Source organism: Streptomyces sp. NPDC053079 (assembly GCF_044546695.1).
Classification (GTDB): Bacteria; Actinomycetota; Actinomycetes; order Streptomycetales; family Streptomycetaceae; genus Streptomyces.
This window is the reverse complement of the sequence record NZ_JBITZJ010000003.1, coordinates 745,159-828,194: the sequence shown is the minus strand read 5'-3', so window position 1 is coordinate 828,194 and position 83,036 is coordinate 745,159. Positions and strand designations below refer to the sequence as shown.

Below are 83,036 nucleotides of genomic sequence, written 5' to 3'. Positions count from 1 at the left end.
GGGTCCCTACCACCTGGTGGGGGGCCCCCCGGCCCCCCCCCCCACCCCCCCCCCCCCCCGCGGGGGGGGCCCCCCCCCCCCCCCGCCCCCGGGGGCGGGGGCCCCGGCGGGGGGGGGCCCCACGACGCGGGGGAGGCGGCCTCCGGCTCAGCGGTCGGCGTCCGCCCGGCCGATGTCGGCGAGGGCCGAGCGCGGGTCCCGCTCCCGGGCCAGATCGCCCAGGCTCACCACGCCGACCGCACGGTCGTCCTCCACCACGGGCAGCCGCCGCACGGCGAACTGCCGCATCAGCGCGACGGCCTGACCGGCGCTCTGGTACGGGCCGATCACGACCGGGTCCGGGGTGCACACCGAAGCGGCGCTCAGTGCGAGCGGGTCCGCGCCGTCGGCCACCGCGCGGACGGTGATGTCCCGGTCGGTGATCAGCCCCACCACGACGTCGTCGCGCGCGACCACCACGTCCCCGATGTCCTGGTCGCGCATCAGCTGCGCGACCTCGGCCAGCGAGGCCTCGGGAAGCACCGTCACGACCCCGTCGCTCATCACGTCCTTGACCAGTTGCGTCATCGTCTCCTCCACAGGGACCTCCTCGTGCGTGCGCCGCCCGGCCACCGGATCAGCCGGCGCGGAACACACGGCGCACGGCGTCGCGCGTGCGGTCCGCCACGGCGGTCGCCGGGCCGAGCAGGACGTTCTTCGTCGCGGACTGCGCACCGGGGTGCGGGCGGGTGGGGGCGACGGCCTCCGCGGCCCGCACCGCCTTGGCCAGCAGCTGCAGCCTGGCCGGGTCCCCCTCCCGGCTCAGCCGGGCGAACTCGTGCTTCTCCTCCGCGCCCGCGTGGGCGAGCACGGCCTCCCGCAGCGCCGTGAACTCCTCCACGAACTCCGGGGCGTCGGGATCCAGGTCCTCGAGGCGCTTGAGCGACCGCTTGGCCGCCTCCTCCTCCTTGAGCCGGTCGGCCACCACCGGCCCGCCGCCGTCGACGGCCTGCCGGGCATAGGGGTGGACGATCTCCTCCTCCGCCGTCTCGTGGACCGCCAGCAGATGGACGAGGAGCCTGAAGGAGTGCGCGCGCTCCCGGCCGGTGCGCGCCAGGACCTCGTCGAGCAGGCCGCGGATCTCTTCGTGCTGCTTCTTCAGCAGCACCACGACGTCATTGCTCTCCGGCAGCTGACCCGTGGTGTCGGGGGGTGCCATGTCGTACCTCCTCGAAAACGTTCGTCGATCGGGACCGTGGCCGGGTACCCGGGCCCGCCCCGGCGACACCCGCACCCACCGGGTCACGGCCCCCGGCTTTCCGTCCGTTCCGCTCACGCACGGCGACGGTCCGCGCCGGTGCGTGCCGATTCCCGTCCCGGCATGCGCCGCCGGGCCCCGGCGCGACACTGGAGGGGGCGGTACGTCCCCCGTCCGCAGGAGGTGGCTCCCATGGCCCGCTCGTCCCTCGACCGCCTGGACGGCGGCGTTGCGCTCGTGACCGGCTCCTCGCGCGGTCTGGGCCTGCTGATCGCCCGAGAGCTCGGCCGGCAGGGCTGCCCGGTGATGCTCTGCGCCCGCGACGGGGACGAACTCGGCCGGGCCGAGAGCATGCTGCGCGAGGAGGGGCTCGACGTCCGCTCGCTGGTGTGCGACGTCAACGACGCCCGGGCGGCACAGCGGCTCGTCAAGGCCACCGAGGCCGCGTTCGGGCGCCTGGACATCCTGGTCAACAACGCGGGCGTCATCCAGGTGGGCCCCCTCGACGCCATGAGCGAGGCCGACTTCCGCGACGCCATGGAGACGATGTACTTCGCCCCGCTGCGGGCCGTCCTGGCCGTCGTACCGGGCATGCGCGAGCGCGGCGGCGGCCGGATCGTCACCGTCAGCTCCCTCGGCGGCCGCATCGCCGCCCCGCACCTGCTGCCCTACGTCGGGGCGAAGTTCGCCACGGCGGGGCTCTCCGAGGGGCTGCGCGCGGAGCTGGCGGCCGACGACATCAGCGTCACCACCGTCATCCCCGGCCTCATGCGCACCGGCTCGCACGTGGCGGCGGAGTTCAGCGGCCAGGCGGACCGGGAGTACGCCTGGTTCGCCGCCGCGGCGGGCTTCCCGGTGCTGTCCATGGACGGCGAGCGCGCCGCGCGCGCCATCGTGCGGGCCGCCGCCCGCCGCCGCCCCGAACTGATCCTCACCCCGGTCGGCAAGGCGGTCGTCCGGCTCCACGGGCTCGCCCCCGCCACCACCACCCGCGCCCTGACGGTGGCCGCCCGCTGGCTCCCGGAGAGCGGAGAGGCACCGCAGCACAACGTGCCCGGCCGACGGGCCGCCCGCACCCTGGGCTCCGCCGCCGTGAACCGGATCACCACGCTCAACGACCGCGCCGCCCGCCGCTTCAACCAGCCCGTCTGATATCGGCCCCTATGACCCAGCTCACCCGCGTTACGACCCAGCTCATCGCGGGTGAACTGGGCTTTTCGGCGGGGTGAGGCACCCCACAGCGGCCGCGCTTCCCCCGACGGGGAAGCGCTTGTGACGATGGCGGGGACGTCGGCGTGACGCACCCCCGAAGGAGTGGCGCGCGGCGGCGTCCCCACCGGCCCCGTCCGAGGGTTCCCCACCCTCGGACGTCGCACGTCGGCACCCGTACGCCGCCCGCGCAGGGCGGCGTTCCCATGGGCGCCCGGCCGGCCCGCCGATTCCCCGACTCCCGGACGGACCCTTGCGCCCCTCCTCTGCGACTCCCGCCGTGCCCGCCGCCTCCCCGGCGTCCGACACCGCGCGCCCGCCGCGCACGGTCCGCGGCCTGCTCGGCCGCCGCCCGGCGGCCGACCGCACGGCCGGCGACCGGTCCCCGTGGCGCTGCCTGCGCAGCCGCAGCATGCGCTGGTGGTCCGCCGCCAACCTCGTGTCCAACCTCGGCACGTGGATGCAGCTCACCGTGCAGAACCTGCTCGTGCTGCAGCTCACCGGCTCCGCCGCGACGACGGGTCTGTCCCTGTCCGTGCAGGCCGCGCCCGGCCTGCTGTTCGGGCTGCTCGGCGGGGCCGTGGTGGACCGCTGGCCGCGCAAGGTCACCGCCGCCGTGAGCCAGGCCCTGCTGGCCCTGGTGGCCTTCGCCACCGCCGCGCTGGTGGCCTTCGACATGCTCAGCGTGCCCGCGCTGATGGCGCTCGCCGCCGTCACCGGCCTGATCGCCACGGTCGACGGCCCGGCCACCGCCCTGCTCGGCAACGACCTCGTCCCGGAGAAGGACGTACCGTCCGCGATCGCGCTCGGCTCCGTCGTGCACAGCGTCGGCCGGCTGGCCGGCACCGCCCTCGCGGCCGTCGGCATCGCCACCATCGGCACCGCCGGCGCCTACGCGATCAACGGCGTGTCGTTCCTGTTCGTGACCGCCGTCATCCCCTTCCTGCGCTTGCAGCCGCACGCCCGCGAGGAGGCCGCGTCCGCCGCGGCGCGTCCGCGCGGCGCGGCGGACGGGGGCACCCGGGGCGGCATGGCGTTCTTCTTCAGCCGTCGCAGCCTCGTCGCCCTCGCCGTGATCGCCGCGGTGAGCGCCGTCCTGGGCCGCAACTACCAGCTCACCCTCGCCACCCTGGTCACCGGCCCGCTGCACGGCGGCGCCGGCGCGTACGGCATCGTCTCGGCCCTGCTCGCGGCCGGCGGCATCGCGGGCGCCGTGGTCGCCGGACGGCTGCGCAGGCCCACCGTCCAGCTGGTCGCCCTGCTGGCCGCCGCCGGAGCCCTGCTGCAGATCGTGGCCGGGCTCAGCCCGGTGCTGCTGATGCTGCTGGTCATGGTCGTCCCCATGGCCATCGTGGAGTCGGTGTCCGACACGGCGACCAACACGGTGCTGCAGACCGACCCGCCCGCCCACATGCGCGGCCGCGTCCTCGGCGTCTGGCGCAGCGTCAGCACCGGCTGGGGCCTGGCCGGCCCGCCCCTGCTGGGCCTGCTGGTCCAGGGCGTGGGCGAGCGCGGCGCCCTGGTCCTCGGCGGCGCCGTCATCGCCGGCGTGATCGGCGTCGGCGCCCTGGCCCACCGGCGCCGGCGCACCGCACGCCGTCCCGCCGCGGTCCTCGTGCCCGAACCGGCCTACGGGACCGCGGCCTGACCGGCGGCGGTCACACGATCGCCGCCCAGATGATGAACAGCACGAACATCAGCACGACGCAGACGCCGATCACGATGACCGGCCCCTTCCCCCAGCCGCGGGTGGGGTTGTACGTCTCCTGAGGTCCCGCACCGGCGGTGCTGTCCTCGCCGGGCGGCGTCTCGCCCGGCGGAACGCCTCCGCCGCCCTTCTGGCCCGGAGTGCGCGGTGCGTCGGGACCGGGGCTCGCACTGGTCATGGGGAACACCTTCCTTCTCTGGCCGCTCGTGACGGATCACTCGTGCGCGGGTTCATGGGTCAGGGCCTCCTGCCGGGCCAGGGCCGCCAGGACCTCCTCCGGCCGGATGCGCAGCAGCAGCGGGTCGGGGTGCCGGCCGTGCGGGTCCCCGGGCGGCCCCGGGTGCCACAGCGCGGTGTGGCGCGCGGACGGCGGCGGGCCCCACAGCGCCGGCGCCACGGGGCCGAAGAGGGTCACGCTCGGCGTGCCGTACGCCACCGCCAGATGCGCCAGGCCCGTGTCCCCGCTGACCACGGCCCGGGCCCCGGCCACCAGGGCGGCCAGCGCCCCGAACGGCAGCCCGCCGGGGAAGGCCCGGCACCCCGGCACGGCCACGCGCGCCACCAGGCCGTCCTCGCCCGGCCCCCCGGTGACCACCACCCGGTGCCCCCGCTCCAGCAGCGCCCGCGCCACGGCCGCGTACCGCTCCGCCGGCCAGCAGCGCGCGGGCGAGGCCGCACCGGGGTGCAGCAGCACCGCACCGGTGACCGGCGGGACGACGGCCGGCGGGGCCAGCGCCAGGTCACCGGCGTCGGCCGGAATGCCGTAGGAGCGCAGCAGCCGGCACCAGCGCTCGCGCTCGTGCTCGTCCGGCCGCCACGCCGGCCCCCGCACCTCCGGCGTGCCCGGGTGCGCGAACGCCAGCAGCCTGCCGGGCCGCAGCGCCGTCAGCACACGGTGGCTGGGCGGCCCGTTGCCGTGCAGGTCGACCGCGATCTCCGGGGGCGGCCCCCGCCACGGCAGGGCCCGCGGCACGGCACGCCCAGGCGCCTCCGCCGGCAGCAGGGTGTCGACGGCACCCGAGGCGGCGGCCGCCGCCGCGAGGCCGGGCGGCGCGGCCAGCACCAGCTCGTGCTCCGGATGGGACCGGCGCAGCGCGCGCAGCGCCGGCACACCCGTGAGCAGGTCCCCCAGGCCCAGGGCCCGCAGGACCAGCAGCCGGGGCCGCTCCGGCCCGGCCGGCGTCATCGCTGCCCCGCCCGGGAGGAGCCGGCGCCGAGGCTGTCGGCGGCCCGGGTGGCCAGCAGGGTGCTGGAGCGGCCGTCGAGATAGGGCAGCACGATCGCCTGACCGCCCCACGCCGCCAGCCGCGCCGCCTCCGGCAGCTGCTCCACCGCGTAGTCGCCGCCCTTGACCCAGACGTGCGGCCGCAGCCGGGACAGCAGCTCGACGGGGGTGTCCTCGTCGAACACGGCGACGGCGTCCACGCACTGCAGGGCCCGCAGCACCCGGACCCGGTCGGCCAGCGGGTTGAGCGGCCGGCCCCGGCCCTTGCGCCGGCGCACCGAGGCGTCGGAATTCAGGCACACGATCAGGCAGTCGCCGATGCCCCGGGCCTGCTGGAGCAGGCCGACGTGCCCGGCGTGCAGCAGATCGAAGCAGCCGCCCGCGGCCACCACCGTGCCGCCCGCCTCCCGCACACGCCGCGCCAGCCCCACGGCGTCCGTCCCGTCACTCCCGTCCGCGCCGGCCGGGTCCGGGCCCGGCACGGCGGCGCGGGCGCCGCCCTCGGCGACGTAGCGCGTCGCCGCGGCCACGGCCCCCTGCACGGCCTCCGCGGGCAGCGCCCCGTCGCCCAGCAGTCCGGCGGCCGTCGCGGCGAAGCAGTCCCCGGCCCCGCACGCGTCGCCGCTGTGCCGGGCCGGGGCCGGTACGAGCATGGGGCCGTCCCCTTGTGAGAGCAGGGCGCCCCGCCCGCCCAGCGTCACCGCCACGCACACCGCCCGCCAGCGCCGTACGAGCTCGGCCGCCGTGCGGGCCACCGCGCTCAGGTCCTCGTCGGCCGACTGCTCCCCGGTGAAGCGCCGGGCTTCCTCGCCCGTCGGCGTCACCAGGCGCGCACCCGGCACCGGCGGGCCGCCGCGCGGGTGCGGATCCCACACCAGCGCCGCCCGCCGGGCCCGGGCGGCCAGCTCCTCGCGCAGCACCTCGGCGGCGCCGCGCGCGTAGTCGGCCACCAGCACGGCGGGCGCCTCGGCCAGGACCCGGCGCGCCCACGAGGTGGCACCCGCCGCCCGGCCGTCGCCGCGGTCCAGCCGCACCACCGGCCGCCCGCCCGCCATGACACGGGTCTTCTCCGCCAGCGGACCGTCCAGCGGCAGCGGCACCAGCGTCACCAGCGGCTCGAGCATGGCCCGCACCTGCCGGCTCGCCGCGTCCGCGCCCAGCGGGGCGATGAGCGTCACCGCCCGGCCCGCACGCGCCGCCAGATACGCCGCCAGCGCCGCGCCGCCCGGGCGCAGCCGCTCCCGGCAGCCGTCCAGCACGGGGACCGGCGCGTCCGGCGCGAGCCGCTCGGCCCTGCCCACCAGGTCCCGGTCGAGGAGCGCGTCGCCGACGACCAGCAGGGGCGTCCCGGTACTCATGGCCTCCCCTTCCACGTCCCGGCCTGCGGGAAGCGCCCGGTACCGAGCGCCGTGTCGAAGGCGTCGCACATCATGTGCACCGCCACCAGGTGCAGCTCCTGGACGGTGGCCGTGGTGGCGGCCTCCACGCACAGCGTCTCGTCGCCCATCTCGGCGAGCGGGTTGGGCGCGGGGCCGGTGAGGGACCACACGTGCATGGCCGCCTCCCGCCCCGCCGCGGCCGCTCCCAGCAGGTTGGGGCTCGCCCCGCTCGTCGACAACAGGATCAGCACGTCCCCGGGCCGGGCGTGCGCCCGCACCTGACGGGCGAACAGCTCGTCGGCGCCGTAGTCGTTGACGATGGCCGTGCAGCTGGAGGTGTCGGTGTGCAGGGCGATGGCCGAGAACGGGGCCCGGTCCTCGCGGTAGCGGCCGACCAGCTCGGCGGTCAGATGCTGGGCCTGGGCGGCGCTGCCGCCGTTGCCCGCCGCCAGCAGCCGGCTCCCCGAGGAGAGGGCGGCCGCGAGCCGTGCCCCCCACCGCTGCGCGGTGGGCGCCCTCTCCTCGCGGAAGCGCTCCAGCGCGGTCAGCAGCCGGCCGCAGTGGTCGTCGCCGCCCGCCGCGGGCCATGTCTGAGGGGTACCGGTGACGGTCATCGCGGAACTCCTGACGGTACGGGGCGGGGAGCGGCGACCCGGTCGTAGACGTCCTCGACGCCGTCCGCCACCCGGTCCCACGTGTAGCGGGCGAGGGCGCGGGCGCGCCCGGCCCTGCCGTAGGACCTCAACCGCCCGGGTGACTCCAGCAGTGCGCGCACCGCCTCGGCCAACGGCCCGGGCAGGCCCGGCGGGACCAGCAGCCCGCTCTCCCCGTCGGCGACGGTGTCGCGGTGCCCGCCCACGTCCGTGGCCACCACGGGTATCCCGCACGCCATGGCCTCCAGCGGCACGATGCCGAACGGCTCGTACACCGGCGTGCACAACACCATGTCGGCGCTGCGCAGCAGGGCGGGCATGTCCTCGTGCGGCACGCACCCGAGCAGGACCAGCCGGTCGGCCACCCGCAGCCGGCGGGCGAGGGAGAGCAGCCGCATCGCCTCGGGGTCCTTGGCGAGCCCGTCGGCGGGCGGGCCGCCGGCCACCACCAGTTCGGCGTCCGGTATGCGCCGCAGGGCCTGCAGGGCGAGGTCCACGCCCTTGCGGGGGACGAGGCGGCCCACCGCCAGCAGGCGGTGCCGGGCCCGGCGCCCGGGGTTCAGCGCGATCCGGCCGCGGGCCGTGAAGCGCTCGGTGTCCACCCCGCAGGGCACCACGGTGCAGCGCCCGGGCGGGACGCCCATCGCGGCGAGCTCGCGCACCTCGTCCGAGCACGTGGCCAGCACCCGGGCGCACGAGGCGCCGATCTCCCGCTCGACGCCCAGGCGTTCGGGCGGGCTGGTGTCGGCCGCCCCCTGATGGCGCCGCTTGACGGTGCCCAGCGCGTGGTACGTCTGCACGACCGGCAGGCCGAGGCCGTCGGCGCCCCGCAGCGCGGCCATGCCCGACATCCAGAAGTGGGCGTGCGCGACGTCGGGGCGCTCGCGCCGCCAGGCCCGCCCGAGGTGGTCGGCGAAGCGCGGCATGTGGGCGAGGAGCGCGTCCTTGGGCAGCACCTTGGCCGGCCCGGCCCGCACGTGCTCGACCACCGCCCCGGCCGGCAGCGGCACCCGGTCCGGCAGTGAGTCGTCGTCCCGGCGGGTGTAGACGGTCACGTCGTGGCCGCGGCCGGCGAGGAGTTCCGCCAGGCGGGCGACGTAGACGTTCTGGCCTCCCGCGTCGGGACCTCCGAGCGCCGCCAGCGGGCTCGCGTGCTCGGACACCATCGCGATCCTCATCGCGTCACCTCCTTGATCAGGTACTCCCAGTCGTCCAGGAACCGCTGCAGCCCGTACCGCGCGAGGGCCGCCGCCCGGGCCGCCCTGCCCGTCTCGCGGGCCCGGGCGGGGTCGGCGATGAAGTCCCGGATCGCGTCGCGCAACAGCTCCGGCCGGTTGGAGACGACCCCCGCGCGCGCCGGTACGGCCTCGGCCACCTCGGTGGTGGCCAGCGCCACGACCGGCATGCCCAGGTGCATGGCCTCCAGCAGGGAGAGCCCCAGGGACGTCCAGCGCACCGGGTGCAGGTAGAGGCGGCGCTCGGCCATCTCCCGGTGCAGCGCGCTCTGGACGAGCTCCTTGCCCCGGCAGCGCTCCGCCGGCACGCCCAGGCGGCCGGCCAGGCCGTCGGTGCCCATGCCGAAGACGTCGAGCGGCGCCGCCTCGCTGAAGTAGGGGAGCAGGTCCGTCCCCGTCGTACGGCCGCGCCGCAGCGGCTCGTTGACGACCACGGCGGCCCGCTCCAGCCGGCCGGTCCACAGCGCTCCCAGGTCGACGATGCCGTGCTCGATGACGGTGGTGGGGGTGGTGCCGCAGTCCCACATGAGCCGGTTGAAGTGCGTGACGTGCACGACGGTCAGCTCCGGCCGGCCGGCGACGGGGTGCCGGGTGTCGGGGACGGGCCCGCCGGGCGCGTTGTGCTCGAGGTAGACCGCGGGCACGTCGGTGCCCGGGCGCAGGCCGAGCCACTGCCGCACCAGCGCGAACTCGTGCGGCCGCTGCAGGACGACCAGGTCGACGCCGGCCTCGCGCAGCCGGTCCGGGGGCAGTTCGACCACGGAGGCGGGCCAGTCGAAGGTGGCGGCGCGGCCGAGCCCGTCCGGCCCCCGGCCGGGGGTCACCGGTACGACGTAGGTGTGCGGGCCCTGGACGAACGCCGTCGTCCACGAACCGTGCACGTGCCACAGCAGGATCCTCATGACGTGCCCTCCACGAGGGGATCGAGGCCCGGGGACCGCCCGGTGAGCTTCTCGACGGCGGCCAGCACGTCCTCGGGCGGCACCCCGTTCAGGCACGGGTGTCCGGCGACGGGGCAGATCCGGGCCCGGCTGCCCGCGCACGGGGCGCCTTCGTCGCCGAGGAGGACGTGCGGGACGCCGTAGGGTGCCCACCGCTCCGCCGGCACCACGGGGGCGAACAGGGACACGACGGGCGTGCCCACCGCGGCGGCCAGATGGGCGGGCCCGGTGTTGCCGACCACCACGGCCGCCGCCCGGGAGAGCACCCCGGCCAGCTCGGCCGGCCCGGTGCGCCCGCCCAGGTCGAGGGCGTCCCGGCCCGCGACGGCCGCCGTCAGCTCCCGCTCGCTCCTGCCCCCGGTGACCACGACCCGGTATCCGGCCCGCGCCAGGGCCCGGACGGCCGCCGCGCACCGCTCGCGGCCCCACTGCCGGGCCGGCACCGCGGCGCCGGGGTGCACGACCACGTACCCGGGCTCCCCCACGAGCGGGCCGGGGTCGGGAGGTTCCCGCACGGCGAGGCGCCCGTCGTCGCCCTCCGGCAGGGGAAAGCCCGCCGCCCCGGCCAGATCGAGGGCGGCGAGCACCTCGTGCCGGCGCGGCGCCCGGCGGTGCCGTACGTCCAACAGCGAACCCGGATAGTCCGCGGAGTCCGCCGCCAGGCGCGGCACCCCCGCCATCCGCAGGAGCAGCGCTGTGGGCAGCGGGCTCTGGTGGAAGGAGGTGAGGACCAGCGCGACGTCCGGCGGTGCCTGCGCGACGCTCTCCACGAAGCGCTCGATGCCGGCCCGTTCGGCGGGCGGCGGCTCGAACCCCACCCACGGCGCGTCCCACACCACTACCTCGTCGACCCCGGGCAGCATCCGCGCCGCCGGGGCGCCGCGGGGCCCGCACAGCAGTGTGGTGCGGTCGGCGCGGGCCGCGACGGCACGCACCGCCGGCCCGGCGAGCAGGACGTCGCCGAAGCTGTCCAGACGTGCCACGAGCGCCTTCACCGCGGGCCTCCTTCCAGAACGGGCTCGGCGGTGCCCAGCAGGCCGCGCACCGCCCCCAGCAGGTGCGGTGCGCGGTGCGCGGCCCGGCGCACCTCCTCGGGCAGGGTCACCGGGGTCGGCACCAGCACGCCCAGGGCACCGGCCGCGGCGGCCGCCTCCATGTCGGAGCCGATGTCCCCGATCACCGCGCAGTCGCCGGGGGACAGGCCCAGCTCCCGGGCGGCGGCCAGGACCAGGCCCGGCGCCGGCTTGCGGCAGCCGCAGCCGTCCTCGGGGCCGTGCGGGCACACCGCCCACACGTCGAACGGTCCCAGCAGCCGCTCCACCCGCTCGTTCACCCGGCGCATCTGAGCCGCCGTGATCAGGCCGCGGGCCACGCCCGACTGGTTGGTGATCACGCCGGTGCGCACCCCGCGCCGCCGCAGCAGCGCCAGGGCGGACCGGGCGCCCGCCATCGGTACGACGCGGCGGGGGTCGCCGTTGTAGGGGACGTTCTCCACCAGCGTGCCGTCCCGGTCGAACAGCACGGCGGCGGGCGGCCGGCCCCGGCTCACGGGACCGGTCCTTCCCGCAGGGCCGACCGCACGGGGACCGCCACGACGCGGGACGGCGCGAAGGCGTCGGGAAGGGGCCGGGCGGCGCGGTGGCGCCAGGTGCCGCGCACCCGGTGCCAGACGGCCAGCGGCGGGATGGCCACGGAGGTGGCCAGCATGGCCGCCACCTCCGCCGCGGTGCGCGGGCCCGGCGCGATGCGCGCGCGGGCGAAGCCGGCCGTGCCCAGCGCCCAGCCGAGGGCGGCCCCCGCGCCCGCCCGCCGGTGGCCGGTCACGGCGAGCACGGCCGCCGCGGCCCCGGCGGCGGTGACCACCGCGTGCGCGCGCAGCCGGCCGCGCGGCGCTCCGGCCCGCTCCCACCAGCCGCGGCCGTGCAACCGCACCATCAGCGCGTCGTCCGCGTTGCCCGCCTGGGTGCGCAGCGACACCCAGCGGCCCGCCGTCCGCACCGGATGCCGGGTCGTGCGGGTGCCCGTCTGCAGGTGCCAGCCCGCGCCCATGACCCGCAGCGCCAGGTCGGCGTCCTCGCGGAAGGCACGGGGAAAACGCTCGTCGAAGCCGCCGACGGCCACCAGGACCGAGCGCCGGTAGGCCATGTCGGCCGTCGCCCAGCGGGCGTCGGCCAGACCGGCGGTGTTGCGCTCCCAGTCCGTGGGCCGCCGCCCGGCCGGCAGGGGTACCTCGATGACGCCCTGCACACCGCCCACGTCCGGTGCCGCGCAGGCCAGGTCGCAGACCAGCTCCTCGCGCCAGGCGGGCGAGACCTGGACGTCGTCGTCGAGGAAGACCACCCAGGGGGCGTCCACCGCCCGCCAGCCCGCGTTGCGCGCGGCCGCCGGACCCCGCCCGCCGCTGGTCACCGAGCGGGCGTGCGTGCGCAGTTCGCCGAGCGCCTCCAGCGGCAGCGGCGGGCGCGGCCGACGGGCCCCGGGCCGGTCGTCGACCACGACGACCTCCCGCGGCGGCGGGCCCACGGAACGGGCCAGCGCCGCCAGGCAGTCGGCCAGGCACGCCCGGCCGACGGTGGGGATGACGACCGCGTACTCCGCCGTGCTCATGCCGCACCCCTCCCCCCGTAGGCGGCCGCGCGCCGCACCGCGTACGGTCCGATGGCCAGCAGGTCCACCGGTGCCGAGCCGAAGCACTCCAGGGCGTCGCGGGGATCGTCGACCATCGGCCGGCCCGCGGTGTTGAGGCTGGTGTTGACGACGACCGGCAGCCCCGTACGCCGCTCGAAGTCGGCCAGCATCCGGGCGACCAGCGGCTCCCGCCGCGGGTCCACGGTCTGGATCCGGGCGGTGCCGTCCACGTGGACGACGGCCGGGATCCGCTCCCGCCACGGCTTGGCCACGCCATGCACGAAGAGCATGTACGGGCTCGGCAGCGGCCCCTCGAAGATCTCCGCGGCGCGGTCGGCGAGGACCATCGGCGCGACCGGCCGGAACTCCTCCCGCCCCTTGACGTGGTTGAGCCGCTCGAGGTTCTCCGCCCGGCCGGGATGGGCCAGCAGCGAGCGGTGGCCCAGCGCCCTCGGCCCGTACTCGCTGCGGCCCTGGAACCAGGCGACGATGCCGTCGCGGGCCAGCTCCTCGGCCACCGCCCCGGCGATGTCCGGCGGCCGCTCATAGGGGATGCGCGCCCGCTCCAGCCAGGCCCGCAACTCCTCGTCCGACCAGCCCCGGCCCAGGTCCGCGCCCTCCATCGGGGCGGCCACCCCGCCATGGGCCGCCGCCAGGTGCAGCGCCGCGCCCAGGGCGGTGCCCGCGTCACCGGCGGCCGGCTGCACCCACACATGGCGGAACGGTCCCTCGACGGCGATCCGCGAGTTGGCCACGCAGTTGAGCGCCACCCCGCCGGCCATCGCCAGCGACCCCGCGCCCGTGCGGCCGTGCAACCACCGCACCAGGTCGAGCAGCAGCTCCTCCAGGCACGCCTGGGTGCTCGCGGCCAGGTCGGCGTGGTCCTGGGTCCACTCCTGCCCCGCCGCGCGGGGCTCGGTCAGCGCTCCCCACGGCACCGCGTGGGCGACGAATCCGCCGTCGCCCGTGGCGTGCAGGTGCTCCCGCAGCTCGGTCAGGAACCGCGGCTTGCCGTACGCCGCCAGCGCCATCACCTTGTACTCGTCGCTGCTGCGCAGGAAGCCCAGGTGTTCCGTCAGCTCCTCGTACACCAGGCCCAGCGACTGGGGCAGCTCCTGGGTGGCGAGGACCTCCAGCGCCCCGCCGGTGTACCGGCCGGCCAGGTGGGAGGCGCACTCGCCGCGCCCGTCGAGGACCAGCACCGCGCTGTCGGGGTGCGGCGTGGCGAGGCCCGCGGAGGCCGCGTGCGCGACGTGGTGGGGGACGAACCGCACCCGGTCGGCGTCCAGGCCCGGGAGCGCCTCGGCGAGGAAGCCGGGCGCCTCGCGGGCGTAGGTCTGCCGCAGATGGTCCCACGGGTCGTCCAGGCCCATGGCCCCGGCCGGGCGGGCCAGTGCCGGGTCGAAGGAGTACCCGACGGCGTCCAGGTCGCCGGGCGCCAGCCCCGCGTGCGCCAGGCACCAGGCGGCGGCCTGGTACGGCAGTTCCCAGGCCGCGAACGGTACGGGGCGCTTGCCGTGCTTCCGCCGGGAGAACCGCTCCTCCTCCGCGGCCGCGACGATCCGCCCGTCGACCACCAGCGCGGCGGCCGGGTCGTGGAAGAGGGCGTTGATACCGAGGATGCGCATGGCGTGCTCCGTGTCTGGTGACGGGTCGGTCGGACTCACAGGAGGGCGGACCGGGCGAACCACTCCACGGTCCGCTTGAGGCCCTCCTCGCGGCCGACCCGGGGCTGCCAGCCCAGTTCGCGGCGGGCCCTGGCGGTGTCGGGGCGGCGCCTGGCCGGGTCGTCGGCGGGCCGGTCCACGAAGCGGATGACGGACGCCGAGCCCGTCAGGTCGACGATGTGCCGGGCGAGGTCGAGCATCGTCGTCTCCTCGCCGCCGCCGATGTTCACCGGGCCGGGCCGCCCGCTGGCGGCGAGCGCCACGATCCCGTCGACCGTGTCGTCGACGTAGGTCAGCGACCGCGTCTGGCTGCCGTCGCCCGCCACCGTCAGCGGCTCGCCGTCGAGGGCCTGCCGGATGAAGGTGGGCACGGCACGGCCGTCGCCGGCGCGCATACGGGGGCCATAGGTGTTGAAGATGCGGACGATCGAGGTGTCGCAGCCGCGGGCGCGCCGGTAGGCGGTGACCAGGGCCTCGGCGAACCGCTTGGACTCGTCGTAGACGCTGCGGGGCCCGATCGGATTGACGTTGCCCCAGTACTCCTCGCGCTGGGGGTGTTCCAGGGGGTCCCCGTACACCTCCGAGGTCGAGGCCAGCAGGAAGCGCGCGCCGTCGCGGAGGGCCAGCTCCAGGGCGGCACGGGTGCCGCCGCTGCCCACCTCCAGCGTTTCGATCGGCAGCCGCAGATAGTCGGCGGGCGAGGCCGGGCACGCCAGATGGAGCACCAGGTCCACCGGCCCCGGCACCGCCTCCAGGCTGCCGGGGGCGCTGACGTCGGCCTCGACGAACGAGAAGCCCGGATGGCCCTCCAGGTGGGCGACGTTGGCCCGGGAGCCCGTGACGAGATTGTCGGCACAGCACACCTGCGTGCCCTCGGCCAGCAGCCGTTCGCACAGGTGGGACCCGACGAACCCGGCCCCACCGGTGACCAGCGCACGGTTCCAGCGTCGTTCGTCCATGATCACACTCCTTCGCGGAGCCAAGAGCGGGCCGAGGGCGATCGGGCACGTGTTCGTCGCACCGGGCGGTGCGGGCGCGGGGCCTGTCGGCTGACTGGAATGGGGGTGCCGCCGCTCGGGGCGGTGCCGCCGCCTCGGGGCGCCGCCAGGACGGCCGCGGCGTGCGCGGCCGGTGCGGCGGACCGTCCGCCGCCCGGGGTGGCCGGGGCGTCGTCTGCGCTTGCCGGCGGGCGCCCGGAGGGGCACCGCACCATGACCACCCGTAGTCGTAACGACTCAAGCAGCAGCGTCGCACACGGCGGCCGGGTCCTCCACTCGAACCGGCCCGCCGGTGGCACCCCGCCCGGCGCCCGCCGGGTTTCGGCTTGCCCACCCCGGGAACGCGGGTGAGCCTGAGGGAGCGAGCGGCGCCTGCCGACGGACGCCGTCCCTCCCGAGCGCTGCCCATGCGGAAGGAAGTGCACGCGTGTCCGCCCACCACCAGTCAGCAGGCCGGGGCGACCCGGCGGCGCAGGACGCCAAGGACGAGCAGCTGGCGCGGTTCCGTGCCGCGCCCGAACACGACGCGCTCACCACCGACCAGGGCGTACGGGTCGACGACACCGACAACGCGCTGCGCGCCGGCACCCGCGGGCCGACCCTGCTCGAGGACTTCCACAACCGCGAGAAGCTCACGCACTTCGACCACGAGCGCATCCCCGAGCGGGTCGTCCACGCCCGCGGCGCCGGAGCCTACGGCTACTTCGAGCCGTACGGATCGCTGAGCGAGTACACCTGCGCCGACTTCCTCGCCGAAGCCGGCCGCCGCACGCCCGTCTTCGTCCGCTTCTCCACCGTGCAGGGCCCGCGCGGCTCCGCCGACACCGTGCGCGACGTCCGCGGCTTCGCCACCAAGTTCTACACGCGTGAGGGCAATTACGACCTCGTCGGCAACAACATGCCGGTGTTCTTCATCCAGGACGCCATCAAGTTCCCCGACTTCGTCCACGCGGTGAAGATGGAGCCGGACAACGAGATGCCCACCGGCGGCTCCGCCCACGACAGCTTCTGGGACTTCGCCTCCCTCCAGCCGGAGACCACCCACATGCTCATGTGGCTGATGTCCGACCGCGCCATCCCCCGCAGTTTCCGCATGATGCAGGGCTTCGGCGTGCACACCTTCCGCTTCGTGACCGCCGACGGCCGTGGCACCTTCGTGAAGTTCCACTGGAAGCCGAAGCTGGGCGTGCACTCCCTGATCTGGGACGAGGCGCAGATCGCCGCCGGCCGCGACCCCGACTTCAACCGCCGGGACCTGTGGGAGGCCATCGAAGCCGGTGAGTACCCCGAATGGGAGCTCGGCGTGCAGCTCGTGCCCGAGGAGGACGAGTTCTCCTTCGACTTCGACCTGCTCGACGCCACGAAGATCATCCCCGAGGAGCAGGTGCCGGTGCGGCCGGTCGGCCGGCTCGTACTCGACCGCAACCCGAAGAACTTCTTCGCCGAGACCGAGCAGGTCGCCTTCCACACCGCGAACGTCGTGCCCGGCATCGACTTCACCAACGACCCGCTGCTGCAGGGCCGCAACTTCTCCTACCTCGACACCCAGCTCATCCGCCTGGGCGGCCCCAACTTCAGCCAGCTCCCGGTCAACCGGCCCCTCGCCGACGTCCACCACAACCACCGCGACGGCTTCGGCCAGCAGGTCATCCACCCCGGGACCAACTACTTCCCCAACTCCCTCGGCGGCGGCTGCCCCGCCCACGCGGGATCCGGCGGCGGACCCGGGGTGTTCCGGCACTACGCCGAGCGCGTCGACGGGGAGAAGATCCGGGTGCGCAGCGAGAGCTTCCAGGACCACTACAGCCAGGCCGCCCTGTTCTGGAACAGCATGGCCGACTGGGAACGGCGCCACATCGCCGAGGCCTTCGGCTTCGAGCTCGGCAAGGTCGGCTCCACGGCGGTGCGCGAGCGCATGGTCGGCAACCTCGCCCACGTCAACGCCGACCTCGCGAACGCGGTCGCCGACAGTATCGGCGTCCCCGCCCCGCAGGCCGTCCCCGGCGTCAACGAGGCGGCTTCCCCCGCCCTCAGCCTGGAGAACCTGCGCGGGTCCGGCATCCGTACCCGCAAGGTCGCCGTCCTGGCCGCCCACGGCACGGACGCCGGCCAGGTCGCGGCGGTCCGCGAGCGGCTCACCGCGCAGGGCGCCGTGGTCGAGGTGCTCGCGGCCAAGGACGGCAGCGTCCGGGGGACGGGCAGCGACACCCTCGACGTCGACCGCGCCCTGCCCACCATGGCCTCCGTCCTCTACGACGCCGTCCTCGTCCCCGACGGGAAGGAGGCCGTGGCCGCGCTGGCGGCGGACCCGGCGGCCGTGCGGTTCGTCGAGGAGGCCTACCGGCACGGCAAGCCGCTGGCGGTGCTGGGCGAGGGCACCCGGCTGCTGACCGCGGCCAAGTTGCCCGAGGACGTCGTCCTCGGGGAAGCGGCGGTGGACTTCGGCGTCCTGACCAGCAACGGCACCGCCTCCCCGGAGGACGTGGCCGACGGTCTGGCCGCTGCCCTGGAGGAACACCGCTACCCCCGCCGGCCGGGCCTGCTCAACTGACGCGGGCGGCCCGTTCGGCCGTACGGACATGCGTCCCGCGCCGGGGAGGTCCACACTCGACGGCGGGGGGGCGACCCATCCCTCATCGAAACGGAGTGCCGTGGCATGAGTGCCAAGAACAAGGCGAAGGCGAAGGCCGAGCAGGCCAAGGGTCAGATCAAGGAGACCACCGGGAAGGCCACCGGCGACAGGAGCCTGGAGGTCGAAGGACGCGCCGACAAGGCCAAGGGCGACGTCCGCGAGGCGGCCGAGAAGGGCAAGGACGCCCTCAAGCGCAAGCGCGGCGGACAACACTAGCCGCCCTGAGCCGTCGGCGGATCCGGCGTCCGGCACGCGCGGCGGCCCCCTGATCACCCCTTCGCCGGGCACGGGCACCGTGTCCCGGCGAAGGGGTGCAACGTCCACGGGCCGAAGCGGCCCCTGCGCTGCCTCCAGGAAGGCGGTGTGATGAACGGACCGGTGACGCTCTTCCGGGAAAGCCCCGAGGACCCCTTCTCGGTGACCGGCGCGGCCTCGGCGGTGCTGGACCACCGCGGGACGGTCGTCGGCTGGGGGGAGCGGGCCGAGACGTTGCTGGGCCACCGGGCCGAGGAGATCATCGGGCGCTCCGCGGCCGAGGTCCTGCTGGCCCCCGGCGACCGCGATCACGTCCTCGACGCGGTGGCGGCGTGCCTGGAATGCCGCGGCTGGTTCGGGATCGTGCCCGTGGTGCGGGCGGACGGCGACCGCGTGCTGCTGGGAGTGCGGGCCCGCTGCGTCACCCGGGGCAGCCCCGACTGCGAGTGGTTCCTGGTGGCCGCCCCCGCGGAGGCCGTGATCCAGTGGGAGACCGACCGCTCGGTGCTGGACGGGCTGTTCCGGCGCTCGCCGATCGGCCTGGCCGAGCACGCGCCGGACCTGACCGTCCTGCGCGTCAACCGCCCGATCGCCCGCATCGGCGGCGTCTCCGCCGAGCAGGCGCGAGGACACCGCATCGGCGACTTCCTGGTGGAGGAGGACGCACGGACCATCGACGACCGGCTGCGGCAGGTGCTGGAGACGGGCCGCCCGATGATCTTCACCGAGCAGTCCTGCCGGCTGCGCGCCGACCCGGCCCGCGAGCGGTTCGTGTCCGTCTCCGCCTTCCGCATGGAGGACTCCGAGGGACAGGTGCTTGGCGTCACCCAGCTGGTCGAGGACGTCACCGAACGGCACCGGGCCCGCCGCAGACTGGCGCTGCTCGACGACGCCGGCGCCCGCATCGGGACCACCCTGGACGTGACGGCGACCGCCCGGGAACTGACCGAGGTCGTCGTCCCCGCGCTGGCCGACTGCGTCTCCGTCGACCTCCTGGAGCCCGTCAGCCGCGGCGAGGAACCCTCGCAGGACGGCCTCGGCCCGGTCCGCAGGACGGCCGCCAAGTCCGTCGTCGCGCGGTCGGAACAGGTGCAGTACCCGGTGGGCGAGCTCATCCACTTCGCCCCGCACACACCGCAGGGCACCTGCCTGGCCGAGGTCCGGCCCGTCCTGGTCTCCCACATCGAGGGCATCGACGGCCTGTCGGCCGTGGCCCACGAACGGGCCCGGCAGGCCCAGGAGATCGGCGTCCACTCCGTGATGCTGCTCCCCCTCGCCGCCCGGGGCCTGGTCCTGGGCCTGGTCACCCTCTGGCGGGCCCGGCACCCGGAACCGTTCGAGGACGACGACCTCACCCTCGCCGGCGAGTTCGCCGCCCGCGCCGCCGTGTGCATCGACAACGCCCGCCGCTACACCCGCGAGCACCACGCCGCGCTGAACCTGCAGTGCCGGCTCCTCCCGGCCGAACTGCCCGACCTGCCGGCCGTCGACGTCGCCCACCAGTACATTCCCGCGGGCGCCGTGGCGGGCGTCGGCGGGGACTGGTTCGACGTCATCCCGCTCTCCGGCGCCCGCGTCGCCCTCGTCGTGGGCGACGTGATCGGCCACGGCGTCGACGCGGCCGCCACCATGGGCCGGCTGCGCACCGCCGTGCACACCCTGGCCGACCTCGACATGGAGCCCGAGGAGGTCCTCTCCCACCTGGACGACCTGGTGCACCGCCTGGCCGCCGAACAGGAGGCCAACGCCCGCGACTTCCCCAACGACCAGGTCACCGGCGCCAGCTGCCTGTACGCCGTCTACGACCCGGTGTCCCGGTGCTGTTCGGTGGCGCGCGCCGGCCACCCGCCGATGGCCGTGGTCACCCCGGACGGCAAGGCCGGCTTCCCCGACCTGCCCGCCGGGCCGCCGCTCGGGCTGGGCGGCCTGCCGTTCGAGGCCATGGAGTTCGACCTGCCCGAGGGCAGCCTCCTGGCCCTGTTCACCAACGGCCTCATCCAGACCCCGTGCCACGACGTCGACGAGGCCCTCGAGCTCCTGACCGCGGAGCTGTCCGCCACGACCCGCCCCCTGGCCGAGACGGCCAGGAACGTGGTGGACGCCCTGCTGCCCGCCCGCCCCACCGACGACGTCGCCCTGCTCATCGCCCGCACCCGCGTGCTCGCGTCCGAGCGGGTGGCCACCTGGACGCTGCCCGCCGAGGCGAGCGCCGCCTCGCAGGCCCGGGCGCTGATGAACGACCAGCTCAGCGCCTGGCAGCTGGAGGAGATGGCCTTCACGACCGAACTGATCGTCAGTGAGCTCGTCACCAACGCCTACCGCTACGCCGGCGGACCGGTGACCCTACGGCTCATCCGCGGCCCCTGCCTCATCTGCGAGGTCTCCGACTCCAGCAGCACCTCGCCGCACCTGCGGCGCGCCCGCAGTACCGACGAGGGCGGCCGCGGCCTGTTCCTGGTGGCCCAGCTCACCGAGCGGTGGGGCACCCGCTACGGGCGGGAGGGGAAGACCGTCTGGACCGAGCAGGCGCTGCCCACCACGGCGCCGGCCGGCGCCGGCGTGCCCGGGGTGAGCGGCTAGAGACCTCACCGGCCCTCACTGCAGGGCGTGCACCGCCGCCGCGAACAGCCGCGGCAGCCTGCGGGCGGCGGGCACGATCAGGCCGGCCGCCCGCGGGTGCCCGCGGGCGAGCAGCAGCCCCTCCGTCAGCAGCCGGTGGCGGCGCGTCAGCCTGCTCCACTGCGCCTCGTAGTCCTGCGGCCGGCCCGAGGCCAGGCACCGCACGGCCGCCCCGGCCGTGGCCAGCGCGAGGGCGATGCCCTCGCCCGTCAGGGCGTCGACATAGCCCGCCGCGTCGCCCACGAGCAGCACCCGGCCGGCGACCTTGCGCCCGGCCCGCCGGCGCAGCGGCCCGGCGCCGCGCACGGCGCTCGCCGACGGCCCCCGCAACAGGGGCGCGAGGCCCGGGAACCACGCCAGCCGCTCCTCGTAGCCGCCCGCACCGCCCCCCGGGCCCAGCACGGCGACGCCCACCAGATCCTCGCCCACCGGTGTCACATAGGCCTCGCCGTGCCGCGACCAGTGGACCTCCACGCAGTCCGTCCACGGCCGCACCCGGTAGTGCCGGCGCAGCCCGTAGCGGGCGGGCCGGGGGCCGGGCGGCAGCTCCAGGCCCAGGGCCCGGCGGACGGGGGAGTGCAGACCGTCGGCGGCGATCAGCCAACGGGCGGTCAGGCCGCCGGCCGTGACGTGGCCGGCATCCTGGCGGACGCCGGCGACGCGTCCCGGCACGACCCGCACGCCCGCCTCGGCCGCGCACCGCCGCAGCGCCGCGTGGAGCGCGGTGCGCCGCACGCCCAGCCCGGTGGCGTCGCGGAACGCAGCCTCGGCGCAGCGGTCGCCCTGCACGTAGCGGATGCCGCGCAGGGAAGCTCCGGGCACGTCGACGCCGAGGGCGCGCAGCGCCCGTACGCCGCCGGGCATGATGCCCTCGCCGCAGGCCTTGTCCACCGGGCCCTCGCGCGGCTCGACGACGACGGCCTCCATGCCCGCCCGCGCCGCGTGGATCGCGGCCGCCAGCCCCGCCGGTCCGCCGCCCGCCACCAGAAGGTCGATCACGGCCGCACGCCCACCGCGGCCGCCCCCGCCTCCAGCGCCGCCTCCTCGCAGCGCACGCGCACGGTCAGCAGCGCCGCGTTCAGGGCCGTGAAGACCAAGGCGGTCACCCAGGCGGTGTGCACGAGCGGCAGCGCCAGCCCTTCGGCGACGACGGCCGCGTAGTTCGGGTGGCGCAGCAGGCGGTACGGTCCGCCGGTCGCCAGGGGCAGGCCGGGGACGACGATGACGCGGGTGTTCCACCGCCGGCCCAGGGCGCGTACGCACCACCAGCGCAGCCCCTGGGCGCCCAGGGCCACGCCCAGCATGGGCCACCCGAGGGCGGGCACGAACGGCCTGCCGCCCAGGGTGACTTCCAGCAGGCAGCCGGCCAGCAGGCCGGTGTGCAGGGCGACCATCGCCGGGTAGTGGCCCCGGCCCGTCTCCACCCCGCCGCGGGCCAGGCTCCAGCGGGCGTTGCGGAGCGCGACGACGAGCTCCGCGCCCCGCTCGGCCGCCACGGCGGCCACCAGAGCCGCGTACCAGAGGATGCTTCCCGCCACATCGCCTCCCGTCATGGGCCCGCCGTCCTCACCAGCGCAGCAGGACGAGTTCGCAGCAGAAGCCGGGCCCCATGGCCAGCAGCAGGCCCGGCGAGCCGGGCGGGGGCGGCCGGCCCGCCAGGGTGTCGCGCAGGACGTGCAGGACCGAGGCGGAGGAGAGGTTGCCCACCTCGGCCAGCGACCGCCAGGTGACGTCGAGCGCCCCCGGGGGCAGGCCGAGGACCTCGGTGACGGTCTGAAGGATCCTGGGCCCGCCGGGATGGCACACCCACCGCGCCACGTCCTTGGGCTTGAGGCCGTGCTCGCCGAGGAAGCCGCGTACGTCGTCGGCGAGGTGGCGGCGGACCACGTCGGGTACGGTCCGGTCGAGGACGACACGGAAGCCGGAGCCGCCGATGTCCCAGCCCATGGCGCGTTCGGTGTCCGGGTACAGGTGGCTGCGGGTGGCCAGCACCGCCGGCCCGTCCACCGGGCCGGGCCGGCCGGCGCCGCAGGCGACGACGGCCGCGGCCCCGTCGCCGAACAGGCCGGTGGCGATCAGGTGGGCCGTGGAGTCGTCGTCGCGCTGGAAGGTGAGCGAGCACAGCTCGACCGACAGCAGGACGGCCACCTGCTCGGGCCAGCCGCGCAGGTAGTCGTGCAGCCGGGCGATCCCGGCGGCGCCCGCGACGCAGCCCAGGCCGAAGACGGGCAGCCGTTTGACGTCCGGGCGCAGGCCGAGCCGTCCCACGAGCCGGGCGTCGACGGAGGGGGTGGCCAGGCCGGTGACGGAGGTGAACATCAGCAGGTCGACGTCGCCCGGCCCGATGCCCGCGGCCCGCAGCGCGCCCTGCACCGCCCGCGCGCCCAGGTCGGTGGCGGCACGGATGAAGACGTCGTTGGCCGCGCCGAAGCCGTCCAGGTGCGCGTACCGGTCCAGGGGCAGCACCATGTGGCGCGAACGGACCCTGACGGTGCGGTGCAGGCGGTCCAGGAGGCCGCGGTCGGCCCCGGCCGGCAGACAGGTGGCGGCGACCATGTCGGTGATCTCGCGCTGGGCGTGGCGGTGCGGGGCCAGGATGCCGTGGACGGCTGCGATCCGGGTCGTCATGCCACCTACCGCCTCAGGAGTCTGTTTCCTTCCCATCTGCCCCGCAGGGGCGCCGCAGTACCGCCAATCGCCCGTCCGGCGGCCCGCGCCGCAGGCGCCGTCCGCCTACGATCGCCTGCGTGGAGACCTGCGAGCGGCCCCGGCCGCACCGCGTGGTCCGGCGCCGGCCGGACCGGGCCGTGTCCGCACTGGCCGCCGCCTGCCATCCGGGGCCGGCGGTCGCGGTCACCGTCCTGACCCTCGCCCTGGCCGCCGTCGCCGGGCAGAGCGGGCCCCGCTGCGTCCTTGTGGGGGCGGCCGTCCTGGCGGGCCAGCTGTCGGTGGGGTGGTGCAACGACGCCTTCGACGCCCACCGGGACGCCGCCGTCGGCCGGCACGACAAACCCGTCGCCTCCGGGGCGGTGGCGCGGACGGTGGTGTGGGGCGGCGCGTTCACCGCGCTCGCGCTCTGCGTGCCGCTGTCCCTGGCCTACGGCGCGCTCGCCGGCACGGTCCATCTGACGGGGGTGGCCGCCGCGTGGGCGTACAACCTGCGGCTGAAGGCGACGGCCCTGTCCTGGCTCCCGTACGCCGTGGGCTTCGCGAGCCTGCCCGCCTTCGTCGTCCTCGGCCTGCCCGGTGCCCCGTGGCCGGCCTGGTGGCTCGTCACCGCCGGTGCGCTGCTGGGTGTCGGCGCCCACCTGGCCGACGCGCTGCCGGACATCACCGCGGATCTGGCCACGGGGGTACGGGGCCTGCCGCACCGCCTGGGAACACGGGGCACCCGGCTCGCCCTGCCGGTCCCGCTCGTCGCCGCCACGGCCGTGCTGGCCCTCGCGCCCGGGGGAACGCCGGACGCCGCAGGGCCGGCCGTCCTGGCGGCGGCCGCGGCGGTGGCGGTCGCCGGCGTCCGGCCGGTCCGCCGCTGGGAGCGGGCGCCCTTCGCGGCGGCGGTGCTCGTCGCGGGCGCGGACGTGGCGCTGCTGCTGATCCGCGGAGCCGGCCTCAGCTGACCTGCTCCGCGGGCGGGCCCAGGGTGCGCACCGTCGCCCGCAGCGGGACGGCCGGCTGGAGGAGGAGACCCGCCTCGGGCTTGACGTCGCCCCCGTCGACGTCCACGTGGAAGCGCTGCGCCAGCGTGGCGAGCACCAGGGCCGCCTCGACGAGCGCGAACCGGGCGCCCAGGCAGGTGCGCTGGCCCCCGCCGAAGGGGAACCAGGCATGGTCGGGAATGGGGTCCGGGGCGTCGGCGTCCCAGCGCTGCGGGCGGAAGGCGACCGGGTCGGGGAACCAGCGCGGGTCCCGGTGGGTCGACCACTGGCTGCACCAGACGATGGTCCCCGCCTCGAGGGGGTGCCCGCCCAGCGTGGCGCCTTCCGTGGCCACCGCGGGGATCAGCCATGCGGGCGGGTAGAGCCGCATGGCCTCCTTGACGACCTGCTGGGTCCACGTCAGGTGTTCGTAGTCCTCGTACGCCGGCGGCCGCCCGCCCAGCACCGTCTCGAGCTCCTCGGCGAGCCGCGCCCGGGCGGACGGGGACGTCGAGAGCAGGAACCAGGTCCACGTCAGGGCCGTGGAGGTGGTCTCGTGCCCCGCGGCCCACAGCGTCACCGCCTCGTCCCGCACCTCGCGCGTGGACAGGGAACGGCCCTGCTCGTCCCGGGCGGCGAGCAGCCGGCTCAGCAGGTCGTCGCGCAGCTCGGCCCGGCTCTCGCCCGTCCCCCTGCGCCGGGCGTCGATGAGCCGGCCGACCTCGGCGTCGATGACGCCGACGGCGGCCAGCAGCCGCAGCCGCGAGGGGGTGCGCACCCAGGAGGGCAGGAAGAGGTTGATGCCCCGCAGCTCGGCGCCGGTCTCGCGCTGGACCACGTCCATCGCGTTCGCGAGGAGGTTGCCGCGGCCCGCCAGGTCGTTGCCGAAGAGCGTGCGGACCACGATCCGCTGGGTGAGCCGGGACATCTCCCTGCGGACGTCGATGCGCTGGCCGTCGCGCCACCGCCCGGCGAGCGCCAGGGAGCAGTCGACCATCGTCTGGGCGTACGTGCGCACCTGGCGGGGGCGGACGGTCGGCTGGACCAGGGCCCGCTTGCGCCGCCAGGCGGCGCCCCGGCTGAGCAGGACGCTGTCGCCGACGACCTGCTTGAGCGCCCAGCCGATCTCGAGGGTCTCGTAGCTGCGCTCGACGGCCCCCAGGAGTTCGGCGATGTGGTCGGGGCGCGAGATGAACACGCTCGGGCGGCGGCCGAGCGACCAGGTCACGAAGTCCCCGAACTCGTCGCGCAGCCGCACGAGGAACGCCAGCGGGTCCTTGCCGAAGGCGAGGAGGTTGCCGAGCAGCGGAAGACCGGGCGGGCCGGCCACGGGTTGCACGGAGACCTCGGTCGCGGCCATGGCGGACACACCTCCCGGCATCGGGGACGACTGGCGTGAGAGGGCGGTGGATCTCATTCTTACGTACCCCTGAAGCGCACGAAATAAGGCTTTCACGTGATATTGGGGTTCACGCGCGCCGCAGACCGCGCAGGACCTTGCCCTCGGTGCTGAGGTAGCCGTGGGCGTAGTCGAAGCGGGAGGTGCCGGAGAAGGTGAGGTAGAGCCACTTGAAGTTCTCGGCGAAGACGTAGGCGGGACAGTGGTCGCCCTGGGGCATCGGCCGTCCGGTGACGTCGGTGACGACGGTGTAGCCGCCCGGCACGCGGTGGTACTTCCTCAGGTTCTGGAAGTAGCGCCACGCCGTGGTCCGGTAGTACGCGTCCCCGGTCTGCCAGTACAGCTGGAAGGCGCAGTTGGCGTACTCGGGGCGCAGTTCGTTCCTGGCGCTCACCACCGTCAGGCGCCGGTAGTCGATGGCCTCGGGGATGACGGCGTACTTGTCGAGCACGGCGGTCCAGGACCGGTAGTAGTCCGCGGCCAGGGCGTTGTCGCCGCCGACCGGCAGGATGGCGACGGCCAGCGAGGACTGGCGCCGGTCGAGCAGGGCCCCGGTGCGGAAGTCGACGTGCTTGAACCACAGGCGGTCGCCCACGCGCTCGGCCTGGTGCTTCCTCAGCGCCGCGGCGAACGACCGGAACCAGTCCCGGCACTCCTCGTCGCGGAACATCTCCCACGCGCCCCACAGGTATTCGTAGAACGAGTCCACCGGCGGGTCGACCGCGCTGCCCTGCCGGTCGGCCCACCGCCCGCTCTCCACGTTGAGGCTGGTGGCGAGCAGGCCGATGGAGGAGCGCCGCTGCACCACCGCCCGGACCGCGCGCTTGGCGGCCCGCCAGTACCGGTTGTCGCCCGTGAGGTCGGACAGCACGCCGAACTCGAGCATGTTGGTGCCGATCTCCGCGAGCGGCAGTGTGGCGCCCGAGACCCGGCCCGTCCGCAGATTGACGTACCGGTAGGGCATGCCGGTGGGTGACTTGGTGAAGGCGGGCAGCACCCGGTCCGCCAGGTCCACGCAGCGGCGGAGCAGCCCGCGGCGGCCGGTGGCGAGGTAGCCCGCGAGCAGGCCGCCCACCAGGCGGATGGTCGTCTCGAAGACCTGGAAGTCGGCGTCGATGTCGAAGTCCAGGTGGTCCACGATCCAGTCGGCGCACAGGTCGACCTCGTCGTCGAGCCCCATGAGGTAGTGGGTGTCGAGCGCCTCGACGATCGACAGGCCCACCGGGTGGCCCTTGGCGAAGAACTCGCGGTGGCGTCCCGAGACCGGCAGCACCTCGTCGTGCCCCCACGCGTACCGCTTGTACCCCCGCCAGGCGTGCAGGAACTCGGCGCGGATCTCCCGTGCCCTCGACGGGTCCGGCCGGGCGGAGCCCACGGGTGCGGACGGTACGTCCGGCTCGGCCCGCCTGGAACCGTCGACGACGAGGCCGCCCGTGGTGAGGGTGCCCGCGGCCGCGAGCGCGTACAGCATGCCGCGCCGGGTCGTCCATGCGGCGCGCGATGTGTTGATCATGACGGGCAGATCCTCCTGACCACCGGCTCCGGACCCGGACAGTGCGCAGTGATCGCAGTATGGAGCTGATCCGTCCCGCCACGCGGCAGGCGCGGCGTCGGACGACGCCGCATGGGGGCTCCGGCCCGTGCGTCCGGACGCGTACACCCGTTCGGCGACGGGGTCCGCCGGCGCGCCGGCGAAAAGGAAGGCCGGCCGCACCGGTGACGGTGCGGCCGGCGCGCCCGACGGGGTCAGCCCGTCCAGCGCTGGTAGTCGAGCCCGTTGCAGCCGAAGGCCCGCAGCCCGTAGGCGTAGCTGTCGTCGATGCAACGGCCGGTGTTGGCGTGCTGAGGTGCCGACGAACCCCGCCCTGCGCCCACGAAGCCTGCACCTCCCCGCGTCGGCAGGGAAGGTTCGTGCACCGGCACGGGCGGGAACCGGCCACCGGAGGCCGCCTACGCCGAGACCACGCCGCCGGGCGCCGCCGGCGGCCGTCCCGGGAGGCGCCCGGCGCGCCCGTGGCGGCGGGGCGCCGCCGGTCCGGGCCGCTCGCCCCGCTCCTCGCCGAGCAGCCGGTCGGCCGTATCGGTGCGCTGGTAGTACACCTCCTTGCCCGTGCGCACCCGGCTGACCAGCCCGCCGCGATGGAGGTGGGAGAGGTGGTACGAGATCGTCGACTTGCCGAACCGGTGCAGGGCGGCCAGCTCCGTGGTCGTCCGGGGCGAGCCCAGCGTGGCCAGCAGATCGAAGCGCGAGCGCCCCACGACGTCGGCCAGCGGATGGCCCGCCGGTTCCTCCCGCGCCCGCGGAGGCCGGCCGTCCGGCCGGTGCGTGGGATAGATGAGATAGATGCCGCGTTCGTGCCAGGGGTCGATGCTCACCATCCAGTTGACGGCCAGCGGCGAGGGAAAGAAGGAGATCCGGCACGTGGACGTCGCCCCCATCTCCTGCGGGGTCCTCATGCGCAGGGCGCCCTCCCGGTAGGCGATCGCCGGATGCAGCGCGTCGAGGGCGGCCCCCAGCCCTTTCCGGGCGATGGTCTGCCCGCGGCATTCGAGGTCGGCCACGGCCTCGGCCATCAGCGAACGCGCCGAAGGGGCGAGGCCGATACTCCAGAAATCCTCCAGTTCGCTCGCGACCCGCTCGGCGAAGGCCGACTCGCCCAGTTCCAGGAATTGCCGGAAGGAGGGGAGTTCGGAGCCCCTGCCGCCGTGCGTCGTGTCGTGCGTCACGGACGCCAGCCGTTCCATCTGCCGGGCCACGACATGCGCCGGTGTCGTCGCCACGTGATGCAACTCCGCCTCGAGGTCCGGGCATTCCGCCTCCAGAGCCGGAGTCATGAAGTCCGGCGTATAGCCGCGGATGTCACGGCGCAGCGCGGTCAGCAGCGGCAGCCGCGCCCCGGCCAGTGCTCCGTCGATGTCGTCCAGCGCTCCCCGGTTGCGGGTGAGCGCTCTCGGACGATGCGGATGCAGAGCCGCTGCCACCTGCATCAAAGGAGATATCCCGAAGCGGGATTCCGCCAGCGCGTCCGCACTGAGAGAAATTTCAATCATCTTTCGACCGGCCCCCCGTTCACCGTTCGAACGTCATCGAATCTCCTTCTTCTACCAGGAGTTGTGATGTTTGGCTCGGTCAATGAGAACCAGAACATCGCCCGTATGGAGAACGGCGGCGATCGGCGCGTCCGTCGCCGGACTGCTGCTCGGGGCCACCACTACCGCGCACAGCAGCGGCACAGGCGCTGAGGCGACGTCGTACGAATCGAAGAACTGTGGGTCGCGCTATGAGTGCGTGTTCCTGTTCCACAACAGCATCACGCCGGGCATCCCGCTGGGTGCCTGTTTCGTCGCCGGCCGCAATACCCCCGACCACTGGGGGCGGACCGAGAGCGGGGGAACGCACCCGGTCCGTTACGTCTTCCGCAAGCACCAGGGCAGCTACTGCGACTCGAGCGGTGACGGGCAGGAACTGCGGAAGAACGCGGCGGCCGTCAGCAACCGCACCTCCAGTAACCACCGGATCTACACGGGCTACTCCTACACGGGTACGTCGCAGCGCATCAAACCGAAGCGCGAGGAATTCCCCGTCAACTTGAACCGGGCCCTGAAGAACAAGAACCAGTCCTCGCGGAAGGCCAATTAGCCGTCATGTCCGACACGACAGGAAGAATGCGGCGGACCACGGCCGTCGCGTTGACGTGTGCCGGTGTCCTGGCTGTGGCCGGATACGGGTTCCAGGCCCAGCAGGGCGGTGACGACGCCCGCCACGTACGCAACGCGGCGGCGGCCGCGGCGGCGGAACCGCGGGAGCTGTGGCCTCAGGAGACCCCGCAGAGCGGCCTCGCCCAGGGCATGACCCTGCCGCTGGAGCGCTACCTCGTGGCGTATCCGGACGATGTGGCCTACGCCAAGGCCAAGTACACGCTGGACCGCGCGTGCATGGCCGGCTTCGGGCTCGCGCTGAACGACCCCAAGCCGGGGTTCGCGCCGCCGCCCGCGTACACCTCGGCGAACATGCCCCGCCGCTACGGCGTCACCGATCCCGCCCAGGCCCGCGCCCACGGCTACCACCTCGCCGACGACGCCCGGGCGGCCCGGACGGCGGCGGGCGCCGCGGCGGAGGAGGAACAGACGAGCGAGGACGGCCACCGCGTGCTCTTCGGCGGCCCGTCGCCGACGGGTCCGGGCGCCCTGGTGACCTACAACGGCAAGCCCGTTCCGCCCGGGGGCTGCGCGGGCCAGTCCGTGCGCGCTCTCGGCGGCGACCTCGACGAGGACCTCGCCGACGAACTGACCGGTCTCTCCTTCGAGGACTCCCAGAAGGACCCGAGGGTCAAGGCCGCGCTCGCGGCGTGGGCCTCGTGCATGAACGGCAAGGGGCACTCCGTCACCCACCCCACCGAGGCTGCCCGCACGGACTCCGAGCAGCCGACCGCGCAGGAGATCGCCCGGGCCACCGACGACGTGGCGTGCAAGCAGTCCACCGCTCTGGTGCGGACCTGGTTCACGGTCGAGAGCGAGATCCAGAAGAAGCAGGTCCTCGACCACCACGCCGACCTGGAGACGGCCCGGTTGAAGAACGCGGCGGTGCTGCGCGCGGCCGGTGAAGCGGTGAAGCGGTGATGCGCCCCGGAACGGCGGGGAACCGCACGAGACGCCGAAGAGGTGCCCTGGCGCCGCTCGCCGCGACGGCGGCCGCGGCCGTGTTCATGAGTCTGGCCGCACAGAACGCCGTCTGGGCACGGGACGGCGCCCACGGGCGCCCCACGCCGTCCCCCGCGGCCACGGGCAGCCCCGCGCCGACCACGGTGCCCCCGGACCGCCGCGCCGACATCCTCGGCAAGGACTGGCAGCGCTCGCAGGACCGGGCCTGGACCACCACCGGCGACGGGGACGGCTTCCACATCCTGGTCGCCGACCAGAAGGACGCCTTCACCTGGCGCACGGCCGCCTCGCTCTCCGAGCCGGGCTTCGAGACGGACACCTGGATCGGCAACGCCTGCGTGACCGGCTCCGGCCGCAAGGCCGTGGTCGCCTACGCACCCCGCGCCTTCACCAACAAGGCCGACCTGATGCACCGCGGCGCCTTCACCGCCGTGGTCGACCTCGCCTCCGGAGAAGTGACCAAGCTCGGGACGCAGGCGTCGCTCGCCCACTTCAGCCCCGGGTGCGGCACCGGCGAGAGCGCGGTGCTCTCCCAGTACGCGGGCGAGGACAAGAACGCGACCCGCCTCGTCGAGGTCGACACGGCGACCGGCAGGACCGCCGAGCCGCTCGAGCTCGACGGCCAGATCACCTCGGCCGTCCCCGGCGGCAAGGGGCGCATCCTCGCCGCCGACTCCGCCCGGGTCGTCAGCATCGACACCGCGACGCGCAAGCGCACCCCGCTCGTCGCGACCGAGCGCATCCCCTTCCTCCTGAAGCCCGACGCCGACGGCGGCCTCGTCTACATGGACCGCCCCGCCGCCCGCGGCGTGAGGAACGACCAGGTGGAGCAGGGCGCGGTGAAGCGGCTGACCGCCGCCGACATCGCCGGGCCCGACGCCCGCAAGAACCGCGCCACCACGCTGGCCACCGGCCGGCTCACGGCCATGGACCTGTCCGCGAGCGCGCAGGGCACCGTCTTCATCACCGGCGAGGCCACCGTGGCCGGCTCCCTGCCGCCCACGGTCAAGCACCCGGGAGTGCCCAAGGAGTCCACGGCCTCCACACGGGGCGGGGCCCTGGTCACCGGCACTGCGTGGGCCGATGGCAAGGACTCCCGGATCCGCCCGGAGGAGGCCCTCGGCTCACGCAGCGCCAGGATCGGGCTGAAGGTCCTCGGCACGGGCAAGAAGGCCGAGTTCGAGGTCAAGCCGTCGGTCGCCGGTGCACGCTCGTCCGAGGGCCGGTCGCTCTCGCCGGCGCTCACCGCGAGCCCGGCGGAACCCTCCGGGAAGGCGTCGGTGAACGCCGCGGGCGGCTCGCGGGACTCGGCCGTCGAGGCCGAGCGCTTCTGCTCCGTGCCCCGCAACGACCCGCGCAAGCAGGCCATGCAGCCCAAGCCGCGCCAGATCGAGTGGGCCGTCGACCAGGCGATCACCGGCAACCTCAACAAGCACATATCCCGCCCCGCGAACTGGAAGAACCTCGGGATGGGCGCCTACAAGCCCCAGGACCTCTTCCCCCTCCAGAAGCTGTCGGGCGGCGGCCGGGTGCCGGCGCAGGTGATGCTGGGCATCACGGCGCAGGAGTCGAACATGTGGCAGGCGTCCCGGTACGCGGTGCCCGGTGTCACGGGCAACCCGCTGATCGGCAACTACTACGGCATCCTGTACGCGGCCGGCGGTGAGCAGATGGACCCGTGGAAGGTGGACTGGAAGAGGGCCGACTGCGGGTACGGCATCACGCAGGTCACCGACGGCATGCGCATGCACGGCAAGGAGAAGGAGGGCGAGAAGCCCCTCACCACCCTGCAGCAGGAGGCCGTGGCGCTCGACTACACCGCGAACGTCGCCGCCGGCGTCAACATCCTGATCGACAAGTGGAACAAGACCCGCGACGGCGGGCTCACCATCAACAGCGGAAACCCGAAGTACGTGGAGAACTGGTTCTTCGCGCTGTGGGCGTACAACGCCGGCTATTACCCGAAGTCGGAGGCGGCGAAGAACAAGGGCAAGTGGGGCGTCGGCTTCACCAACAACCCCGCCAACCCGCTGTGGAAGGCCAACCGCACCCCGTTCCTGGAGGACTACAGCGGCAAGGACGACTACTCCCAGGCCAAGCACCCGCAGGACTGGCCCTACCAGGAGAAGGTCCTGGGCTGGGCCGGACATCCTCTGGAGGCCCTGGAGTCGCCCGGCAAGATGGTCAGCGGCTTCCGCCCCGCCTGGTGGACGGACAAGGACTCCCGCACCAAGGTGAAGCCGGCCCAGGACCTCTTCTGCTCGGACGTGAACGAGTGCGACCCCTCCAAGATCAGCGACCATGACGCGAACCTTCCCGGTGAAGGTGCCTGCAAGCGCGAGGACCTGTACTGCTTCTGGAACCGGCCGGCCAAGTGGAAGACGTGCGGCGCCGACTCGACCCTCCAGACGTGCGGCAACGAGATCCTGCGGTTCGACGAGACGTACAAGGAGGAGGCCGACGGGGACGCCTACTTCCCCATCTGCCGCGACGACTCCGCCGCCAACGTCCTGGTCATCGACAACGTGCCCGACAGCACGCCCAACCCGCGCTGCGGCAAGACGCATTCACCCAACGGCACCTTCTCGTTCGACTTCGGTGCCGGGGAGACCAACGACTCCGGTGAACGGATCTGGCCCGCGAAGGTCGACACCCACCAGCTCGGAGGGGGCTACGACGGCCACTTCTACTTCGCCCACACGCGGGCGAAGGACCCGGACAAGAGCCGGCTGAAGGTCACGGGCACCTGGACCCTGAAGCAGAAGCTCACCGGCTGGGCCAGGGTCAAGGTCTTCATCCCCGACCACGGAGCGCACACCCGCGAGGCGAAGTACGACATCGACACCGGCAAGACGAAGACACACCGCATCACACAACAGCGCATCGCGGGCAGCACGTGGGTCAGCCTCGGGGTCTTTCCGTTCGACGGCATTCCGAAGGTGTCGCTGTCCACCGAGGCCCAGAACGCGAACGGAACCGAGGACATCGCCTGGGACGCCATCGCCTTCGAGACGCTGCCCGGCAAGCCGAAGGACGTCATCGTGGCGATGGGCGACTCCTTCTCCTCCGGCGAAGGAGCCTCCAGCTCGGGCGGCGGCGACTACTTCCCGGAGACCGACAACAACGGCGACGACAGCTTCCTGCGCTCGGCCTGCCACCGCTCCAGGCACGCCTGGTCCCGCGAGGCGAGGCTGCCGGGGAAGCCGTACAACATCGGCGACACGGGCGACACGGTGGATCAGGACTTCCACTTCATCGCCTGCTCCGGAGCCCGGACGAAACACATCCTCTCGGAGATGAACTCCGGGGAACGGGCCCAGATCGAGCAGGGGTACCTGGACGACAGTACGACGCTGGTGATGCTGTCCGTCGGCGGCAACGACGCCGATTTCAGCAGCATCGTCAAGAAGTGCTTCGCGTCCACGGACTGCACGGACCAGGACGCCGAGGAGCGCGCCCTCATCAAGGGCGAGGTGCGCTCGAACATCATCAAGACCCTCGACGCGATCCATGCGAAGGCGAAGAACGCCAAGATCGTCCTCATGGGTTATCCGCGGCTTCTGGAGGACAAGGCCGAGTGCCTGAGCGTCACCATCCCGCCGGGCCGCCAGTTCGGCATCAGCGCCCGCGAATCCCGGTGGCTGAACGAGATGGGCGATCTCCTCGCCGAGCAGATGCAGTCCGCCGCGACGGCCTCCACGCCGGGCGCCGCAGGGAAGGTGTGGTTCACCGACCCCAAGGAGCAGTTCAAGGGCAAGGGGATCTGCGGCGACCCGGAGAGCATCCACGGCATCGTCACCGACCTCACCCCCGGTGACGAGCCCGCGAAGAGCTGGGGACCGCTGGACTTCGGCATCTCCGCCCAGTCGTTCCACCCCAAGCTCGCGGGGGCCAGGCTCTACGCCGACGCGCTGGAGGCCACCTTCCGCCGGATGGGAATGTGACGGCGGGGCACGACAGCCCGAGTCCATAGGAACGCGCGGCCGCCTTCCCCGCAGGGGGGAGGCGGCCGCGCCGTTCACCCGCTGCGGTCACCCCTCGTAGGCGTCCACCAGACCCTGGATGTCGATCTTCTTCATTCCCAGCATGGCCTGCATGACCCGGTTCGACTTGACCGGGTCGGGATCGTTCAGCAGCTCGGTCAGCTTCCTCGGTACGACCTGCCACGACAGCCCGTACCTGTCCTTCAGCCAGCCGCACGCGACCCCCTCCCCGCCCGCCGTGAGCTTCGCCCACAACTCGTCGACCTCCTCCTGCGTCTCGCAGTCCACGCTGAGCGAAATGGCCTCGTTGAAGGTGAACCGGGGTCCGCCGTTCAGCGCGATGAACTGCTGCCCCGCGAGCTCGAACGTGACCACCATGACCGATCCCGGCTCACCCGGGCCGGCCTCGCCGTACCGCTGTACGTCGACGATGCGCGAGTCGTCGAACAGGGACGTGTAGAACGCGGCCGCTTCCTCGGCCTGGTCGTCGAACCACAGGAACGTCGTGATCTTCTGCATGCCGTGCCTCCCGGTGCTCCTCTTGCTCCTGTTGCTCCTCGTGCCTCTCCTTCTCCCCGCCGGAGCGGTCACCGAGGGCGGTCATCGCACGTTCGGGTGGATTCCGGGCCATTCGCCGCCCGCCGCGGCGCCCCGTACGGCAAGGTGCAAGCGCTCACCCCGCACCGGAGCAGCGCACCGACCACGGGAGGCGAGTTGACCGAGGCCATCGACAAGCCCCGCGAGGAATTGCGGTTCCGCTCTCCCAAGGTGGCCCTCTTCGAGAAGACCCCATTGACCGCCCGCTCGATGAGCAGGCGGCTGCCCCAGCTCGTGCGCAAGGCGCTGTCCCTGGGCTGGCGGGTGGACCGGCGTGCCGTGGTCCTGCTGCTGACGTGCCAGGTGCTGTCCGCGGCGTTCGAGGCGTTCGGGCTGCTGGCCACCACGCGCACCATCACGGCACTGATCACCTCCGGAGACATCCAGGACCGTCTCGGGGAGGCGCTGCCCTCCCTGGTCCTGCTCGCCGGCGCCGCCGGGGCCCGCGCCCTGCTCGGCATCGTCGTCCACACCATCTCCAGCCGTATGGCCCCGCGCATCTCCCGCGAAGCGGAGACGCAGATGCTCGAGGCCGCGCTCCACGCCGAACTCGTGGCGTACGACAGCCCCGGGTTCAACGACATGCGGGAGGCCGCCGACCGGGGCGCGGAAGTGGCCCAGGACCTCCTCATCGAGTCCCAGGACGTCATGGCCTGCGCCGCCTCCCTGGTCGCCGCGGCCGGGGTGGTGACGCTGCTGCACCCCGCGCTGCTGCCCCTGCTGGTGCTGGCGACCTTGCCCCAGGGCATCGCCAGCGTGAAGGGCGCCCGCGTCCACTACCAGACCTCCCGCACCCTGAGCGGCGAGCGCCGGGTCCTGAACCACCTGCGGTGGCACATGACCGACAAGGACCCCGCCGACCAGCTGCGCTCCTCCACCATGGCCGACTTCCTGCTCGCCCGGTACCGGGCGATCGGGGCCCGGGTCGACGCCGCGACGGACCAGGCCGTGCACCGGGGCGCGCGGTACGCGCTGCTCGGCGCGGTCGCCGGCGGGCTGGCCTCCACGCTGGTGTGGGCGGCCCTGGTGGCGCTGCTGGCCACCGGCCATATGTCGGTCGCCTCGGCGGGCACGGCGGTCTTCGCGCTGCGCACGGTCGGCTCGTCCCTGCGCGGCGTGGTGGGCTACGGCTCGCGGCTGTTCCGGACGGGGCTCTACCTCGACGACTGGGCCGAGTTCATCGAGAAGGCCGGCGGCCACCGCACGGTGCGCGGCACCAGGATCCCCGATGCCCCGCTGTCGGTGAAGGCGGAAGCGCTCACCTACCGCTATCCCGGCTCGGACCGCCCGGCGCTGGAGAAGGTCAGCCTCGAGGTGCGCCGCGGCGAGGTCCTGGCCCTGGTGGGCGAGAACGGCTCGGGCAAGACCACGCTCAGCAAGCTGCTGGCCGGCCTGTACCTGCCCACCGACGGCAGCGTCACCTGGGACGACGTGGCCGTCGCCGAGCTCGACCCGCACGGGCTGTGGACGCAGACCGCCGTCGTCCCGCAGCACTACGCGCACTGGCCCATGACGGTCCGGGAGAACATCACCCTCGGACAGCCGCACGGCGGCGACGCCGCCGTCCTGCGGGCCGCCGCGCACGCCGGCGCCGACGAGGTGATCGACGGCCTGCGCAGCGGGCTGGACACCCTGCTGGCCCGCGAGTGGTTCGGCGGAGTGGACCTGTCCGGCGGGCAGTGGCAACGCGTCGCCATCGCCCGCGCCTTCTACCGGCGGGCCGGGCTGCTGGTCATGGACGAGCCCACCAGCGCCCTCGACGCACGGGCGGAGCACCGCATCTTCACCGGCCTGCGCAAGGTCGCCCGCGACCGGGCCGTCGTCCTCGTCACCCACCGCCTGGCCAACGTCGCCGTCGCCGACCGCATCGTCGTCCTCGACCACGGCCGCGTCATCCAGCAGGGCGGCTTCGCCGAGCTCGTCGCGGCCCCCGGACTCTTCCGGGAGCTGTGGGAGCTGCAGAACGACCGGGGTTCCGCCGCGCCGGGTGCGGCGGTACTGCCGTAAAATCAGAAGACTCCCACGCCTGGGGAGTGGCCGACGGCCCGGTGTCTTTGAGTCAACCGCGAGCGCACTGCGGCCGCCCAGGTGACGGTCCGTCATGGCCCGTGCACAGCAGGGCCCATGGGGGACGAGCACTCCCCGGAACGCAGCGCTCCATGGCGCTCCCGCGTCACCGCGCGTGATCGTCCTGAACAAGATCCGCCCGCTCGCGGCCGCCGGAACACCTCTGTCAGGGTCGGGGCGTCCATCCGTCCCCCCAGCAAGGAGGATCGCCGTGAAGAGTGCCGTCCGGACCCGGAAGCGGGCCGCAGTGTCGGCCGGTGCGGCCGGGTTCATCGCCGCAGGGCTCATATGGGGAGCCTCCCCGGTGCAGGCGGCGCCACCGGCCGGCGCCGGCGCCCCCCGGCCGGCCGCGGCGGCCGGGGACGAGGCACCGCTGGTCGACGCCGGCTCCGCCGACGGCAAACGGCTGCGCGCCACCGGACGGCTCGTCGGCGGCGGCGGTACGACCTGCACCGCCACCCTCGTGCACGCCCCGGGCACCGTGAACCCCGGCGCCAAGGCGCTCGTCCTGAGCAACGGGCACTGCGCCGACGACACCATGGGCACGAACGACGTCGTCGTCGACAAGCCCGCGCCCGACGGCTGGAGCTACACCCCCGCCTACTTCCACGACAACGTCGCCGAGCACAAGAAGTTCACCGTCGAGCGCATCGTGTACGCCACGATGAAGGACATCGACGTCTCGGTGCTGCGGCTGACGGCCACCTACGCGGACCTCGCGAAGCTCGGCGTGACGCCGCGCACCCTCTCGTCCGAGCGGCCCGCGCCCGGCACGCCCCTGCGGGCCGCCCACGCCCCGACCGACGGCGTCGAACCGGGCCGGCAGTACCTGCGCCTGTCCACCTGCGCCGCCACGGCCTCACGCATCGCCCTGCACGAGCACACCTGGCTGTGGCGGGACTTCACCCGCACCGACTGCCTCGGCATCAGCGGCGGCTCCTCCGGCGGCCCCGTGACGACCGCGCACGACAGCGGCCGGCTCGTCGGGATGTTCAACACCATCGTCACCCCCGGCTACCTCGGGTGCGGGCTGGGCCGGCCCTGCGAGGGAAGCGGCAAGGGGCTCGTGGTGCCCCCGGACAAGGCCGCCTACGTCACGCCCGTCGACGCGGTCGGCTCCTGCCTGGACGCCACGGGCCTGCGGCTGCACAAGAGGGGCTGCCGCCTGGACCGGGGCGAGCAGGTGAACGTCGCCTTCCAAGGACAGGAGACCCGCACCGACACCCCGGACGGACCGGCCCGCTGGGATGCCCGCGTCACCCCGGGGGGTACGGCCCGGCACTCCTACGTCGCCTTCAAGAGCGGCCCGTTCGGGGTCGTCGACTGCACCAGCCCCGAGGGGTACGACAAGCCCCGCCGGCTGACCTCCGCGGGCGTGGAGCACAAGGAACCCCTGCCCGCGCACGACAACCTGTACGTGCTGTGCGCGGCCGGCGGGCCGGACGCCACCCTGAAGGGACCCGACTGGGCCGCGTCCCTCGCGCACCCGTCGTACGCCTACGCGCGCGTCGACAACACCGCGCCGACCGTGGCTCCCAAGGCCGACATCCAGCTGTTCGACGGCGAGGACGCCTCCTACTGGGTCCGGCCCGTCTACGCGCCCTGGGAGATCACCATGTACAAGGTCAAGTACGGCCCGAAGGCGGCCACCGACTGCACGGACCCCGCGGGATACCGCGACTACCTGAACATCCCGGCGACCCTCAAGGCCGCCGACGGCCCCTGGACGTACTGCGCCATCGGCTACGACAACGCCGGCAACGCCACGCCGCCGGCCACCTTCGCCGTAGTACCGCCCTCGGGCCGCTGACCGCGGCCGGCGCGGAACCGGTCAGCGCGCCGACCGGGACAGCGCCTCCCGCACCGCCTCGTCCGTGCGGGCCACCACCGCCGAGCCGTCGTCCGCGGTGATGATCGGCCGCTGGATCAGCTTCGGGTGCTCCGAGAGCGCCGTGATCCAGCGGTCGCGCGCGGCCGCCTCGCGCGGCCAGTCCTTCAGACCGAGCTCCTTGGCCGCCGCTTCCTGCGTCCGCGTGATGTCCCACGGCTCGAGCCCGAGCCGGTCGAGCACCGCGCGGATCTCGTCGGCGTCCGGCACGTCCTCGAGGTAGCGGCGCACGGTGTAGTCGGCGCCCTCCGCGTCGAGCAGGCCGAGGGCGCCGCGGCACTTCGAGCAGGCCGGGTTGATCCAGATCTCCATGGCCACCACCGTACCGTGAGCCCCATCCGACAGTGGCTGACCTGGGCCGTTGTCAGTGCCCGGCAGTAAAATGGGGGGAGTTGAAACAAGCGCAGGACCGCGTCAGGAGGATGCCGATGGCCGTAGCCGCAACACCCTGTCCCCTTCCCGACCTGCCCACTCTCGCGACCTTGCCGAAGAAGCGCCTGCCCGCCGGGCGGGAGCGCGACTGGTACGAGTCGCACAACCGCCGGCTGAAGGCGATGCGCCTGGTCATCGCCCTGCTCCACTCCGGGGTCTACCGCCCGCGCACGGCGACGAACCGCAGGATACGCACCGTCGCCACCCAGATCGGCGTGCACCGGCCCTCCGACACCACCTGCCGGATGGTGCGCACCCTCATGCGCCACGACAGCGGCCGCTGACCGCCGTCTCCCGCTCGCAGCACCGGTCCCCTTCCCGCCGAGGAGGCGGCGAGGGGACCGGCCGGCAGCGATTCCTGGCGGAGCCGTCGAGCAGACCGAGCACTGCGGCGGCTTTGAGGGTCATCACGGCGGGAGGACGCATGAAGTACCTCTTATCCGTTCATCGGCTTTGACTTAGCAACGCCTGCCCCCGCACGGACCCCCACAAGCGCCCTGTCGCCCGTACGGGGGAGCGCTCGCCTCGCGGCCCCGGGCGCCCCTGGCTAGCGTGGAAAGGCCGGGACCATTCACCGAGCGGAAGGGGCCGCGGCCATGGCCGTACCACCGGATGGCGCGCCGTGCTGGGCCGACGCCACGTTCGCCGACCTCGAGGGGGCCAAGAGCTTCTACGGTGACGTATTGGGCTGGACCTTCGGCGAGAGCAAGCCGGAGTTCGGCGGCTACACCGAGGCCTACTCCGACGGCAAGGCCGTCGCCGCCCTCGCCCCTCCGATGCCCGGCCAGGAGGACGACACGACGTCGGCCTGGTGCCTCTACCTCGCGTCCTCCGACGTCAACGCCACGGCGGGCAGGATCCGCGACAACGGCGGCACCCTCCTCATGGACCCGATGCAGGTCGGGGACTTCGGCACGATGCTGCTCGCCGGCGACCCCGGCGGGGTGACCTTCGGCGTCTGGCAGGCGGGCAGCCACGAGGGCTTCGAGAAGCGCGGTGAGCCGGGCTCCTTCTGCTGGGCCGAGGTCTTCACCCGCGAACCGCAGAAGGCCGACGCGTTCTTCCCCGCCGTCTTCTCCTACGAGGCGAAGCGCATGGAGGACGACCAGATCGACTTCAAGCTCTTCAACCTCGGCGACGACACCGTCCTGGGCCGGATGGCGATGCGGGACGCCGACTTCCCGCCGCAGATCCCGCCCTACATCAACATCTACTTCGGCGTCGACGACTGCGACGCCGCCGTCGCGAAGGCGACCGCGCGCGGCGGGACGCTGCGCTTCGGCCCGATGGACAGCCCGTTCGGCCGCTTCGCCGCCCTGACCGACCCCCAGGAAGCGGCGTTCACCGTGATCGACATGAGCACCACCAAGGGCGAGATGCCCAAGGTGACCTGACGCCCCGCCACCCCCCTCCCCGGACCCCGGGGTGGGGCACCCCTGGGGCCCGCACATCCCAGGGTTCCTCCCGTAGTCCCGGCCGGCCGGCGAACGGCAGCCTGAGGACATGATTTCGCAGGCTTACGGGAAGACCATGGCGTCCGTGCTGGATCTGGTGCGCGACGTGCGGGAACGCGAGCTGTACCCGTTCGAGCCGGCCTTCGCCGCGGGCCAGGACGTACGGACCAGGCTGCACGAGCGCGACGTGCTCGTGATGAGCACCAGCAACTACCTCGGCCTCGCCGGACATCCGGAGATCACCGAGGCCATGAAGAGCGCGCTGGACCGCTTCGGCTCCGGCAACTGCGGCGCCCGGCTGGTCAACGGGACCACGACGCTCCACCTGGAGCTGGAGACCCGGCTGGCCGAGTGGCTGGGCACCGAGGCGGCCCTGACGTTCAGCTCCGGCTACATGGCCAACCTCGGCGCCATCTCGGCCATGTGCGACTCCGAGACGGTCATCGTCACCGACCAGTTCAACCACATGAGCATCATGGACGGCTGCCGGCTGGCCGAGAGCCGCATCAAGATCTTCTCCCACAACAGCATGGCCAAGCTCGCCTACATCCTGGAACGCAACGCCGACGCCTCCAAGCGGTTCATCGTCGTCGACGGCGTCTACTCGATGGACGGCGACCTGGCCCCGCTGGCGGAGATCGCCGAACTCGCCCGCCGCCACGACGCGATGACCATGGTCGACGAGGCCCACGGACTCGGCGTCATGGGGCCCGGCGGCCGCGGCGCCTGCGAGCACTTCGGCGTCAGTGCCGACCTGCTCATGGGGACCTTCAGCAAGTCGCTCGCCGGAGTGGGAGGTTTCGTCGCCGGCCGCCGCGACGTCATCGAGTACCTCCGGCACACCTCCCACACCTACGCCTTCAACGCGAGCCTGCCCGCGGTTACCGTCGCCGGGGTGCTCACGGCCCTGGACCTCCTGCAGCGCGAGCCATGGCGGATGCGAAGGCTGTGGGAGAACACCGAGCGGTTCCGCCGCGGACTGCTCGCCCTCGGCTTCGACGTCGCGGGCACCCGCACACCGATCGTCCCCGTCCACATCGGCGACGAGATGACCGCGCTGCGCATGGCCAAGGACCTCCTCGACCGGGGCGTGTACGTCTTCACCGCCATGTACCCGGCCGTACCCGTGCGCAGCGCCCGCTTCCGGCTGACGGTGACCGCCACGATGCGGCCCGAGGACATCGACCACGCACTGGACGCCCTGGGGGAGGTCGGCCAGGCCCACGGCCTGCTCGACTGACGGCCCACCGGGCGCCGCACCACGCTCCACCCATCGGCACGACACGCACGGCAAGGGGGAACGGATGCCCGTCACCACGGCATCGAACGACAGCACGGCCATCGCGATCACCGGACTGGGAGGCCTGTATCCGGGGGCCGCGAACATCGCACGGTTCTGGGACAACATCGTCCACGGCGTCGACAGCCTGCGCGAGGTCCCGGACACCCACTGGCCCGTCGCCGACCACTACGACCCGGACCCGGCGGCCCCGGACAAGACCTACTGCAAGCGCGGCGGCTTCCTGCCCGAAGTCCCCTTCGACCCGATGGAGTTCGGGCTGCCGCCCAAGTCCCTGGAGTACACCGACGTCCTGCAGCTGCTCAGCCTGCTCGTGGCCCGGGACACCCTCGCCGACGCCGGCTGCACCGACGCCGCGTGGCACGACCGCTCCCGTACCGGCGTCGTCCTGGGCGTCACCGGCTCCAACTCGATCATCCAGCCGCTGTCCACCAGGCTGCAGACACCCGTGCTCAAGAGGGTGGTGCGCAGCTGCGGGCTCGGCGAGCGGGACGCCGAGGAGATCGCGGACAAGTTCGCCAAGGCGTTCGTGCCGTGGGAGGAGAACGCCTTCCCCGGCCTGCTGGGCAACGTCGTCGCCGGCCGCATCGCCAACCGCTTCGACCTCGGCGGCATCAACTGCACGGTCGACGCCGCCTGCGCCAGCTCCCTGGCCGCCGTGCGGATGGCCGCCGACGAGCTGCGCTCCGGCCGCGCCGACCTGATGCTCACCGGCGGCTGCGACGCCGACAACAGCATCCTGATGTACCTGTGCTTCTCCAAGACGCCCGCCCTCTCCCGCAGCGGCGCCATCAGGCCCTTCGACGAGGACGGCGACGGCACCCTCATCGGCGAGGGCATCGGCATGCTGGCCCTGCGGCGGCTGGCCGACGCCGAACGGGACGGCAACCGGATCTACGCGGTGCTCCGCGGGCTCGGCGCCTCCAGCGACGGTCGGCACAAGAGCATCTACGCCCCGCGCCGGGAGGGCCAGATGGCCGCCCTCGAACGGGCCTACGACGCCGCGGGCTTCGGGCCCGGGCAGGTCGGCCTGCTGGAGGCGCACGGCACCGGCACCCCGGTCGGCGACCTGACCGAGCTGACCGCGCTGCGCGGCGTCTACGAACGGGCCGCCGCCGGCCGGCACAGTGTGGCGATCGGCAGCGTGAAGTCGCAGATCGGTCACACCAAGGGCGCGGCGGGCGCCGCCGGGCTCATCAAGCTCGCGCTCAGCCTGCACCACAAGGTGCTGCCGCCGACGATCAACGTCAGCCGCCCCCGGGCCGCCCTGGGGTTCGACGACGGACCCTTCTACGTCAACTCCGAGTGCCGGCCCTGGATCGCCGAGCCGCGTCGGCCGCTGCGCCGGGCGGCGGTGTCCTCCTTCGGGTTCGGCGGCACCAACTTCCACTGCGTCCTGGAGGAGCACGCCCCCACCGCCGGCGGCGAGCCGGCCGCCGGGCACGCCACGGCCCAGGTGTACCTCTGGCACGCGAGTACCCCCGAGGAGCTCCTCACGGCAGTGGCGGGGCCGCCGTGCGAGGACGCCTTCGCCCAGGACCGGGCCAGGCTGGCCGTCGTCGCCCGAGGGGACGAGGAGCTCGCCCGGCTGCGGACGGAGGCGCTCGACCGGCTCCGCTCCGACCTCTCGGCACCCTCCTTCGAGCTGGCCGGCCGCGTCTTCTACCGCCGGTCCGGCGGGCCCGCCGGCAAGGTCGCCGCGCTCTTCGCCGGGCAGGGCAGCCAGTACGCCGGCATGGGCGCCCGTACGGCCCTGGCCGTACCCCAGGTGCGGGCCGCCTTCGACGAGGCGGCGGCCGGGACGGACGGCGACGAGCCGCTGGGCGCGGTGGTCTTCCCGCCGCCCGCCTTCGACGCGGCGGCCCGCGCCGCCCAGGAGGCCGCGCTGCGCAGGACGCAGTACGCGCAGCCCGCCATCGGGGCCCTGTCGGCCGGCCAGTACCGCTATCTGGCCGGGCTCGGCTTCGGCGCGGACGCCGCGCTGGGCCACAGCTTCGGGGAGCTGACCGCACTGTGGGCGGCGGGAAGCCTCGGCGAGGGCGACTTCCACCGGCTGGCCGCCGCACGCGGCCGGGCCATGGCCCGCCGGCCCGCCGACCTGCCCGACCCCGGCACGATGGCCGTGGTGCACGTCGGTGCCGAGCGCGTCGCCAAGCTGCTCGCCGGCCGTCCCGACGTCGTCGTGTGCGGCCGCAACGCGCCCGGTCAGACGGCTGTCGGCGGCGCCACCGAGGCGGTGACGGAGTTCCTCGCGCACTGCGCTGCCGAGGGGGTTCCGGCGGGGCGGCTTCCGGTCGCCGCCGCCTTCCACACCCGCCATGTGGCGCACGCCGCCGGGGAGTTCGCCGAGGAGCTGGCACGGACGGACTTCCGTCCACCGGCCTTCCCCGTCCTCGCCAACACCGAAGGGGCGCACTACGGCACGGACGCGGAGGCCAACCGCCGGGTGCTGGCCGGCCAGCTGACCCGCCCGGTGCACTTCGCGCCGCGCCTCGAGCAGCTGTACGCCGAAGGATTCCGCGTCTTCGTGGAGTTCGGGCCGAAGTCGGTGCTCGCCGGCCTGGCGAAGCAGACCCTCGCGGGCCTGGCCGATGTCACCGTCCTGCACGCCGACCCCGGCCCCGGCGGGGACGGGGACGCGGGGCTCAAGGAACTCGTGGCCCGCCTCGCCGTCCTCGGACTGCCCCTCAAGGGGTTCGCCCCGCCCACCGCCGGCACGGACGCCCAGGCGTCGAGGAAAGGAATGACGATCCCCTTGAGCGGCACCAATCACGTCCCGGCCGAGCGCCGGCGCGCGTACCAGGACGCACTGGACAACGGCTACACGGTCCGCGCCGAGCCCGGCCCGGCGGCGGACGGACAGCACGACACCGGCCACCTCGCCGTGCACCGGACCTTCCTCGACGGGCAGTTCCGCATCGCCGAGCGCATCGGGGAGGCGCTGCAGCAGGAGATGCGGGGCGAGGTACGGGACTCCGTGCTGGGCGCCCTCGCCACCCTCGCCGAGCACAGCGTCGCCATCTGCCGCAGCCACGAGGAGGCGCTGCGCGGACTGGCCCGCCGCGAGGAGGGCACGCCCGACGCCGCGCCGCCCGCCGCCGGGGCCGGGGAGCGGACCGTCGCCGAGCCCGTACCCGTCGTACGGCCGCGCCCGCACCTCACCTCCGTCATCGGACCGCCGCCGGCACTGCCGGCACCTGTGACACCGCCCGTACCCGTGGCACCGCCACCCACGCCCGTCGCCGCACCGGAAGCCGTGGCGCCGGCGACCGGCGGGCCGGGCACCGATGAGGTGCGCGGGCAGCTGCTGGACATCGTGTCGGGCAAGACCGGCTACCCCGTGGAGATGCTCGAGGGCGGCATGGAGATCGAGGCCGACCTGGGCATCGACTCCATCAAGCGCGTCGAGATCATGGGGACCCTGCGCGAGCGGTTCCCCGCCACCGCGGTCGTCGGCGCCGAGACGCTGGCCGAACTGCGCTCGCTCGACGACATCGTGGACTTCGTCACCGGCGCCCAGGAGGCGGGCCCCCACCCAAAAGCTGAGGGCGGGCTCGGCATCGCGCGCCACCACGCGCGGCCGATCCCGCTGCCGGCCCCGGACCGCCTCGAGAGGGCGTACGCCGACAGCCCGGTCGCGCTGCTGGCGGGCGACGCCGGGCGGACGACGAGCCTGCTCGGCGAGCGGCTGACCGCCGCCGGCTGGACCGTGCACCACGGCCACGACGTGCCCGGGGGCGTGGACCGGCTGGACCTCGTCCTGTATGCGCCGGGCCGCCCCGACGGATTCGAGGAGGCGGCCACGCGGCTGCGCGAGGCCCTGCTGCTCGCAGGCCGGACGCAGCCGCTGCTGGAGGCGGCCGCCCGGCACGGCAGGGCCGCCTTCCTCACCGTCGTCCGGTCCTCGCACGAGCCGGCGGCCGCCGCCCTCGGCGGGCTGGCCGGCCTCGTACGGACCCTCGCGATCGAGGCGCCCGCCCTGTTCTGCCGCGCGGTCGAACTGGACACCGCCCTCGACGAGGGCACCGCCGCCGCACTGCTCCTGGCCGAACTCCACGACCCGCGCGAGGCCCTGGACCGGGTCCGCTACGACGCCGCGGCCACCCGCCACCGCACCGAGCTCACCGACCTCGCACCGGACCCGGGCGAGGAGGTGCCCGAGCCCGGCCCCGAGGACCTGCTGGTGGTGACCGGCGGCGGCAGGGGAGTGACCGCCGCGTGCGCCGTCGCCCTGGCCCGGCGCCACCGCACGGGGCTGCTCCTGCTGGGCCGTACACGGCTCACGGCCGATCACGAGTGGGCCGCGGACGTACCGGACGGGCGGCTGCGGGCGGAGATCGCCCACCGGGCCCGCGCGGCCGGCGCCACCGCGACGCCGCGCGAGGTCGAACGCCTCCACCGCGACATCACCGCCCAGCGGGAGATCGCCGCCACCGTGGCGGCGGTCCGGCGGGCGGGCGCCGAGGTGAGCTATCTGCCGGTCGACGTCACCGACGCCGAAGCGGTCGCCGCGGCGCTGCGGCCCCACCGCGACCGGATCACCGGCGTGGTCCACGGCGCGGGCGTCCTCGCCGACCAGCTGATCACGGGCAAGCGCGCCGAGGACGCCGACCGCGTCCTCGGCACCAAACTCCTGGGCCTGCGGGCCGCCCTGGACGCCGTCGCGGCGGACCGGCTCCGGCACGTCGTGCTCTTCTCCTCCGCGGCCGGCTTCTTCGGCAACCGCGGCCAGGCCGACTACGCCATGGCGAACGAGGCGCTCAACCACCTCGCCGTCGCCCTGAAGGACGCCCACCCCGCCGCGCGGGTCACCGCCCTGAACTGGGGCGCGTGGGAAGGCGGCATGGTCACCCCCGAGCTGGCCCGCATGTTCACCGAACGCGGCGTCCCGCTCATCCCCCTGAAGGAAGGAGCCGAGCTGTTCGCCGCCCAGTTCGACCGGCACGGCCCGGGCGACACCGTATGCGTGATCGGCCCGGTCGCCCCCTGGTCGCCGCCCGCCCGGCGCGAACTCCCCGACGGCGGGCTGACGGTCCGGCGCGAGGCGGCCCCGCTGCTCACCGACCCCGTCCTCGCCGACCACCGCGTCGACGGCGTCCCGGTCGTGCCCATGACCGCCGCGCTCGGCGCGATGCTGGACGTGGCCGCACAGGTCCTGCCGGCCACGCCGGTGACGGGCGTGCGGGACGCCACCGTGTTCAAGGGCGTCGTGTGCGACGCGAACGCGCCCACGGCACTGACCTTCGAGATCGCCGCGCACTCCGGGGGCGGCCTGCGGGTCCTGGTCCACGACGACCGGGGACGACCCCGCTACGGAGCCGTCCTGGACACCGGGGAGCCGGCCGCGCCCCCGCCGCACCGCACTCCGCCGCCCGCATTCGACGGCGCGGAGCCGGCCGACCCCTACGCCGACGGCGCCCTCTTCCACGGACCCGCCCTGCGCGGCATCCACGGCCTGCTCGCCGACGACGGCCGGGACACGACCTTCCTGTGCACGCTTCAGGACACCCCCCTGGCCGGCGGCGCGTGCGCCACGCCCCGCTACAGCCCCGTCCTCGCCGACCTGCTGCTCCAGGCGCCCCTGGTGTGGCTGCACCGCCGCAAGGGGGTCAGGGTGCTGCCGAGCCGGATCGGCCGGTTCCGTATGTACCGCCCCCTGCCGTCCGGGACGCCGTTCGCCGTGTCCGTGGAGGACGTACGGACCACCCCGAGCGGCGCCCGCTGCTCGGTGACCGCCACCGACGCCGTCGGCGAGGTCCTGGCCGAGCTGCGCGACGTCGAGCTCGTCGCCCGTCCCACGCCCGTGGTGTGGGGCCGCGCGGAGCTGGAGGAGCTGGCCGGCGGAAGCGTCGCCGCCGTCTTCGGGCCCGCCTTCGCGGAAGCCGACGCGCTCCCGCACCGGCTGCGCCTGCCGGCACCGCCCTACCTGGTGCTGTCGCGGGTCACCGCGATCCGGGCCACCCCCGGCGTCCTTCAGCCGTCGGGCATCACCGTGGAGTACGACGTTCCCGACGACATGTTCACCGTGGACGGGCGGGCGCCCTTCTGCACCACCCTGGAGGCCGCCCAGGCCAGCGTGGTGCTGATCGGCTACATGGGCGTCGACCTGCTCGACCGGGGGCGGCGCAAGTACCGGCTGCTGGGCGGCAGCACCGTCTTCCACGGGGACCTGCCCCGGGCGGGGGAGACCGTCCGCTACGAGCTGGAGATCAGCCGGTTCGTCCGCGAGGACGACAAGCTGCTGTTCTTCTTCGACTGCCGGGGCTACCGCGGGACGGAGTCGTTCCTGGAGATGTCGGACAACTGCGCCGGCTTCTTCACCGACGCCGAACTCGCCGACCCGCTCGGCATCGTGCCCACCAGGCTCGACGCGCGGCGCCGCGAGGAGATGACCCGCGCCTCGTTCACCCCGCTGGCCCGCACCGGCCGCACCGAGCTGACGCGCGCCGACCTCGAACGGCTCGCGGCGGGGGAGGCGGCGGCGGTCTTCGGCCCCGCCTGGGACCAGACCGCCGACGCCCTCAACCCGTCCGTGCGGCTGCCCGCGGGGCAGGCGCTGATGCTGGACGCGGTGACCGCGATCGAACGCACCGGCGGCCCGCGGGCGCTCGGCAGGCTGACCGCCGTGCGCCACCTCGCTCCGGACGACTGGTTCTTCGCCTGCCACTTCCCCGGCGACCCGGTGATGCCCGGCACCCTGATGCTGGAGGGCGCCGCGCAGCTGCTCCAGGTGTACGCCCTCCACCTGGGACTGCACCTGGTCTTCCCCGACGCCGAGTTCCAGCCCGCGCCCGGGCGGCGCACCCACTGCACCCTGCGCGGCCAGGTGGGCCCCGGGACACGGGAGCTGCGCTACGTCGCGGACGTCACCGACGTCACGATGCTGCCCAGGCCCACGATCGTCGCCGACGTGATGGTCTACGACGGCGACAAGCCGATCCTGAGCCTGCGCGACCTCGCCCTGCAGGTACGGGAGAAGCCCGGCACGCCCTGCCGGATCGAGGAGGGCGGCCGCCCGGCCCGCTTCCTGGGCCGCCGCAACGCCGCCGGCGAGGCGGCGCTGGCGAACGAGCTGCACATGGCCCACCTGGCCCAGGGCGACCTGAGCCTGGCCATGGGCCCGGAGTTCGCCGTCTACCGCGACCGCACCGCCCCGCGCATTCCGGGCGGCGACTTCCGGTTCGTGGACCGCATCATGGAGTTCACCGGCGAACGGGGGCAGCTCAGCGGCGCCCGCATGGTCACCGAGTACGACGTGCCGCCGGACGCCTGGTACCACGCGGACCCCGAGCACCCGGGCATGCCGTACTGCGTGCTGCAGGAGAGCTCCCTGCAGTCGGCCGTCCTGACCGGCTACTACCTCGGCGCGAGCCTGCTGACGCCCCAGGAGGACCTCGTCATCCGCAACCTCGACGGGACGGCGGTGCTGCTGCGGGATACGGACCTGCGCGGGCGCACCATCCGCCAGGAGTCCGAGCTGGTCTCCACCCGGCAGACCCTCGGCGCGACGTTGCAGACCTTCCGCTACCGGCTCAGCGCCGACGGCGAGGAGTTCTACCGTGGCGAGTCGCTGTTCGGGTACTTCAACGCCAAGGCGCTGGCCAAACAGGCCGGCCTGGACGGCGGGAGGACGGTACCGCCCTGGCAGCCGCCGGACCCGGGCACGGCCGCCGAACGGCTGCCCGTCGCCGGGGACGACGGCGACCGCCTGCGGCTGGTCGGCCACGTGGACCTCGTGCGCCACGGCGGCCGCCACGGCCTCGGTCACGTGCTGGCCCGCCGCCCGGTCGACGCCGGCGACTGGTACTTTCCGTGCCACTTCCACGGCGACCCGGTGATGCCGGGCTCGCTCGGCGTGCAGGCCGCGCTGCGCTCCCTGCGGGAGTTCGCGCGGCACATCCTGGCCGCGGGCGGGCCCGTGACGTTCGCGGTGCCCGTGGGAGTTCCGCTGACCTGGCGCTACCGCGGACAGATCCTGCCCCACGACCGCGAACTGGTGCTGGAGCTGCACATCAAGGAGGTGCGCGGAACCTCCCTCGTCATCGCGGACGGCAGCGTGTGGAACGGCGCGCTGCGCATCTACGAGTTCACCGACCTCGCCGTCGCCACGCACCTGGGGGAACGATGAAGACCCGCGAACGCACACCGATACGCACCGATCCGCAGGCGACCGACCCGGATGCCCTGCGGGCCCTGATCGGCCGCCTGGAGCGGAGCGTGTACGTCGTCGCCACGGATGCCGGCCCCGCCGTCGTCCCGGCCCCGGTGCCGGGCCGCCGGGTCCTCGCCTCCCTCGGTCCGCTGCCGCCGCAGAGCCTGGGCTCGCCGGACTTCCGGGCCGCGCACGGGGTACGGACCGCCTACATGGCCGGCGCGATGGCGGGCGCCATCTCCTCGGTCGAGCTGGTCGCCGCCGCGGCCCGGGCCGGCTTCCTCGCCGTCTTCGGCGCGGGCGGGCTCCCCCCGGCCGCGGTGCGCGAGGCCCTGGTCCGGCTCGGGGTGCGCCTGCCCACGCTGCCCTACGCGGTCAACCTGCTGCACACGCCGGCCGAACCGGAGCTGGAGCGCGCGGTCGTGGAGCTGTGCCTGCACCACGGGGTGCGCCGCGTGGAGGCCTCGGCCTACCTCGACCTGACTCCGCACCTGGTGCGCTACCGGGTCGCCGGGCTGCGCCGGGGCGCCGACGGCCGCCCGTACGCCGCGAACCGGGTGATCGCCAAGGCGTCCCGGCCGGAGGTGTGCGCACGCTTCCTCCTGCCGCCGCCCCAGGAGACGGTCGCCGGCCTCCTGGCCCAGGGGCTCGTCACCGCGGAACAGGCCGAACTGGCCCGGATGGTGCCCATGGCCGACGACCTCACCGTGGAGGCGGACTCGGCCGGCCACACCGACCGCCGGCCCCTGGCGGCGCTGCTGCCCGTGGTGGCCCGGCAGCGGGACGAGCTGCACCGCCGCCACCCGGGCCTGCCGCCCGTCCGGCTGGGCGCCGCCGGAGGCATCGGCACGCCCCACGCCGTGGCCGCGGCGTTCGCCCTGGGCGCCGACTACGTGGTGACCGGCTCGGTCAACCAGGCCTGCGTGGAGGCCGGTACCGCCGAGCGCACCAGGCGCCTGCTGGCGACCGCCCAGATCAGCGACTTCGACATGGCCCCCTCCGGCTACATGTTCGAGCTCGGGGCGCAGGTGCAGGTCCTGCGCAGGGGCACGATGTTCCCGCAGCGCGCCCGCCGGCTGCGCCAGCTGTACGACAGCTGCGGGGGAGTGGAGGAACTGTCGCGCCAGGACCGTGCGTGGCTGGAGGGCCAGGTGTTCCGCAGGCCGCTCGAGGACGTCTGGGCGGAGGTCGTCCGCTTCTTCGCGGACCGGGACCCCGGTGTCGTCGAACGGGCCGCCGCCGATCCCCGGCGGCGCATGGCGCTCATCTTCCGCTGGTACCTCGGACTGTCCTCGAAATGGGCGGCGAGCGGGGACCCCGAGCGCGCCGCCGACTACCAGATCTGGTCCGGCCCGGCCCTGGGCGGCTTCAACGACTGGGCCCGCGACACCTTCCTCGCGGACCCCGACCGGCGGCACGTCGCGGACGTGGCCCACCACCTGCTGGCCGGCGCGGCCTTCCACACCCGTCTCGCCGCGCTCCGCCAGGCCGGCGTCCGCCTCCCCGCGGGGCTGGACTACGTGCCCGAGCCGCGGCACTGAACCGGGCCGGCCCGTCGGAGGCGGCTCGCCTCCGGCCGGCCGGCCTTCCATACACCCATCCCTCTGCTGCCATTTGGCACCAGTTGTCACATTCCTTCCGCCGGGGCCGTCCGCTCGGTTAGCCTCGGTGGGGTGCTATGGGGGAGGAAGGCCGAGTGCGAACGGCTGGGCCAACTGCTCGACGACGCCCGCCGGCTGCGCAGCGGCGTGCTGGTGCTGTGCGGCGAGCCGGGGGTCGGCAAGACCGCGCTCGTGGACCACGCCGTCGCCGCCGCGACCGGCCTGCAGGTACGACAGATCAGGGCGCCGGAGACCGAGCGGGAGCTGCCCTTCGCGGGGCTCTCCGCGCTGCTGCGCCCGTGGGAGAGCGGCATCGACAGACTGCCGCCCGTGCAGGCGGCGGCGCTCAGGGGCGCCCTGGCGCTGGGGCCCGCCGTGGGCGGCGACCGGTTCGCCGTCGCCGCCGCCACCCTCGGCCTGCTGACCGCCGCGGCCGAGCGACAGCCGATGCTGCTGGCGCTCGACGACTTCCACTGGATGGACGACGCCTCGGCGGAAGCGGTGCTGTTCGCCGCCCGCAGGCTCGACCGCGAGGGCATCGCCGTCATCATCGGCACCCGCGTGCCACCGCCGCAGTGGGAAACCCTCGAGCTCACCGGACTGGACGCGGCCGCCGCCACGGAGCTGGTGGCGGCCCACCGGGGCCCGGTCGACGCCGAGGTCGCCGACCGCCTCGTCCGCGACACCGGCGGCAATCCCCTGGCGCTCATCGAACTCGCCCGCCTGCTCGACGCCGAGCATCTGACCGGCAAGGCCGCGCTCCCGCTGCCCCTGCCGGTCGGCAGGGCCACGACGGCGCTGTTCGCCCCCCGGCTGTCCGCCGTCGGCGCCGAGCGCCGCACGGCCCTGCTCCTGGCGGCCCTGACCGACACCGACGTCGGCACCGTCACCGACGCGGCCCGCGACCTGGGGCTGCCGCCCGAGGCGATGACCGAACTCGACGACGACGGCCTGGTGACGATCGCGGCGCGGCGGATCGTGTTCGCCCACCCGCTGATCCGCTCCGCCGTCGTCGAGGTCTGCACGCCCGCGCAGCTGCGCACCGCCCACCGCGCCCTCGCCCGCGCCCTGACCGGGCCCGAGCACACCGACCGCAGGGCCTGGCACCTGTCCGCCTCGGTGGTCGGCCGCGACGAGGAGGTCGCGGCCGAGCTGGAACGGATGGCCGACCGCATGCGGGACAAGCGCGCCTACCAGGTCGCCTCCCAGAGCTACGAGCGCGCCGCCGAACTCGCCGCCGACCGGGGCCGCTACGGCCGCTGCCGCTTCCAGGCGGCCGCCGCCGCCTGGTTCGCCGGACAGTTCCACCGGGCCCACGACCTCGTGGCCGAGGCGACGGTCGACGAGCCGGCCGGTGACTGGGCGGCCGAGGCGCAGTACGTACTCGGCGGCATCGAGCTCTTCCTCGGCCACCCCGGGCGCGCCCTGCGCCGCCTCGCGGACTCCGCGGCCCGCTACCGCACCACCGCCGTGGAGGTGGCGGTCCAGCGCCAGCTCGACGCCGTGCTCGCCGCCTACGTCGGCAACGACTTCGACGCGGCCGGCGAGCTCGCGATGGCCGCCGCGAGCTGGGGCTCCGCCAACCGGGCGCTGACCGGACTCGCCCGGCTGCTGGCCGGAGTCAGCGTCCTGGCCTGCGGCGACCCCGCACTGGGCGCACGGCTCATCGGCGAGGCGGTCGGCACCGAGGAACTCCTGCGGGGGCAGGGCCTGGGCGGCCAGCACGCCGTGCACGCCGCCCACGAACTCGTCCGCGCCGGCTACCCGATGGCCGCCAAGCGGATCCTCGACCCGCTGGTGGAAGGGCTGCGCGCGGACGCCGAACTCGGCATGCTGCCCTACGCCCTGCACATCGCCGCCGTCGCCGAGGTCCGCTCGGGACAGCTGAGCGCCGCCTACGCCGCGGCCTCCGAGTCGACCCGGCTGGGCCGCGAGACCGGCAATCCGCTGTGGCACTACCGCGGCATGGCCGTCCTGGCGTACGTACAGGCCAACCGGGGCGAGGAGGCCGACTGCCGGCAGAGCGCCGCCGAGGCCCGGCGGCTGGGCGAGCAGCTGGGCACCACCTCGGCGCGCTACATCGACGAGGCGCTCGCCGCCCTGGAGTTCGCCCTCGGCCACACGGCCACCGCCCTGGGCCACGTCGCGGACGTCGGCTACTTCGGCACGTGCTCCTCCGCGCTCCTGCTGACCTGGCCGGGAGCGATGGACGTGGCCGAGACCCACGCCCGCGGCGGGCACCGGCTGCCGCACGCGCTGACCGCCGCGCTGGAGCGGACCCTCGCCGAGGACATCGCGTCCGACCTGCCGGGCCAGGCCGCGGGGCTGGCCCGGCTGCGGGCCCTGACGACGCCCGACGGGGACGAGGCCGAGGAGCTCTTCGGCCGTGCCGTGACCGGCTACACGGAGGTCGGCCTGCGCCTGGAGGCGGCCCGCACCCAGCTGTCGTGGGGACAGCGGCTGCGCCGCCAGGGCAGGCTCTCCGCGGCCCGCGCCCGGCTGCGCGCCGCCCACACGGGCCTCGACGCCATGGGCGCCCGGCTGTGGGCCGGCCGCGCGCTGGCCGAGCTGCGCGCCACCGGGGTCAAGCACCTGCCCCCGGCGGCACAGCAGTCGCAGGCCCTGACCCCGCAGGAGATGCAGGTGGCGCTGGCGGTCTCGAGCGGCGCCACCAACCGGGAGGCGGCCGCCGCCCTGTTCCTGAGCACCAAGACGGTGGAGATGCACCTGACCCAGGTCTACCGCAAGCTCGGGCTGCGCTCGCGCACCGAACTCGCCCGCCGTTTCGCCGACGAGCACGACTGACCCGCCGACTCCGTCGAGTTATGCGAACACCCTTCAGTGGTGCTCGTGCCCGTGGTGCTCGTCGCTCTCGTTCCCGGATCCGTTGCCGGAAATGATCGGGATTTCGTCGAGGAGGTGGCTGAGCGGGTCGTCGCCGTCATTGATCGTGGAATTGTCGGTGCACTGTTGCTGCTGCTGCGAGGTGAGCACCGGGACGTCCTGAACACCGATGTCGAGGAGCAGGCCGATCAGGGACTGGGCGTTGACCTTTCCGACACCGATGCACAGCTTGTCGAGAGAGCCCTGGATGGCGCTCATCTGCGGGCTTTCCACGCCGTCCGTCTCGGTCCTGCCGTACGAGGTCGTGGAGTCGTTGCCGTTGGCGGTGTTCCGCTCGTCATTGACGCTCGCGACCGCGGGGCCGGCGACGAGGCCCACTGCCGAAGCCGTGAGGGCAGCTGTCGCGAGAACCTTCTTGAGCACGTTCCGGCCTTTCGATCGGTGAATGTATCCCGCCTGTCCGCGGAGAAGTCACCTGGGTAACTGAAGGCCGCAGGGGAAGTTCCGAACATTCACTCCTTTGCCCCGACAGGGCGTCACCGCCGGGGTTTCGCGGCCGCCGCGCCGACGAGGGTGAGAAATGCTGGAAATCCGATCCGTATTCCTATTCTATGAATGCGAGCGGCCCGGCCCCTCCCTGCGAAGGACGCCCATGTGATGCTCCTCCATCAGCCACGCCGAAGGTTCTGGGCGAGTACGGCCTACGGAACGTCCCGCCGGGCTCTCGTTTCGCTCCTCCTGCTGTCCCTGGTGGCCCTGGCGGCCGCCGTGGGCGGATACGGCGTCGGTGAGCGGCTGGCTCCCGGCGGCTGGACCCCCGCCGACGCGCAGTCCACCCGGGCCGATGCCTTCCTCGCGGCCCGCTTCGGCGCCGGGCAGCCGCACCTGATGCTGCTCGCCACGGCGAAGGGGGAGGTCGACGCGCCCGCCGCGGTCCGCGCGGGGCAGGAGCTGACGCGCCGCCTCGCCGCCGACCCCCGCGCCGCCTGGGTCCACGGCTACTGGCCGGGACGGACCCCGCAGCTGCGCAGCCGCGACCGGCACAGCGCCCTGATCGCCGTGCGCTTCGGCGGCGACGAGCGGGCCGTCCTCGCGGCCGGCAAGGACGTCGCCGCACGCGAGACCGGCCGCGGCGGCCCGCTGAAGGTCTCGGTCGCCGGCGAGGCGGCGCTGTTCTCCGAGATGGAACGGCTGAGCACCGACGGCGCCATGGTCGCCGAGATCATTGTCGCGCCCCTGGTCCTGCTGATCCTGCTGTGGGTCTTCGGCAGTCTCGTCGCCGCCCTCCTGCCCGTGGCGGTGGGCGCCTTCGCCGTCGTGACCACCACCGCCCTGCTGCGGCTGCTGAGCGAGACGATGACGGTCTCGGTGTTCGTCCTGAACATCGCCACCGCCCTCGGCTTCGGACTCGCCGTCGACTACTGCCTGCTGCTGGTCAGCCGCTACCGCGAGGAACTCGCCGACGGGGCGTCACCCGTCAAGGCCGTCGAACGCGCGGTGCGCACCGCAGGGCGGGCCGTGGCCTTCTCCGCGACCACCATCGCCGCGGTCCTGGGCACCCTGATGGTCTTCCCGCTGACACTGACCCGCTCCCTCGCCCTGGGCGGCGCCGCCGTCGCCGTGTGCTCGGCCGCCGGAGCGCTGCTGGTCCTGCCCGCGCTGCTGGTGCTGCTGGGGGAGCGCGTCAACTCCTGCGACCTCTTCGCCCGCTGGCGGGGCGGCGCGGACCGGCCGGTGGCCGAGGGGCGCTGGTACCGCCTGGCGGTGTGGGTGACGCGCCGGCCCGTGCTCGTCACCCTCGGCACGCTGCTGCTGCTCGGCCTGCTGGCCGCGCCCGGGGCCGGTGCCCGGTTCGGCATGTACGACGACCGCATCCTGCCGGACTCCTCGCCGGTGGCCCAGGCCTCGCAGCGACTGCGCACCGATTTCGCGTCGGAGAGCGGCAGCGCGGCGACCGTCGTCCTGCCGGACGTCCACGTCGCGCCCTCGGCCCCCGCCCTGACCCCTGCCGCCCTCCCCGGCCCGAACCCGCTGCCCGCCTCCGCGTCCGGCGTGGACACCTACGCCACGCGGCTGTCCCGGCTGCCGGGCGTGCGCCAGGTGCAGACCGCCACGGGCATCTACCGCGACGGCCGGCGCACGGCCGCCGCAGGACCCTGGGCGGCCGGCTTCACCGGACCGGCCGGGACCTGGCTGAGCGTCACCCCGACCACGGACTCCCCCCTGTCCCCGGACGGCCGCCTGCTGACGGAGCGCCTGCGCGAGGAGCCCGCCCCCGCCGAGGCCCTGGTCGGCGGCCCGGGCGCCCGGCTGACCGACACCGAGCACGCCCTCAGCGACCGGCTGCCGCTGGCGATGCTGCTCACCGTGGCCGCCACGCTCGTGCTGATGTTCGTCTACACCCGCAGCCTGCTCGTCCCCGTCAAGGCCGTCCTGCTCAACGCGCTGAGCCTGGCTGCCACGTTCGGCATCATCGTCGCCGTCTTCCAGCAGGGCTGTCTGGAGGCGGTGCTCGGGCCCATGAACGGCCCCGCCACCACCGACGTCATCATCCCCGCCGTGATGTTCTGCACGGCCTTCGGCCTCTCCATGGACTACGAGGTCTTCCTCCTCTCCCGCATCCTCGAGGAACACCGCCGGGGCACGCCCACCCCGCTCGCCGTCGCCGTCGGCCTGCAGCGCACCGGACGGTTGTTCACCTCCGCCGCGCTCATCTTCGCCGTCGTCATGGCGTCCCTGGCCGCCTGCGACCTCGTCCTGCTCCAGCTCATCGGCTTCGGCCTCGCGGTGGCCGTCGCGCTGGACTGCACGCTGGTCCGTGCGCTGCTCGTACCCGCCATCATGTCGCTGGCCGGGCGCGCCAACTGGTGGCCCGCGGGCCGCCGGAAGTCCGCGTGAGAAACCCTGAACCACCCCAAGGGTCGTTCGGCCGTACAAATGTTTTTTTCGGCGTGCAACCGTACAAGCGTGCAGACCATCTGTAGGGGTGTGGTGGGGGGCGCCGGAACGTACCGGCGGCGGCCAGGCCGTGACCCGCCGCGTCACTCGGCAACTGCAAGAAAGGTCGACTCACGTGCACGTCGCGGGCCGTCGCTCCGTCCTGTTGGCATCCGCCCTCATGGGCTCCTTCGTCCTCACCGCATGTTCCGGGGCCTCCGGTGATGCCGACGGGCCCGAGGCCCATGTCACCGTCACCCCGGCCGCCGGCAAGGAGGTTCCGCTCGGCGCGCCGATATCGGTGAAGGCCGAAGGCGGCAGGCTCACCGCCGTCGAGGTCAAGGACGACAAGGGCCAGAAGGTCGGCGGACAGCTGACCGGTGACGGTACGTCGTGGACCTCGGAGACCAAGGTCGGCCCCAAGACCACCTACACCGTGCACACGAAGGCCAGGCGCGGCAAGGACGGCAAGGGCAAGGAGTCCTCGTCGACGGCCACCTTCACCACCCAGCAAGCCCCGAAGGTCAACAAGCTCACCAACACGCCCGGCAACGGCGAGACGGTCGGCACGGGCATGCCGGTCTCGATCCTCTTCGACCACAAGATCGACAAGGACAAGCGCGCCGAGATAGAGAAGTCGATGCGGGTCACCTCCGAGCCGAAGGTGGAGGGCGCCTGGGGCTGGGTGACCGACTACTCGGGCCAGGACCGGCTCGACTGGCGGCCCAAGACCTTCTGGCCCGCCGGCACCAAGGTCTCCGTCAAGGGCAACCTGACGGGCCTCGACTCCGGCGAGGGCGGCTGGTTCGCGAAGAACTACGACTGGAACTTCACCATAGGCGCCGACCGCAAGGCCGTCATCGACGTACCCGGCCACACCCTCACGATGTACGAGAACGGCAAGCCCGTCGGCGACATCAAGGGCTCCGCCGGCTCCCCGCAGGACCCCACCCGCGGCGGCATCCACACCGTGCGGGGCAAGAACGCGGCCGAGACGATGGACTCCGCGACCATCGGCTACGGCAACCAGTGGAAGCTGGACTCGAAGTGGGTGACCTACCTGACGGCCTCGGGCACCTTCCTCCACTCCGCCCCCTGGAACAACTCCATCGGCGTGGAGAACAACAGCCACGGCTGCTTCGGCATGACCACCTCCGACGCCAAGAAGATCTACGACTTCCTGCCCATCGGCGCCACCGTCGAGGTCAAGGGCACCTCCAGCACCAAGAAGACCGACGTCGGCAACGGCCTCGAGGTCTGGCAGGAGACCTGGGAGCAGTGGCAGAAGCGCACCGCCGTGAAGTAACCCCCTTAAAGGCCCGAGAGCTCTGCGCCGCGCCCTGCTCGCCGTCCACGGACGGCGAGCAGGGCGCGGCGCTCTTCTGTAGGGCGCTCTTCTGTATGCGGTGCGTGACCGCCCGCGTCCCGCTGCCGCGCCCCCGCCGTCGCCCCGCGCGGGCCGGAGTGCCTTAGGGATCTTCCGGGCACCCGCCGGAGCGGCTGTGGTGTATGTCACCCGCGGTAACAGGGGGTTTTTCGACCGCCTCGCCGGCCCCGACGCGGCGGATGCCCACCACCACTGGGCAGGGGCCCCACATGCACGATGAACGAGGTAAGACCCCACCCCCTGCCTGGCCCCTGACCAGCGCGGATCTAGCGTGACCCCACCGGAAAATCAAATATCCGTAAACTCTTGACGACGCCCTTACGCGCCTCACACCATTCACGGCATGGACTTGACCGACAGGCGACCGCGCTTAGCCCACGGCTGACCGCACCCGCGCTTCCGTATCCCGGCCGGCCAGGCTTTCGGGACCTGGCCTCCCCCAAGGCCGTCGAAGGGATACGGAACCCCGCCGGTCCACACCGGTCCATCCTCCCGAAATCCACCCGGGCACAGGCGTCGCCAGCCCGTCCCGGGTACCGGGTCCTCGTCGACGATCCCCCCACGCCCCAGGGCAGCCGCTCACGCGTGCCGTGAGCCGCCTGCCCGCGCGCAGGGAGGGGTCTTCCGCAACACCGTCGTGCGGCCCGGTCCTGCACCCCCTCCAAAGAAGGCGAAGACACACATGAGTGACCGCACCCTTACTGCGGCCGACACCGAGCCCGGCGTTTCCGCCCCGGCATCGACGTCACAGCACGTCGACGCGGGTGACGCGGGCTACAGCAAGGACCTCAAGTCCCGCCACGTCAACATGATCGCGATCGGCGGAGCGATCGGCACCGGTCTCTTCCTCGGTGCCGGTGGCCGTCTCCACAGCGCAGGCCCCTCCCTGTTCATCGCCTACGCGGTCTGCGGGCTCTTCGCCTTCTTCGTCGTGCGTGCGCTCGGCGAGCTGGTTCTGTACCGCCCCTCCTCCGGAGCCTTCGTCTCCTACGCCCGTGAGTTCATGGGTGAGAAGGGCGCCTTCACGGCGGGCTGGCTCTACTTCCTGAACTGGGCCACCACCGGTATCGCGGACATCACCGCCGTGGCCACCTACACCCACTACTGGGGCATGTTCAGCGACATCCCGCAGTGGGTGCTCGCCCTGATCGCACTCGCGGTCGTGCTCACCGTGAACCTGATCTCGGTGAAGTACTTCGGTGAGATGGAGTTCTGGTTCGCGATCATCAAGGTCGCCGCGATCACCCTCTTCATGGTCGTCGGCATCTTCCTGCTGGCCAGCCAGCACAAGGTCGGTGACACGACCCCGGGTCTGTCGAACATCGTCGACCACGGCGGCATCTTCCCGACCGGTGTGATGCCGATGCTGCTCGTCATCCAGGGTGTCGTCTTCGCCTACGCCTCCGTCGAGCTGTGCGGTGTGGCCGCGGGTGAGACCAAGAACCCCGAGAAGATCATGCCGAAGGCGATCAACTCGATCATGTGGCGCGTCGGCCTCTTCTACGTCGGTTCGGTCGTCCTGCTCGCGGTGCTGCTGCCCTTCAGCGAGTACGTCGCCGGTGAGAGCCCGTTCGTCACCGTCCTGTCGAAGATCGGCGTGCCGTACGCGGCCGGCGTGATGAACCTCGTGGTCCTCACCGCGGCGCTCTCCAGCCTGAACTCCGGCCTGTACTCCACCGGCCGCATCCTGCGCTCGATGGCCATGTCGGGCTCGGCGCCGAAGTTCACCGGTCTGATGAACAAGGGCCAGGTGCCCTACGGCGGCATCCTGCTCACCGCGTTCTTCTGCGTGCTGGGTGTCGGCCTGAACTTCGTCGTCCCGGCGGACGCCTTCGAGATCGTGCTGAACTTCGCCGCGATCGGCATCATCGGCACCTGGGGCATGATCATGGTCTGCTCCCTGCTGTTCTACCGCCGCTCCCAGGACGGCCGGGTCACCCGCCCCGGCTACAAGCTCCCCTGGGCCCCGTACACCCAGATCGTCACGCTGGTCTTCCTGGCCGGTGTGCTGGGTCTGATGGCCTCCGAGCCCGGCGCCGGCCGCACCACGGTGCTGTGCCTGCCGATCATCGTGGCGATGCTGGTCGGCGGCTGGTTCCTCGTGCGCGGCAAGGTCGCCCGCATCCAGACCGAGGCCGAGCTGCAGCAGGCCGGGAAGTAACCCCGCCCCTCTGCGAGCCGTAGACGAAGGCGCCCATCCCGGCAGGACCGGGGTGGGCGCCTTCGCCGTTCCACCGGGGCACCCGCGGCCATGCCTCCAACAGGTGAACTCGGACGCTCGAGAGGCCGCTCCGCTCCCCGCGACGGCCGGTGTTCGCGCACGCTACGGAGTGGATCACTTTCCTCGCGTGTCCGTGTCCACGGCCTCACCTCCCGGAGGAGCCCTTGACGGTCTCCGTGGTGCTCTTCACCGCCGACCTGCGGGTGCGCGACAACCCCGTCCTGCGGTCGGCGGCGGCCGCAGGGGAGAAGGTCGTCCCCCTGTTCGTGGTGGACTCCGGTGTGCGCGACGCCGGCTTCCTCGTGCCCAACAGGGCCGCGTTCCTCGCCGACAGCCTCGCCGACCTCGACGCCGCCCTGCGCGAACGCGGCGGACGGCTGATCGTCCGCCACGGCGACGTCGTGGCGGAGACCTGCCGGGCGGCCGCCGAGGCCGGCGCCCGCACCGTGCACATCGCCGCCGGAGCCAGCGGCTACGCGGCACGCCGCGAAGCACGGCTGCGCACGGACCTGGACCGCACGGGGCGCGGGCTGCGGGTGCACGACGGCGTCGTCACCGCCGTACCGCCCGGCGCGGTCGTCCCCTCGGGCAAGGACCACTTCGCGGTCTTCACCCCCTACTTCCGCCGCTGGCAGGCCCAGCCCGTACGCGACCCGCTCCCCGCCCCGCGCGCCCTCGCCGTTCCCGGTCTGCGCTCGGACCCGCTGCCCACGGCCACCTCGCTGGCCCCGGGCCAGGCGTCGCCCGGCGTGCCCACCGGCGGCGAACGGGCCGGACGCGAGCGGCTGCGCCGCTGGGAGGCCGCGGCGCTGGACGACTACGCCCGGCACAGCGACGACCTCCCGGGCGACGCGACCTCCCGGCTCTCGCCCTACCTGCACTTCGGCTGCCTCTCACCGGTCGAGGTGCTCCACCGGGCCCGCCGGCACGGCGGCGAGGGCGCCGACGCCTTCGTGCGCCAGCTGGCCTGGCGGGAATTCCACCACCAGATGCTGGCCGCCCGCCCCGACGCGAGCCACCGCGACTACCGCCCCCGCGGCGACCGCTGGCGCGACGCCCCGGAGGAGGTCGCGGCGTGGCGCGAGGGGCGGACCGGCTATCCCGTCGTGGACGCCGGCCTGCGCCAGCTGCGCCACGAAGGCTGGATGCCGGGCCGCGCCCGGCTGCTCGCGGCGAGCTTCCTCAGCAAGACGCTGTACGTGGACTGGCGCGTGGGCGCCGCCCACTTCCTGGACCTGCTGGTGGACGGCGACGTGGCCAACAACCAGCTCAATTGGCAGTGGGCCGCCGGAACCGGCAGCGACACCCGCCCCAACCGGGTCCTCAACCCCCTCGCCCAGGCCCGCCGCTTCGACCCCCGGGGGGACTACGTGCGCCGCTGGGTGCCCGAACTCGCCGGCATCGAAGGACCCGCCGTCCACCGCCCCTGGCTGCTGCCGGCCGCCCGGCGCGACGGCCTCGGCTACCCCGCCCCCGTCGTGGACCTGGCCGAGGGCCTGGCCCGCTTCCGCCGGGCCCGCGACGCCTGACGCCGGCCTGAGCTCCACGCGTGGATCGCGCTCTGGTCAGTGCCGGGGACGTGCGTGAGGATGTGGGCCTCCTGTCAGATCCGATCCGTTGTGGAGGTCCGGCGATCGTGAACCGAAGACCGTTACGAGCAGTGCTGTGCGGCGTGATCGCGGTGGTGTTCGCCTGCGGGGGAGCGGCCGTGAGCGCCCCCGCCGCCGGGGCCGCCGCCGCGTGCGGCACCGACGCGAACGCCCCCGGCCACGCCGCCCGGGCCACCGGCGAGACGCTGTCGGTGCCGCGGGCCGACGGCCGCGTCGAGCAGTTCCAGCAGTTCTACGACGACCCCGGGCCCGGCTCGTACCTGCCCTTCGTCTGGCACCGGTCGCAGGACGAGCCCGGCGGCCCCTACGGGGACTGGGAACGCGTCAGCCGCACCCCCGTCGGACCGAAGCTCTACCAGGTCAGCGCGGTGGAGAGCCATGGCCGCCTCGAGGTGTTCTTCTCCTCGTCCGGCGGCTTCTGCCACACCGTGCAGGAGGCGGACGGGCGGGAGTGGAGCCCGGCGGAGGGCTTCGGGCTGAGCCCCGCGCCGTACCACGGCGGCATCGTCCTGTTCGGGGACCGCGACGGCCGCCTGCACGCCTTCGCCTCTACCGCCACGGCCACGGACTCGATGCAGGTCCGCAGCCAGGACCCCGGCTCCGGCCGCTGGGGAGAGGTGCGGGGCCTGGGGAAGGTGCCCGACTCCTTCGTGGGGCTCGGCGCCCCGACGTCCGTCACCCAGCTCGCCGACGGCCGCCTGCACATCGTCGCCCGCGAGTGGAACCGCGACCGGTTCTGGCAGATCACCGAAGCGGAGCGCTCCTCGTCGTGGGGCCCGTGGGAGCTGTGCGCCGCGCAAGGCTGCCCCTGACGCACACCGGCCCGCCACGGCAGGGCTGGGGCGGGCCCTTGGGGGAAGGTCCTCAGGGGGTCCGGTAGGGCGGCGGCGGGCTGTCGCCGGTCGCGGGCACCTGGATCATGGGCACCGGCTTGTTGTGCGGCCAGCCCGCGGAGGCGTCGTCGAAGCTCAGCTCGCCGCCGGCCGCGGGCACCCGGCCGGCGTCGTGGAGATTGGTGATCTGGTTGAACACGTCCTGCACGTCAGGGTTCTCCCGGCCCGTCTGCGCCGTGACGATGCGCGTCGCCCAGACGGCCGTCAGCACGGCGTCGTGATGCATGATCGCGTAGCCGTCGCTGAGCGCGGCGTCGGGGAACTTGAGGTCCTGGAAGCTCTGGTGGAAGGGCTTGAACCCGCTCGGCGCGTGGACCCCCTTGATCCAGCGCTCGGAGTCGGTCGCGGAGGCCTCCAGGATGGTGATCTTGTTGTCCTTGAGCAGCCCCATCACCTCGTCCGCCTGCTGCACGGCCCCCGTCGAACCCGTGACGATCGTGATCGGCTTGTCGTGCCCGCACTGACCGCGCGTGGACAGTGCCCGTACGAGATCGGCCAGGTCACGGCCGCGCCCGGCGTAGAAGACCAGCTCGGTCCTGGTCAGGCAGATGTTCTGGACGGCGTTGAAGAAGAGCTTGGGCACCCCTTCGGCATTGCTTCCGGCGGATCCGACGAAGGAGACCCGCCGCTTGTCGATGTAGTCGGCGAACACCTCGTCGTAGGCCTTGCGCATGGTCTGGACGAAGTTGTCGTCCCTGCTGTCGAACACCAGGTATCCGCGGCGCTGTTCGGCGGGCAGCTTGTCCAGGTGCTGCCGGAGCGCCCTGGCGTAGTCGGTGTTGGACGGCGAGACCTTGAACAGGCGCTCGGCGTCGATGTTGGTGGCGGTCAGGACGGCACCGATCGCCGGGATCTTCTTCTTGCTGAGCTCGACCGCGGCGTCCTGGGTCTCGGGAATGCTCACGCCCAGCCCGGCCACCGCCACCAGCGGATGCTTCCCGCCGGTCAGCCCGGCCAACTGCGCGACGACCGGCCGCCAGTGGGCCTGTTTCCTGCCCTCGCTGGCCAGGAGCAGCTGGACCTGGGGGCGCTTGCCGTGGATGCCGGTGGAGGCCGCCGCCGACAGACCGGGGCAGCCGTTGGCGCGGCACTGCGCGGTGTAGGCGCCCTGCAGGCTCGTCCTGATCTCCTCGATGGGCAGGGCACTGCTGTCGCTCGTGGTCATCGGCGTCAGCAGGGCGACCTTGACGTACGGGACCGGGCTCCGGCCGCTGCCGGGCTTCTCCCACTGGTCGCGGACCCGCCGGTTCTCCTTCGCGATCCGCTCGGTGATGTCCCTGAGCTGCGGGTCGAAGGAGTACGCGGTCTCGTTCATGATGCCGACGCACTCCCGCTCCGCCCCGGACCCCCGCCACACCAGCTCCGGCGTCCCCGGCGAGCAGCTGTCCTCCCGCGCCGACGGCCGTAACAGCCACAGGGCGCCCCCGGCCAGCAGGGCGACGACGAGGACGAGCGCACCGAAGCCCGCCCACCCCCTCCACCACGGGCGCAGTTCGTCGGGACCGGGGTTCAAAGGCATGATCTCGGCTCCTTGCTGGAACGAAAGGCGTCCCCCCGGGCGCCGGGACGCCGGACGCGGTGTCACATGTACTTCGCGGCCTCGTGCCTGAGGCCGACCCGGCGGGGATCGGAGCGCATGGCCAGATCCTGGAACATCGAACTGATCGTGAGGTTGAGTTCGGGCCGCGCCCCCGGCAGCCGGTTGCGCGGGTCGGCCGCCAGCCACAGCGCGGCCACGAGCACGGTCAGGGCCCTGCGCTGGGCGAACGAGCGCGGGGCCAGCTCCGCGGCGAGCCGGTCCGCCCGCAGGGTCGCCGACACCTCGGGCACGACCGGTTCCCGCAGGGGAGCGGCGGTGATCGCGTACAGCTCGTACAGCCAGGCGTCGGTGTCGCCCGCCTCCAGCAGGCCGGCGGCGAGGTGATCGGTGACGTCGTCCAGCCGCCCCAGGGCGAGGGCGTGGTGGAGCACGTCGATCGGATGGCCCCGCAGCAGGTGCCAGGCCCGCAGCCGCCCGTGCACCTCCTCCCACTGCCGCGGCGAACGGGCCAGTTCCCGGCACAGCAGCAGCCGCAGCCACGGATGCAGGACCGGCCTGCCGGGCAGCGGCCGCGGATGGGAGTTCTCCAGATAGCCCGAGCCACGCCCGCCGCGCACCCCCGCGTCCTGGGGGACGGGATCCACCAGCCACAGCCGGGTGCCCGTGTCCCGGGCCAGGGTGTTGCGGGTGTGGATGGAGAAGGTGTCCAGAAGCCCGGAGTCGCACGCCGAGTCGAACTCGCGGGCCGCGCTGCACGCCACGAGAGCATCGCGCTGATCATCCGTCAGATCCTGGAGCAGGTCCTCCAGCACGGCGCTGCCCAGCGACGTCTGCACGGGCGCGTCGCCGGCCCCCGGCGCGGGGGCGGACAGCAGGCCGCGCAGCAGCACGTCGGGATCCCCGCGCCCCACGCCGAGCCGCGCCGCCTCGAGCAACCGGTGCGCGCTCCACGGGTGACCGCGCGTGAGGTGGTGGACCAGGGGCGGCGCCTCGGGCAGGTGTGCGGCCACCTGGGCGCCGAGCTGGGCGACCTCGCCGGCGGTCAGGTCGCGCAGCCGCACGCAGTACCAGCGCCAGGACGCGTCCGGCGGCGGCTCCGGAATCGCCTGCTCCCAGTCGGCGTACGAGGCCTGCTCGGGCCGGCGGATCGTCACCCCCGCCGGGCCGGGCGCGAACGGCCCCGGAACCCTCCCGGCGTCGGAGGCGGTGGCGACCGCCAGCAGCGGGTCGGGCGCGGCGGCGGCGTCCCGCAGCTGCGTCAGCAGGTCCAGGAACCCCCGGCCGCCGGCGGCGTCGATGTTGTCCAGCAGCACCACGCAGTTGCGGTCGCGCCGCCGGCGGGCGTACTCGCCGCGCAGGTCCGCCAGGAACGCCGCGCACAGCCGCCGGTCCACCGCGGCCCGGTCGGCCTCGGCCTCGCTCTTGCTGAGCTGGTTGAGGGCGACGAGCTCGTGCAACGGAGTGTGCGGCCCCGCGTACCAGGCGAGCCCGGTGCGCCGGGCCACGCTGAGCGGCAGCCGCGGCGGACGGCGGATCAGGCCGGCCAGCAGGCCGACGCCGGGTATCTGGATGAGGTTCAGGTCCTGCAGCAGCCCCGCCACTTCGGCGGCGCGGTCGGCCACCGCCGTGCGGTCGTGGGCCTCCTGCAGCGCGCGGCGCAGCTGCTGGCCGGCCCTGCGGGAGTCGTTGGCGTCGAGGGAGAGGCCCGGGTCCACCACGACCAGGCCGAGGGTGAGCCGGGGGAAGAGGAGCGCGGGCTGGCGCGCGAAGCGGTGCGAGAGCCCGTAGGCCAGCCGGCCGGCGACCTCGTGGGGCCGGCGCGGCGCGGCCGAGCCGAAGTCGTAGAACGCGTGCGGGCGGTGCGAGCCCAGATAGCCCAGCCACTCCAGGGCGGAGGTCTTGCCGCTGCCCCGCCCCCCGGCCAGCACCAGGACGGGCAGCCCGTGTTCGCCCTGCTCCCCGCGGCCGTCCTGCACCCGGGTGCGGCAGTCCTGGAAGAGCGTCTCGATCCCCTGAATCCCCAGCGGCCGCATCGGTGGTTCCGGCAAGCCCCTCAGCCCCCTCAACCGGCACGTGCCCCCGCCGGACCGGTCACAGAATGCTGCCACGCGAGTGCGGCGCGCGCGACCGGTAGGACGAGATCCGCCGCCCGGCGCGCGCCCCGGTGCACCGACGGGGCGCGGGCGGCCGGGGCGTGCGCCGTTCGAGGGGGCATCCGAGGGGTCGGTGGGCAGGCCGTCCGACACCCGGCTGACCGTCCGGGTCAACCCCGACGATCGTCAGGGGTGCGGGTTGCCGTTCGACCCGGGTGCCGGCCGGGGCGGCGTCCGTAGGTTCGGCGGCATGGAACACGGAACACGACGAGAAGGTGACGGCCGCCAGATGGCCCGGCGGGTGCCGGTCGCGGCCGGCGTGCTCGCGGTGGCCGCCGCCGTGCTGGTGTGGGCGGCGCCGGGCGGCGCGGGCGACGGGACGGGGGCGGTGAGGGTCACCGCCGGGACGTCGGTGTCCGTCTACCGGTCGGTGGCCGGCGGCGCCTCGGACGCCCCGGGCTGGGTGGGCTCGCTGCTGGGCCTGGCCACCGAGGGCACGCTGGTGGTGCTCGGGCTGATGCTGATGTGGACGGCCTGGACCGCCTGGCGCCACCGCGAGGTGCGCACGCTCGCCGGCGTCCTGACGGCGGGCGCGGGCACGGTGGCGGCGTACGCGGTCAGCGAGGTCCTGAAGACCATGGTCGACGAGGAGCGCCCCTGCCGGGCACTGCGGGGCGTCACCGCGGTCGAGCCCTGTCCGGAGGTGGGGGACTGGTCCTTCCCCAGCAACCACTCCACCCTCGCCGCCGCGCTGGCCGTGGGCCTGGCCGTCCTGCGGCCCCGGCTCGCCGCCATGACGCTGCCGCTGGCCGTTCTCGCCGCGCTGCTGCGGGTGGCGGTGGGCGTGCACTACCCGCACGACGTACTGGCCGGTGTCGTACTGGGTGCGGCGGTGGCGGCCGCGGCGATGCTGGTGCTGCCGCCGCCGGCCGTCAGGCTCCTCTCGCCGCTGGTGTCACGGTCCGGCGGGAGCCGACGGGGCACTCACGCCCGCTTCGTGGGCCACGACCGCGGCCGCGGCCCGGTTGTCCACGCCCAGGCGGGCCAGGATCGAGCTGACGTGCGCCTTGACGGTGCCTTCCACCACGTTCAGCCGCCGGGCGATCTGACCGTTGGACAGCCCGGCACCCAGGTGGGACAGCACGTCCCGTTCCCGGGCGGTGAGGGCGGCGACCCGCTCGCGGGCGGCGGCGCGCCGCCCGGCGGCGCTCCCGGCGCCGGTCGCGGCCAGATGGGCCACCACCCGGGCGGCGACCTTCGGTGACAGGTAGGCGGCGCCCCCGGCCACCGCCCGTACGCCCGCGATCAGTTCCTCGGGCGCACCGGACTTGACCAGGAACCCGGAGGCGCCGCCCGCCAGCGCCTGGAGGATGTAGTCGTCCTCGCCGAACGTCGTGAGCATCACGACGCCGGTGCCGGGTACGGCGGCGCGGATGTGCGCGGCTGCCTCGATGCCGCTCGCCCGCGGCATCCGGATGTCGAGCACGGCCACCTCGGGGCGGTGCCGGCGGACCAGCTCCACCGCCTCGTGCCCGTCCGCCGCCTCCGCGACGACCTCCAGCTCCGCGTCGGTGGAGAGCACGGCGCGCACTCCGGCGCGGATCATCGGCTCGTCGTCGGCGACCACGACGCGGATCATCGCGTGCTCACCCGCCGAGGACGGCGAGGCCGACCAGCCGGCCGTGCCGGAAGCAGAGCTGGTACGAGTCGCCGGAGCTGTCGACGAACCGGTCGGCCGTCACCGCGTAGTACTCGCACTTGATCCCCGGCCCCTTCGGTTCGGCCGCCGGCGGACGGTACGGCAGCTGACGGTCCGGCAGCAACGCCGCCACCTCGGAGCGATTCTGCCCCACCCGGAGCGCGGCGTAGTCGGCAGGGGCCAGGACCGAGTGGGACAGCGTCAGCGAGCCCCACACCGCCAGGGCGGCCGTCAGCGCCGCCGTGGCCAGCAGCGGTACGACGACCGCGGCGGCCAGCGCCCGCCCCGCGCGGCGGCGCGCCCGCCGGTGCTCCGGCGCCAGGGCGGCCGGGGCCGGCGGGGTGAGCGACGGCCCCGGCGGCTGCCGCACGGCGGCGTGCGGGAGGCGGGCGGTGACGGCGAACCCGCCGTCCTCGCACGGGCCGTGGGTGAACGTTCCGCCGGTCAGCCGCACCCGTTCGTCCAGGCCGACCAGGCCCCGGCCGCCGCCGTGCGGCCGGGCGGCGGGGGCGGCCGGCGCGGGGGAGTTCTCCACCGACACCACGGTCCCGGCGGCCGTGTGCGTGACGCGGACCGTCGCGCTCGCCCCCGGCGCGTGCTTGGCGACGTTGGTCAACGCCTCCTGCACGACGCGGTGGGCGGCCCGTTCGACCACGCCGGGCACCTCGTGCTCCTGGCCCACGGTGTGCAGTGAGACGGCCAGTCCCGAGGCGACGGCGCCCTCGACCAGGCGCGCGACGGAGAAGTCCGCGGGGCGCGCCGGGGCCGTCTCCGCCTCCTCGCGCAGGATGCCGATCACCTCGCCGAGCCGCTCGACGGCCGTGGCCGCCCGCGCCCGGACGTCCTCGGCGGCCGCCCGGTGCTCCTGCGCGAGGCCGGGCGCGAGCTTGAGCGCGCCGGCCGACAGCGCGATCAGGCTGAGGTCGTGGCCGAGCGCGTCGTGCATGTCCTGGGCGATGCGGGCCCGTTCGCGCAGCCGCGCCTGCTCGGCGACCAGTCGCTGCTCGCGCTCGAGCTGCTCCGCGCGGGACCAGCCCGCCCGGACCAGCTCCTGGTACTGACGCCACAACCGGCCCGCGAACCAGGGCAGCAGCGCGGCCCCGACCACCATGGCGACGAACCGGCTCCCCAGCGCCAGCAGCGCCGGCACGGCCACCACCGCGATCGCCCCCGCCACGACCAGCACGCTCAGGGCCGCTGCCATGGGCCAGGTGCGCCCGGAGCGGTGCCCCGCGAAGAAAGCGGCGGCCATGGCCGGCAGGGCCCACCACAGGCTCGTCGCGCTGAGCCCCGTCGTCGCCGCCGCGACCACCGCCAGCACGGTGCCCGGATCGCGCCCGCCCACGGGCGCGCTGTCTGTCGCTGTCGTTCCGTACACGGATGCACGGTATGCGGACGGTACGGCGAGCCGTGCTCCGGGTCACGGGCTGCCGAGTACCGCGCCCCTAGGGGGCGCGGGGAACTGCGCGCCCGGCCACGGACGGCCCGCAGTCGACCGGCCGCACATCCAGCGGAGCGCTCAGAGGTCGCCCGCCTCCGGCATCCCGGGTCGCCCGCCCAGGGCCGCCCGGCCGACCGTCGCGGTGAGCAGGGCCAGGGCGGCGGCCGTGGCGGGCACCCCGAAGGCGACGGCGGGGCCCAGGTGTTCCGTGCTCCAGCCGCCCGTCGCCGAACCGGCCGCGATGCCGGTCAGCAGTGCGGTGACGGCCAGGGTCATGCCCTCGTTCAGCCGGTCCGGCGGCGTCAGGGCCTGGACCAGGCCCATGCCGGTGACCATGGCCGGCGCGGTGGCCATGCCCGCCAGGAGCAGTGCGCCCGCCAGGGCGAGGAGACTGCCGGCGGCGGCCGCGAGGAGCGGCAGGAGCGCCAGGGCGGCCATCGCGGCCAGGCAGCGCGGGAAGCGGGCGCCGGCCGGCCCCGCCGGGCGGGCCAGCCCGTACAGCAGTCCCGCGGCACAGGACCCGGCCGCCTGCAGGCCCAGCACGACGCCCGCCGCCGGGCGGTGGCCCAGGGCGTCCGCGAAGGCGATCGTCACGACCTCCAGCGAGCCGAACAGCGCACCGGTGCATACGAAGACGGCCATCACCAGGCCGAGTCCCGGGTGGTCGCGCAGCGGCGACCGCGAGGCGGCCGGCCGGGCGGCCACCGGTGGTTCGGTGCGGCGCTGGGCGGCGAAGAGGACCGTGCCGGTCAGGAAGAGGACGGCGCCGGTGAGCGTGCCCGCCTCGGGGAACAGGGTCGTGCACAGGAAGGCGGCGAGGACGGGGCCCAGCATGAAGCACGCCTCGTCCGCGGCCTGTTCGAAGGAGTTCGCGCAGTGCAGGGCGGCCGGATCGTCCCGGAAGAGGTGCGCCCAGCGGGCGCGGGACATGCCGCCGGTGTTGGGCGTGCTCGCCGTCGCGGCGTACGCGGCGAACAGCGTCCACGTGGGCGCGTCGTACCGTACGCACACGACCAGGGCCAGGGAGCCCAGCGCGGCGGCGAGGGCCGCGGGCACGGCGACGCGGGCCTGGCCGTGGCGGTCCACGAGGCGGGCGGTCCACGGCCCGACGACGGCCGTCGCGGCGAGCCCGGTGGCGACGACGGCCCCCGCCAGCGCGTACGACCCGCGCGCGGCCGAGATCATCAACACCGCGCTGACGCCGAACATCCCCATGGGCAGCCGTCCGAGGAGGTTCCACGCGGTGAAGGCGCGGGTGCCGGGGACGGAGAAGACGCGGGCGTAGGGCGCGAGCCGCCCGGGACGCCGGATCCGGGTCCGGCACGCCGGTGCGGCGGGGCGGCCGTGGTCCATGGCGACGAGCGTGCCGCCGGCGGTGGCGAGGACGGGAGTGCGCGGACGAAGGGCTTCAGGCATGCCCCCCACCCTGGCCGCGCCCGTGCACGGCGGTCCAACACCTGATGGGCGGCCATTGACGCACCGTGGTTGTCAATGCGGACGCGCCGCCGAGGAGGGTGGGGGACCGCCGTGTGCCGCGCCCCCGGGGAGATCCCCGGTCAGCAGTTGGTGTTGTGCAGCGGCGGGGTCTCGAACCGGCCCTGGTCGGCCACCGACAGGATGCCGACGACGTTGCTGCAGCCCAGGCTCTGGTTCTTGAAGGCGTACGTCTTCGTCTGGCCCGCGCTAACCGTGAAGCCCTCGCTGAAGTGGGACGTGTTGCCCTTCTTGTAGCCGAACTTGACGGTGACCTTGCCGCCGCCGGTCTTGCCGTAGACGAGGTTCACCGTGCGGCCGTTGTCGATGAGGCCCACGCAGAACGTCCCGTTGGACAGCGAGGTGCACGAGGGCCCGGCGTTGCGGATCCCGGCGGCCGCCGCCTGGACCGAGGAGTCCCCGGTCGAGGGGGTCGCCGCGGAGGCGGGAGATGCCAGGCCTATCGCGGCTGCCAGGGAGGAGGCGAAGATGACGCCGGCACGGGCGCGCTTGAGCATGAAGAATTCCTTATTACGGCGTTGCGGGCTTTCCCTGAAGGGGCCCCATTGTCGATGATCAGCGGTCAGGCTACCCAGCTGAAACTCTTTCAACAAGGCTGTTCCGGAGCAGTAGAAACGGATCGCGCTATTCCGAATCTTTGCCCGGTGCGGTTTCATTCATCGGGCCGGTGAACGACCCGAGTTCGCCCGCCCGAGGAAACAGGAGGACCGCCGTGACGGAACACCCGATGCCGGCCGACGCCGGTGCTCCCGAAGTGGTCGTCCAGGAACGGCGGCTCCACCGCGACCTCGGTTTCTGGGGCCTGACCGCGATCGGCTTCTCCAACATCGTGGGCTCCGGCTGGCTGTTCGCCGCCCTCTACGCGGCCCGGACCGCGGGCCCCGCGGCGCTGCTGACCTGGGTGGGCGCGGGCGTGCTCTGCGGCCTGGTGGCGCTCGTCATGATCGAGCTCGGCGCGTCCCGGCCGGAGGGCGGCGGCACGGTGCGCTGGCCGCTGTACGCGTCGGGGCCGCTGGTCGGCACGCTCATCGGCTGGTCGGTGCTGCTGTCGGTGGGCGGCACCGCCGCCGAGATCAGCGCCATCATGCAGTACGCCGACCACTACCTGCCCGACATCTACGCCGGCCGCACCCTCACCCCCATGGGACTGGGCCTCGCCGTCGCACTGAGCGTCCTGCTGACGGCGCTGAACTGGTTCGCCGTCAGGACGTTCGCGCGGCTGAACAATCTCGTGGCGGTGTTCAAAATCATCGTGCCGGTGGTCACCGTGATCGCCCTCTTCGCCTCCGGATGGCACTCCGGGCGCCTGAGCGACCACGGCGGATTCGCCCCCTACGGCTATGCGGCCTGCCTGTCCGCTCTCGCCGGCGGCGGCATCGTCTATTCGGTCAACGGATTCCAGGCCGCACTGGACTTCTCCGGCGAGACCCGCGACCCCCGCCGCACCCTGCCGGCCGCGGTGCTCACCGCCATCGCCCTCGCCCTGCTGATGTATCTGGGCCTGCAACTGGCGTTCCTCTTCACCGTGCCCGAAAACCTGCTCGGCCACGGCTGGAAGGGCGTCGATTTCGAGTCCCCATTCGGCCAATTGGCGATCGTTCTCAATCTGCACTGGCTTTCCAGCCTGCTCTACGCGGACGCGGTGATCTCACCCGGCGGATCGGCGTACGTCGGCGTGGCGCTCAACGCCCGCCACACCTACGCCCTCGCCAAGAACCGCACGCTGCCCCGGACCTTCATACAGGTCAGCAGCCGCGACGGCATCCCGCACCGGGCCCTGCTGCTGAACCTCGCCGTGATCGTGGTCTTCCTGCTCCCGTTCGGCGGCTGGCAGAGCATCGTCAGCATCATGGGCGACATGTACCTCCTGGTCTACGCCGCCTCGGCGGTCGCCGTCGCCGTCTTCCGGGCGGACGCGGGCACCACCATGGCCGGGTGGGTACCGGGCCTGCGCTGGATCGCGCCCGCCAGCTTCGTCATCTCCAGCGAGTTCGTGTACTGGTCCGGCTGGCACGACCTGCGCCTGGCCCTGCCCCTCGTCCTGGCCGGCCTGCTCCTCTTCCTGCTGATGCGGCGCTCCGGCCACGACGGCCGCCCGCTCGCCGGCGAACTGCGCGAAGGCCTGTGGCTGGTCGTCCACCTCTCCGTGCTCACGCTGCTGTCCTGGCTGGGCACCTTCAAGGGCTCGGGGCACCTGCCCGACCCGTACGACTCGCTCACCGTCGCGGCCGTCTCGCTGGGCATCTTCTTCTGGGCGGTCCGCTCGGGCGCCGGGCAGATGCGCGCAGCACACCGGCCGGCGCCACGGCCCTGACGTAGGCTGCGCGGGAGCGTCGGCACCAGGAGGCGAGTGAACTGTTCATCAAGATCTGCGGACTGCGTACGGCCCGGGACGTGGACGCCGCGGTGGCCGCGGGAGCGGACGCCATCGGGTTCGTCTTCGCGCCGAGCCCCCGCCTCGTCGGGGCGGCCGAGGCGCGCGAGCTGGCCGGGCGCGTACCGCCGCACGTCCTGACCGTCGGGGTCTTCCGGCACCAGCCCCTCGAGGAGGTCGCCTCCCTGGCGGCCGCCGCCGGACTCCGCGCCGTCCAGCTGCACGGCGACGAGGGCCCCGAGTACTACACGGCCCTGCGCGACGAGGGCTACACGCTCCTGCGGGCCACCGCCCCCGACGCCGGGCGGCGGGAAACGTGCGGTGCGCTGGGCGAGCACATGCTGCTCCTGGACGCCCCCGCACCCGGATCGGGGCGCGCGTGGGACTGGAGCGACCCACGGTTCGTCCCGCCCCAGGGCCGGTGGCTCCTGGCCGGAGGGCTGGACGCCGGCAACGTCGGCCGTGCCGTGCGCGAGCTCTCCCCCTGGGGCGTGGACGTCTCCAGCGGCGTCGAGTCCGCCCGGGGCGTGAAGGACACCGCCCTGATCGCGGAATTCGTCTCAGCGGCCCGCGCGGCGCACGACGCCCCCTGACCCGCCGTCGGGCCCCGGGTGCGGGGAAGGCGGTCGGCTCACCCGGCCAGGGCACGACGCCGGGTGCATCCCACCGGATCACGCGCCGATCGGCGCCTATGCTCCCTGTCATGGAGGCACTGGCCGAGAGGCTGTCGCAACTGGATTCGCACGTCGACGGCGCGATCCGCGTCATCATGTTCTACGACACCCTGATACGCCGCCGGGTGGACCTCCCTGCGCTCGCCCGGGCTTCGGCGGGCCTGGCCGAGTGCGGGGCCGGGATCCGGCTGCACGGCACGGGACGGGCGATCCGCTTCTCGCCCGACGGCAGACAGGCGTCCGACCCACCGCCCCCGGCGTCCGCCGCGAGGCCGATCACCCTCGACGAGGAGGAGATCGGCACGGTGTGGCTGGAACGCCCCGCCGCGACCGGCTCGCTCGACCTCGACGAACTGCTGCTGGAGCGGCTCGCCATCGCCGCCGCTGCGGTCGTCGAGCGGTACGGCCCGGCCCGCACCACCATGGCCGACCCCGCCCTCGTCGAGCTGGCGATCAGCACCGACAGCGACGAGGCGGCCCGGGCCCGGGCGCTGCGGCTCCTGGGATTCGCCGCCGGCCTGCCCGTTCACGTCGTCGCCGTACGGTCGCAGCTCCCGCTCGACCGGATCGGCGCCCTGCTCTGCCCGGCCCGCCCCGTGAAGGCGGCACTCCTCGCCGACGTGGGCGTCATCCTGGCCACCACCGTCGACCGGGCCCGCTTCCCGGCAGACGTACGCGCGGGCATCGGCGCCGCCGAAAGCCCCGACCGCTCCTGGCGGCAAGCCCGCACCGCCCTCCGCTTCACCACCCCCCGCCGGCCCGTCGTCCACTACACCGCCCTGGGGGCGCTGGCACTGCTCGCCCAGGTCCCCCAGGACGCCGCGCGCGACAACCCCGACGTGACCGCGATCGCCCGCCTCGCCGCCACCCCGGAAGACCTGGAAACCCTGGACGCCTACTGCACCGCCGGCTCCCTCCGCCGAGCCGCCGACCTCCTCCACCTGCACCACAGCAGCGTCGCCCGCCGCCTCGACCAGATCGCCAGGACCCTGGACATCGAACTCACCGAGCCCGCGGGGCTGATACGGGCCGGGCTGGCCCTCACCGCGTGGCGGCTGCTGGAGGACTGAGGAGCATTCCGCCTCCCCCCGCCCCCACCTCTTAAAAGCCTCTTAAAGCGCCCCGCCACGCTGCGGTGTCATGGCTACAGCACACGACACCCTTTCGGTGGTCGTCGGAGCGGGCGGTACCGGCGGCCATATCTATCCCGGCATAGCGGTCGCCGACGCGCTGCGCCGGGCCGTGCCGGACGCGGTCATCAGCTTCATCGGAACCGAACGCGGCCTGGAAAGAAGGCTGGTGCCCGGCGCGGGGTACCGGCTGCACACGGTCGACATGATTCCCTTCGACCGTTCGCTGGGCTCCCGCCGCTTCCTGCTCCCCGCCGATCTGCTGCGTTCGGGCCTGCAGGCGCGCCGCGTGATCGAGGAGCAGGGCGCGCAGGTGGTCGTCGGCATGGGCGGTTACCCCAGCGCCCCCGCGGTGCTGGGCGCCCGTCTGGCGGGGCGGCCCGCGCTGGTCCACGAGTCCAACGCCGTGCCCGGGCGCGCCAACCGCTTCGCCACCGCCCTGACCCCGCACGTGGCCCTCGCCTTCGACCGCAGCCGCGAGCACCTGGCGGCACGCACCGGGGCCCGCGCCGAAACGGTCGGCATGCCGCTGGTCGGATCCGTCGCGGGCCTGGACCCGGCGGCCCGGATCGCGCTGCGGGCCCAGGCGCGGCAGTCCTTCGGGGTGCCGCCCGGGGCGCGGACGGTGCTGTTCAACGGCGGCAGCCTCGGCGCGACGCGGCTGACGCAGGCCGCGCTCGGGCTGGCCCGGCTCTGGCGCGGGCGGACCGACGTCCACCTCGTGATCAAGACGGGGCCCAAGACGCTGGAGGAGACGCGGACCCGGCTCGCCGCCGAGGGCTGCGAGCGGATCACCACGGCGGTCGGCTACCTCGACCGCATGGACCTCGCCTACGCCGCCGCCGACCTCGTGGTCTGCCGGGCCGGCTCGGCGACCGTCGCGGAGCTGGCCGGCACCCGGACACCGGCGGTCCTGGTGCCCTACCCCCACGCCCCGCACGACCACCAGACCCACAACGCCCGGGTCCTGTCCGACGCCGGCGCCGGCCTGCTGCTGCCCGACGAACAGGCCACCGGCGACCGGCTCGCCGAGCTGATCGAACCGCTGCTCGCGGACCCCGCGCGGCTGACGGCGATGAGCGCCGCGGCGGACCCCGGCACCCACGCGATCGCGGCCGGCCTGATGGCCGCCTGGGTGCTCCGCCTCGCCGGCCGCGCACCCGCCGGCCCCCTTCCGAACAGCGCCACCGGCGCACACCACGCAGTCGAGAGGACCCACCCATGAGCGAGACGCCCAGCTGGCAGGACCGGACCGTCCTGGTCACCGGAGCGGAAGGCTTCATCGGCTCGACGCTCGTCGACCTGCTCGTCGCACGCGGGGCGCGCGTGCGCGTGCTCGTCCACTACAAGCCGTACGCCGAGCGCGGCCACCTCGCCCGCTACCTCGGGCCGCACTCCCCGGTGCAGTTCCTCGCCGGCGACGTGCGCGACGCGGGCCGGGTGATGGACGCCGTCGCCGGGTGCGACACCGTCTTCCACCTGGCGGCGCTGATCGGCATCCCGTACAGCTACGCCTCGCCCGAGGCGTACGTGCAGACCAACGTGGCCGGCACGGAGAACGTCGCCGCGGCCTGCCGCCGCCATGGCGTACGACGCATGGTCCACACCTCGACCAGTGAGGTGTACGGAACCGCCCTGACCGCCCCCATCAGCGAGGACCATCCGCTGCAGCCCCAGTCGCCGTACTCCGCCTCGAAGATCGGCGCGGACATGCTGGCCCTGTCCTACGCCCACTCCTTCGACCTGCCCGTCACCGTCGTGCGGCCCTTCAACACCTACGGTCCCCGGCAGTCCGCGCGCGCCGTCATCCCCACCATCCTCGCCCAACTGCACTCCGGTGCCGAGGAGATCCGCCTCGGCTCGACCACCCCGACCCGCGACTTCACCTACGTCACCGACACCGCCGAGGGGTTCCTCGCCCTCGCGGACTGCGACCGGGCCGTCGGGCACGCCGTCAACCTCGGCACCGGGCGCGAGATCTCCATCGGCGACCTCGCCCGGTCGCTGATCGCCGCCTCGGGCCGGCCCGCCCGCGTCGTCGTCGACCAGGCGAGGCTGCGCCCCGCCGGCAGCGAGGTGGAGCGCCTGCTGTCGGACAACTCCCGGGCCCGCGCGTGGGCCGGCTGGCACCCGCGGGTCGGCCTGGAGGAAGGACTGGCCCGCACTTCGGACTGGGTCCGGGACCACCTCCACCTCTTCGCCGCCGACCGCTACCAGGTCTGAACAGGAGCCGCACGACGATGACGCACGCACCCGAACACCACCGTCCCGCCGGCCGCCGCCGCGACCCCCGCGTACGGCGATGGCTGGTCGTCGTGGCGTCCATAGCCGCGCTGGGGCTCATCGCCTGGCCGGTCCTGGACTCCTTCGGGGTCTTCTCCGACAAGGGCGACCCCCTCAGCTTCGGCCGGGACGGCGCCGCGGGCGGCAGCCAGGGGGAGAGCGGGACCGGACCGCTGATGCCGACCGGCCCCAAGGCCGACTTCCGCGTCGCCAACACCCTGGCGGACGGCACCAAGATCGGCGTGGTGACGCTGGACGGCAAGAAGTCCGGCTTCAAGGGCAAGGTCTGGGTCTGGGCGCCCAAGCAGTACGACGACCCGAAGTACGCCAAGAGCGGTTTCCCGGTCATGATCGCGCTCCCGGGCGGCAACGGCTACCCGAACAACTACTGGATGGGCACCGACCTCAAGCTGCAGTCCTCCATCGCCGAGTGGTCGAAGCAGGGCAAGAGCCTGCCCTTCCTCCTCGCCATGCCGGTCCTCAACCCGGACGACAAGAACTACTACGACGGCAGCGACATCCCCGGCCAGGCCAAGATGGGCACCTGGCTGACCGAGGACGTCCCCGACCTGATGAAGCAGAACTTCCGCACCCTGAAGTCCCGTGACGGCTGGGCCTTCATGGGCTCCTCCTCCGGTGCCTTCGCCGGCCTGAAGGCGGTCCTGAAGCACCCGGACAAGTTCAAGGCCGTCATCGCCTCCGGCCCCGACATCGTCCCGGACTCCCCGCTGTGGGCCGGCCACGAGAAGGAGAAGGCGGAGAACAACCCCAAGGTGCTGGCCAAGCACCTGATCGACATCAAGGGCCCGGACGTCTACCTCGCCTTCCAGGTCGGCACCAAGGAGAAGACGTCCATGGCCGCGACCAAGCAGTTCCTGTCCGCCTACGGCAACAAGGGCCCGGTCCACACCATGCTGCGGGAGATCCCCGACGGCGAGCACAATGCCAGGACGTACGTGCCCAGCATGGGCATGGGCCCCATCGAATGGATCAGCAAGCACATGGAGGGCCCCACCCCCTCCGGCTGAACCCGCCCCGCGAAGGGCGCCGGACGACCCGTCCGGCGCCCCGGGCGACGCCCGCCTCAGCGCAGGGCGAGGGCCGTGCGCAAGGTGGTGAACAGCTCGGTCTGGTCGGTCACTCCGAGCACCCGGTGGGCCTGCGGGCCCTGGGCCGCGATGCGGACCTGGACGCCGGTGTGCTTCTGGCCCCGGCCGGCCGGGGCCGTGCCGTAACTGACCTTCATCCGGCCGCCCTCGTCGGTGACCAGGGTGGCGGACAGGCCGGGCGGCTCGGCCTCCAGCGGCACGATCTGGCTGCTGTGACCGTGGTCGGCCGTGGTGACGACCAACGTGTCCGGGTGCTGCGCGGCGTACTCGCGGGCGACCTTCACGGCCCGGTCGAACGCGGCGGTCTCGCCGATCTGCCCGCAGGGATCGGCCTCGTGGTCCTGCTTGTCGATCGAGGCGCCCTCGACCTGCAGGAAGAAGCCCTTCCCCTTGCCCTTCCCCTTGTCCGTCCGGTCATGTCCGCCGGCCCGCTTGCCCTCGAGGAGCTCGATCGCCTTGCGGGTCTGCGCCTCCAGGGTCGGCGTGCCCGCGGGCCGCTCGGGGTTGGAGGTGACACAGCGCTGGGGCGCCGTGCCGCCGGCGGCCGCGGGCTTGCCGGTCCACTCGACGGGAACACCGTCCGCTGCGAACAGCCCCAGCACCGGCCGCCCCGGCCGTACCGCGCGCAGCCCCTCGGAGTCGGTCACCACCTGGTAACCGCGCTGACGCGCCAGCTGGGTGACGGTCCTTCCGCGGTCCGGACCCTCGGTGATGGTCTGGTCGAAGCGGCTCCTGCCGCCGCCGAGCAGGACGTCGACGCGGTGCGCGACGCTCTGTTCGGCGATGGACCCCGGGCCGCCGCGGCCCACGGTGTCGCCCGGACACTTCTGCATGTCCCCCGGCCCCTGGCAGCTGCGGTCCCTGACGTGCGACGCGATTGCCGCGGGCGTGGCGTCGGTGAGCTCGGAGGTGGTGACGCTGCCGGTCGCGAGCCCGTTGCGCTGCGCGAGCTCCAGGATCGTCGGCACCGCCCTGTCCGTGTCCGGGGTCTTGGAGAGGCGGCCGTTGACGGTCTTGTGGCCCGTGGCCCAGCCGGTGGCGCTGGCCGCGGAGTCCGTGACGTAGTCCGGTCGCCCGTGCTCGTCCACCGCGTACGTGGTGTAGGCGCCGGTCATCGGCAACCGGTCCATGTGGAGCCGTCCGGCGGCCCCCACCGTGTAGTTGCGGGCGAGAGTGATCTCGGAATCACCCATGCCGTCGCCTATGAGCAGAATGACGTTGCGCGCGGTGCCGCCCATGGCCGCACGGGAAGCCGCCGCGGGCGCGTCGGACGCGGCGCCCGCAGGCACCGCGACGGCGGCGACGAGCAGCGCGGCCGCCCCCAGGGTGCGGCCGCGGTGGGAGCGTCTCCCGGATACCCAGGTCTTCATGCCGTCGAACCTCCACTTGTGTGAGGCGTGAACAGTCGCAAGTAGTCTGCAACTGCTGTCAAGTGGGCGTTCGGCGCGGGCCGTTGGGGTTCGGGTGACGTCGTGCCGGGCATGGCCGGGCGGCGTCGCCGCGCGCCCGGTGGAGCACCGCACCGATGGCCGGCCGGGCCGGTCCCCGCGTCCGCGGTCGGGCCCGGCCGGGTGCGGCCGAACCAGTCACCGCCTTTCTAGCCGCCGGCCCGTGCCCGGGTCCGTGAGCCGACCACGGTCGTCACCACGCCGATCAGCCCCAGTGCTTCCGGGCTCAGCCCCGGTGAGCAGAGGGCGACGACGATGACCACGATCACGACGGTCAGCGCGTCGTATACCTGATCGGCGAGAGGGTGCCGGCGACGCCCGTTCCCCTGACGCCTTTCCATGTACTGCTTCCATCCGCCCTTCACGATCACTCCCCTGACTGTCGTGATTGGGAAAACGGCGGAACATTTGAGATTCCGCTTAGTCGCACTCTGCAGGTATATGGACGGCTGATCAAATACCGAAAGGATTGATCACCCGTGTGCCGCAACGTTATTCGGCGCTTTCACCGCGGCGGACGACGGGCCGGGCGCGGCCGGGCACGTGGCCCACCGGGCGGTGGGAGAACGGCCGGTGGGCCGCCGAAGAGCGGCCGGAGCCCTTCCTTCCGCCATATACGATCTTGGTAGCCGTGGGTCCCACGGGGACCGGCGTGCTCATCAAGTCATCAGGGGACAGGGGAAATTCGGCATGGCGAGAATCGGGCTTCTGCGGGCTGTGGCCACCATCGCGACCACCACGGTGATGGTGACGGGCGGCGCGGCGAACGCCTCCGCCGACCAGACGTCGCCCACGCCGGACGCGGCCGGGATGCGCACGGCCCTGCAGCGCACCATGGAATGGGGCGCTCCGGGCGCCTTCGCGGTCGTCAAGGACCACGACAACCCCGGCCTCGACCAGACGCTGACCGTCGGCAAGGCCGACCTGGGCGGCACCGCGATGAACACCGACCTGCGCTTCAGGATCGGCAGCAACAGCAAGATGTTCGCCTCGGTGCTGGTGATGCGCCTGGTCGAACAGGGCCGCCTCGACCTGGACAAGCCGCTGCGCGAGTACCTGCCCGCGGGAACGCTCCCGCAGAGCTGGCGCATCACCGGACGTCAGGTGCTCCAGCACCGGGCGGGTGTGTACGACCACACCAACGACCTCCTGGAGCAGGCCGGCGAGGAGACGACGAGCGCCTTCGAAAAGCGCATCCGCAACAACGTCTACGCGCCCAAGGACCTCGTGGCGATGTCCGTCAAGCACGGCCTGCAGTACACGCCGGGCACCAACTACGCGTACTCGAACACCGATACCGTGCTGATGGCCCTCGCGGTCGAGCACCTCACCGGCCGGCCCTACGCCGAGCTGCTGCGCGAGCAGGTCTTCGAGCCGCTGAAGCTCGAGAAGACCTCCTTCGTCGTGCCCGAGAAGGGCATCGCCGGGCCGCACATCACCGGTTACCTGACGAACGACGACCGCAGCAAGCCGCTGCTGGACTCCACCGAGCAGACCGCTTCCTGGGTCTGGAGCGCCGGCGCGGTGATCTCCTCCGCCGCCGACCTCGACCGCTTCATCAGCGCCCTCCTCGCCGGCAGCGCCGGTGGGCTGGTCTCCGACGACTCGCTGCGGCAGATGACGACCGCGCTGCCCACCGGAACGGCCAAGATCGGCTACGGGCTCGGCGTCCGCGAGGTCACCCTCTCCTGCGGCAAGGTCTTCGGGCACGGCGGAATCGTCCAGGGCTTCCAGACCCAGACCTACTCCACCGCGAACGGCAAGCGGACCGTCGTCGCCTTCGCCAACGCCTCGAACAACAGCTCCGTCACCCAGGGCCTGATGAACGTCCTCGAGCCCGCCTTCTGCGGCAAGAAGCCCGCTCAGGCGCCGCGCAGCTCGCTCACCCCGGGCGGCACCGCGAACGTCCTCCCGGTCGTGGAGGACCCGCGGATCTAGCGGATCCGGCGGGTACGGACCCCGGCGGCCACGTCGCCGTCCAGCGCTGCCCCTGACCGGGCTCGATGTCTCCGGTCAGGGGCAGCCGTCTGTGGGGCCTCAGCCCAGGATGTGCACCTCGGTGCTGTTGGTGCCCGTGCGGCTCTTCTTCACCGCCACCAGGTCCGGGCGCCCGTCCCGGTTCCAGTCGGCGACGGAGAACTCGAAGGTGCCGTCCGTCTCGTGCAGCGCGGTGCCGGTCTGGAGGGTGAACCTCTGGAAGTTGGCGGCTCCGGAGAGGATGTGGACCTCGGTGCTGTTGGTGCCGGTCCGGCTTTTCTTGACGGCGACGAGGTCGGGGCGTCCGTCGCGGTCCCAGTCGG

The 83,036-nt window shown here is 73.8% G+C and carries 61 protein-coding genes and 1 pseudogene; 30 read left to right on the top strand and 32 right to left on the bottom strand.

Annotated features, from left to right (window positions below; all coding sequences use genetic code 11):
• Positions 1–147 precede the first annotated feature (147 nt).
• Both ACIGXW_RS15900 and ACIGXW_RS15895 read right to left on the bottom strand, forming a co-directional pair.
• Positions 148–567: a CBS domain-containing protein gene (locus ACIGXW_RS15900; protein WP_071963165.1), complete on the bottom strand. Its 420-nt coding sequence runs from the start codon at positions 565–567 to the stop codon at positions 148–150.
• A 49-nt stretch (positions 568–616) separates the two neighbouring features.
• On the bottom strand, positions 617–1,198 hold the full coding sequence (locus ACIGXW_RS15895; RefSeq protein ID WP_399573497.1) for a hemerythrin domain-containing protein: 582 nt from the start codon (positions 1,196–1,198) through the stop codon (positions 617–619).
• 231 nt (positions 1,199–1,429) lie between these two features.
• On the opposite strand from ACIGXW_RS15895, the gene ACIGXW_RS15890 reads away from it, so the two are divergent.
• Both ACIGXW_RS15890 and ACIGXW_RS15885 read left to right on the top strand, forming a co-directional pair.
• Entirely contained in the window at positions 1,430–2,389 is a 960-nt protein-coding gene (locus tag ACIGXW_RS15890; RefSeq protein WP_399573495.1) for an SDR family NAD(P)-dependent oxidoreductase, read from the top strand.
• A 469-nt stretch (positions 2,390–2,858) separates the two neighbouring features.
• On the top strand, positions 2,859–4,094 hold the full coding sequence (locus tag ACIGXW_RS15885) for an MFS transporter (RefSeq protein WP_399573518.1): 1,236 nt from the start codon (positions 2,859–2,861) through the stop codon (positions 4,092–4,094).
• Between the two features lie 10 nt (positions 4,095–4,104).
• Here the strand turns inward: ACIGXW_RS15885 and ACIGXW_RS15880 are convergent, their stop codons facing one another.
• Genes ACIGXW_RS15880 through ACIGXW_RS15830 form a run of 11 tightly spaced genes read right to left on the bottom strand, consistent with a single transcriptional unit; the run spans position 4,105 to position 14,841 of the window.
• A complete protein-coding gene (locus tag ACIGXW_RS15880) occupies positions 4,105–4,332 on the bottom strand; it encodes a DUF6480 family protein (RefSeq protein ID WP_399573494.1) in 228 nt (75 codons plus the stop codon).
• Between the two features lie 36 nt (positions 4,333–4,368).
• A complete protein-coding gene (locus tag ACIGXW_RS15875) occupies positions 4,369–5,340 on the bottom strand; it encodes a glycosyltransferase family 9 protein (protein ID WP_399573493.1) in 972 nt (323 codons plus the stop codon).
• The gene (locus tag ACIGXW_RS15870; protein WP_399573492.1) at positions 5,337–6,737 is read right to left on the bottom strand and encodes a PfkB family carbohydrate kinase; all 1,401 of its coding nucleotides are present in this window, start codon (positions 6,735–6,737) and stop codon (positions 5,337–5,339) included. The genes ACIGXW_RS15875 and ACIGXW_RS15870 overlap by 4 nt, the downstream gene beginning before the upstream one ends.
• Positions 6,734–7,372 carry an SIS domain-containing protein gene (locus ACIGXW_RS15865; RefSeq protein ID WP_399573491.1) on the bottom strand — a complete coding sequence of 213 codons (639 nt, stop codon included), beginning with the start codon at positions 7,370–7,372 and terminating at the stop codon, positions 6,734–6,736. The genes ACIGXW_RS15870 and ACIGXW_RS15865 overlap by 4 nt, the downstream gene beginning before the upstream one ends.
• Positions 7,369–8,589, bottom strand: coding sequence for a glycosyltransferase (locus ACIGXW_RS15860; protein WP_399573490.1), 1,221 nt, complete (start codon positions 8,587–8,589; stop codon positions 7,369–7,371). The genes ACIGXW_RS15865 and ACIGXW_RS15860 overlap by 4 nt, the downstream gene beginning before the upstream one ends.
• Positions 8,586–9,548 carry a glycosyltransferase gene (locus ACIGXW_RS15855; RefSeq protein WP_399573488.1) on the bottom strand — a complete coding sequence of 321 codons (963 nt, stop codon included), beginning with the start codon at positions 9,546–9,548 and terminating at the stop codon, positions 8,586–8,588. The genes ACIGXW_RS15860 and ACIGXW_RS15855 overlap by 4 nt, the downstream gene beginning before the upstream one ends.
• Positions 9,545–10,582: a glycosyltransferase family 9 protein gene (locus ACIGXW_RS15850; protein ID WP_399573487.1), complete on the bottom strand. Its 1,038-nt coding sequence runs from the start codon at positions 10,580–10,582 to the stop codon at positions 9,545–9,547. Before ACIGXW_RS15850 ends, ACIGXW_RS15855 begins: the two co-directional genes overlap by 4 nt.
• Positions 10,579–11,136, bottom strand: coding sequence for an HAD-IIIA family hydrolase (locus ACIGXW_RS15845; protein WP_399573486.1), 558 nt, complete (start codon positions 11,134–11,136; stop codon positions 10,579–10,581). The genes ACIGXW_RS15850 and ACIGXW_RS15845 overlap by 4 nt, the downstream gene beginning before the upstream one ends.
• Positions 11,133–12,194, bottom strand: a complete 1,062-nt coding sequence (locus tag ACIGXW_RS15840; protein ID WP_399573485.1) for a glycosyltransferase family 2 protein — start codon at positions 12,192–12,194, stop codon at positions 11,133–11,135. Before ACIGXW_RS15840 ends, ACIGXW_RS15845 begins: the two co-directional genes overlap by 4 nt.
• The gene (locus ACIGXW_RS15835) at positions 12,191–13,843 is read right to left on the bottom strand and encodes a carbamoyltransferase (RefSeq protein ID WP_399573484.1); all 1,653 of its coding nucleotides are present in this window, start codon (positions 13,841–13,843) and stop codon (positions 12,191–12,193) included. The genes ACIGXW_RS15840 and ACIGXW_RS15835 overlap by 4 nt, the downstream gene beginning before the upstream one ends.
• A gap of 35 nt (positions 13,844–13,878) precedes the next feature.
• Positions 13,879–14,841, bottom strand: coding sequence for a UDP-glucuronic acid decarboxylase family protein (locus ACIGXW_RS15830; protein ID WP_399573483.1), 963 nt, complete (start codon positions 14,839–14,841; stop codon positions 13,879–13,881).
• Between the two features lie 466 nt (positions 14,842–15,307).
• On the opposite strand from ACIGXW_RS15830, the gene ACIGXW_RS15825 reads away from it, so the two are divergent.
• The 3 genes from ACIGXW_RS15825 (at position 15,308) to ACIGXW_RS15815 (ending at position 20,347) form a co-directional block, all read left to right on the top strand.
• Positions 15,308–17,431 (top strand): catalase, encoded by a 2,124-nt coding sequence (locus ACIGXW_RS15825; RefSeq protein ID WP_399573481.1) that lies wholly within the window; start codon positions 15,308–15,310, stop codon positions 17,429–17,431.
• 105 nt (positions 17,432–17,536) lie between these two features.
• Positions 17,537–17,728, top strand: coding sequence for a CsbD family protein (locus ACIGXW_RS15820; protein ID WP_071963089.1), 192 nt, complete (start codon positions 17,537–17,539; stop codon positions 17,726–17,728).
• 150 nt (positions 17,729–17,878) lie between these two features.
• Positions 17,879–20,347, top strand: a complete 2,469-nt coding sequence (locus ACIGXW_RS15815) for a SpoIIE family protein phosphatase (protein ID WP_399573480.1) — start codon at positions 17,879–17,881, stop codon at positions 20,345–20,347.
• A gap of 15 nt (positions 20,348–20,362) precedes the next feature.
• On the opposite strand, the gene ACIGXW_RS15810 is transcribed toward ACIGXW_RS15815, so the two are convergent.
• The 3 genes from ACIGXW_RS15810 to ACIGXW_RS15800 are packed head-to-tail and all read right to left on the bottom strand — an operon-like array spanning position 20,363 to position 23,014.
• Positions 20,363–21,385, bottom strand: a complete 1,023-nt coding sequence (locus tag ACIGXW_RS15810) for an NAD(P)/FAD-dependent oxidoreductase (protein WP_071963087.1) — start codon at positions 21,383–21,385, stop codon at positions 20,363–20,365.
• A complete protein-coding gene (locus ACIGXW_RS15805) occupies positions 21,382–21,912 on the bottom strand; it encodes an isoprenylcysteine carboxyl methyltransferase family protein (protein WP_399573517.1) in 531 nt (176 codons plus the stop codon). Before ACIGXW_RS15805 ends, ACIGXW_RS15810 begins: the two co-directional genes overlap by 4 nt.
• A 40-nt stretch (positions 21,913–21,952) precedes the next feature.
• Positions 21,953–23,014, bottom strand: coding sequence for a type III polyketide synthase (locus tag ACIGXW_RS15800; protein ID WP_399573478.1), 1,062 nt, complete (start codon positions 23,012–23,014; stop codon positions 21,953–21,955).
• A gap of 119 nt (positions 23,015–23,133) precedes the next feature.
• Here ACIGXW_RS15800 and ACIGXW_RS15795 point away from each other — a divergent pair, with 119 nt between their 5' ends.
• Positions 23,134–24,006: a UbiA family prenyltransferase gene (locus ACIGXW_RS15795; protein ID WP_399573476.1), complete on the top strand. Its 873-nt coding sequence runs from the start codon at positions 23,134–23,136 to the stop codon at positions 24,004–24,006.
• Here ACIGXW_RS15795 and ACIGXW_RS15790 read toward each other — a convergent pair.
• The 4 genes from ACIGXW_RS15790 to ACIGXW_RS15775 form a co-directional block, all read right to left on the bottom strand.
• Positions 23,999–25,384, bottom strand: coding sequence for a cytochrome P450 (locus ACIGXW_RS15790; RefSeq protein WP_399573475.1), 1,386 nt, complete (start codon positions 25,382–25,384; stop codon positions 23,999–24,001). The genes ACIGXW_RS15795 and ACIGXW_RS15790 overlap by 8 nt on opposite strands.
• A gap of 109 nt (positions 25,385–25,493) precedes the next feature.
• Complete coding sequence (locus tag ACIGXW_RS15785) at positions 25,494–26,936, bottom strand: glycoside hydrolase family 47 protein (RefSeq protein ID WP_399573474.1); 1,443 nt, start codon at positions 26,934–26,936, stop codon at positions 25,494–25,496.
• A gap of 233 nt (positions 26,937–27,169) precedes the next feature.
• Complete coding sequence (locus ACIGXW_RS15780) at positions 27,170–27,298, bottom strand: hypothetical protein (RefSeq protein WP_399573472.1); 129 nt, start codon at positions 27,296–27,298, stop codon at positions 27,170–27,172.
• A 75-nt stretch (positions 27,299–27,373) separates the two neighbouring features.
• Positions 27,374–28,411 (bottom strand): winged helix-turn-helix domain-containing protein, encoded by a 1,038-nt coding sequence (locus ACIGXW_RS15775; RefSeq protein WP_399573471.1) that lies wholly within the window; start codon positions 28,409–28,411, stop codon positions 27,374–27,376.
• A 145-nt stretch (positions 28,412–28,556) separates the two neighbouring features.
• Between ACIGXW_RS15775 and ACIGXW_RS15770 the strand changes: the two genes are divergently transcribed.
• The 3 genes from ACIGXW_RS15770 to ACIGXW_RS15760 all read left to right on the top strand — a co-directional run bounded on the left by ACIGXW_RS15770 (position 28,557) and on the right by ACIGXW_RS15760 (position 34,029).
• A complete protein-coding gene (locus tag ACIGXW_RS15770) occupies positions 28,557–29,063 on the top strand; it encodes a hypothetical protein (RefSeq protein WP_399573470.1) in 507 nt (168 codons plus the stop codon).
• A gap of 26 nt (positions 29,064–29,089) precedes the next feature.
• A complete protein-coding gene (locus tag ACIGXW_RS15765; RefSeq protein ID WP_399573469.1) occupies positions 29,090–30,043 on the top strand; it encodes a hypothetical protein in 954 nt (317 codons plus the stop codon).
• 86 nt (positions 30,044–30,129) lie between these two features.
• The gene (locus ACIGXW_RS15760) at positions 30,130–34,029 is read left to right on the top strand and encodes a GDSL-type esterase/lipase family protein (RefSeq protein WP_399573468.1); all 3,900 of its coding nucleotides are present in this window, start codon (positions 30,130–30,132) and stop codon (positions 34,027–34,029) included.
• A gap of 87 nt (positions 34,030–34,116) precedes the next feature.
• Here the strand turns inward: ACIGXW_RS15760 and ACIGXW_RS15755 are convergent, their stop codons facing one another.
• Positions 34,117–34,587, bottom strand: coding sequence for a VOC family protein (locus ACIGXW_RS15755; protein ID WP_399573467.1), 471 nt, complete (start codon positions 34,585–34,587; stop codon positions 34,117–34,119).
• Positions 34,588–34,782: 195 nt separating this feature from the next.
• Between ACIGXW_RS15755 and ACIGXW_RS15750 the strand changes: the two genes are divergently transcribed.
• On the top strand, positions 34,783–36,672 hold the full coding sequence (locus ACIGXW_RS15750; protein ID WP_399573466.1) for an ABC transporter ATP-binding protein: 1,890 nt from the start codon (positions 34,783–34,785) through the stop codon (positions 36,670–36,672).
• Positions 36,673–36,943: 271 nt separating this feature from the next.
• Positions 36,944–38,542, top strand: a complete 1,599-nt coding sequence (locus ACIGXW_RS15745) for a trypsin-like peptidase domain-containing protein (protein ID WP_399573465.1) — start codon at positions 36,944–36,946, stop codon at positions 38,540–38,542.
• A 21-nt stretch (positions 38,543–38,563) separates the two neighbouring features.
• On the opposite strand, the gene ACIGXW_RS15740 is transcribed toward ACIGXW_RS15745, so the two are convergent.
• Complete coding sequence (locus tag ACIGXW_RS15740) at positions 38,564–38,932, bottom strand: arsenate reductase family protein (RefSeq protein WP_071963161.1); 369 nt, start codon at positions 38,930–38,932, stop codon at positions 38,564–38,566.
• A 116-nt stretch (positions 38,933–39,048) separates the two neighbouring features.
• Between ACIGXW_RS15740 and ACIGXW_RS15735 the strand changes: the two genes are divergently transcribed.
• From ACIGXW_RS15735 to ACIGXW_RS15710, 6 genes are all read left to right on the top strand, one after another.
• On the top strand, positions 39,049–39,336 hold the full coding sequence (locus ACIGXW_RS15735) for a hypothetical protein (RefSeq protein WP_071963076.1): 288 nt from the start codon (positions 39,049–39,051) through the stop codon (positions 39,334–39,336).
• A gap of 312 nt (positions 39,337–39,648) precedes the next feature.
• Positions 39,649–40,446, top strand: a complete 798-nt coding sequence (locus ACIGXW_RS15730; protein WP_399573463.1) for a VOC family protein — start codon at positions 39,649–39,651, stop codon at positions 40,444–40,446.
• Positions 40,447–40,555: 109 nt separating this feature from the next.
• On the top strand, positions 40,556–41,746 hold the full coding sequence (locus tag ACIGXW_RS15725; RefSeq protein ID WP_399573462.1) for an aminotransferase class I/II-fold pyridoxal phosphate-dependent enzyme: 1,191 nt from the start codon (positions 40,556–40,558) through the stop codon (positions 41,744–41,746).
• A gap of 64 nt (positions 41,747–41,810) precedes the next feature.
• The gene (locus tag ACIGXW_RS15720) at positions 41,811–49,934 is read left to right on the top strand and encodes an SDR family NAD(P)-dependent oxidoreductase (RefSeq protein WP_399573461.1); all 8,124 of its coding nucleotides are present in this window, start codon (positions 41,811–41,813) and stop codon (positions 49,932–49,934) included.
• Entirely contained in the window at positions 49,931–51,499 is a 1,569-nt protein-coding gene (locus ACIGXW_RS15715) for a PfaD family polyunsaturated fatty acid/polyketide biosynthesis protein (RefSeq protein ID WP_399573460.1), read from the top strand. Before ACIGXW_RS15720 ends, ACIGXW_RS15715 begins: the two co-directional genes overlap by 4 nt.
• 132 nt (positions 51,500–51,631) lie before the next feature.
• A complete protein-coding gene (locus ACIGXW_RS15710) occupies positions 51,632–54,364 on the top strand; it encodes an AAA family ATPase (protein ID WP_399573459.1) in 2,733 nt (910 codons plus the stop codon).
• Between the two features lie 33 nt (positions 54,365–54,397).
• On the opposite strand, the gene ACIGXW_RS15705 is transcribed toward ACIGXW_RS15710, so the two are convergent.
• A complete protein-coding gene (locus ACIGXW_RS15705) occupies positions 54,398–54,826 on the bottom strand; it encodes a rodlin (protein WP_399573458.1) in 429 nt (142 codons plus the stop codon).
• Between the two features lie 234 nt (positions 54,827–55,060).
• Between ACIGXW_RS15705 and ACIGXW_RS15700 the strand changes: the two genes are divergently transcribed.
• The 5 genes from ACIGXW_RS15700 (at position 55,061) to ACIGXW_RS15680 (ending at position 63,370) form a co-directional block, all read left to right on the top strand.
• On the top strand, positions 55,061–57,301 hold the full coding sequence (locus ACIGXW_RS15700) for an MMPL family transporter (protein ID WP_399573457.1): 2,241 nt from the start codon (positions 55,061–55,063) through the stop codon (positions 57,299–57,301).
• A gap of 175 nt (positions 57,302–57,476) precedes the next feature.
• Complete coding sequence (locus tag ACIGXW_RS15695; RefSeq protein WP_071963066.1) at positions 57,477–58,646, top strand: Ig-like domain-containing protein; 1,170 nt, start codon at positions 57,477–57,479, stop codon at positions 58,644–58,646.
• Between the two features lie 763 nt (positions 58,647–59,409).
• Positions 59,410–60,888 carry an amino acid permease gene (locus ACIGXW_RS15690; RefSeq protein ID WP_071963061.1) on the top strand — a complete coding sequence of 493 codons (1,479 nt, stop codon included), beginning with the start codon at positions 59,410–59,412 and terminating at the stop codon, positions 60,886–60,888.
• Between the two features lie 224 nt (positions 60,889–61,112).
• Positions 61,113–62,477: a cryptochrome/photolyase family protein gene (locus ACIGXW_RS15685; RefSeq protein ID WP_399573456.1), complete on the top strand. Its 1,365-nt coding sequence runs from the start codon at positions 61,113–61,115 to the stop codon at positions 62,475–62,477.
• A gap of 107 nt (positions 62,478–62,584) precedes the next feature.
• Complete coding sequence (locus ACIGXW_RS15680) at positions 62,585–63,370, top strand: hypothetical protein (protein WP_399573455.1); 786 nt, start codon at positions 62,585–62,587, stop codon at positions 63,368–63,370.
• 52 nt (positions 63,371–63,422) lie between these two features.
• Here ACIGXW_RS15680 and ACIGXW_RS15675 read toward each other — a convergent pair whose 3' ends face one another.
• Both ACIGXW_RS15675 and ACIGXW_RS15670 read right to left on the bottom strand, forming a co-directional pair.
• The gene (locus ACIGXW_RS15675) at positions 63,423–64,970 is read right to left on the bottom strand and encodes a hypothetical protein (protein ID WP_143170236.1); all 1,548 of its coding nucleotides are present in this window, start codon (positions 64,968–64,970) and stop codon (positions 63,423–63,425) included.
• Positions 64,971–65,032: 62 nt separating this feature from the next.
• Complete coding sequence (locus ACIGXW_RS15670) at positions 65,033–67,039, bottom strand: hypothetical protein (RefSeq protein WP_399573454.1); 2,007 nt, start codon at positions 67,037–67,039, stop codon at positions 65,033–65,035.
• A gap of 295 nt (positions 67,040–67,334) precedes the next feature.
• Here ACIGXW_RS15670 and ACIGXW_RS15665 point away from each other — a divergent pair.
• Positions 67,335–67,940 (top strand): annotated as a pseudogene (locus tag ACIGXW_RS15665) (phosphatase PAP2 family protein); the annotation flags it as partial.
• Between the two features lie 99 nt (positions 67,941–68,039).
• Here ACIGXW_RS15665 and ACIGXW_RS15660 read toward each other — a convergent pair.
• The 4 genes from ACIGXW_RS15660 to ACIGXW_RS15645 all read right to left on the bottom strand — a co-directional run bounded on the left by ACIGXW_RS15660 (position 68,040) and on the right by ACIGXW_RS15645 (position 72,215).
• Positions 68,040–68,723 carry a response regulator gene (locus tag ACIGXW_RS15660; protein ID WP_399573453.1) on the bottom strand — a complete coding sequence of 228 codons (684 nt, stop codon included), beginning with the start codon at positions 68,721–68,723 and terminating at the stop codon, positions 68,040–68,042.
• Between the two features lie 7 nt (positions 68,724–68,730).
• The gene (locus ACIGXW_RS15655; protein ID WP_399573452.1) at positions 68,731–70,161 is read right to left on the bottom strand and encodes a sensor histidine kinase; all 1,431 of its coding nucleotides are present in this window, start codon (positions 70,159–70,161) and stop codon (positions 68,731–68,733) included.
• 141 nt (positions 70,162–70,302) lie between these two features.
• The gene (locus tag ACIGXW_RS15650; protein ID WP_399573451.1) at positions 70,303–71,640 is read right to left on the bottom strand and encodes an MFS transporter; all 1,338 of its coding nucleotides are present in this window, start codon (positions 71,638–71,640) and stop codon (positions 70,303–70,305) included.
• 140 nt (positions 71,641–71,780) lie between these two features.
• Entirely contained in the window at positions 71,781–72,215 is a 435-nt protein-coding gene (locus ACIGXW_RS15645; RefSeq protein WP_399573450.1) for a hypothetical protein, read from the bottom strand.
• A 230-nt stretch (positions 72,216–72,445) separates the two neighbouring features.
• Here ACIGXW_RS15645 and ACIGXW_RS15640 point away from each other — a divergent pair, with 230 nt between their 5' ends.
• The 6 genes from ACIGXW_RS15640 to ACIGXW_RS15615 all read left to right on the top strand — a co-directional run bounded on the left by ACIGXW_RS15640 (position 72,446) and on the right by ACIGXW_RS15615 (position 79,207).
• Positions 72,446–74,032, top strand: a complete 1,587-nt coding sequence (locus ACIGXW_RS15640; RefSeq protein WP_399573516.1) for an APC family permease — start codon at positions 72,446–72,448, stop codon at positions 74,030–74,032.
• Positions 74,033–74,073: 41 nt separating this feature from the next.
• The gene (locus tag ACIGXW_RS15635; protein ID WP_399573515.1) at positions 74,074–74,685 is read left to right on the top strand and encodes a phosphoribosylanthranilate isomerase; all 612 of its coding nucleotides are present in this window, start codon (positions 74,074–74,076) and stop codon (positions 74,683–74,685) included.
• A 110-nt stretch (positions 74,686–74,795) separates the two neighbouring features.
• Positions 74,796–75,836, top strand: coding sequence for a helix-turn-helix domain-containing protein (locus tag ACIGXW_RS15630; protein ID WP_399573449.1), 1,041 nt, complete (start codon positions 74,796–74,798; stop codon positions 75,834–75,836).
• 70 nt (positions 75,837–75,906) lie between these two features.
• The gene (locus ACIGXW_RS15625; protein ID WP_399573448.1) at positions 75,907–77,121 is read left to right on the top strand and encodes a UDP-N-acetylglucosamine--N-acetylmuramyl-(pentapeptide) pyrophosphoryl-undecaprenol N-acetylglucosamine transferase; all 1,215 of its coding nucleotides are present in this window, start codon (positions 75,907–75,909) and stop codon (positions 77,119–77,121) included.
• The gene (locus tag ACIGXW_RS15620; RefSeq protein ID WP_399573447.1) at positions 77,118–78,119 is read left to right on the top strand and encodes an SDR family NAD(P)-dependent oxidoreductase; all 1,002 of its coding nucleotides are present in this window, start codon (positions 77,118–77,120) and stop codon (positions 78,117–78,119) included. The genes ACIGXW_RS15625 and ACIGXW_RS15620 overlap by 4 nt, the downstream gene beginning before the upstream one ends.
• A gap of 17 nt (positions 78,120–78,136) precedes the next feature.
• The gene (locus ACIGXW_RS15615; RefSeq protein ID WP_399573446.1) at positions 78,137–79,207 is read left to right on the top strand and encodes an alpha/beta hydrolase; all 1,071 of its coding nucleotides are present in this window, start codon (positions 78,137–78,139) and stop codon (positions 79,205–79,207) included.
• Between the two features lie 56 nt (positions 79,208–79,263).
• Here the strand turns inward: ACIGXW_RS15615 and ACIGXW_RS15610 are convergent, their stop codons facing one another.
• Both ACIGXW_RS15610 and ACIGXW_RS15605 read right to left on the bottom strand, forming a co-directional pair.
• Positions 79,264–80,658 (bottom strand): alkaline phosphatase, encoded by a 1,395-nt coding sequence (locus ACIGXW_RS15610; RefSeq protein ID WP_399573445.1) that lies wholly within the window; start codon positions 80,656–80,658, stop codon positions 79,264–79,266.
• Between the two features lie 227 nt (positions 80,659–80,885).
• Positions 80,886–81,077, bottom strand: a complete 192-nt coding sequence (locus tag ACIGXW_RS15605) for a hypothetical protein (RefSeq protein WP_361898874.1) — start codon at positions 81,075–81,077, stop codon at positions 80,886–80,888.
• Positions 81,078–81,426: 349 nt separating this feature from the next.
• On the opposite strand from ACIGXW_RS15605, the gene ACIGXW_RS15600 reads away from it, so the two are divergent.
• The gene (locus ACIGXW_RS15600; RefSeq protein WP_071963043.1) at positions 81,427–82,674 is read left to right on the top strand and encodes a serine hydrolase domain-containing protein; all 1,248 of its coding nucleotides are present in this window, start codon (positions 81,427–81,429) and stop codon (positions 82,672–82,674) included.
• A gap of 99 nt (positions 82,675–82,773) precedes the next feature.
• On the opposite strand, the gene ACIGXW_RS15595 is transcribed toward ACIGXW_RS15600, so the two are convergent.
• Positions 82,774–83,036: FG-GAP repeat domain-containing protein (locus ACIGXW_RS15595; RefSeq protein WP_399573444.1), on the bottom strand; the 263-nt coding region annotated here is incomplete at its 5' end.

What these genes read in the sequence shown, in the direction of transcription:
- ACIGXW_RS15615 (WP_399573446.1), top strand. Translation starts at nt 78,137, where the DNA reads ATGACGCACGCACCCGAACACCACCGTCCCGCCGGCCGCCGCCGCGAC.
- ACIGXW_RS15730 (WP_399573463.1), top strand. Translation starts at nt 39,649, where the DNA reads ATGGCCGTACCACCGGATGGCGCGCCGTGCTGGGCCGACGCCACGTTC.
- ACIGXW_RS15775 (WP_399573471.1), bottom strand. Translation starts at nt 28,411, where the DNA reads ATGCAGGTGGCAGCGGCTCTGCATCCGCATCGTCCGAGAGCGCTCACC.
- ACIGXW_RS15640 (WP_399573516.1), top strand. Translation starts at nt 72,446, where the DNA reads ATGCCGGCCGACGCCGGTGCTCCCGAAGTGGTCGTCCAGGAACGGCGG.
- ACIGXW_RS15790 (WP_399573475.1), bottom strand. Translation starts at nt 25,384, where the DNA reads ATGGCCGCGACCGAGGTCTCCGTGCAACCCGTGGCCGGCCCGCCCGGT.
- ACIGXW_RS15880 (WP_399573494.1), bottom strand. Translation starts at nt 4,332, where the DNA reads ATGACCAGTGCGAGCCCCGGTCCCGACGCACCGCGCACTCCGGGCCAG.
- ACIGXW_RS15720 (WP_399573461.1), top strand. Translation starts at nt 41,811, where the DNA reads ATGCCCGTCACCACGGCATCGAACGACAGCACGGCCATCGCGATCACC.
- ACIGXW_RS15835 (WP_399573484.1), bottom strand. Translation starts at nt 13,843, where the DNA reads ATGCGCATCCTCGGTATCAACGCCCTCTTCCACGACCCGGCCGCCGCG.
- ACIGXW_RS15870 (WP_399573492.1), bottom strand. Translation starts at nt 6,737, where the DNA reads ATGAGTACCGGGACGCCCCTGCTGGTCGTCGGCGACGCGCTCCTCGAC.
- ACIGXW_RS15740 (WP_071963161.1), bottom strand. Translation starts at nt 38,932, where the DNA reads ATGGAGATCTGGATCAACCCGGCCTGCTCGAAGTGCCGCGGCGCCCTC.
- ACIGXW_RS15865 (WP_399573491.1), bottom strand. Translation starts at nt 7,372, where the DNA reads ATGACCGTCACCGGTACCCCTCAGACATGGCCCGCGGCGGGCGGCGAC.
- ACIGXW_RS15875 (WP_399573493.1), bottom strand. Translation starts at nt 5,340, where the DNA reads ATGACGCCGGCCGGGCCGGAGCGGCCCCGGCTGCTGGTCCTGCGGGCC.
- ACIGXW_RS15785 (WP_399573474.1), bottom strand. Translation starts at nt 26,936, where the DNA reads ATGATCAACACATCGCGCGCCGCATGGACGACCCGGCGCGGCATGCTG.
- ACIGXW_RS15830 (WP_399573483.1), bottom strand. Translation starts at nt 14,841, where the DNA reads ATGGACGAACGACGCTGGAACCGTGCGCTGGTCACCGGTGGGGCCGGG.
- ACIGXW_RS15600 (WP_071963043.1), top strand. Translation starts at nt 81,427, where the DNA reads ATGGCGAGAATCGGGCTTCTGCGGGCTGTGGCCACCATCGCGACCACC.
- ACIGXW_RS15860 (WP_399573490.1), bottom strand. Translation starts at nt 8,589, where the DNA reads ATGAGGATCGCGATGGTGTCCGAGCACGCGAGCCCGCTGGCGGCGCTC.
- ACIGXW_RS15645 (WP_399573450.1), bottom strand. Translation starts at nt 72,215, where the DNA reads ATGCTCAAGCGCGCCCGTGCCGGCGTCATCTTCGCCTCCTCCCTGGCA.
- ACIGXW_RS15715 (WP_399573460.1), top strand. Translation starts at nt 49,931, where the DNA reads ATGAAGACCCGCGAACGCACACCGATACGCACCGATCCGCAGGCGACC.
- ACIGXW_RS15770 (WP_399573470.1), top strand. Translation starts at nt 28,557, where the DNA reads ATGAGAACCAGAACATCGCCCGTATGGAGAACGGCGGCGATCGGCGCG.
- ACIGXW_RS15755 (WP_399573467.1), bottom strand. Translation starts at nt 34,587, where the DNA reads ATGCAGAAGATCACGACGTTCCTGTGGTTCGACGACCAGGCCGAGGAA.
- ACIGXW_RS15610 (WP_399573445.1), bottom strand. Translation starts at nt 80,658, where the DNA reads ATGAAGACCTGGGTATCCGGGAGACGCTCCCACCGCGGCCGCACCCTG.
- ACIGXW_RS15620 (WP_399573447.1), top strand. Translation starts at nt 77,118, where the DNA reads ATGAGCGAGACGCCCAGCTGGCAGGACCGGACCGTCCTGGTCACCGGA.
- ACIGXW_RS15885 (WP_399573518.1), top strand. Translation starts at nt 2,859, where the DNA reads ATGCGCTGGTGGTCCGCCGCCAACCTCGTGTCCAACCTCGGCACGTGG.
- ACIGXW_RS15735 (WP_071963076.1), top strand. Translation starts at nt 39,049, where the DNA reads ATGGCCGTAGCCGCAACACCCTGTCCCCTTCCCGACCTGCCCACTCTC.
- ACIGXW_RS15765 (WP_399573469.1), top strand. Translation starts at nt 29,090, where the DNA reads ATGCGGCGGACCACGGCCGTCGCGTTGACGTGTGCCGGTGTCCTGGCT.
- ACIGXW_RS15675 (WP_143170236.1), bottom strand. Translation starts at nt 64,970, where the DNA reads ATGCCTTTGAACCCCGGTCCCGACGAACTGCGCCCGTGGTGGAGGGGG.
- ACIGXW_RS15800 (WP_399573478.1), bottom strand. Translation starts at nt 23,014, where the DNA reads ATGACGACCCGGATCGCAGCCGTCCACGGCATCCTGGCCCCGCACCGC.
- ACIGXW_RS15840 (WP_399573485.1), bottom strand. Translation starts at nt 12,194, where the DNA reads ATGAGCACGGCGGAGTACGCGGTCGTCATCCCCACCGTCGGCCGGGCG.
- ACIGXW_RS15815 (WP_399573480.1), top strand. Translation starts at nt 17,879, where the DNA reads ATGAACGGACCGGTGACGCTCTTCCGGGAAAGCCCCGAGGACCCCTTC.
- ACIGXW_RS15700 (WP_399573457.1), top strand. Translation starts at nt 55,061, where the DNA reads ATGCTCCTCCATCAGCCACGCCGAAGGTTCTGGGCGAGTACGGCCTAC.
- ACIGXW_RS15625 (WP_399573448.1), top strand. Translation starts at nt 75,907, where the DNA reads ATGGCTACAGCACACGACACCCTTTCGGTGGTCGTCGGAGCGGGCGGT.
- ACIGXW_RS15650 (WP_399573451.1), bottom strand. Translation starts at nt 71,640, where the DNA reads ATGCCTGAAGCCCTTCGTCCGCGCACTCCCGTCCTCGCCACCGCCGGC.
- ACIGXW_RS15630 (WP_399573449.1), top strand. Translation starts at nt 74,796, where the DNA reads ATGGAGGCACTGGCCGAGAGGCTGTCGCAACTGGATTCGCACGTCGAC.
- ACIGXW_RS15890 (WP_399573495.1), top strand. Translation starts at nt 1,430, where the DNA reads ATGGCCCGCTCGTCCCTCGACCGCCTGGACGGCGGCGTTGCGCTCGTG.
- ACIGXW_RS15760 (WP_399573468.1), top strand. Translation starts at nt 30,130, where the DNA reads ATGAGTCTGGCCGCACAGAACGCCGTCTGGGCACGGGACGGCGCCCAC.
- ACIGXW_RS15605 (WP_361898874.1), bottom strand. Translation starts at nt 81,077, where the DNA reads ATGGAAAGGCGTCAGGGGAACGGGCGTCGCCGGCACCCTCTCGCCGAT.
- ACIGXW_RS15660 (WP_399573453.1), bottom strand. Translation starts at nt 68,723, where the DNA reads ATGATCCGCGTCGTGGTCGCCGACGACGAGCCGATGATCCGCGCCGGA.
- ACIGXW_RS15820 (WP_071963089.1), top strand. Translation starts at nt 17,537, where the DNA reads ATGAGTGCCAAGAACAAGGCGAAGGCGAAGGCCGAGCAGGCCAAGGGT.
- ACIGXW_RS15895 (WP_399573497.1), bottom strand. Translation starts at nt 1,198, where the DNA reads ATGGCACCCCCCGACACCACGGGTCAGCTGCCGGAGAGCAATGACGTC.
- ACIGXW_RS15725 (WP_399573462.1), top strand. Translation starts at nt 40,556, where the DNA reads ATGATTTCGCAGGCTTACGGGAAGACCATGGCGTCCGTGCTGGATCTG.
- ACIGXW_RS15855 (WP_399573488.1), bottom strand. Translation starts at nt 9,548, where the DNA reads ATGAGGATCCTGCTGTGGCACGTGCACGGTTCGTGGACGACGGCGTTC.
- ACIGXW_RS15690 (WP_071963061.1), top strand. Translation starts at nt 59,410, where the DNA reads ATGAGTGACCGCACCCTTACTGCGGCCGACACCGAGCCCGGCGTTTCC.
- ACIGXW_RS15900 (WP_071963165.1), bottom strand. Translation starts at nt 567, where the DNA reads ATGACGCAACTGGTCAAGGACGTGATGAGCGACGGGGTCGTGACGGTG.